Annotated in this window: 94 protein-coding genes, 2 tRNA genes and 10 pseudogenes (2 of these 106 cut by a window edge); 40 read left to right on the forward strand and 66 right to left on the reverse strand. The window is 58.8% G+C overall.

Annotated features, from left to right (window positions below):
* The 4 genes and pseudogenes from N7U68_RS03545 to N7U68_RS03560 form a co-directional block, all read left to right on the forward strand.
* A protein-coding gene (locus N7U68_RS03545) for a SurA N-terminal domain-containing protein (protein ID WP_263048241.1) crosses the window boundary here: on the forward strand, positions 1–56 show its 3' portion. 1,144 nt of this gene lie to the left of the window's left edge; 56 of the gene's 1,200 nt are visible here — the last part of the coding sequence; the start codon falls outside the window, past its left edge; it ends in the stop codon at positions 54–56.
* Complete coding sequence (gene pdxA, locus N7U68_RS03550; protein WP_263048242.1) at positions 56–1,033, forward strand: 4-hydroxythreonine-4-phosphate dehydrogenase PdxA; 978 nt, start codon at positions 56–58, stop codon at positions 1,031–1,033. The genes N7U68_RS03545 and pdxA overlap by 1 nt, the downstream gene beginning before the upstream one ends.
* Positions 1,030–1,868: pseudogene (gene rsmA, locus N7U68_RS03555) on the forward strand (16S rRNA (adenine(1518)-N(6)/adenine(1519)-N(6))-dimethyltransferase RsmA). The gene pdxA and the pseudogene rsmA overlap by 4 nt, the downstream one beginning before the upstream one ends.
* Positions 1,865–2,470 (forward strand): nucleotidyltransferase family protein, encoded by a 606-nt coding sequence (locus N7U68_RS03560; protein ID WP_263048243.1) that lies wholly within the window; start codon positions 1,865–1,867, stop codon positions 2,468–2,470. Before rsmA ends, N7U68_RS03560 begins: the two are co-directional and overlap by 4 nt.
* Before the next feature lies 1 nt (position 2,471).
* Here N7U68_RS03560 and N7U68_RS03565 read toward each other — a convergent pair whose 3' ends face one another.
* The 5 genes and pseudogenes from N7U68_RS03565 to N7U68_RS03585 all read right to left on the reverse strand — a co-directional run bounded on the left by N7U68_RS03565 (position 2,472) and on the right by N7U68_RS03585 (position 8,085).
* Complete coding sequence (locus N7U68_RS03565) at positions 2,472–3,110, reverse strand: Hint domain-containing protein (RefSeq protein ID WP_263048244.1); 639 nt, start codon at positions 3,108–3,110, stop codon at positions 2,472–2,474.
* Positions 3,107–3,376, reverse strand: a complete 270-nt coding sequence (locus tag N7U68_RS03570) for a hypothetical protein (protein ID WP_263048245.1) — start codon at positions 3,374–3,376, stop codon at positions 3,107–3,109. Before N7U68_RS03570 ends, N7U68_RS03565 begins: the two co-directional genes overlap by 4 nt.
* Before the next feature lie 346 nt (positions 3,377–3,722).
* A pseudogene (locus N7U68_RS21125) lies at positions 3,723–5,589 on the reverse strand (Hint domain-containing protein).
* Positions 5,581–7,116: pseudogene (locus N7U68_RS21130) on the reverse strand (Ig-like domain-containing protein); the annotation flags it as partial. The pseudogenes N7U68_RS21130 and N7U68_RS21125, both read right to left, overlap by 9 nt.
* An 885-nt stretch (positions 7,117–8,001) precedes the next feature.
* A tRNA-Leu gene (locus N7U68_RS03585) sits at positions 8,002–8,085 on the reverse strand.
* A gap of 148 nt (positions 8,086–8,233) precedes the next feature.
* Between N7U68_RS03585 and N7U68_RS03590 the strand changes: the two genes are divergently transcribed.
* The 3 genes from N7U68_RS03590 to N7U68_RS03600 are packed head-to-tail and all read left to right on the forward strand — an operon-like array spanning position 8,234 to position 10,323.
* Positions 8,234–8,812 carry a YqaA family protein gene (locus tag N7U68_RS03590; protein WP_165192110.1) on the forward strand — a complete coding sequence of 193 codons (579 nt, stop codon included), beginning with the start codon at positions 8,234–8,236 and terminating at the stop codon, positions 8,810–8,812.
* Positions 8,813–8,817: 5 nt separating this feature from the next.
* Positions 8,818–9,282, forward strand: a complete 465-nt coding sequence (locus N7U68_RS03595; protein WP_165197555.1) for a disulfide bond formation protein B — start codon at positions 8,818–8,820, stop codon at positions 9,280–9,282.
* Between the two features lie 42 nt (positions 9,283–9,324).
* Positions 9,325–10,323 carry an aromatic ring-hydroxylating oxygenase subunit alpha gene (locus tag N7U68_RS03600; RefSeq protein WP_263048246.1) on the forward strand — a complete coding sequence of 333 codons (999 nt, stop codon included), beginning with the start codon at positions 9,325–9,327 and terminating at the stop codon, positions 10,321–10,323.
* 18 nt (positions 10,324–10,341) lie between these two features.
* Here the strand turns inward: N7U68_RS03600 and N7U68_RS03605 are convergent, their stop codons facing one another.
* Positions 10,342–10,770 (reverse strand): Lrp/AsnC family transcriptional regulator, encoded by a 429-nt coding sequence (locus N7U68_RS03605; protein WP_165192108.1) that lies wholly within the window; start codon positions 10,768–10,770, stop codon positions 10,342–10,344.
* Positions 10,771–10,889: 119 nt separating this feature from the next.
* Here N7U68_RS03605 and rocF point away from each other — a divergent pair, with 119 nt between their 5' ends.
* Genes rocF through ocd form a run of 3 tightly spaced genes read left to right on the forward strand, consistent with a single transcriptional unit; the run spans position 10,890 to position 13,803 of the window.
* Positions 10,890–11,816: an arginase gene (gene rocF, locus N7U68_RS03610; RefSeq protein WP_165192107.1), complete on the forward strand. Its 927-nt coding sequence runs from the start codon at positions 10,890–10,892 to the stop codon at positions 11,814–11,816.
* Complete coding sequence (gene ctlX, locus N7U68_RS03615; RefSeq protein ID WP_263048247.1) at positions 11,813–12,742, forward strand: citrulline utilization hydrolase CtlX; 930 nt, start codon at positions 11,813–11,815, stop codon at positions 12,740–12,742. The genes rocF and ctlX overlap by 4 nt, the downstream gene beginning before the upstream one ends.
* Positions 12,743–12,747: 5 nt before the next feature.
* Positions 12,748–13,803, forward strand: coding sequence for an ornithine cyclodeaminase (ocd, locus tag N7U68_RS03620; protein ID WP_263048248.1), 1,056 nt, complete (start codon positions 12,748–12,750; stop codon positions 13,801–13,803).
* 125 nt (positions 13,804–13,928) lie between these two features.
* On the opposite strand, the gene N7U68_RS03625 is transcribed toward ocd, so the two are convergent.
* The gene (locus tag N7U68_RS03625; RefSeq protein WP_165192104.1) at positions 13,929–14,171 is read right to left on the reverse strand and encodes an EF-hand domain-containing protein; all 243 of its coding nucleotides are present in this window, start codon (positions 14,169–14,171) and stop codon (positions 13,929–13,931) included.
* Positions 14,172–14,419: 248 nt separating this feature from the next.
* On the opposite strand from N7U68_RS03625, the gene N7U68_RS03630 reads away from it, so the two are divergent.
* Entirely contained in the window at positions 14,420–14,923 is a 504-nt protein-coding gene (locus N7U68_RS03630) for an RNA polymerase sigma factor (RefSeq protein WP_165192103.1), read from the forward strand.
* Here the strand turns inward: N7U68_RS03630 and N7U68_RS03635 are convergent, their stop codons facing one another.
* From N7U68_RS03635 to N7U68_RS03650, 4 genes are all read right to left on the reverse strand, one after another.
* A complete protein-coding gene (locus tag N7U68_RS03635; protein WP_263048249.1) occupies positions 14,924–15,634 on the reverse strand; it encodes a class I SAM-dependent methyltransferase in 711 nt (236 codons plus the stop codon).
* A 108-nt stretch (positions 15,635–15,742) separates the two neighbouring features.
* The gene (locus N7U68_RS03640) at positions 15,743–17,815 is read right to left on the reverse strand and encodes an ABC transporter permease (RefSeq protein WP_263048250.1); all 2,073 of its coding nucleotides are present in this window, start codon (positions 17,813–17,815) and stop codon (positions 15,743–15,745) included.
* Positions 17,812–18,879: a quaternary amine ABC transporter ATP-binding protein gene (locus tag N7U68_RS03645; RefSeq protein WP_165192100.1), complete on the reverse strand. Its 1,068-nt coding sequence runs from the start codon at positions 18,877–18,879 to the stop codon at positions 17,812–17,814. The genes N7U68_RS03640 and N7U68_RS03645 overlap by 4 nt, the downstream gene beginning before the upstream one ends.
* Before the next feature lie 143 nt (positions 18,880–19,022).
* Positions 19,023–19,973, reverse strand: a complete 951-nt coding sequence (locus N7U68_RS03650; RefSeq protein WP_263048251.1) for an ABC transporter substrate-binding protein — start codon at positions 19,971–19,973, stop codon at positions 19,023–19,025.
* 169 nt (positions 19,974–20,142) lie between these two features.
* On the opposite strand from N7U68_RS03650, the gene N7U68_RS03655 reads away from it, so the two are divergent.
* From N7U68_RS03655 to N7U68_RS03685, 7 genes are all read left to right on the forward strand, one after another.
* Positions 20,143–21,096, forward strand: a complete 954-nt coding sequence (locus N7U68_RS03655) for a GlxA family transcriptional regulator (RefSeq protein ID WP_263048252.1) — start codon at positions 20,143–20,145, stop codon at positions 21,094–21,096.
* Between the two features lie 125 nt (positions 21,097–21,221).
* Positions 21,222–22,364: an aromatic ring-hydroxylating oxygenase subunit alpha gene (locus tag N7U68_RS03660; RefSeq protein ID WP_263048253.1), complete on the forward strand. Its 1,143-nt coding sequence runs from the start codon at positions 21,222–21,224 to the stop codon at positions 22,362–22,364.
* Between the two features lie 68 nt (positions 22,365–22,432).
* Positions 22,433–23,968 carry a choline-sulfatase gene (gene betC / locus N7U68_RS03665; RefSeq protein ID WP_263048254.1) on the forward strand — a complete coding sequence of 512 codons (1,536 nt, stop codon included), beginning with the start codon at positions 22,433–22,435 and terminating at the stop codon, positions 23,966–23,968.
* Positions 23,965–24,759, forward strand: coding sequence for an SDR family NAD(P)-dependent oxidoreductase (locus N7U68_RS03670; RefSeq protein WP_263048255.1), 795 nt, complete (start codon positions 23,965–23,967; stop codon positions 24,757–24,759). The genes betC and N7U68_RS03670 overlap by 4 nt, the downstream gene beginning before the upstream one ends.
* Before the next feature lie 70 nt (positions 24,760–24,829).
* Entirely contained in the window at positions 24,830–25,759 is a 930-nt protein-coding gene (gene kce, locus N7U68_RS03675; protein WP_263048256.1) for a 3,5-dioxohexanoate:acetyl-CoA acetone transferase, read from the forward strand.
* A 15-nt stretch (positions 25,760–25,774) separates the two neighbouring features.
* Positions 25,775–26,521, forward strand: coding sequence for an SDR family NAD(P)-dependent oxidoreductase (locus tag N7U68_RS03680; protein WP_263048257.1), 747 nt, complete (start codon positions 25,775–25,777; stop codon positions 26,519–26,521).
* Entirely contained in the window at positions 26,521–27,450 is a 930-nt protein-coding gene (locus N7U68_RS03685) for a 3-hydroxyacyl-CoA dehydrogenase NAD-binding domain-containing protein (RefSeq protein ID WP_263048258.1), read from the forward strand. The genes N7U68_RS03680 and N7U68_RS03685 overlap by 1 nt, the downstream gene beginning before the upstream one ends.
* Before the next feature lie 57 nt (positions 27,451–27,507).
* Here N7U68_RS03685 and N7U68_RS03690 read toward each other — a convergent pair whose 3' ends face one another.
* Together N7U68_RS03690 and N7U68_RS03695 are read right to left on the reverse strand one after the other, a co-directional pair.
* Entirely contained in the window at positions 27,508–28,314 is an 807-nt protein-coding gene (locus N7U68_RS03690; RefSeq protein WP_373322955.1) for an ABC transporter substrate-binding protein, read from the reverse strand.
* Between the two features lie 383 nt (positions 28,315–28,697).
* Entirely contained in the window at positions 28,698–29,336 is a 639-nt protein-coding gene (locus N7U68_RS03695) for a hypothetical protein (RefSeq protein ID WP_263048259.1), read from the reverse strand.
* A 206-nt stretch (positions 29,337–29,542) separates the two neighbouring features.
* Here N7U68_RS03695 and N7U68_RS03700 point away from each other — a divergent pair, with 206 nt between their 5' ends.
* From N7U68_RS03700 to N7U68_RS03725, 6 genes are all read left to right on the forward strand, one after another.
* Positions 29,543–30,994 (forward strand): patatin-like phospholipase family protein, encoded by a 1,452-nt coding sequence (locus N7U68_RS03700; protein WP_263048260.1) that lies wholly within the window; start codon positions 29,543–29,545, stop codon positions 30,992–30,994.
* Between the two features lie 145 nt (positions 30,995–31,139).
* On the forward strand, positions 31,140–32,003 hold the full coding sequence (locus N7U68_RS03705) for an FAD binding domain-containing protein (protein WP_263048261.1): 864 nt from the start codon (positions 31,140–31,142) through the stop codon (positions 32,001–32,003).
* Complete coding sequence (locus tag N7U68_RS03710) at positions 32,000–32,476, forward strand: (2Fe-2S)-binding protein (RefSeq protein ID WP_263048262.1); 477 nt, start codon at positions 32,000–32,002, stop codon at positions 32,474–32,476. Before N7U68_RS03705 ends, N7U68_RS03710 begins: the two co-directional genes overlap by 4 nt.
* Position 32,477: 1 nt before the next feature.
* A complete protein-coding gene (locus N7U68_RS03715) occupies positions 32,478–34,718 on the forward strand; it encodes a xanthine dehydrogenase family protein molybdopterin-binding subunit (RefSeq protein ID WP_165192086.1) in 2,241 nt (746 codons plus the stop codon).
* 3 nt (positions 34,719–34,721) lie between these two features.
* Complete coding sequence (locus N7U68_RS03720; RefSeq protein WP_263048263.1) at positions 34,722–34,967, forward strand: MoaD/ThiS family protein; 246 nt, start codon at positions 34,722–34,724, stop codon at positions 34,965–34,967.
* Between the two features lie 221 nt (positions 34,968–35,188).
* A complete protein-coding gene (locus N7U68_RS03725) occupies positions 35,189–35,611 on the forward strand; it encodes a hypothetical protein (RefSeq protein WP_263048264.1) in 423 nt (140 codons plus the stop codon).
* A gap of 372 nt (positions 35,612–35,983) precedes the next feature.
* Here N7U68_RS03725 and N7U68_RS03730 read toward each other — a convergent pair whose 3' ends face one another.
* The 5 genes from N7U68_RS03730 to N7U68_RS03750 form a co-directional block, all read right to left on the reverse strand.
* A complete protein-coding gene (locus N7U68_RS03730; protein WP_263048265.1) occupies positions 35,984–38,494 on the reverse strand; it encodes a GcvT family protein in 2,511 nt (836 codons plus the stop codon).
* Between the two features lie 115 nt (positions 38,495–38,609).
* On the reverse strand, positions 38,610–39,278 hold the full coding sequence (locus N7U68_RS03735) for a basic secretory family protein (RefSeq protein WP_263048266.1): 669 nt from the start codon (positions 39,276–39,278) through the stop codon (positions 38,610–38,612).
* Positions 39,279–39,458: 180 nt separating this feature from the next.
* Complete coding sequence (locus tag N7U68_RS03740) at positions 39,459–40,496, reverse strand: hypothetical protein (protein WP_263048267.1); 1,038 nt, start codon at positions 40,494–40,496, stop codon at positions 39,459–39,461.
* Between the two features lie 93 nt (positions 40,497–40,589).
* Positions 40,590–42,371, reverse strand: coding sequence for a gamma-glutamyltransferase (ggt, locus tag N7U68_RS03745; protein ID WP_263048268.1), 1,782 nt, complete (start codon positions 42,369–42,371; stop codon positions 40,590–40,592).
* 40 nt (positions 42,372–42,411) lie between these two features.
* Complete coding sequence (locus N7U68_RS03750) at positions 42,412–43,392, reverse strand: 2-hydroxyacid dehydrogenase (RefSeq protein WP_263048269.1); 981 nt, start codon at positions 43,390–43,392, stop codon at positions 42,412–42,414.
* A 105-nt stretch (positions 43,393–43,497) separates the two neighbouring features.
* Between N7U68_RS03750 and N7U68_RS03755 the strand changes: the two genes are divergently transcribed.
* Positions 43,498–43,998 (forward strand): SH3 domain-containing protein, encoded by a 501-nt coding sequence (locus tag N7U68_RS03755; protein ID WP_165192078.1) that lies wholly within the window; start codon positions 43,498–43,500, stop codon positions 43,996–43,998.
* 116 nt (positions 43,999–44,114) lie between these two features.
* Positions 44,115–44,189, forward strand: a tRNA-Gln gene (locus N7U68_RS03760).
* A gap of 182 nt (positions 44,190–44,371) precedes the next feature.
* Here N7U68_RS03760 and N7U68_RS03765 read toward each other — a convergent pair.
* From N7U68_RS03765 to N7U68_RS03785, 5 genes and pseudogenes are all read right to left on the reverse strand, one after another.
* Positions 44,372–46,000 carry a recombinase family protein gene (locus N7U68_RS03765; protein ID WP_263048270.1) on the reverse strand — a complete coding sequence of 543 codons (1,629 nt, stop codon included), beginning with the start codon at positions 45,998–46,000 and terminating at the stop codon, positions 44,372–44,374.
* The gene (locus N7U68_RS03770; protein WP_263048271.1) at positions 46,000–46,413 is read right to left on the reverse strand and encodes a DUF2924 domain-containing protein; all 414 of its coding nucleotides are present in this window, start codon (positions 46,411–46,413) and stop codon (positions 46,000–46,002) included. The genes N7U68_RS03765 and N7U68_RS03770 overlap by 1 nt, the downstream gene beginning before the upstream one ends.
* Complete coding sequence (locus N7U68_RS03775) at positions 46,410–46,673, reverse strand: DUF3489 domain-containing protein (RefSeq protein WP_263048272.1); 264 nt, start codon at positions 46,671–46,673, stop codon at positions 46,410–46,412. Before N7U68_RS03775 ends, N7U68_RS03770 begins: the two co-directional genes overlap by 4 nt.
* Before the next feature lie 558 nt (positions 46,674–47,231).
* Positions 47,232–47,962, reverse strand: a pseudogene (locus N7U68_RS03780) (helix-turn-helix domain-containing protein); the annotation flags it as partial.
* A gap of 86 nt (positions 47,963–48,048) precedes the next feature.
* Positions 48,049–48,479 (reverse strand): annotated as a pseudogene (locus tag N7U68_RS03785) (transposase); the annotation flags it as partial.
* A gap of 143 nt (positions 48,480–48,622) precedes the next feature.
* Between N7U68_RS03785 and N7U68_RS03790 the strand changes: the two are divergent.
* A pseudogene (locus N7U68_RS03790) lies at positions 48,623–48,768 on the forward strand (IS3 family transposase); the annotation flags it as partial.
* Between the two features lies 1 nt (position 48,769).
* Here the strand turns inward: N7U68_RS03790 and N7U68_RS03795 are convergent.
* From N7U68_RS03795 to N7U68_RS03865, 15 genes and pseudogenes are all read right to left on the reverse strand, one after another.
* Positions 48,770–49,771, reverse strand: coding sequence for a hypothetical protein (locus tag N7U68_RS03795; protein WP_263048273.1), 1,002 nt, complete (start codon positions 49,769–49,771; stop codon positions 48,770–48,772).
* Complete coding sequence (locus N7U68_RS03800; protein ID WP_263048274.1) at positions 49,768–58,128, reverse strand: peptidoglycan-binding domain-containing protein; 8,361 nt, start codon at positions 58,126–58,128, stop codon at positions 49,768–49,770. Before N7U68_RS03800 ends, N7U68_RS03795 begins: the two co-directional genes overlap by 4 nt.
* A complete protein-coding gene (locus N7U68_RS03805; protein WP_263048275.1) occupies positions 58,125–58,703 on the reverse strand; it encodes a hypothetical protein in 579 nt (192 codons plus the stop codon). The genes N7U68_RS03800 and N7U68_RS03805 overlap by 4 nt, the downstream gene beginning before the upstream one ends.
* Positions 58,704–59,297: 594 nt before the next feature.
* Positions 59,298–59,756 carry a hypothetical protein gene (locus tag N7U68_RS03810; RefSeq protein ID WP_263048276.1) on the reverse strand — a complete coding sequence of 153 codons (459 nt, stop codon included), beginning with the start codon at positions 59,754–59,756 and terminating at the stop codon, positions 59,298–59,300.
* Positions 59,756–61,855: a hypothetical protein gene (locus N7U68_RS03815; protein WP_263048277.1), complete on the reverse strand. Its 2,100-nt coding sequence runs from the start codon at positions 61,853–61,855 to the stop codon at positions 59,756–59,758. Before N7U68_RS03815 ends, N7U68_RS03810 begins: the two co-directional genes overlap by 1 nt.
* Positions 61,848–63,449 carry a hypothetical protein gene (locus tag N7U68_RS03820; protein WP_263048278.1) on the reverse strand — a complete coding sequence of 534 codons (1,602 nt, stop codon included), beginning with the start codon at positions 63,447–63,449 and terminating at the stop codon, positions 61,848–61,850. Before N7U68_RS03820 ends, N7U68_RS03815 begins: the two co-directional genes overlap by 8 nt.
* A 2-nt stretch (positions 63,450–63,451) precedes the next feature.
* Positions 63,452–64,510 carry an AAA family ATPase gene (locus N7U68_RS03825; protein ID WP_263048279.1) on the reverse strand — a complete coding sequence of 353 codons (1,059 nt, stop codon included), beginning with the start codon at positions 64,508–64,510 and terminating at the stop codon, positions 63,452–63,454.
* A gap of 10 nt (positions 64,511–64,520) precedes the next feature.
* Positions 64,521–65,330 (reverse strand): hypothetical protein, encoded by an 810-nt coding sequence (locus N7U68_RS03830; RefSeq protein WP_263048280.1) that lies wholly within the window; start codon positions 65,328–65,330, stop codon positions 64,521–64,523.
* Positions 65,327–67,888 (reverse strand): vWA domain-containing protein, encoded by a 2,562-nt coding sequence (locus N7U68_RS03835; RefSeq protein ID WP_263048281.1) that lies wholly within the window; start codon positions 67,886–67,888, stop codon positions 65,327–65,329. The genes N7U68_RS03830 and N7U68_RS03835 overlap by 4 nt, the downstream gene beginning before the upstream one ends.
* Positions 67,881–69,491 (reverse strand): vWA domain-containing protein, encoded by a 1,611-nt coding sequence (locus N7U68_RS03840; protein ID WP_263048282.1) that lies wholly within the window; start codon positions 69,489–69,491, stop codon positions 67,881–67,883. Before N7U68_RS03840 ends, N7U68_RS03835 begins: the two co-directional genes overlap by 8 nt.
* A 27-nt stretch (positions 69,492–69,518) precedes the next feature.
* Positions 69,519–70,505 carry a DUF58 domain-containing protein gene (locus tag N7U68_RS03845; protein WP_263048283.1) on the reverse strand — a complete coding sequence of 329 codons (987 nt, stop codon included), beginning with the start codon at positions 70,503–70,505 and terminating at the stop codon, positions 69,519–69,521.
* Entirely contained in the window at positions 70,505–71,677 is a 1,173-nt protein-coding gene (locus N7U68_RS03850) for an AAA family ATPase (RefSeq protein ID WP_263048284.1), read from the reverse strand. Before N7U68_RS03850 ends, N7U68_RS03845 begins: the two co-directional genes overlap by 1 nt.
* A gap of 20 nt (positions 71,678–71,697) precedes the next feature.
* Positions 71,698–73,533, reverse strand: a complete 1,836-nt coding sequence (locus N7U68_RS03855; RefSeq protein ID WP_263048285.1) for a hypothetical protein — start codon at positions 73,531–73,533, stop codon at positions 71,698–71,700.
* 220 nt (positions 73,534–73,753) lie between these two features.
* Positions 73,754–74,401 (reverse strand): annotated as a pseudogene (locus tag N7U68_RS03860) (IS3 family transposase); the annotation flags it as partial.
* A complete protein-coding gene (locus tag N7U68_RS03865; RefSeq protein WP_308446165.1) occupies positions 74,376–75,473 on the reverse strand; it encodes a DNA-methyltransferase in 1,098 nt (365 codons plus the stop codon). The pseudogene N7U68_RS03860 and the gene N7U68_RS03865, both read right to left, overlap by 26 nt.
* Before the next feature lie 701 nt (positions 75,474–76,174).
* On the opposite strand from N7U68_RS03865, the gene N7U68_RS03870 reads away from it, so the two are divergent.
* The gene (locus N7U68_RS03870; protein ID WP_263048286.1) at positions 76,175–76,585 is read left to right on the forward strand and encodes a YbaN family protein; all 411 of its coding nucleotides are present in this window, start codon (positions 76,175–76,177) and stop codon (positions 76,583–76,585) included.
* A 58-nt stretch (positions 76,586–76,643) separates the two neighbouring features.
* On the opposite strand, the gene N7U68_RS03875 is transcribed toward N7U68_RS03870, so the two are convergent.
* Genes N7U68_RS03875 through N7U68_RS03885 form a run of 3 tightly spaced genes read right to left on the reverse strand, consistent with a single transcriptional unit; the run spans position 76,644 to position 78,792 of the window.
* Complete coding sequence (locus N7U68_RS03875) at positions 76,644–77,717, reverse strand: hypothetical protein (RefSeq protein ID WP_263048287.1); 1,074 nt, start codon at positions 77,715–77,717, stop codon at positions 76,644–76,646.
* Positions 77,718–78,071 (reverse strand): carboxymuconolactone decarboxylase family protein, encoded by a 354-nt coding sequence (locus tag N7U68_RS03880; RefSeq protein WP_263048288.1) that lies wholly within the window; start codon positions 78,069–78,071, stop codon positions 77,718–77,720.
* Positions 78,072–78,075: 4 nt separating this feature from the next.
* Positions 78,076–78,792 carry a carboxymuconolactone decarboxylase family protein gene (locus N7U68_RS03885; RefSeq protein WP_263048289.1) on the reverse strand — a complete coding sequence of 239 codons (717 nt, stop codon included), beginning with the start codon at positions 78,790–78,792 and terminating at the stop codon, positions 78,076–78,078.
* Between the two features lie 3 nt (positions 78,793–78,795).
* Between N7U68_RS03885 and N7U68_RS03890 the strand changes: the two genes are divergently transcribed.
* The 5 genes from N7U68_RS03890 (at position 78,796) to N7U68_RS03910 (ending at position 83,466) form a co-directional block, all read left to right on the forward strand.
* Entirely contained in the window at positions 78,796–79,728 is a 933-nt protein-coding gene (locus N7U68_RS03890) for a LysR substrate-binding domain-containing protein (RefSeq protein ID WP_263048290.1), read from the forward strand.
* Between the two features lie 80 nt (positions 79,729–79,808).
* The gene (locus tag N7U68_RS03895; RefSeq protein WP_263048291.1) at positions 79,809–80,831 is read left to right on the forward strand and encodes a Rieske 2Fe-2S domain-containing protein; all 1,023 of its coding nucleotides are present in this window, start codon (positions 79,809–79,811) and stop codon (positions 80,829–80,831) included.
* A 169-nt stretch (positions 80,832–81,000) separates the two neighbouring features.
* A complete protein-coding gene (locus N7U68_RS03900; protein ID WP_263048292.1) occupies positions 81,001–81,828 on the forward strand; it encodes a transporter substrate-binding domain-containing protein in 828 nt (275 codons plus the stop codon).
* Between the two features lie 84 nt (positions 81,829–81,912).
* Entirely contained in the window at positions 81,913–82,683 is a 771-nt protein-coding gene (locus tag N7U68_RS03905) for an amino acid ABC transporter ATP-binding protein (protein ID WP_165192071.1), read from the forward strand.
* A 12-nt stretch (positions 82,684–82,695) separates the two neighbouring features.
* Positions 82,696–83,466 carry an amino acid ABC transporter permease gene (locus tag N7U68_RS03910; protein ID WP_263048293.1) on the forward strand — a complete coding sequence of 257 codons (771 nt, stop codon included), beginning with the start codon at positions 82,696–82,698 and terminating at the stop codon, positions 83,464–83,466.
* Positions 83,467–83,517: 51 nt separating this feature from the next.
* Here N7U68_RS03910 and N7U68_RS03915 read toward each other — a convergent pair whose 3' ends face one another.
* The 10 genes and pseudogenes from N7U68_RS03915 to N7U68_RS03960 form a co-directional block, all read right to left on the reverse strand.
* Entirely contained in the window at positions 83,518–85,533 is a 2,016-nt protein-coding gene (locus tag N7U68_RS03915) for a putative 2-aminoethylphosphonate ABC transporter permease subunit (protein ID WP_263048294.1), read from the reverse strand.
* A 3-nt stretch (positions 85,534–85,536) separates the two neighbouring features.
* Positions 85,537–86,076, reverse strand: a complete 540-nt coding sequence (locus N7U68_RS03920) for a P-loop NTPase family protein (protein WP_263048295.1) — start codon at positions 86,074–86,076, stop codon at positions 85,537–85,539.
* A gap of 141 nt (positions 86,077–86,217) precedes the next feature.
* Positions 86,218–86,777 (reverse strand): annotated as a pseudogene (locus N7U68_RS03925) (ATP-binding cassette domain-containing protein); the annotation flags it as partial.
* Between the two features lie 17 nt (positions 86,778–86,794).
* A complete protein-coding gene (locus tag N7U68_RS03930; RefSeq protein ID WP_165192067.1) occupies positions 86,795–87,814 on the reverse strand; it encodes a putative 2-aminoethylphosphonate ABC transporter substrate-binding protein in 1,020 nt (339 codons plus the stop codon).
* 303 nt (positions 87,815–88,117) lie between these two features.
* Positions 88,118–89,803, reverse strand: coding sequence for a Na/Pi cotransporter family protein (locus N7U68_RS03935; RefSeq protein ID WP_263048296.1), 1,686 nt, complete (start codon positions 89,801–89,803; stop codon positions 88,118–88,120).
* A 65-nt stretch (positions 89,804–89,868) separates the two neighbouring features.
* Positions 89,869–90,714 carry an EamA family transporter gene (locus N7U68_RS03940; protein ID WP_263048297.1) on the reverse strand — a complete coding sequence of 282 codons (846 nt, stop codon included), beginning with the start codon at positions 90,712–90,714 and terminating at the stop codon, positions 89,869–89,871.
* Positions 90,711–92,066 (reverse strand): (R)-1-hydroxy-2-aminoethylphosphonate ammonia-lyase, encoded by a 1,356-nt coding sequence (gene pbfA / locus N7U68_RS03945; RefSeq protein ID WP_263048298.1) that lies wholly within the window; start codon positions 92,064–92,066, stop codon positions 90,711–90,713. Before pbfA ends, N7U68_RS03940 begins: the two co-directional genes overlap by 4 nt.
* 74 nt (positions 92,067–92,140) lie before the next feature.
* Complete coding sequence (gene phnY / locus N7U68_RS03950) at positions 92,141–93,589, reverse strand: phosphonoacetaldehyde dehydrogenase (protein WP_165192063.1); 1,449 nt, start codon at positions 93,587–93,589, stop codon at positions 92,141–92,143.
* Positions 93,590–93,644: 55 nt separating this feature from the next.
* Positions 93,645–94,889: a phosphonoacetate hydrolase gene (phnA, locus tag N7U68_RS03955; protein ID WP_263048299.1), complete on the reverse strand. Its 1,245-nt coding sequence runs from the start codon at positions 94,887–94,889 to the stop codon at positions 93,645–93,647.
* Between the two features lie 16 nt (positions 94,890–94,905).
* Complete coding sequence (locus N7U68_RS03960; protein ID WP_263048300.1) at positions 94,906–96,093, reverse strand: 2-aminoethylphosphonate--pyruvate transaminase; 1,188 nt, start codon at positions 96,091–96,093, stop codon at positions 94,906–94,908.
* Positions 96,094–96,229: 136 nt separating this feature from the next.
* Between N7U68_RS03960 and N7U68_RS03965 the strand changes: the two genes are divergently transcribed.
* Positions 96,230–97,114 (forward strand): LysR substrate-binding domain-containing protein, encoded by an 885-nt coding sequence (locus N7U68_RS03965; protein WP_263048301.1) that lies wholly within the window; start codon positions 96,230–96,232, stop codon positions 97,112–97,114.
* 19 nt (positions 97,115–97,133) lie between these two features.
* On the opposite strand, the gene N7U68_RS03970 is transcribed toward N7U68_RS03965, so the two are convergent.
* The 3 genes from N7U68_RS03970 to N7U68_RS03980 are packed head-to-tail and all read right to left on the reverse strand — an operon-like array spanning position 97,134 to position 98,912.
* Positions 97,134–97,982 carry a fumarylacetoacetate hydrolase family protein gene (locus tag N7U68_RS03970; protein ID WP_263048302.1) on the reverse strand — a complete coding sequence of 283 codons (849 nt, stop codon included), beginning with the start codon at positions 97,980–97,982 and terminating at the stop codon, positions 97,134–97,136.
* Positions 97,979–98,764, reverse strand: a complete 786-nt coding sequence (locus N7U68_RS03975) for a hydroxypyruvate isomerase family protein (protein ID WP_263048303.1) — start codon at positions 98,762–98,764, stop codon at positions 97,979–97,981. Before N7U68_RS03975 ends, N7U68_RS03970 begins: the two co-directional genes overlap by 4 nt.
* 1 nt (position 98,765) lies before the next feature.
* Positions 98,766–98,912 (reverse strand): hypothetical protein, encoded by a 147-nt coding sequence (locus tag N7U68_RS03980; protein ID WP_263048304.1) that lies wholly within the window; start codon positions 98,910–98,912, stop codon positions 98,766–98,768.
* A 146-nt stretch (positions 98,913–99,058) separates the two neighbouring features.
* Between N7U68_RS03980 and N7U68_RS03985 the strand changes: the two genes are divergently transcribed.
* On the forward strand, positions 99,059–100,129 hold the full coding sequence (locus tag N7U68_RS03985; RefSeq protein ID WP_263048305.1) for a GlxA family transcriptional regulator: 1,071 nt from the start codon (positions 99,059–99,061) through the stop codon (positions 100,127–100,129).
* A 66-nt stretch (positions 100,130–100,195) separates the two neighbouring features.
* On the opposite strand, the gene N7U68_RS03990 is transcribed toward N7U68_RS03985, so the two are convergent.
* Positions 100,196–101,230, reverse strand: a complete 1,035-nt coding sequence (locus N7U68_RS03990; RefSeq protein WP_263048306.1) for an LLM class flavin-dependent oxidoreductase — start codon at positions 101,228–101,230, stop codon at positions 100,196–100,198.
* Between the two features lie 160 nt (positions 101,231–101,390).
* Positions 101,391–102,872, reverse strand: coding sequence for an aldehyde dehydrogenase (locus N7U68_RS03995; RefSeq protein WP_263048307.1), 1,482 nt, complete (start codon positions 102,870–102,872; stop codon positions 101,391–101,393).
* 192 nt (positions 102,873–103,064) lie between these two features.
* Here N7U68_RS03995 and N7U68_RS04000 point away from each other — a divergent pair, with 192 nt between their 5' ends.
* Genes N7U68_RS04000 through N7U68_RS04010 form a run of 3 tightly spaced genes read left to right on the forward strand, consistent with a single transcriptional unit; the run spans position 103,065 to position 106,023 of the window.
* Positions 103,065–103,871: an alpha/beta fold hydrolase gene (locus tag N7U68_RS04000; RefSeq protein ID WP_263048308.1), complete on the forward strand. Its 807-nt coding sequence runs from the start codon at positions 103,065–103,067 to the stop codon at positions 103,869–103,871.
* Positions 103,868–105,388 carry a flavin reductase gene (locus N7U68_RS04005; protein ID WP_263048309.1) on the forward strand — a complete coding sequence of 507 codons (1,521 nt, stop codon included), beginning with the start codon at positions 103,868–103,870 and terminating at the stop codon, positions 105,386–105,388. Before N7U68_RS04000 ends, N7U68_RS04005 begins: the two co-directional genes overlap by 4 nt.
* Before the next feature lie 29 nt (positions 105,389–105,417).
* Positions 105,418–106,023 carry an amino acid synthesis family protein gene (locus N7U68_RS04010; RefSeq protein ID WP_165192052.1) on the forward strand — a complete coding sequence of 202 codons (606 nt, stop codon included), beginning with the start codon at positions 105,418–105,420 and terminating at the stop codon, positions 106,021–106,023.
* On the opposite strand, the gene N7U68_RS04015 is transcribed toward N7U68_RS04010, so the two are convergent.
* The 10 genes and pseudogenes from N7U68_RS04015 to N7U68_RS04055 form a co-directional block, all read right to left on the reverse strand.
* Positions 105,966–106,385 (reverse strand): nitrile hydratase accessory protein, encoded by a 420-nt coding sequence (locus N7U68_RS04015; protein WP_263048310.1) that lies wholly within the window; start codon positions 106,383–106,385, stop codon positions 105,966–105,968. The genes N7U68_RS04010 and N7U68_RS04015 overlap by 58 nt on opposite strands.
* Positions 106,372–106,671: an SH3-like domain-containing protein gene (locus N7U68_RS04020; protein ID WP_263048311.1), complete on the reverse strand. Its 300-nt coding sequence runs from the start codon at positions 106,669–106,671 to the stop codon at positions 106,372–106,374. Before N7U68_RS04020 ends, N7U68_RS04015 begins: the two co-directional genes overlap by 14 nt.
* Positions 106,672–106,753: 82 nt before the next feature.
* A pseudogene (locus N7U68_RS21035) lies at positions 106,754–107,032 on the reverse strand (nitrile hydratase subunit beta); the annotation flags it as partial.
* A gap of 12 nt (positions 107,033–107,044) precedes the next feature.
* Positions 107,045–107,641, reverse strand: coding sequence for a nitrile hydratase subunit alpha (gene nthA, locus N7U68_RS04025; RefSeq protein ID WP_263048312.1), 597 nt, complete (start codon positions 107,639–107,641; stop codon positions 107,045–107,047).
* A 12-nt stretch (positions 107,642–107,653) separates the two neighbouring features.
* Positions 107,654–108,439 carry an ABC transporter permease gene (locus tag N7U68_RS04030; protein WP_263048313.1) on the reverse strand — a complete coding sequence of 262 codons (786 nt, stop codon included), beginning with the start codon at positions 108,437–108,439 and terminating at the stop codon, positions 107,654–107,656.
* The gene (locus N7U68_RS04035; RefSeq protein WP_165192047.1) at positions 108,439–109,278 is read right to left on the reverse strand and encodes an ABC transporter permease; all 840 of its coding nucleotides are present in this window, start codon (positions 109,276–109,278) and stop codon (positions 108,439–108,441) included. The genes N7U68_RS04030 and N7U68_RS04035 overlap by 1 nt, the downstream gene beginning before the upstream one ends.
* A gap of 11 nt (positions 109,279–109,289) precedes the next feature.
* Positions 109,290–110,348, reverse strand: coding sequence for an ABC transporter ATP-binding protein (locus tag N7U68_RS04040; RefSeq protein ID WP_263048314.1), 1,059 nt, complete (start codon positions 110,346–110,348; stop codon positions 109,290–109,292).
* Positions 110,349–110,418: 70 nt separating this feature from the next.
* Positions 110,419–111,498 (reverse strand): ABC transporter substrate-binding protein, encoded by a 1,080-nt coding sequence (locus N7U68_RS04045; protein ID WP_165192045.1) that lies wholly within the window; start codon positions 111,496–111,498, stop codon positions 110,419–110,421.
* Between the two features lie 27 nt (positions 111,499–111,525).
* A pseudogene (gene speB, locus N7U68_RS04050) lies at positions 111,526–112,487 on the reverse strand (agmatinase).
* A 117-nt stretch (positions 112,488–112,604) separates the two neighbouring features.
* Positions 112,605–113,495 carry a LysR family transcriptional regulator gene (locus N7U68_RS04055; RefSeq protein ID WP_263048315.1) on the reverse strand — a complete coding sequence of 297 codons (891 nt, stop codon included), beginning with the start codon at positions 113,493–113,495 and terminating at the stop codon, positions 112,605–112,607.
* A 128-nt stretch (positions 113,496–113,623) separates the two neighbouring features.
* On the opposite strand from N7U68_RS04055, the gene N7U68_RS04060 reads away from it, so the two are divergent.
* On the forward strand, positions 113,624–114,664 hold the full coding sequence (locus N7U68_RS04060; RefSeq protein WP_263048316.1) for an alcohol dehydrogenase catalytic domain-containing protein: 1,041 nt from the start codon (positions 113,624–113,626) through the stop codon (positions 114,662–114,664).
* Between the two features lie 19 nt (positions 114,665–114,683).
* Positions 114,684–115,343 carry the 5' portion of a carbon-nitrogen hydrolase family protein gene (locus N7U68_RS04065; RefSeq protein ID WP_263048317.1) on the forward strand. 132 nt of this gene lie beyond the right edge of the window, so the window shows 660 of its 792 coding nt (coding positions 1–660); it begins with the start codon at positions 114,684–114,686; its stop codon lies beyond the right edge, outside the window.

The following is a 115,343-nucleotide window of genomic DNA, read 5'->3' on the forward strand; positions in this document are numbered from 1 at the left end:
TCTCGGAAGGATATCTGGAGCAACTGCGGTCTGAGGCGCGGATCATCGAATACTGATGGCCGATGCGCGGCGTCCGATAGCCATCAGTTGCGGCGAACCGGCGGGCATCGGACCTGAACTGGCGCAAAAGGCTTGGGCGGCGCTGGGAACGGATATTCCGTTTTTCCTGATTGGCGACCCTGCCCATGTGCCGCACGGTCCTGTTGCCATAATTGCCGATGCCGCCGAGGCAATCGATGCGGCGCGCAGTGGTTTGCCTGTTCTGCCGCATATATTTGATGGGCTACTCTCTCTCGGTACGCCCAACCCACGTCATGCCGAGAGCGTTATCAGCGCCATCGCTCGCGGTGTGGACTTGGTACAATCAGGGGCTGCCAGCGCATTGTGTACCGCCCCGATCCACAAGAAGGCGTTACAGGACGGCGCGGGTTTCGCGCATCCCGGTCACACCGAGTATCTAGCCCATCTGGCTGGTGTGACGCGCGTCGTGATGATGCTGGCCAGCGACCAGTTGCGCGTCGTGCCTGCGACGATTCACATTCCGCTCAACAATGTAACTACAGTATTGAGCGCCCCCTTACTGACCCAGACGCTCCGCATCACCCATGCCGGATTGATCCGCGATTTTGGCATCCCTGCCCCCCGCATTGCCGTGGCCGGTCTGAATCCACATGCGGGCGAAGGGGGCAAGATGGGCACCGAAGAGATCGCGCTGATCACCCCAGTTCTGGACGCTTTACGCACCGAGGGACTGGACCTGAAGGGGCCACTGTCGGCGGACACGATGTTTCACGCGGCTGCGCGCGCCGGGTATGATGCAGCGGTCTGCATGTATCACGATCAGGCGCTGATCCCGATCAAGACGCTGGATTTCGACAGGGGGGTAAACGTGACACTGGGTTTACCCTTTATCCGCACGTCACCCGATCACGGCACCGCGCTTGATATCGCCGGACAGGGGGTCGCCAATCCCAGTTCGATGATTGAGGCGCTGAAAATGGCCGCGCGTATGAGCGCGGCGCGCAACACATGAGTATGCCAGACGATCTTCCTCCCCTGCGGGAGGTCATTGCGACGCATGAATTGGCGGCACGCAAATCGCTGGGACAGAACTTTCTGCTGGATCTGAACCTCACTGCCAAAATTGCGCGGCAGGCAGGTGATCTGACCGATTGTGATGTGCTGGAAATTGGCCCCGGCCCCGGCGGCCTGACACGGGGACTACTGTCCGAGGGCGCACGGCACGTTCTGGCCATCGAAAAGGACAGGCGCTGTTTGCCAGCCCTGAACCAGATTGCAGAGACCTATCCCGGACGTTTGACTGTTATAGAAGGGGATGCGCTGAAGATTGATCCGCTGACGCATCTGACCCCCCCATCCGCGTCGCCGCCAACCTGCCCTACAACGTCGGAACGGAACTGTTGGTGCGCTGGCTTACCCCGCCGCAGTGGCCGCCCTACTGGCAGAGTCTGACGCTCATGTTCCAGCGCGAAGTAGCCGAGCGTATCGTCGCAAAGCCCGGCAGTAAGGCCTACGGTCGGCTGGCGCTGCTCGCCAGTTGGCGTTGCGATGCGCAGATCGCCATGCACCTGCCGCCCGGCGCTTTCACACCACCGCCAAAGGTATCCAGCGCCGTGGTTCATCTGCGTGCGCTTGATGCACCCCGCTATCCGGCTGACTCAAAACGGCTGGAATCCGTGGTGGCGCGTGCGTTCAACCAGCGACGCAAAATGCTGCGTGCCGCGCTTAAAGGGGTCGCACCCGACATTGAGGATCGCCTGCTCGCTGCAGGTATCGCCCCCACCGATCGCGCCGAAACAGTCTCGCTGGAGCAGTTCTGTGCCCTCGCGCGACAACTGGAAAAATGACGTCATCGCTGGCCATTGTCGTACCCGCCGCGGGTGCATCATCACGGATGGGTGGGCGCGATAAGCTGCTGGAACTGGTAGAGGGCGTGCCCTTGCTGACACGTCAGGTCGGGCGGGCTTTGGATACCGGTGCAGATGTCTTTGTCACGCTACGTGCGGATCGCCCCTTACGTGGCGAAGCGTTGGACCAGCTCCCCCAGAAAAAGCTGACACGCGTCCCTGTCGAACGTCCACAGGACGGATTATCTGCCTCGCTCGCAGCCGGCATTCGGGCATTGCCGGACACGGTAGAGGCGGTGATGATCCTGCTTCCCGACCTTCCCGAGATCGACACATCCGACCTGTCGGCAATGATCGCAGCGCAGGCCATGGCACCCGCCAGAATACTGCGCGCTTACACAGAGAGCGGCGTGGCCGGGCATCCGGTAATTTTCCCGCGCGCTTGGTTCGCTGAATTGTGGACCTTGACAGGCGACCGTGGCGCAGGCGCATTGCTGCGCCGGGCCGATGTCATTGAACACCGCCTGTCCGGCAACCGCGCCATTACCGACCTCGACACGCCCGAGGCATGGGCCGCTTGGCGGGCGCGGACCGGGGCCTGAGCTACGATGCAATTTCTGCCAATAATACCCGTGCCTCATGCGCGCGCAATGATATGCGCGCCGAGCGGTACGCCCCCAACCCTACCTCGGTTTCCAAGTCAGGGAACAGCGCCAACAGTTCTCTTCGCTGTGCCGCGCCAACCCCGCGCAGCGCCTCTCCACCCGGTTGAAAACTCTCGGACCAAGTGCCGCCCGCCAACAAAACCTCGTGGCTTTCAAACATCACATGGACATAGGTCACCCCCTGCGCCGGACGTGGCCATTCAACGCCGGGCAGCCCTGCCAGATGCTTGGCCGGCACCAGAACTTCACGCTCACCGAACATCGTCTCGGCCAATTGATTTGCCAGCAACATGCGGTGATTGGGACTGACCCTGATATCGGTCTCTGGTATGCTATCGCCAAACGCTCCGGCGCGGATCAAAACAGGCCTGAGCCAAGGGTTTCGCGCAACATCAGCAGCACCGAGAGTCTTTTTGCCCATCCAACAGATCGTCTGAATGCCGTTGTCGCGGGTAATCACATGATCTCCCGGATGCAGTAATTCCACCGGTCTTAGGCCCTGCGGGGTCGCGACCCCGGTACCGGGAGTAAAGCAGATGACACGCTCGATCTCGGTAAATGCCATACTGCTGGTCACGGCCCCGCCGCTGTCCAAAAATTCAACGCGACCCGACTCTGGACCGGTATGGAAGACGTTCTTGGACACCCCGACAGATCGAGGATATCAAGGTCGCTGCCATCGGCATCCTCGCCACCGACGACGGTATGATTGCCGCAATCTGTGATTACAAAGGTATCGGATTGCGCACCACCCGACAGGCTGTCGTTGCCCGATCCCGCAGTGATCGTGTCATTGGTGCCCTGCAAGGTCTCGTCACTACCACTTCCCGGAATCGTTGCCATCGTCAGCTCCCCATCTCTTCTATGCAGTGTCGACGCGCGCGGGATTTTGCAGGCAGCAAGCCGGTCGTCGCCAAGGGGGACGATAAAAACTGCGCAGAAACTCGGTCAGGGGAAAATTTTGTGAAACGTGTCATCCGCAGATGACGCGGCAGAGAGGGTGTCATACTGACACGACGTTCACCCAGAATAGGGATCCGTCACCAGCCTAGCGACACACGCCGTTTCCAAAAACGAAACAATCCCGGCGTCGCGCCGGGATTGCTGTCGTATCGGAACCGATATGGCCCCCGCAACCGATTCCGTGAACCAGCCCACCGAGGTGGTAGACTGGTTCGGCTGCAAAGGGTTATTTGGTCAACAAGCGCGCTTCGTGCTTTTTCAGCGACCGGCGTGCGGCCTGATAGGCCTCGATGCCTTCCATCTCGCGCAGTTCAGGGAACAGCGTGTAGATTTCATCGCGTTGCTCGACGCCCATGCCATCCAGCGTTTGCTCGCCGGGCTGGAAGCTTTCCGTCCAGGACCCGTTGGACAACACAACCTCGTGCTGATCGAACATGAAGTGGATGTAGCTGACCGCACCGGTATCGACCGCGTCGACACCTTCGAGCCCGGTCAGATGCTTGGCCGCTGCCAGCACTTCGCGGTCCTCGAAATACAGCGCCGATTTCTCGTTATTGATCAGCACACGGTGGTTCGGGCTGACCAGCAGATCGCGCTCTGGCAGACCACGGCCAAGGCTGCCTGCCCGGATCAGGACCGGCTTGAGGTGCTGCGCTTGCAGCATCTCGGCACCTGCCAGATCACGGCGGCCCAACCAGCGGATTTCCTGCAACCCGTTGTCGCGGGTGATAACCCGGTCGCCAACCTGCAGATCTTCCACCAGACGCTCACCTTTCGGCGTGGCAATCACGGTGCCCGGCGTAAAGCAGGGGATGATGCGTTCGATTTCCTGGAAGGTCATCGAACCCGTCACCGCACCACCCGGCGCATCGAGGAAGTTCACCTGCCCCGAGGTCGAGTTGCCGTCGGCATCCACCGTTTCATTCACGATTTCAAAGTCACCAGCGCCGGTCAGATCGAGCGTGTCAAAGTCATCACCGCCGGAGCCGCCATCGGCATTGTCGCCATAACCATCTGAGGCTGACCCGATAACGAACGTATCGCGTCCGGTATCACCCGACATGTCATCCGCACCGGCGCCACCGATGATCAGATCGTTATCCGCACGGCCCTCGATGGTGTCATCACCGTCGCCACCCAGAATGGTGTCGTCGCCGTTGCCACCCTGAATGATGTCGTTGCCTTCATCGCCCATGATGCTGTCATCGCCGTCCTGACCACGGATCGAGATCGTCGTCGATCCCGCCAGAAAGCGTATCGTTGCCGGTACCACCTAGGATGGTGTCATTGTCATCTTCGCCAAAGATCAGGTCATCGCCGGCACCGCCGTCAATGTAATCATCAGCATTTTCCAGCTCTGGGTCGATCGCATCGGGGATGTTGGCTGCGGGTATATTGATGCCGCCATAGATCGTATCGTTACCGTCGCCACCATAGACCGTATCGCTGCCTTCGCCTGAGATGATGTAGTCATCACCAGTACCGCCGCTGATTTCATCATCATCCAGACCGCCGTCGATCACATCGTCGCCAGCACCGCCGGTAATGGTGTCCGCGTCGTCGCCGGTAAAGATCGTGTCATTACCTGCACCACCTGCAACCAGGTCGCGGTCATCTTCGGTGTCAGTGTCACGCGGCACGTCGATCGGGTCATTGAACCCATCGTCGGGCAGCGGGAAAGGAGACGTCAGCGGATCGGACGACGTGTCGATGTAATCATCGCCACCACCACCAAGCGCGGTATCCGCACCGTCACCGCCAAGCAGCGTATCGTTGCCCGGACCGCCGATCAGAGAATCGTCGCCCGTGCCGCCGTTCAGCGTATTTTCACCACCGTCACCGCGTAGCGTATCATCGCCGGCGCCGCCGCGGATGTCGTCATCGCCATCACGACCGCGCACGCTATCGTCGCCATCACCTGCTTCGACGATATCATCGTTTGAGCCAGGGTTCGGTGGCAGGATCGCGTCGTTGTTGTCGATACGGTCGCCATCCGGATCGCCGGTGTAGCCAAGGTCGATATCATCATCACCGGGTGTGCCGGAAACAATGCCATCTGGCCCTGCACCATCAGGGCGCACAGTGATGGTCACCGTCTCTGTTGTGGTACCACCCAGACCGTCATCGGCTGTGTAGGTGAATGAATCCGTACCATCGAAACCATCGTTCGGACTATAGGTCACGGTATTGTCGCCATTGATCACAACAGTCCCGTTCGTACCGTCTGTGACACCGCTCACTCTAAGTGTATCGCCATCAGGATCAGAGTCGTTGCCCAGAACATCGACGATAACATCGGTTTCAAAGTCGGTCGAGGCGCTATCGGGAACGGTATCTGGATCGTTGTTGCCCGTCGGCGGAGCCGGATCGTTCAGCAAAACCTCTTCGATTTCATTGAATTCCATCGTGCCGGTCACGTTTCCGTCCACATCCAGGAATTCGATGGTGCCGCTGGTCGAATTGCCGTCAGGATCGACGGTTTCGGTCGCGATGCGTGCCGGGCCTTCGCCGGTCAGATCGAGTGTGTCGAAATCGGTACCGCCATCGCCACCGTCAACGACATCGCCATCGTTGCCGCCGATGATCGTATCATCGCCGTCACCACCATCGATTTCATCAGCGCCTTCGCCACCGGTCAGCTCATCATCGCCACCTTCACCCATCAGGGTGTCGTCACCGTCGTCACCGTTCAGTGTATCATTGCCCTCGGCAACGATCGGGAAGGTGTCAAAGTAAACATCTGTCAGCTTGATGCCCGAGGTGTCTGGCCCATTCTGAGTGTGATGAACGGTGATCTCGGACACGGGGCCCGGGATATCGACAAGGATTGAATACTCTGGTGCCACGTCTTCGGCGTAGCCGCCGTCGCTATCGCCTGTATCGGCCCCTGCAACACCATCGGTGTCGATCAGCGTAACATTCGCGCCTGCGCTCAGGTTGACAGTGATCGGATTACCGTCCGCGTCGAGTGCGGTCACAGTCACGACGCCGTCGCCATCTACGTCATTAATGCGGAACGATACGTTTTCGACCGGACGCGAGAAATCGAGGCTGTACTCGTTGGAGTTGCCTTCCTGCCCCAGCACGTTATCGAGCGAGCTGTTGGGGTTGGCTGGCGCACCATCTGTCGCCACGCCATCCACGAGGTGGAAGTTGCTCGCAAACACGGTCGCATTATGACCTGTGCCCGTCGACGAGAAGGCCACATCGACATTGCCGGTGTTTTGCGAAAACGCACCAATGCTGTCTTGATCGTCAATACCGGGAGTGCCATCGTCACCGTCCGGATCAGGCGCGCCATCCCAGCGGAACACTTCACGTACGGGGATATTGTCCGTGATATCACGATCACCGGCTATCAGGTCGTCGCCTGCCCCGCCGCTGAGATCATCATCACCTGCGCCACCGAAAATCTCATCATCCGCAGCGCCGCCGTCAACTGTGTCGTTGCCGTCGCCTGCGTTCACGATGTCGTCGTCAGGGCCCTCGCCGCCCAGGATGGCATCACCATTGTCAATTTGATCGCCCTCTGGGTCTGCAGCATACCCTGCGTCGATGTTATTGTCTGCTGCATCGCCTTCAACAACGCCAGAGCCGGTGTCTGTTCTATCAATACCCATAGTCTTCTCCTCATTATACTACGGCCGTTTCCGGCGCGCCGCTCGATCGCGGACCAATGTCATGCCACCGACGATACCGGCGCTCACTTCGCGACCAGCACAAACCACACTTGATAACTATGGGAGAGCGACGTTCGCATCCTACATGCGTCCGTCCACTACGGGCGGTGCCCGCATTTCGCGTTTTCTACGCGTTGCCTACGCAACACGGCGAACACACGTCTCCCGCATCATCAGATGCGCAATTCGCGCGGTCGCCCCCGTGACCACAAACATCGCCCCCCAGCTGGGCAACACTTTTGTACGCCTCGGCTCGCCGCCATCAAAGTGAAATTTGACCTAAAAGTGTTCCTAACATGCCGTGCTTGCGCCGGAATTGACCACATTTGCCCCGTTTTCGGCACACGTGCGGCGTGATTGTTTCCACGTAGTAACCGCGTGAATTTGATGATTCCCTCAACAATCATTGTTCTTTCTACGCGTTCTATGACACTCTACTACAACCCATAGGTGTCCACCTGTTTCGAAGTTGGAAACACTGCTGCAAAGTTGGCAGCGCGTTAACTATGTCAATAATTGGATGGACAGGTTGTCGCCAATAACGCTCCAATCAGCAAATGCATTCACCTTTGATCAAGCTTCGGAAACCTAACGGCTGATTCGTGGGGGAGAATCGACAGATTCCCGGCCTCATCCTGAAATCCGCCGATGAAATGCTTGGCGCTCTTAATCTGTGCAAACCGGCATGATCGCCGCGAAGCCAAAGGGGACGCGGTGTTTACGTCGCACTGAAGCCGTCGATTGGTGTCGCCACAATCGCTGCTGTTCAAAATGACCTATCGGAAACCCGGTGGGCATCCGATGCCAATGTCGTGAAAAGGCCTGTGGTACCCAAGGCCGGACTCGAACCGGCACGCCTCGCGGCGGGGGATTTTGAATCCCCTGCGTCTACCATTCCGCCACTTGGGCCTTTCCCTCCCTCTAGCGAAGCGCGCTGCGCGCGTCCAGCCCCGACACGAAAAAGTGCTCGGTTTTTTCCATTGCTGCATTGCTCTTGGCTTGACGCTCCGGGCGCTGCATGGTCAGAGGCAGAACCAAACAGGAAAGATCTATAGCGATGCTCAGACGGCTCTATGATTGGACGCTCCGTATGGCGCATCATCCGCAGGCGCTCTGGGTGCTGGCCTTTGTTGCCTTTATAGAGAGTTCGGTCTTTCCAATCCCGCCTGATGTGTTGATGATTCCCATGATCCTGGCCCGACCAAGCCGCGCATGGCTGATCGCAGCCGTGGCGCTGTTGGCCTCAGTTGTCGGCGGATTGCTTGGCTATGCGATCGGCGCACTGGCCTATGAGCAGATCGGCTTGCCCATCCTTGAATCGCTCGGCAAAGGCGATGCAATGGCCGAGTTCAATACGCGCTTTAACGATCTGGGGTTCTGGGCAGTTCTGACCGCCGGTGTCACACCCTTCCCGTACAAGGTGATCACGATCATGTCCGGCTGGACCGGAATGCCGCTGGCCACATTCATCATAACCTCGATCATCGCGCGCGGTTTGCGGTTCTACATCGTGGCATGGTTGTTGTGGAAATTTGGCGCACCTATCCGCGACTTCATCGAGCGGCGCTTGGGTCTGATGTTCATCCTATTCGTGGTTGTGCTCTTTGCAGGGGTCTATGTGATAAAGTTCTTATGACAGATATGACGCGCAAAAATCTAATCTTGCTGGCTGCCGGTGGCTCTGCACTCTTGCTGCTGGGGGCATTCGCCTTCCAGCATATTGGCGGGCTGGCCCCGTGCAAGATGTGTCTTTGGCAACGTTGGCCACATGCTGCTGCCGTACTGATCGGCGTGCTCGCCATTGCATCACGCGGACCTGCCCTGCCCGCCCTGGGCGCGCTGGCAGCCCTCGCGACAGCCGCTATCGGTGGCTATCACACCGGGGTTGAGCGCGGTTGGTGGGAAGGTCCGGCATCCTGCACCGGAGCGGGTAATGGTCTGGGCGGCCTTAGCGGTACCGATCTGCTCAGTATGGGCAGCCCCGCTGGCGTCGTCATGTGCGACGAGGTGGCTTGGCAAATGCTGGGTCTGTCGATGGCCAGTTGGAACATGCTGGCTTCATTGGGGCTTGTTCTGCTTTGGATACTGGCAGCGCGGCGAAACTGAGACGCTTGACCTCGCGCGCGAGGCCACACTACCGTTCTGGGCATGTTGAACCTCGCCCCCATTCATTACACGTCGCCTGACATTCACACGCGGGATGTCAGTCGCATCTTTTCTCGCACATGGCAGTTGATTGGCTCGGCCTCTCGCCTGCGGGAACGCGGCGACTATATCGCGACCGAGATTGCGGGTCAGAAGATTTTCATCGTCATGGCCAAGGACGGGTTACGCGCCTACCGCAATGTCTGCCGCCATCGGGGGGCACGATTGTTACCCGAGGGTGCGGGGCGGTGCAGCACCATCCGCTGCCCATATCACCAATGGGTCTGGGGCGATGATGGGTCACTCCTGAACGTACCATGGTGGGGCGATGATCCCGATTTCCGTATGTCTGATTGGGCCCTCGACACAGTAGAATGGCACATTTGGCGCGGGCTTCTTTTTGTTGCGATTGCCCCCGAGGACGACTTTGACAGCCAATTGGGCGAGACCAGTACCGAATTGGCCGACGAGCCAATTGAGACCTTTCACTGGGTCCACGAGGAGCGGCTGGTCTTTGATGCCAACTGGAAAATCTACACTGATAACTTTGTTGAGGGGTATCACATCCCCGGTATTCATCCCGCCTTTCATCGCGCCATTGAATTCGAGGCGTTCGAGACCGTCGCACTGAACGGGTTGGTACGTATGACCGCACCACCACGCGAAGGGTTGTTTTATCGCGGCAAGTGGATGTGGATGTGGCCGAACTGGACCCTATCGCTCTTTGATGGTGGCATGAACACGTCCCGGATCAATCCTGTCAGCGTTGGTCAAACCGAACTGATATATAATTTCTACTTTGCCGACACATCGGATGCCACTGCAGACGCGCGGGCCAAGACAATTGCGGATAATCTCGCGGTCGTGCGTGAAGATTTCGAAGTTTGTCTGGAGACGCAAAAGAATTATCAAAGTGGCGGATACCGCGCCGGGCCACTTTCCCCGCGACATGAACAGGGTGTGGCCTATTTTCAGGATCGGCTGCGGGCCGCGCAGAGCTAAATCGGAAACGGACGACCTTTATCCCGCTGATTTTCGGGTACTCAGCAGCAGGTTCGTTTCGCTGCTCACGATGCCGTCAAAGCGCCGGATTTGGGCCAGCACTTTGTCCAGCTCTTCCAATGTGCTGGTGCCGATCTCTACGATCACATCCCAACGCCCGTTTGTTGTATGTGTCGCACGCACCGCGCTCAGCCCATTCAACTGCCGCACCACCCGGTCGGCACCACGCCCCTCAATACCCAGCATCATCAGGCCACGCACCGGATCGCGGGCGGTGTCTTCTTTCAGAACGACAGTGAAACCCACAATCTGGCCCGACCGTTGCAAACGTTCGATCCGACTGCGCACCGTGGTCCGCGAGACACCCAGCCCAAGGGCCAGATCCGACAGTGACGCCCGAGCGTCGTGGCGCAACGCCGAGAGCAATTTTCGATCGGTTTCGTCCATATTGAAAGAATGCCCCTCCATTTTGCCCAATAATGTTTCGAATGGAGCAAACTGATCGCTTCCTTCCGCACTATTTGCGCATATCTTCGCGATAACGCAAGCAAAGAGAGGGCTTTGACATGACCAATACCTGTATTCTCGTCGGCGCACCGATGGACAGCGGCAAACGTCGTCAGGGCTGCCGTATGGGGCCCGACGCCTATCGCGTTGCCGGCATTGCCGAGGCATTGGGCGATCTGGGACTAGAGGTTCGTGATACCGGCAATGTGTCGCCCGACGCTGCAACCGCACCGCAAGAACTGCCTAACCACGTATTCGCCCCCGATGAGATGATCGGCTGGACGTCCGCGCTGGCACGCGCGGCAGAAGAGGCGCTGCCGCAAGGCATCCCGATCTTTCTCGGTGGCGACCATGCGCTTGCGCTCGGCACTGTTCTGGGCGCCGCACGCCACGCTGCGTCTCAGGATCGTCCGCTCTTCGTGCTGTGGCTGGATGCGCATACCGATTACCACACACCGCAAAGCACTGAGTCCGGCAATCTGCACGGATCGCCCTTGGGTTATGTGACAGGCCGTGATGGCTTTCACGGTTTTCCCGAAGTGACGCATCCGGTGCCGCATGAAAACATATGCCTCATGGGCCTGCGATCGGTCGACCCGGCAGAGCGCGACGACCTGCAGCAGACCAACATCCGTTATCACGATATGCGCAGCATTGATGAAACCGGCATCGCCCGCCCGCTAGAGACGTTTTTGCGCGATGTCGCTGCGGCCAACGGTATGTTGCATGTTTCGCTCGACGTGGATTTCCTCGATCCCGGCATCGCCCCTGCGGTCGGCACCACAGTGCCGGGCGGTGCAACGATGCGCGAGGCGCATCTGGTGATGGAGATGATCTGCGACTCCGGGCTGATGACATCGCTTGATCTGGTCGAGTTGAATCCGTTTCTCGATGATCGCGGGCGCACGGCGCAGGTGATGGTCGATCTGGCAGCTTCTGCCATGGGACGCCGGGTGTTCGACCGCCCGACGCGCGCCTATTCATGAGCGTTCAGGCCCCTTCTTCCGTGGTGATGATCCGGCCCAACCGGTTTCAACCCAACCCCGAGACCGAGGCCGACAACCGGTTTCAATCTCGGCCCGATCAAAGTGCCGATGCCGTGGCAGCCGCAGCGCATACGGAATTCGACGCCGCTGTTGAAATATTGCAGACCGCTGGTGTCAAAGTGCACGTATTTCAGGACGAACGCGACGATACCCCAGATTCGGTTTTTCCGAACAACTGGTTCTCGACCCATTCCGGCGGTCACGTAGCGATCTATCCGATGTTTGCAGCCAGCCGCCGTCGCGAGCGGCGCAGCGACGTGATCGAATTGCTGAAGCGCGATTACCGCGTGCAAACCGTGACCGACTATTCGGGGCTGGAACAGGACGGTCTTAGCCTCGAAGGGACCGGCGCGATGGTTCTCGACCATATCGGGCGTATCGCCTATGTCGCGCGATCGCACCGGGCTGATCCGGTATTGTTAGAGCGGTTTTGCACCAATTTCGGTTACGAGCCGATGGTGTTCGATGCAACGGATGCCAGCGGCGCACCAGTGTATCACACCAATGTTCTGATGGCCGTGGGTACCCATGTGGCGATGATCGGCTCCGACATGATCGCCGACGCTGCGCGGCGCAATGAGATCCACGCGCGACTGGCCGAAACCGGACGTGATGTGATTTCGCTTTCCGAACATCAAATTGGCGAGTTTGCGGGCAATGCGATCGAACTCAGCACACCCGGCGGACTGATCCTCGCCTTGTCGGCGCGCGCGCTCCGGGCGTTGGGCGCTGAACAGGTCCAAATTCTCGAACGCTCATTGCGTCTGGTACCACTGAGCATCCCCACTCTTGAAACCGCAGGCGGATCTGTTCGCTGCATGTTGGCAGGCTTGCACCTTGCCCGCCGCACACCGAAACAAGGATAACGACGATGACCAACCTTTCCCCCTCCGACAAAGCGCTCGTGCCCTTCGTCAGCGTGGATCACATGATGCAGCTGGTACACAGTATTGGCGTCGAGCCGATATTGATCGGCCTTGCGGACTATATCGAGGCCGATTTCAAACGCTGGGAATTGTTTGACAAAACCCCGCGGATCGCCAGCCATTCTTCTGAAGGTGTGATCGAATTGATGCCGACCTCCGATGGCGAGGTTTACGGGTTCAAATACGTGAATGGTCACCCCAAGAACACCAAGGAAGGCCTGCAAACGGTCACCGCCTTTGGTCTGCTGGCGGATGTGGCCAACGGTTATCCCGTCCTGCTGAGCGAAATGACCCTGCTGACCGCATTGCGCACTGCCGCCACCTCTGCACTGGTGGCCAAATATCTGGCACCCAAAGGCAGCACGACAATGGCAATGATCGGCAATGGCGCACAATCCGAATTTCAGAGCCTTGCGATGAAAGCCATCGTTGGGATCGACACGGTGCGCCTGTATGACACCGACCGCGCAGCAACCCGCAAAGCGGCACGCAATCTGGCCGGTATGGGCCTGAAGGTAGTGGAGTGCGATAGCGCAGAGGCCAGCATGGAAGGTGCGCAGATCATCACGACCTGCACCGCTGACAAGCAATACGCGACCATCCTGACCGACAACATGATCGGATCAGGTGTGCATATCAACGCCATCGGCGGCGACTGCCCCGGCAAGACCGAACTGGCCCCGGCCATTCTGGAGCGGTCAGATATCTTCGTGGAATTTCCACCACAAACGCGCGTCGAAGGCGAGATCCAGCAAATGGCAGAAGATCACCCTGTCACCGAGTTGTGGCAGGTAATGAGCGGCACGGCAAAGGGACGCACCAGCGCGGATCAAATCACCCTCTTTGACAGCGTCGGATTTGCAATCGAGGATTTCAGTGCGCTGCGATATGTCCGCGATCATATCAAAGGCACGAAATTCTACCACGATCTCGATCTTCTGGCCGACCCTGATGATCCACGCGACCTGTTCGGTATGCTCAAGCGCGCAACGCCAGCGTAATGCACCAGCGGCCCCGGATCAGGTCCGGGGCCGCTAGGAAAATTTGGCAGTTATTGCATAATGCCCCCAGCCCGCGTCTTGCTGGAGAAGAGAATAATTACGGGCCGGGGGGACGGAGCGGAGGGTTAGCCGTCCGTCGCAGCGGGGATCAGGCCATTTTCCTGCCCGGCCACCATCTCGTCATCATCAAGCGCACCATCGCCGTTCGCGTCGATCTCGCTGAACACTTCAGCGGTCATTTCGGGGTATACGGCGCGGACTTCTTCAATGGTCATCAGTCCGTCTCCATTGGCGTCGATCTCGGTTGCGGCGACGGCGGATTGAGCCAATGCGCCCAGCCCGATGAGAATTACGATAAACTTGGTCATATCAGGTATCTCCTGTACTTGCAGTTTCGGACAGGCCTCATGCCTGCCTCACCCCACATGACGCGCTGGCGGCGCTTTGCGTCCGCAGCGGATTTTCGCGCAGCGGATGCCTGCCTACGCAATCGCGGGGTTCCGGCACGTCACCGCCCAAAAAGCCCGCATAGGATGTATCGGCGGAAAGTCCCCAATTGCAGGATGAGCGCGCCGTGCGCAGGTTGATGGCGAAACATCCCCGCTGCGAGGCCCGAATGCCCAATCCCGTCCATATGCCAGACACGTTGATCGACCTTCATGCCGACCTGCTGCGCCTTGCCCGGCGCCTTGCGCAAAACGAGGCCGAGGCCCATGACCTGACGCAGGAAACGCTGCTGCGCTTATGGCAAAGATGGGCAGCATTGGAAGAGATCGAGGATTTGCGTGCCTATGCTCGTGCCGCACTACGCAATCTCTTTCGCGCATCAAAGCGGCGCACGCCGATGCAGCCCGAAACCGACGCGCCTGAACCCTGCATTGATCCGAATGTATTCGGCGTCATCGCCCTCCGCGAGCTGGTGGCGGCAATCACAAGGCTGCCAGAAGATCAGGCAACTTTAATGCGACTGGTGGCGCGGGGCGAAACCAGCCCTCAGGTGCTGGCCCATGCGATCGGATGCCCAACCGGTACCGTCATGTCACGGCTGGCACGCGCGCGCGCGCAATTGCGCACCGAGATGCATCTGGACGCGAATGCGCCGGTCAAATCCTTGCTGTGATCAATCTGCGGATTTGCGTGCGACGACAAACCAACCAAAGGTCTGCAACTCGGCCGATTTCCGGCTCATCCGGCCGCCATCGCCACCGGCGACCATCCGCACCCAAAGCCGTGTGATATTGGTCAGGATCATAAGGACGGGGTCCGGAAACCATGCACCGAACTGACGGCGTGTCTTGGAAACCCGTCCTAACTCCTGATCGACGCTGTCAAAAAATCCGCCATTGGCCGTCAACTCGACGATCTCGAAATTCAACCGTTCCAGATGGTGCCGGTAGAAATATTGCGAAAACCCCGTGCAGAAATGATAGGGGCTGAAATGGGTGACCGAGTTGAAGGGTGCCGTCACGATCATTTGGCCGCCGGGTTTGGTCAGGCGCGCCATCTTCTCGACCGCGCGCACGGGGTCCACCACATGTTCCAGCACTTCCGAGCAGAACACTGTGTCGAACTGCCGGTCCTCGGGGATATCATAGAGATCACAAACGAAATCCAACTGGCTGGTATCCCAAACGTCGGTTTGCAACCCTTTGCCATCGCCAGAGCCGTCATATTCCGCAATATCCTGGGCGAGGTATTCCAGATGGGTACAATAGGGTTTGTAGGCGCATTCGCCAGCGCCCACATCCAACAGGCTGCTGCCCTCCGGCAGCGCGCGCAGTGTCTTCGAAATCCACTCGATCCGCGCTTGGTGGTTCTTCAATCGCTTCATGGCCTGCGCCCCCGGGTTTTGGCTGGACCTGCAATGCCACAGTCGCATGGGTTTTGACCAGAGGCGAAAACACCCCCGCCCGCGCCGCCACAGATCCGCACCGATGGACTACAGCCCAAGAGCCTTGCGCCGCTCGGTGGCAAATCCTTGTACCAGCCGGTCCGCAACCAATGCGAGGATTGCCATGCATGCCCCAGAGGTGATCCCTAGACCGACATCGGCCTGACCCAACGCCAGAAAGATCGACTGCCCAAGCCCCGTAGTTCCAATCAATGCTGCGATGACCAGCATTGCGAATGCATAGAGGATCGTCTGATTCAGCCCCAACAGGATCGTCGGTGCCGCATAGGGCGCGCGCACTTCCACCATGGTTTGCCAAGTGGTCGCCCCAGACGACACCGCCGCTTCAATCAGTTCATCCGGCGTCGTCACCAGACCGTGGCGCGTGTAACGGATCATCGGGACGATCGCGTAAAAGCAGATCGCGAGGAACGCAGAAAATTCACCAATCTGAAAGAACATCAGGACCGGGATCAGAAAGACGAACAGCGGGATCGTTTGCAGCATATCGCAAATCGGTTGCACAAACCGCCATGCCAGCGGGCTCATCGCGCAGAGCAGACCAATGGCACCGCCGACGATGGCACATGTAATGACGGCTGCGCCGGACAGGTATAGTGACAGCAGCGCCTTGTCCCATAGTCCACTCAGCAAAACGGCGACCAACATCAACACCGCGAACTGTGCCAGCTTGCGCCCCCCCGCGACCCAGCCAACGGCTCCAGCTCCGATCAGGATAAATGGCCACGGCAGATCGGTAATACCAGTTTCGACCACACCCGCCCCGATTACCAACATAACGCCCGCAGCAACATTGCCGCGCCATGCCAGTACCACACCCAGCGCCGCCGCTATGGCAAAGAATGCGAAACTCATGTTCTGGGTCCACTGAAACCCCCAAGTGAAAGGTAGCACCGCGCCATCAAGGCCGATGCGCAAAGGTAACAACCCATAAAACATCGCCCCGTTCTTGAGCGTATCAAGGCCCGAACCGTTCGCCACAGTGAATGCGCTCAACCCGCCATCCACCCAATCAGCAACAGGTTGCAGCAGAGTGAGCGACGCCGGATCAGGCAAGTGAGACCAGAACGCGAGCGCAATGACGCCGGCAATGGCAATGATTGCGCCTGAGATACGCCGAGAGTGGCGTCGACGATCCTCGGCCATCTGCCCGCTGATCCGGTCGATCACGATGGCAAACACCACGACCACCAGTCCCGCCAGCAACGCCTGACCAAACTGCGCCTTGCGCATGGTGAGCAGCACCTCCCAGCCGATATCATTGAACCCACCAATAACAGCGGCGATGATCACCATGCTGAGGGCGGCCATCAGGCATTGGTTCACTCCGACCATGATTTGTTGGCTGGCTGACGGTATCTCGACCAGAAACAGCTGTTGCATGCGGGTGCCCCCCGACATGATTGCCGCCTCCTTGATGTCGGTTTCCACACGCTCCAACCCCAACATCACGTTGCGCGCCATCGGCGGCGCGGCATAGATCGCACTGGCGATCAGGCCGACAACAGGGCCAAAACCAAAGAGCAGCAGAAGCGGTGTGAGATAGGCGAATGTCGGCACGGTCTGCATCACGTCCATCAGTGTCTGAACGGCGTTGCGCACGCGTGGGATTTCATTGGCCAAAATGCCCACCCCGCCGCCGATCAGCAGGGCCAGAGGCACCGAAACGGCCACCAGCGACAGGGTATTCATGCTCTCATTCCAATAGCCGGAACTGACGACAAAGCTAAGCCCCAAGAAGGACAGCGCCGCCAGCGACCAACCCCCGACATACCAGCCAAGCGCCGTCACCAGTCCGATCGTCAAAGGCCAGGGGATGCCATTGAACAACACATTTGCCCACTCCATCGGGTAGGCCAGAATGCCCGAGAATACCCGCGCCACAGGCTTGATCAGATTAAGGAACCAACCGAGCGATGCGCCGATCCATTCCGAGGCGGGCAGCGTCCAACTGTCTGGAAACTTGACCAGCCACGGCCAGATCGGCGCCAAAGCCATGCACAGTGCGCCGACAACCAGCACCACCAGCGCCGCCTTGGTGCCCGTGGTCAATAGACGCCCCCCCTGCAAGGTGGCAAAGCCGGTGTCCAGCGCACTCATGTCTCTTCTACCTGCAATGCGGCGGCCAGATCAGAGGGATGCACGACACCGATCACCCTACCCTGCGCGTCATGCACGGGAACCGGCTCATATAGCGAGATGCACGCGCCCAGTGCTTCCTCCAGCGTCATGTCCTGACGGATGCCCGGATCGTCTGGCATGTTGTCCGGGGCTTCGCTGAGGGGTCTGAGGACCGAACTGATGCGCGCATGCCGTCCCTTGACCACGTCCTTTGAGAACTCTCGCACATAATCATCGACCGGTTTCAGCACGATCTCGGTCGGGGTGCCGATCTGTACGATGCGCCCGTCGCGCATGATGGCAATCCGGTCGGCGATTTTCAGTGCCTCGGCGATATCATGGGTGATAAAGACGATAGATTTCTTCAGCGTCGCCTGAATATTGATAAATTCATCCTGCAACTGCCGACGGATCAGGGGGTCAAGCGCGCTGAACGGCTCGTCCAGAAACCAGATGTCCGGGTTCACGGCCAGACTGCGCGCAATACCCACCCGCTGCCGCTGGCCGCCTGACAGCTGCCTTGGGTATGACGCCTCGCGCCCGTCCAGCCCGACGAGGTTGATCACCTCATGCGCACGTGCCAATCGGTCGCGCTTGCCCTGCCCTTGCATTTTCAGTGGAAAGGCGACGTTTTCAGCCACAGTCATATGCGGAAAGAGACCGAAATGCTGGAATACCATCCCCAGTTTGCGACGACGCAACTCGATCATCTGCGCCTTGCTCGCCTCAAGGATGCTTTGCCCGTCGATGTCGATCTGCCCGCCCGTCGCCTCGACCAGACGCGAGATACAGCGCACGATGGTCGATTTACCCGACCCCGACAGGCCCATGATCACGAACAACTCACCGCGATTGACGTCAAAACTGGCATCCTGCACCGCCGGAATCAGCCCATCTTGCCGCAATCTGTCCGCTGCGGTTTGCGCGTCGCCCCCCGATGCGTTCAGCGCCTCTTTGAGCTTTGACTTGGCGTTCGGGCCAAAGACCTGCCAGACCCCTCGACAACTGATCGCCGGTTGATCCGCGCGTGTGTCATCATTCATCTTGGTCCCCTGATTTCATTAGCTGAAATTCTGTTGTTCAAAACAACGCGCCCCAGGTTTGCCTTGGGGTCGTGCGCGCAAAGGGCGCGAAGGCCCCGGCAAAAGAGCCGGGACGCTTCCGTTTTCAGTGTCCGCGTCGCAGATCAGTTGGTCGCCGCGTCAACAACCGGCTTCCACTTGTCCTCGTTGGCGCCCATCCATGCCGCTACGGCCTCTTCGACAGATTGGCCTTCTACGTCGATCTTCCCCATCAGCGGCTGTTGATCTGCCACATTCAGGGTAAAATTCGCCAAGATTTCAGCAGCGGCTGGCCATTTCTCGTCAAAGCCAGACCATGTCGCCTTGAAAATGCGCGTCGGCGCAAAATCACAGTCGTTGACAGCGTTTGGATTCGGGCCCCATGCCGGGTCCTCGAAACATGCGGGCTCGCCCACCGGCAGATCAACGAACTGCACGTCATAGGCCGACATCGCCCAGTGCGGCTGCCAGAACGTAATCAGCAATGGTGATTTCTTTTCAGTCGCGGCACGCAGTTCCGTGATCAACGCACCTTCGGAGCCTGCGGGAACGGCCTTGAACGGCAGATCAAAACCCGTCATGCGATCCGCGCCGGGCGTTCCCCAGTCGGCGGGATAATCCACCAAACGCCCCATCGGCAGCGTCTCAGCCGTGGCAAACTGGCCAGCGCAATCCTTCAGCGCCTCCCAAGCCGGCAGGCCCGGACAAATTTCTGCCACGTGGGCCGGATATGCGATGCCTTCCTTGGCATCCAGTCCCAGATCGCCGATCTCGGTCACGCCACCGGCTTCGACCTGTTTGGCATAATCGTCAGAGACGTTCGAGGACCAGATTTCCATCGCGCCGTGGATTTCGCCATCAGACATCGCCTGATACATATTCATGTAACCAGCCGTCACGTATTCGACGTTATAGCCAGCCTTTTTCAGCATCTCGCCCGCGACATGCGTCGAAACATGCTGACCGGTCCATTCATTGATCGCCAGTTTAATCGGCTCGTCGACCGCGCCCATCTCGGCGGCGTGAACACCGCCCGCGATAGCGGCAATAGCGATGCCGCAGCTCAGATATTTCATTATAGTCTCCCTGATTGTTTTTTGTTCGTTGCTTTTGTTCGTTGAAGTATTGCAGGTCGTCGCGTCGCAAAATGCTTGTTTTGGTCCCCTTTTTTGCATCAATAGTCATATGAGCCGAATTTCGCAATCACCATGCAAAATCATCATTATCGTGACGCCGCATTTTAACATGTCGGCAACCATGGGATTTGTCGATCCGTTTCGCGTCGCAAACTATCTGGGGGGCACATCGCGTTTCCGTTGGCAGATCGTATCAGAACGCGGCGGTCCCTGCCCAGCCAGCAACGGAACCGAACTGGGAACCATCCCCCTGTCGCAAGTGCAGGGGCAAAGCGCCGATATCGTCATTGTGTCGTCCAGCTGGGCACCCGAGACACATAACAGCACCCCACTGCATGCAGCATTGTGGCGATGGGCCGGTCAGGGTGCCACGCTGGGCGCGCTGGATACCGGTGCCTTTATTCTGGCTCAGGCTGGTCTGTTAAAGGAAAAGCGCGCAACTGTTCACTACGAGCATATCGACGCCTTCGGTGAAATGTATCCTGACATTGAAATGAGCGAAGATTTATTCATTTTCGATGGCAATCGCATCAGTTGTGCAGGTGGATCAGCCAGCGTGGACTTTGCATTGAATATCTTACGCGGTGCGTTGGGTGACGGTCAGGCGAACGCTGCGGCGCGGTATCTCTTTCACCCCAGCGTTCGCCCTGCGGGCAGTCAGCAGAATGCCGGTCCGATGGAACCATTGGGCAATACTGCACCGCGTATAGTGAAACGTGCCATCACCTTGATGGAGAAGAACTTGGAAACGCCGATTCCAATTGCCGATGTCTGCAACTTGATCGGCATCTCGCATCGCCAGCTCAATCGGCTCTTTCGGACATATGTCAAGAAAACACCGGCGCTCTACTATCGCGATATCCGGCTGGACAGGGCGCGGGGCCTGGTTACCCAGACCGACATGGCAATGGCCCAGGTCGCGGTCGCCTCTGGCTTTGCCAGTCAGGTGCATTTCAGTCGTGCCTATCGTGACCGTTTCGGCCTGCCCCCCCGGCGCGACCGCGTAGAGGGGCGCGTGCCGTTCGAGTTTCGCGCATGGCCGCTGCACCGTAAGGCGAAATAGGCCGTCTGCCACAATGTCTATAAAAGTTCAGATCAAGGCGAGCGATGCACATTTATCGGCGCGTGCTGCGACATTCTGACTGCAGGTTCGGGGCCGTTACCCCGAAATGTAACCGGAGCGTCGTCATGTCAGCCATTCTCAGCCAATCCGACTATGATCATATCAGCCAAGGCTACTCCGCCGACAGTGGCAGCTCGCAATCATTGCGCGCAGAAGCATACACCGATCAGAAATGGTTCGACGCAGATTTGCGCGCGGTTCTGGCCCGTAATTGGCAATGGGTCTGCCATGTCGAGGCATTGCGCGAGCCGGGCAGCTACTTCACCGCACAGATCGCCGGGCAGCCCGTCGCCATCGTGCGTGACCGCGAGGGCGTCCTGCGCGCGTTCTACAACGTCTGCAAACACCGCGCCCATGAATTGTTGAGTGGTCGCGGCACAACCTCACGTATCATGTGTCCCTATCACGCGTGGGTCTATAAACTGGATGGCCAGTTGGTGCGCGCGCCCGAAACAGAACATCTGACAGACTTCGACCCCAAGGAAATCTGCCTTGATGCGGTGCAGGTCGAGGAATTCTGCGGCTTCATCTACGTAAACCTCGACCCTAACGCCGTCTCGCTCGCCGAGCAGTCCGGCGATCTGGAAACAGAAATCCGACACTGGGCACCCGATATTGACCAACTGACCTTTGGGCGTCGGCTGACCTATGACATCAAATCGAACTGGAAGAACGTCGTCGATAATTTTCTGGAATGTTACCACTGCCCGACCGCGCACAAGGATTTCTGCGACCTTGTTGATATGGATACCTACAAGGTGACAACATACGGCATCTATTCATCGCACATGGCAGAGGCCGGCAATACCCCCAACAGCGCCTATGACGTCAGCAACGCGACGGTGAAAACCCATGCCGTCTGGTGGCTGTGGCCAACAACCTGCCTGATGCGTTATCCGGGGCGGTCGTCGATCATCGTGCTGAACGTGATCCCCATGGGGCCGGATCGGACACTGGAAACCTATGACTTCTATCTGGAGACGCCGGATCCTGACCCGATGGAGCAGGACGCAATGCGCTACATTGATGAGGTGCTGCAGGTCGAGGATATAGGTCTGGTTGAAAGCGTCCAGCGTGGCATGAACACGCCTGCCTTTACCCAAGGCCGGATTGTCAACGACCCGTCCGGGTCTGGGAAATCCGAACATGCCGTGCACCATTTTCACGGCCTCATCCTAAATGCATATCAAGCCGCAAGCCGTTTATAGAAAGAGAAAATTCCTATGAGTTTTCTTCATTCAATTTTCTTCAGACGAAGAAAATTCAGGACATGTCCATGACAAAACCGAACATCGCCATAATCATGGCCGACCAGCTTGCCCCGCATTTCTGCGGCGCCTATGGCCATCCGATCGCCAAAACGCCGCATATGGATGCGCTGGCCGCGCGTGGCATGCGCTTTGACGCTGCCTATTGCAACGCGCCGCTTTGCGCGCCCTCGCGTTTTGCATTCATGTCGGGGCAGTTGATCAGCCGCATCGCCGCCTATGACAATGCCAGCGAATTCCGCGCCAGCGTTCCGACATTCGCGCACTACTTAAAAGCTTTAGGATATCATACCTGTTTATCAGGAAAAATGCACTTTGTCGGCCCTGACCAAAAGCATGGTTTTCAGGACCGTGTAACCACGGACATCTACCCCGCTGATTTCGCCTGGACACCCGATTGGGAAGCGCCGGACGAACGGATCGACAAGTGGTACCACAACATGCAGACCGTAAAGGAAAGCGGCGTTGCGCAAGCCACCTATCAAATCGACTATGATGATGAGGTGGGGTTTGCGGCACGCCGCTGGCTCTTTGATCGCGCCCGTGACCGTGTTTGCGGAACCGACACGCCATTTGCATTGGTCGCCAGCTTTATCCATCCTCACGACCCCTATGTTGCCCGGCCAGAATTCTGGAACCTCTATAACGATGATGACATCGACATGCCCGCCCATATCATCGCCCCAGAGGATCAGGATCCATTCTCGCGCCGGGTGATGGACGGGATCGAAGCATCCTACATACCGCTCACAGACGAAGAGGTTCTTCGGGCCCGCCGCGCCTATCTGGCCAATGTCAGCTACTTCGACAGCAAGATCGGCGAACTCGTCCGCACGTTGGAAGAAACTGGCGCGCTGGAGAATACCGTGATCATCGTCACCGCAGATCACGGCGACATGCTTGGTGAACGGGGCCTGTGGTACAAGATGAACTTCTTCGAACATTCGGCACGGGTGCCGCTGATCATGGCCGGGCCGGGCATCGTGCAAGGCAGCGCGCCAAACGCCTGCTCACTCGTTGATATTCTGCCGACACTGGTTGAGATCGCCGGTGGCAGCCCTGATATGTTCGGCGAACCGGTTGATGGTCGATCCTTGCTGCCGTTGGCACGCGGTGAGCCGGATACACAGGATTTGGCAGTCGGCGAATATTGCGCCGAAATGACCCCTGCGCCAGTCTTTATGATCCGACGCGGCGCGCTAAAGTACATCCACTGTGACGTGGACCCACCGCAGCTTTATGATTTGGCACGCGACCCGGCAGAGATCACCAACCGGGCACGCGATCCCGATTACCAAGAGGCCGCAGCGGGATTCGCAGCCGAAGTGGCGGAACGATGGGATTCTCCCTCCCTGCGCGCAGATATCATCGCTACGCAGAAATCACGCCGCGCCCTGCATGCCGCTATGGAGGCCGGTGCCGGTGACACATGGGATTACAACCCGCCCAGCGATGCAAGCCAGCAATATGTCCGCAATCACATGGACTGGACTGTGGCCGCCGCGCGCTACCGTTATCCCCCGCTCAAGGAGACTGAAGAATGATGTTGAAAGGCAAGACCGCCCTCGTGACCGGCGGACGCGGCGGTATCGGTCGCGCCATCTGCGCACGTTTCCTGCGTGAGGGTGCCACTGTTTACGCAGCCGACGTCAGTGAGGCAGGGTCGCTCGGCGCACATGACGCTGATGGGACCCGGTTCATTCACCTTGATGTAACATCCGAGAACGCAGCAAAGGCAGCGATGGCACAGGTTGCCGACGATGAGGGAAAGCTGGATATTCTGGTCAATGCGGCGGGTATTGAGATTGAAAAGACCATCGAGGATACCACCCTTGAAGAATGGAACCTCAGCTTCGCCGTCAATGCGACAGGCACCTTCCTGACCAGCAAATACGCCTTGCCTCTGATGCGCGCGGCCGCGAAATCGGGCATCAGCGCCAGCATCATCAATTTCGGCTCCTACGACGGATTTATCGCCGATCCTGGCCTTGCCGCCTATTGCGCGACCAAGGGCGCGGTTCATGCCCTGACCCGCGCAATGGCCTGCGATCACGGCCCCGAAGGGATTCGGGTCAACGCAATCTGCCCCGGCTACATCGACACACCGATGTTGCAGAGCTTCTTTACCGGTGACGGATCGGGGGCCGGTGGCAAATCGATCGACGCGCTACAGCAGGCGGTGCGCGATGTGCACCCCATGCGCACCTATGGCACGCCAGAAGACATCGCCAATCTGGTTAACTGGCTGGCCTCAGATGAGGCCCGCTATGCCTCCGGTCAGCTCTGGGTGCTGGATGGAGGGTTGAGCGCGCAGGTTCAACAGATGCGCCTGTGATTGTGGTTATGGGCATCGCGCGTAGTTTTGTAAAAAGGAAGGGCCAAGGCGCCCGTTTGAGGAACGCTACATGAGCAAACCGGTCATCATCACATGCGCGCCCACAGGTGGCATTCACACGCCCACTATGTCCGAGCATCTGCCAATCACACCGACCGAAATCGCGCAGGCCAGCATCGAGGCCGCCGAGGCCGGCGCGTCGATCATCCACCTGCATGCCCGCAATCCAGAGGACGGCAGGCCGGACGCCGATCCTGAACTCTTCATGGATTTCCTGCCGCGCATTAAACAGGCGACGAATGCCGTGATGAACGTCTCGACCGGCGGGGGACTGGGCATGACGCGAGAACAACGGTTGCGCGCTGCACTGCGTGCCAGCCCGGAAATGGCGTCAATGAACATGGGGTCGATGAATTTCGGGATTTTCCCCATGAAGGACAAGTATTCGGACTGGAAACACGCCTGGGAACCCGAGTTTCTGGACATGACGCGCGATTTTATCTTTCGCAACACGTTCGCCGACATCGAATTCGCGATGAAGGAATTGGGCGAAGGACATGGCACAAAGTTCGAATTCGAGATCTACGATCTGGGCCATCTCTACAATCTGGCCTGGTGCATTGATCAGGGCTGGATCAAACCACCCTTTTTCTTGCAGATGGTGTTTGGCATTCTGGGGGGCGTCGGCGCGGATTTGGACAATCTGATGCACATGCACACCATTGCCGAGAAACTCTTTGGCGCCGAATACGAATGGTCGGTTTTGGCAGCGGGTCGGCACCAGATGCCCTTTACGACCCAGAGCGCTCTGTTGGGTGGAAATTTGCGGGTTGGGCTGGAGGACAGCCTCTATATAGGACCCGGCCAGAAGGCGACGTCGAGCGCACAGCAAGTCAGGAAAATCCGGCAAATCATTGAAAATCTCGGCCTCACCATCGCCACTCCAGACGAGGCGCGCATGCGTCTTGGCCTCAAGGGGGGCGATCAGGTTGCGTTCTAGACGAGGAGCAGTGAAATGAACGACGACATTGCAATTGTCACCGGTGGTGGGCGTGGGATCGGCCGTGCCATCGTCGACCGTCTCCTTGCGGATGGGTACAAGGTGGTTACATGCGGTCGCGGTACCCGACCAGACGATCTGGGGGCAGAGGTGGTGTGGGTGCAGGCTGACGTGGCCAGCCCCGACGACGCCGCAAAGATCGTCGACAGCGCCGCCTCGCACGGGACGATCAAGTTGCTGGTGAACAACGCCGGCGTTCAGGTTGAGAAAACAGTCCGCGACAGTACAGATTCCGATTGGGATTTAGTCGTCGGCCCGAATTGCCGGGGCGTGTTCAACATGTGCCGGGCAGTTCTGCCGGGGATGGAGGCCCAAGGCGGTGCGATCGTGAATATCGGTTCGATCTCGGGGCATGTCGCGGATCCATCCATGGCGCTTTACAATGCGTCCAAGGCATTCGTTCATGGGCTCACTCGCTCTATCGCGGTGGATCACGGCCCGAAGGTGCGTTGCAATGCGGTCTGTCCGGGGTGGATCATGACCGAAATGGCCGAAGACGGCTTTGCACTGGCCAACGATCCGCAAGCGGCGATGCGCGATGCGCTGGCGCGTCATCCGGTTGGCCGGATGGGCACGCCCGAAGACATCGCCAACATCGTCGCATGGCTGGGGTCGGATCAGGCCGCTTATGTCAGCGGAGCAACCCTTACCGTCGATGGCGGCATGACGGCGGCTTCCCCTCTCAATCCGGGACTGTTCTGATGGAATTTCAACATGCCTCAGCCTTGGGCGCCGGAGTAATCGGGGCCAGCTGGACCGCGCTTTTCCTAGCGTCGGGGCGATCCGTGGCGGTTTATGATCCTTCTCCGAATGCGGAAAAGATGGTCCGCGACTACATCGACACGGCTTGGCCTACATTGACCGAATTGGGTCTGACCGATCGCGGAACGCCGGACGCAGTTACCTTTCACCAGAATGCCGGTGATGCCGTCGAGGGCGCTGCGTTCATTCAGGAAAGCGTCCCTGAGCGGCTGACAGTCAAGCACGCTCTCTTCGCCGAGATCGAGCCAAGGATGGCGCGCGAGGCAATCATCGCCAGTTCGGCGTCGGGTCTCACGCTGGGTCAAATGCAGCCGGGTTTTGCCGACCCATCTCGACTGGTGTTGGGGCATCCGTTCAACCCGCCGCATCTGGTGCCGCTGGTCGAGGTGATGGGAAACGAGGCCACTGCGCCGGGGGTCGCGGATGCAGCAGCCCGCTTTTACGAGGCCGTGGGTAAGGTCACGATCCGCGTCCATCGCGAAGTACCCGGTCATGTGGCCAACCGTCTGCAAGCGGCGGTTTGGCGCGAGGCGATCCATCTGGTGCAATCAGGCGTCGCCTCGACCGGCGACGTGGACAAGGCCATGGCCGCAGGTCCGGGGCTGCGGTGGGCAGCGATGGGGCCGACGACGCTGTTCAGTCTCGGCGCAGGACCCGGGGGCATGCAGGCGTTCTGCGACCATTTCCGCGACACATTCAATGGCTGGTGGGACGATCTGGGCAAGCCCTATCTGGACGACGAAACGATTGCGGTGATCGTCGCGGGTGCGGCAGAGGCGGCCAATGGTGCCAGCCACGCAGAGCAATCAGCGCAACGCGATGCGATGATTACCGCGATGCAAAAGGCGCTGCGCCCGTTTCGTAAATAGCGCCAAAGGATGACGGCGGGATGCGCGAACACCCCGCCGCTGTGGCCCTGCCCCGGCTCAGCTATTGGGTTTGGCGTTAAAGGTGAACAACTGCTCGCCAGCCACGCGGTATCCATCAATCAGTTCGGCCGCGCGCGCCGAGGTCAACCACTCTTCCAGCTCAACAGCCAAGTCCGCTTTGACATGGGCATGCTTTTGCGGGTTCACTGGCAGGAATGCGTACTGGTTGAACAGGACGGGATCACCGGCAAAGAGCAGCGCGAGATCGCCCTTGTTGCCAAAATTGAGCCAACTGGCGCGATCTGCCAAAATGTAGGCGTTCATGCCGGCCGCCGTGTTCAGCGCAGCGCCCATACCCGCACCCACGGCGCGATACCACTCGCCTTCGGGATTGACGTCGGCAGCCGCCCATAAGCTCAGCTCTTTTTTGTGCGTCCCGCTATCGTCCCCGCGGCTGACAAACGGTGCCTCGACTGCGGCGATTGCACCCAGCGCATCTGTGGCCATGGCCGCGTTTGCCGCACCCGCCGGGTCATCGGACGGGCCAACGACAACGAAATCGTTATACATGATCTCACGTCGGTGCGTGCCGTTGCCGCCCGCGACAAAGGCCTCTTCTGCGGCTTTGGCGTGTACTAGGATCGCATCAACATCGCCCGCCTCCCCCAAGCGTAGCGCCTGACCGGTGCCGACCACCAAGAGCTGCACGTTAATGCCGGTGTCTGCCTTGATCTCGGGTAGCAGAACATCGGCAAGGCCAGAGTTGTGAAACGATGTTGTAACCGCCAGCTTCAGATCTTCGGCGCGCGCCAAGGGGGTCATCAGTAATGCGGCAAGCGCCGCGGCCATGAGGTGTTTCAGCATCATATTTTTCCTTCACTCGATAATGTTATTCACAAAAACAGGTACATGTCTGCACGGATCACGCTGTCAAAACGGCAGGTTTCCCCCCGCTTTGCGCGGCAGGTCATGCCGCGAGAGCGACACGTCATTGGTCAGTTGCCCTGCTTGCCTCACCGCCGTCGGACGGGGGCCTCCGGCAGCGCGCGGTCGACAAATCATGATCTCCAGACAGTCTGGGGGATGCAAACGGAAATGGCGATCCGTGATGAACAGGTCATCCGACAATTCTGACATGCTGGTGGCTCGTAGGTCAGTTAGTATTCACCGGTACACAAACCATCAATGCAGAGTCCGAGCGACCGCAAAGACGCCACAGGTACCTGCGTTTCCGACAGGCGCGCCGCTCAGTTTGTGACCAAAGAGTACTGTGTTCCATTGCCCTTGTTGATCACCTGAATAGTAAATTCTGCCGTCGCCGACGGTTTCCACCCGCAATAGGCAATATCGGTGATGTCGGTATCGGAACAAACCAGCCGCCCTGCGCCATCGTAGACGAACAGATCAAGGTTGGACTGTCCTTGCCCTTCGACGTAGATCTCGGCATAGGCACCGCCCTCAAACGGCACTTGCGGGTATTTGTGGTCCTTCGCCGCAGCGATCGCCGTGCTGGAATAGACCGGCCCTCCCGGTACGCCTTTCACGTCTGTAAAGCGCACGTCCTTTACCAGCTGCTCCATCACTGGGTCACCTTGGGCAAGCATCGCCGCGGCGTTCAGCATGGCCTCGGCACTCAGTGGATCGGCCCCTTCTGCACTGCCGCCTTCGGGGGCAAGCGCACGAAAAGTCAGCGGAACGGTCTTTCGCATCTTTGCAGCAACGATCAGCATCAATGGATCCTGATCGGCAAGACCAGCCCTGTAGATCATTCGCGACGCTTCCAGCCGCTTGATCGGGGTTATTCCGCCTAGGTCGCCTGCCGCAGCAGGCACTACCATGCCAAAGGCAAGGGCCACAGGTGTCAACAGGTTCAGAAATCGCAACATATACCATTCTCCTCGTCATGTTGACGCACCGCAGTCTGCGCCCTGCCATATCATATCGCCGCAGACGAAACTCTATCAACCTCCGGTTTGCCATACCTTGTCTTGTGGGGACGCACTGCAAGAACACCGCAAAAGGACTTTGCGCGGGCCGCGCGCTGCATTAGCGTGACCGCGCGACGCAAAAGGCGCACAACCGGAGCAAAACCATGTGGACGAGGTCGAGAATCGCGATTGCTGCTGCGGCACTGATCCTGATCGGCTGCTCTGCAACCAACGCGCCGATCAACTCCAGCCTTTCGAGCAGCGACAACCAACTTGATATCAGCTTGGAGTCGAACGCGTTCCAAAGCGACGATGGCATCTATATCGGCCTTGCATTTTCCGGGGGCGGCACTCGTGCCTCGGCCTTTGGCTATGGAATGCTGCAAGAGTTGCGCGCCACCGCGCATGATCAGTATGGTCGCGACGGTTTGTTAAAGCACGTCAATCTGGTGTCCGGCGTTTCCGGAGGATCGGTTACAGCGGCCTACTATGGGCTGCACGGACCAAAGGGGCTTGATAGCTACCGGGAACGGTATCTGACCCAGAACGCCGAAAAGTACATGTCTAACTCTCCGTATAATCCGTTCACCATCGCGCGAGGATTGGCGGGCGGTGCCAATGGCCGAAACACTTTTGCGCGGTTCTTGGACGAAAGCATCTTCGGCAAGGCGACCTTTGCAGATCTGGCAAAACGCGGCCATGCGATCACGTGGATCAACGCCGCAGATGTGGCAAACAATACGCCGTTCCTGTTTTCCCCCGAAACGTTCAATGCCCTGTGTTCGGATCTGGGAACGCTGCCTGTTTCCGAAGCCGTCGCTGCCTCTGCCGCCTTTCCGCTGGTCTTTTCGCCCATCGTGCTGGAGGCCCATAGCGAGGCGTGCGACTATTCGGAACCTGACTGGCTGACAGCGGCACGGTTCAACCCCGAAGCGGCATCAGCCATGCGGGCTTATGGTCAAACGCTGGAAAGCTATCGCGACCCGGACAAAGTTAAGTATGTGAAATTGCTGGATGGAGGGATCACCGATAATTTCGGCACAACCGGCCTGACGATGGCAAGAGCGAAATCCGAAACGCCATATGGCCCCCTGAGCGCGCAGGAAGCGGTAAAGTTGCGGCGCATGCTGTTTCTGGTGGCAAATGCTGGCGTGCAGTCAGACTACAAGTGGTCGAAAAAGCAAAAAGGCCCCGGAGGCCTGCAACTTGCCATGTCGATTGCGAACTCATCCATGTCTTCAGCCACACGCGTTGGCTATGATCTGATGCGGCTCTCGCTGGACGACTGGGTAAAGGATCTGACCGAATTCCGCTGTGGTCTTAGCCGCGCCGAAGTGCGTCGTCTGCGCGGATCACTCGATGGATGGGATTGCAGCGACGTGAAGCTCTTTGTCGGGCAGATTTCATTTCATGACGTCGCAGACGACGAACGCGAAAAATTAAACGCGATCCCGACACGGCTGCGCCTGAAATCCGAAGAGGTCGATCTGGTAATCTCAGCCGCCCGCGAGGCGACCCGCAGCAATCCCGAGCTGAACGGTTTTTTACGCAGCATCGACGGGTATTCAGCGCGATCCATCGCGGCCACCGGCGCACGGCGGATCACCCCGCAATAGCCGCGCAAAATTTGTGTGGTAAGGCCCTGCGTTTTCTATGGAGTTTTTCTTGCCTCGCGCATTGCGGGTTCGGTCCATTTGCGCTTTACTCTGGCCAAACGATGGGCGCCCATGCGCCGATAAAAAGGGGATGGAACGTCACGCCATGCAATATCTTAAACCTCAAACCGCTGCCGAAGCCGCCGACATTCTGGCACAAAATGCCGGCAAAGCCCGCATTCTGGCCGGTGGAACTGACCTGCTGGTGCAGATGAAATCCGGCATGGTAGAGCCGGAAATGATCGTCGACATCAAGCATCTAGATGGAATGCACGACATCACCGAAGAAGATGGCGGCTATCGCATCGGCGCGGCTGTGCCAGGGATTAAGCTCGGCCAACATGCCGGGGTCGTTGCGCTATGGCCCGGCGTCGTGGAAGGGTGCGAATTGATCGGCTCGACACAGGTTCAGGGGCGCTGCACGATGGTCGGCAATCTTTGCAACGGATCACCGGCCGCCGACAGTGTGCCCGCTATGGTCGCCGCCGCTGCCATCGTGCGGATCGCAGGACCAGACGGCACACGCGATTGCGACGTGATCGACATCCCGACCGGACCGGGTAAAATCTCGCTCAAGCCGGGCGAGTTCGTCACTTCGGTTTTCCTGCCCGCACGCTCTAAACGAGCTTCTGACGCCTATCTGCGGTTCATCCCGCGCACCGAAATGGATATCGCCGTGGCCTCCGCTGGTATCAGTCTGGAATTAGCGGATGATGGCACGATTTCTGCCGCACGCGTCGTCCTTGGTGCCGTTGGCCCCAAAGTGATGCTGGTCGAGGATGCCGCAAAGGCCATCATCGGCACCAAGCTGGAAGATGCTGCCATCGACGCGCTCACCGCAGCCTGCCGGGCCGCAGCCTCGCCCATCGACGACAAACGCGGCACTGTTGAGTTCCGCACCCATGTAGCGGGTGTATTGGCCAAGCGAGCCGCCCGCATCGCAATGCAACGCGCCGGAGACAAGTCATGAAGAACATTCACGTATCCACGACCGTCAACGGCGACGAGGTCGAATTCGTCTGTCCCCCGAATGAAACACTGCTTGATGCACTACGCGACCGGGTGGGCCTGAAGGGCGCCAAAGAAGGTTGCGGCACGGGCGACTGTGGTGCCTGTACCGTCGAAATGAATGGCGAGATCGTGTGTTCGTGCCTTATATTGGGGGCCGAGGCGCAGGATGCCGAGATCAAGACCGTCGAAGGCATGTCCACTGGCGACGCACTGCATGCCCTGCAACAGAGCTTTATCGACAACGCCGCACTGCAATGCGGGATCTGCACACCGGGCATTCTGGTCGCGGCCAAGACACTGCTAGAGCGCAACCCTGACCCGTCCGAGACGGAAATCCGCTATTGGCTGGCCGGCAACCTCTGCCGCTGCACCGGCTATGACAAGATCATCAAGGCCGTGCAAGTCGCTGCCGCCGATATGAGAGGGGCATAAAATGAACTTCCCTGCGAAAACCAAGACTGATTTCAAGGTCGTCGGCACCCGCGTCGCCCGCCCCGACGGTGTGGACAAGGTAACGGGCCGCGCGCTCTACGGCGCGGATTTCTCGGTCCCCGGCATGTTGACGGGGCGCGTACTGCGCTCGCCCCATGCCCATGCGCGTATCAAAGCCATAGACATCTCTGCCGCCGAAGCGTTGGCCGGGGTTAAGGCGGTGATCACCTCTGATGATTTCGATGTGCCCGAGGATGACTTTCTGCGCGACGTACAGGACAACTGTATCGCGCGTGGCAAGGCGCTTTATCATGGCCACGCGGTTGCGGCGGTCGCGGCCAAAGATGCCGAAACCGCACGCGCCGCCCTCAAGCTGATCAAGGTCGACTATGAAGTGCTGCCGCATGTCACGGATGTCGATGCCGCGATGGCCGCAGATGCCCCCGTGGTGCAAGAAGGCCGTGCAGACGAAAGCGTGCCAGAGGGCTGCGGGCCGAACGTCACCAATTTTCACGAGTTCGGGCACGGTGATCTGGAGGCAGGCTTTACCAAAGCCGATCTGATCCTCGAGCGCAGCTTCAAAACAGAGGCCACGCATCAGGGCTATATCGAGCCTCACGCCTGCCTTGCCACTATGGCCGATGGCCGTGGGGATCTGTGGTGTTGCACCCAAGGACAGTTCTTTGTGCGAGAGCTTTGCGCCGGGATCATGGGGATGGAAGCCAGCCAATTGCGCGTCACTGCATCCGAAATCGGCGGTGGTTTTGGCGGGAAAACAACCGTGTTCATCGAACCCCTCGCCCTTGCGCTCAGCCGCAAATCCAACCGCCCGGTCAAGATCGTGATGACCCGCGACGAAGTGTTCCGCGCCACAGGCCCGACAGTGTCATCATCGACAGACGTAAAGATCGGCATGACCAAGGACGGACGTATCACCGCTGGCGACGCGCAATTGCGTTATCAGGGCGGCGCGTTCCCCTGCCAAACGGTCAGCTTCGGCGCTCAGGCTGCGTTTGCCGCCTATGATCTGGAGGCCGTGCGCACCCAAGGCTGGAACGCGCTGGCCAACCGGCCCAAGGAAGCCGCGTATCGTGCCCCCGGCGCGCCGGTGGCAATTTATGCCGTCGAAAGCGTTGTGGATGAACTTTGTCAGGAACTGGGTCTCGATCCAATGGAAGTGCGCCTGAAGAACGCCGCGCGCGATGGCACAAAAGCGTCCTATGGACCAACCTTCGATCAGATCGGTCTGGTCGCAACATTGGAGGCCGCTCAGGCCCACCCCCACTACACAGCCCCGCTGGGCGAGAACCAAGGGCGCGGAATCAGTTGCGGGTTCTGGTTCAACTTTGGTGGAAACACCTGCGTTTCACTGAACCTTAACAATGACGGCACTGTGGGCATCACCGAAGGCAACCCAGATATCGGTGGCTCCCGTGCGTCGATCTCGATGATGGCAGCCGAAGAACTGGGCATCCCCTATGACAAAGTGCGCACAGTAATCACCGATACCAACAGTCTGGGCCACAATGACGTGACCGACGGATCTCGCGTGACCTTTGCAGTAGGACTGGCGACCATCGAAGCCGCACGCGCCGCGATCCAGGTCATGTGCCGACGCGTCGCCAAGATCTGGGGGATCGACGAGGAAGCGGTGTACTGGGAAGACGGTTATGCCAAGCCTTCCGGGCCAAATGCGGGCAATTTCGATCCCATGAGCATTGCCGAGATCGCCGCCATCGCATCCGAAACCGGCGGACCGATTGCCGGGCATCATGAAGTCAACGCCGAAGGCGCCGGCGTCAGCTTTGGCGTGCATCTGGCGGATGTGGAGGTCGATCCGGAAACCGGTGCCACCAAAGTCGTACGATACACCGTGTTTCAGGATGCTGGTAAGGCGGTCCATCCCGACTATGTCGAGGGCCAGATGCAGGGCGGTTCGGTGCAGGGCATCGGTTGGGCGCTCAACGAAGAGTACATCTATGGTGAGGATGGCAAGCTGCAAAATGACGGCTTCCTTGACTACCGTGTCCCGGTCGCCTCGGATCTGCCGATGATCGATACGGTCATTCTGGAGATCCCGAACCCCGGCCATCCCTATGGTGTGCGTGGCGTGGGTGAAACGTCGATCGTGCCCCCCCTCGCGGCACTCAGCAACGCCGTCAGCCGCGCGGCAGGCATCCGTCTGCACGAACTGCCAATGTCACCGCCGAAGATCCTCAAGGCGATGATGTCGAAGGGCTGAACCATGGTGACTGTCGCGCTTTGGGGATCGTTGCGCGACCTTGCGGACGGGCGGGAAGAAGTCGAGGTGGAGGCCAGCAACTTCAAAGAGTTGCTGGACACTCTTCAACGTGACTACCCTGCCCTTGGGCCGCAGATTAAACGCGGCGTGTCCGTCGCCATCGACGGGCGCGTTTACCGCAATTCATGGTTCACGGAGATCAGGCCCGACAGTGAGGTCGTGCTGATGCCCTACATGAAGGGGGGTTGAGTGCCTGTCTTGGAAGGTGGCCGTGCGAGCGCCTGTAAATACTTAAGCCGAACGTCCGCTGTGCGGGACAAAGCTGCCGTTCAGTAGTTTGAATCAAAGGTCTGCTTTACCTCGAAAAATCGTTACTAGAAGTCGCGCTTGACGGTATAGTCGGGTTTTGTTGTCGAGATCGGTAGGAGAATGATCTTTCACAAGGCATCGAGCATTTTGGAGAGCGAAATATGGGCGAGTTAATCGCATTCCTCGTGCTACTCGCCATTGGCGGAGTGACCCATCTTGTAATGGGACCGTCGCCGGGCGCGCATCTTTTGGATACCAATAAGGGCGATAGAGTGCCTGTCGATGAGCTTTCAGAGAAATCGAAAATGGGCGTATCCGCCGTTCATGCGGTCCTGGTCCGACAAAGTGGCAATATCTACCGAGAACTCGGTTCATTCGTGACGGCAGAATATGCACTAGCCGAAATACAGAAGTCGTTCCGGCGCGCAAAAGTTGATGAAGTTCGGATCACCCATTCGGATGAAGAGTCGATGGCTCTATATCGCAGCATATATGATTTCACTGGAAGGGCCGAAGGCAAAAAACTTGCTGGCGCTAGGATCGTTCGCGTCGGTGAGGGTCGCGAAAGCTGGCTGACAATTTGAAAAGTGTCCAATCGACTAGTTGTCATTACCAAAAGCGGACCTCTGCTGCGGTACAGAAAGCGAGAACTATGGGCTCCAAGCAGACATTTGCGCGATACTCCCAGCCCTAGCCGTGCGGTCGCCAGACCGTGGGGTGGCGACGCAACAGTCCATTTGGCCACTTTATGCCAGCCAAGCCTCTCCGACATAAGCAGCGGCAGCACCACCTCTCGAAATCGCCAGCCCGTCACACCGAAGGCGTGCCAACAAAAGCTGCGCATCTTTGGTACGACAGGCGGTCTCCCTCTCGTCGATTGCAAGCAATCGCCTGCCGGGCAGCGGGCAATCGCGCGGCGGCCCGAGGGGCCGCTGTTCCGCGCGATGGCCCTGCCCTCACCCGTCCTTGCGGATCACCTCGTTCTTCGGATCATAGGGGCTGTCCTCGGTCACGGTTGCGTCCCACAGCTTGTCCATGATCTTGACCTTCAGCACCGTGCCCGGCACGACCAGTTCGGGGCGGATATAGCCCATGCCGATGCTCTTGCCGAACGCCACAGAATAGCCGCCCGATGTCAGACGCCCGACCCGTTCGCCGTCCGCAGTGTAGAGCACTTCGCGCCCCCACGGATCGGCATCGTCCGGCCCGTCGATCAGCAAGGTGCAGCATTTGGCGCGCACGCCGGTTTCGACCAGCTTATCCTTGCCGTGAAATTCCTTGTCCAGATCAACAAAGCGCGGCAGATCAGCCTCCAGCGGCGTCGCGTCGCGCCCCAGTTCATTGCCGAAGGCGCGGTAGGATTTCTCTTGTCGTAGCCAGTTCTGCGCGCGCGCGCCGACCAGCTTCATCCCGTGCTTTTCCCCCGCGCCCATCAGCAGATCAAAGAGATAGTTCTGCATCTCCATCGGGTGATGCAGTTCCCAGCCCAATTCACCGGTATAGGCGACACGGATCGCGTTGACCGGGCACATGCCCAGCTCGATTTTGCGTGCCGTCAGCCACGGGAACCGCTTGTTGCTGAGCGCGGTCGCCGGATCTGCGTCTTTGATCACCTCATTCAGGACATCGCGCGATTTCGGACCCGCGATGGCGAAAACGCCCCATTGCGTCGTAACGTCCTGAATTTCGATATAGCCGAACTCCTCCATCTTATCCTCGGCGGCCTTGCGCAGGAAATCGGCGTCATATTCCGTCCATGCCCCGGCAGAGACGAGGTAATAGTTGTTCTCGCCATTGCGCACGATGGTGTATTCGGTGCGCGTCGTGCCGTTCGCGGTCAGCGCATAGGTCAGGTTGATCCGGCCCACTTTCGGCAGTTTGTTACAGGTGAACCAATCAAGGAACTGGGTTGCGCCCGGCCCCTTAACGACATGCTTGGTAAACGCCGTCGCGTCGATCAGGCCGACGCCCTCTCGGATCGCGCGGGCTTCGTCCACGGCATATTGCCACCAACCGCCACGGCGAAAGCTGCGCGCGTCATGGTCAAAGTTTTCCGGCGCGTCGAGCGGGCCGAAATAGTTAGGCCGTTCCCAGCCATTGACGAACCCGAACTGCGCGCCACGCGCCTTTTGCCGATCATAGGCGGGCGCCGTGCGCAGCGGACGGCACGCCGGGCGTTCCTCGTCCGGATGGTGCAGGATATAGACGTGGTCGTAGCATTCCTCATTCTTGCGCGCTGCGAACTCGGTCGTCATCCAGTTGGACGAGTACCGTTTGGGATCAAGGCTCGCCATATCGATCTCGGCCTCGCCGTCGACCATCATCTGCGCTAGAAAATACCCAGTTCCGCCTGCCGCAGTGATGCCAAAGCTGAATCCTTCGGCGAGCCACATATTACGCAGACCCGGCGCGGGACCAACCAGCGGGTTGCCATCGGGCGTGTAGCAGATCGGACCGTTGAAATCATCCTTCAGGCCGCTTTCCTCGCAGGACGGGATGCGGTGGATCATTGCCATATATTGCTCTTCAATGCGCTCCAGATCGAGCGGGAACAGATCGGCACGAAAGCTGTCGGGCACCCTATGTTCAAAGACGGCCGGGGCGTTCTTTTCATAGACGCCAAGAATCCAGCCGCCGCGTTCTTCACGGACATAACTTTGGGCGTCGGCGTCACGGATCACCGGATGCTCGGGGTTGCCGGCTTCTTTGCGAAATTCGACCAGTGCGGGATCTGTGTCCATAACGATGAACTGATGCTCGACCGGGATCGCAGGCATCTTGATACCCAGCATCTTGGCCGTGCGTTGCGCATGGTTGCCGCTGGCGGTCACAACATGTTCTGCCGTAATAACGATCTGTTCGTCAGAAGGGACAAGGTTGCCGCCTTTCTCGACCATCTTCGAGCAGGTCACTTCCCAATGCGTACCTGTCCAATGGAACCCGTCAGCCTGCCACTTGCGTTCGATCATTACACCGCGCTGGCGGGCACCTTTGGCCATCGCCTGCGTCACATCGGCAGGATTAATGTAGCCATCCGTATTGTGATACAGCGCGCCCTTCAGATCGGATGTGTTGATCAGCGGCCATTTTTCCTTGATCTCATCCGGGGTCAACCAGACATAGGGAACACCGCATGTCTCGGCTGTCGACGCGTAGAGGCGGTACTCGTCCATCCGCTCTTCGGTTTGGGCCATCCGCAGGTTGCCCACCACGGCAAAACCGGCGTTGAGGCCAGTCTCTTGTTCCAGAGTCTTATAGAAATCGACCGAATATTTGTGAATATGGGTCGTGGCATAGCTCATGTTAAAGAGCGGCAGCAGCCCCGCTGCATGCCATGTGCTGCCCGATGTCAATTCATCACGCTCTAACAGCATCACATCATCCCACCCAGCCTTTGCGAGGTGATAGGCAATGGACGTACCGACGGCACCGCCACCGACAACAAGAGCTTTGACTTGGGTTTGCATGAGACCGTCTCCCTGGCGCATATGTTATCCTGCTTTTATCATGCCAGCGGAACCGCGCGCAGCCCAGCCGACCTAAGGCGATGCAAAACCGACGCGTGGCATTCAAAACGACGCCTTACCGGGCGAGCGACGCATCCAGCCGATCGAGTGGGAAATAGGGCGACAGGATTGTGCGCAGGTGGGCGCGCCGCGCGTTGGCAGGATCGTATAGCGCATAGCACAGATAGTCTTCCAGCAGTGCCGCCTGCTGTTCGTACCCGTATTCGAGGAACGCCGTCCCATCTTTGGGGACATAGAAATAAGGGTCGAGATTGACGAGGCTTTCCAAGGCGGCACGAACGGGGTGATAATGCGTCCGATTGCGGTTCTGCCATTGCCAAACATGCACCAATTCATGCGCCATCACCAATGCCTGCGGAAAGAGCGCATATTGGGGCCAGCCTGCCGCCAGGTCGGGCTGGTAGAGGTCAGTGACGAAATGGACGCGATTGAAGAGCGCCCATGCAGGTGGCGGTCCCGAGGCCGCTTGCGGCGCGGTTCTGTCGCATGCCCCCTCATGTGGTGGGCTGTCGACCGGTAGTGATCTGGGAACCCGATGCGATTTCGTGGGCGGGGCGGCAAAGCCCATATCCTGCGCCACCCTCACTTTGCCCGCATCAAGGCTCGGCCCGAGGATATCGGCGGCAAAGGCGCGCTCATTGGGTGTCAGCGCACGCGAACAGCCGCCCAACGCAATCACAAGACAGGTCGTCAACAGTACCGCATGCCCCGAGAAACGCGCCATGTTCCGCCTGACACCCGCGCTACGAACACGCATGTTCTATAGATATAATAACGCCGCATAGTGTGGAATTCATGGCAGGCCCCTTTCCCACCAAAACCATCGCGCGTTTTTACACGCAGGCCAAGGGGCCGTGGAATGAAATCTGCGCGCCTTAGGACGCTGTATCGCGCGTAACTGGCATCAATCGGTGCCACAGAACTTGCCAACACTACTGGTGCGACAGGTGTCCGAATTCAGTTGGAGCCGCTTTGCACCGGACTTTGCCTCATCCGACTTATCGTCAGATGACTGATCAAGGCTGGTAAAAAGCCCACCTTCCTTGCCCTGACGCTCAAGCCGCTTGGCCGCGATCTCCTTGGTTTCACTCGTTGCTTTCGCCACGCGATTGGCGGTTTCGGCCGCTGCTTTTTCTAGCTGCGCGGCGCGGGTCAAAAAGATCGCGCGCTTTTTCGCGCTGATTGGGCGGGCATCACTACCGATACCACTGGCAGGCTTTTCCTGCATTGCATTCAGCGCATCATAGTCGATGGCCAGTAACAGATCGAGCAGTGTCTCGTGATTACCGTCAGCATAGGCCGTGATTGCAATGTCATCACCGATATAGCCGCGCGCAAAGATCGGCAGGTTGCCACTGCTGTCAAATTCGTCACGTTTGGACGCATAGAATGTCACACCAGCGATTTCACCCATGATGATCGGGCGGCCGCTCTGACGCAGCATGACATTGGCGCGGGCAGGATCGTTTTCCAGTTTTTCAGCAAATATTCGACCCGTGGACGGATTGTGAGTGGCTGACAGACGGATCGTGCCCGTTGCCCCGACATATTCCCATACATCGCGTTCCGCGCGTGCATTTTCCTTACCAGCCATCATTGATTTGGCCGCGGTCATTGCCGTGCTTTCGTTGAATTTACTCAGCAGCGTCGCTTTGAGACCCACCATGTCCGCATCACCGAAAACACCAGTATCCTCGGGCGACCAGCTGCGCCGGGTCCAACCATTTGGCGCTTCGGGCAGGTAGGTTTTGGCCAACACCTTTGGCGTCTCTGGTGGTGTCCCCACCAGTGCGCCGACGCGCGTGGATACGGACTGGGTGTAATCCGTCATGGAGTATTCGCCCGGCCCTTTCCCCAAAGCCTGCGCTTGGGAAATGTAATCAACCCCGGCAACCGCACATGCGGCGACCGCGGCAAAACCGAGTGCAAATTTGTTGATCATTTCGGCTACTCCTGTCGCGTCGTTCGGCGGCAGTGTCCCCGATAAATCTGGCAAAATTGGGATGCTTGACTGGCGTCTTTCGGGCGGCAGTACCTACTCTCCCAATGCGACGCCCTCACGACGTGGGTCAGCTCCACCGCGCAAACCGTCGCCGATTGAGATCGCATGCAGCCCTGATGTCAGATCGCGCAAGTTCACCTCGTAACCCAGCGCGCGCAGTGGATCTGCCATAGCCTCGGCATTGGTGCCCTCCTCAAGGTCATAGGTCCCAAAGCGGTTGACCAGATGCGGCAATGCCACGGCCTGTTGCACATCCAGTCCCCAATCAAGATGCGCAATAATCGCATTGGTAACATACGGAATGATCCGGCTGCCCCCCGGACTCCCTATCAACAGAACCGGCGCCCCATCCTTCAGCACGATCGTTGGCGCCATCGACGAACGCGGACGTTTACCCGGCTCTACCCGATTAGCGACAGGAACCCCGTCGCGGTGGCTGCGAAATGAAAAATCGGTCAACTCATTGTTCAACAGGAATCCCGCTGCCATCAGGCGCGAGCCAAATGCACTCTCAATGGTGGTCGTCATCGACAGCGCGTTGCCATAGCGATCGACGATCGACATATGCGACGTTGACGGCAATTCGATCACGTCGCTATCCGCCCAGTTCAGGGCATGGTCGAACTCGGGCGTTCCAGCCGTCACCTCCGGCAGCGCATCGTCGCCTTTCAGCAATTCGGCCCGCCGCGCCACATAGCTCGACTCCAGCAAGCCCTGCGTTGGCATCGGCACAAAATCACTATCAGCCATGTAGCGCCCGCGATCGGCAAAAGCGAGCCGGCTGGCATCCCCGATGAGCCGCCGTGCCTCCACGCTGTGCGGCCCCATCGCGGCCAAATCGAACCCCGACAGCAGGCCAAGCGTCTGCCCCACAGTCAGCGCCCCGGATGATGGTGGTCCCATGCCACAGATTTCATGGTCGCGATAGGCCGCGCAAACTGGCGCACGCTCGCGCACTTGGTAAATCGCAAGGTCCATTTCGGTCAGCAACCCCGGATTATAGGGCGCATTCTGCACAGCGCGCAGGATTTCCCGACCAATCTCTCCTGTGTAAAATACATCTGGCCCGTCTTGGGCGAACGCGCGCAGCGTTTTGCCATAGGCCGGGTTGTGTAAGGTCTGACCGACTGGGATCGGTTCTCCATCGGGAAGGAAATAGGCAACCGTTTCTGGAAAGGGTGCGAATGTCAGCGCATTGCGCACAATCGACTGATGCATACGTTCGCTGACGGTAAATCCATCCTCGGCCAACCGGATCGCATCATCAAACAGCGTGCCCCAATCGGCCTGCCCCCAGCGTTGATGCGCGGCGTGCAACAATGCAGGCGTGCCCGGAGTACCCACCGACAGGCCACCGGGCACCGCCTTGAAAAAATCCATCGGCGTGCCGTCTTCGGCCTGAAACATCAATGGCGTTGCGGCCAGCGGGGCGGTTTCTCTGCCGTCGAGTGTGGTGAGACTACGACGCGTCGCGTCCCACCAGACCAGAAAAGCCCCGCCACCAAGACCCGAACTTTGCGGTTCGACCAGTCCCAGCACCAGCTGGGCGGCAATCATCGCATCCGCCGCAGTGCCGCCTGCGCGCAGTACCTTTGCGCCCGCCTCGACAGCAAGGGGATGCGCTGCCGCGATCATCCAGTCATCTGCCACAACCGGTTGACCAGATTCTTTGTGGCGTTGGGCGTCTGCGACTGCGGCGCTCGTTGCAATGGCACCTGCCCCGCCCAATTCGGGCGCGACAGCATCAGCCGCCTCTTGCGCCACCGCACCGTTGGACAAAAGGAGTGCCGCAGCGAAGAAAACGAGCCTGCGCATAATGCCTCCTACTTACAAAATCGGCTGACCGACCCGCCCGTCAGAGCATGGCCGGGACAACCTGATCCGGGGGCCGGTGCCCGTCCTGGAACGTCTTGATATTCACCAGAACCTTTTCCCCCATCTCGATCCGCCCTTCGACCGTGGCCGATCCCATGTGGGGTAGCAGAACTACATTTTTCAGCTCTCGCAGGCGCGGATTGGCCCCATCCTCGTAGACGTCGAGACCCGCCCCCGCAATATCCCCTGCGCGTAACATGCGTGTCAGCGCATTCTCGTCGATCACTTCGCCACGTGATGTGTTCACGATCACCGCATCCGGCTTCATTAGTTTCAGCCTCCGCGCGTTCATCAGATGAAAAGTCGAGGGCGTGTGCGGGCAATTGACGCTGATCACGTCCATCCGCGCCACCATCTGATCCAAACTCTCCCAATAGGTGGCCCCGAGCGTCTCTTCGGTCTCCGGGCGCAGACGCTTGCGGTTATGATAGTGGACCTGCATGCCGAATGCCGCGGCACGTTTCGCCACCGCCTGCCCTATGCGCCCCAGTCCCAGAATACCCAACCGCCGCCCCGCGACGCGCCCTCCCATGAGGGCTGTGGGTGACCAGCCATGCCACTCTCCCGATTGCATCAAGGCCAATCCCTCGGGAATGCGCCGGGTGACACTCAGAATCAGCGCCATCGTCATATCGGCAGTGTCGTCGGCCGAAACACCCGGCGTATTTGACACCAGAATGCCACGTTGGCGTGCCGTGGCCACATCAATGTGATCGACCCCTGCCCCATAGTTCGCGATAAGCTTCAGCCTGTCACCCGCCTGCGCGATCAACCCCGCATCAATCGTATCGCTGAGCGTCGGCACCAGAATGTCCGCATCCCGGATCGCCTTGACCAGTTCTTCGCGGCTCATTGGCGTGTCATCCTCGCGCAATGTTGTGTGGAACAACTCGGCCAGCCGGGCCTCGACGACCTCGGGCAAGCGTCGCGTTACGACAACACTCAGGCGTTCAGTTGGCATGCAGACCCTCCTAGTTCTTTTCACGATGGCGCGTTGATGTCAGAGTGGCGCAGGAATGGACGGGGCACAAGAACCCCGCGCAAATAGACAGGCAAAAATCGAGTTATGTCGAGAGTTTCCAATATTCTCTGCGCACTGCTTTTGACCGGTGCCCAGACCGTGGGCGTCGCCGCACAAGATCGCGGCCCCGTCACCATGCTTCCCCTGCCGCGCTACGTGTCAATGAAAGCCTCAGAAGGCAACGTGCGCCGCGGTCCCAGCCGAACCCACCGCATCGACTGGATTTTCAAGCGCAAGGATATACCGCTGGAGATCACTGCCGAGCATGGGCATTGGCGACGCATCCGCGACCGGGATGGTGCAGGTGGATGGATGCACTACTCGTTGCTGTCAGGGGTCCGCACTGCGATCATCGAAACCGACATGGTCGAGATGAAGGCCCAGCCGGACAAGGACGCAATGGTTGTGGCCCAACTTGAACTTGGTGTGATCGCCCGTGTTCAGGAATGCGATATTGAGTGGTGCCAAATCCGATCCGCAGGCTATCGCGGATGGATTCGAAAATCTGATCTATGGGGCGTGAAACCGGACGAGACGCTGCAATAGGAGCACATGAAGGTGCCCCGCTCAGGGCTGGTCGAGAATTCCCTCTGCAAGCGGCACTTTTTTCACTTTACGCTCTTGCACCAAGAATCCAGCCACGTTAGATAACGCGCCACAGTTGGGATGTAGCCAAGTGGTAAGGCAACTGTTTTTGGTACAGTGTACCGTAGGTTCGGATCCTACCATCCCAGCCAAACACTCACAAGATTTCAGCTATCGAGAGACTGCCCGGGTATTGTGGCGTGTTTTGCGAGGCTTGCGCTGTGAGGTTTCCAACAGAGACCCGCACGTGAGCACAGATCGGGCCAGTTTCAGGCCGTAGTCTCTGTTTGCGATTCCGACGGTACGAGTTTGGGGAATAAGCCTAAGTTCTGGCTTACAGATTTGCGATCTGCTTACGCTGGTCTGACCACGTCGCTGGCAAACCCGATTTGATGAGATAGTTTGACGTCAGAACTTCAGGCTGCTCACCAACTGCGATCGCATCCAGGATGTCTGGTGCGAGCATCGCAAGATCAACAATATCCTGCACCCGGCGCTTTGATGTGCCCTCGGCCTGTGCGATCTCAGAGAATGTCTTTCCGGCAATAATCATCGCCATCCACCTCTGCGCTTTGACAATGTTCTGAACCAACGTCAGATCGACTTCCGGTGGCGCGTCCCCAAGATGCAGTTTCAGCTCGACGCCGCGCCTGCGCATCCGGAATGGCGACGTTAGGATCAGTTCTTCTGTGTTAATCCGGTCTGCATCACATTTAAGAACTGAGGCAAGTTCGGTCTGACACAACCGAACGGACACTTCTCCCGGGCTCAGGTCAGCGCGTTCGATCAGATGCAGACATTGCGTGGTCTGCCGGATGGCGTGCAGGTTAGCTGATTTGGCGGTGACGTCTGATGCGGCCAGATCTTGGATAAAACGCGTCACACTATCAGGGCGCTGCAGATGCTGTCGGACGAGATCCGCGATCAGCCCTTCCAGTTGCTCCGCGGGCAAACGCCAGGCATCCGGATGCTTCCGGCTCCGATCCTTCACCAGCCTGTTAGAGATATAGTAGCGCAGACGCTTGCCATTCTTCTGGCTGTGACTTGGCGTCAGTCGGTCGCCGGTTTCATCAAAGAGCTTTCCCGCCAGCAGGGATCGCGTGGCCTTTCGCTTTGTGCCCCGGGCCTTTGCGGCTCCGTCTTTCAGCATCTGCTGAACCTGATCCCAGCTGGACGGTTCGATAATCGCGGGTTGCTGTCCCTCGTAAACCTGCCCTTTGTGCCGGATGCGCCCCGCATAAATCGGATTGCTCAGAATGTGATGAATGTGTCCGCGATCAAATGGCTTGCCTCCGGAGACGCGCCCCGCCCCGCGCATCCGCCGACGTGACCTGAGGCCGAGATCTTCCGCGCGGTCTTTCACGATACGGATGAGACCATGCTCCAAATACAGATCATAAAGAGCCGTGATGGTTTTTGCCTCGTCCGGGTCGATCTTCAGTGTCCGGCCATCCGCCTCATACCCAAGCGGCACATTCCCGCCCATCCAGAGCCCCTTGCGTTTAGAGGCCGCGATCTTGTCCCGGATGCGTTCCGCCGTGACCTCGCGCTCGAATTGAGCGAAGCTCAGAAGAACATTGAGAGTGAGCCGCCCCATGCTGGTGGACGTGTTGAAGGACTGGGTGACCGAGACGAAGGACGCATCCGCCTGATCCAGGCGCTCGACCAGCTTGGCGAAGTCAGCCAGAGAGCGGGTCAGCCTATCGATCTTATAGACGACGATCTGATCCACCCGCTTCTCGTCCACCGCCTGCATCAGCCGCTGCAAGGACGGCCGTTCGAGATGTCCACCCGAGATCCCGCCATCATCATAACGGTCGGGTAGCAATTCCCACCCTTCGTGCTTCTGACTGGCTACATAGGCTTCACAGGCCTCCCGTTGCGCATCCAGCGAGTTGAAATCCTGCTCCAGCCCCTCCTCCGAGCTCTTGCGGGTGTAGATGGCGCAGCGGATCCGACGCATTACTGTACCCCGAAGTAACGGGGGCCAGACCAATGTGCGCCGGTGATGTGTTTCGCGATCGCGGAAAGTGAGCGCCAGGTTTTTCCGTCCATGACAAAGCCACTGCCTGTGACTTCGACCTGATAGGTGCGACCGTTCCATTCGCGGATCAGATGCGATCCCGGTTTTGCGATCGTGGCAACTGTCTTGTCGGCCGCGATCCGTTTCAGGCGCCGGGTGGTTTTGACGGACACGCCGCCCAGCGCCCGGTTTTGCGCCTCCCAGATCAACACCCGCTTCATAAACTGCGGCGAGAGGTATTTAGGCGTCGGGCGATCAAACATCTCTCTCCAGCGATTAAGGCATTCAGTTCGATCGAACGCATCGATTTCGGCAATCCGGGAGCCAAGTTCACAGGGGTGCCCGGCACTCATTGGCTGCCGCTTTCTTCAACAATCCGATACACCGACCCTTTGTCGGTATCGCTGCGGACGATCAAACATCCGGATTTGCGCTGTGCCGATATCGCAGCCCGCGCCGTGTGAGGCTGCCAGCCAAAGGCCTGTCGGATCTGCGCAATTGATGCGCCGGACTTGCGGGCCAGCAGCTTTCGAAGCTGCGCGTGGCGCGTGGGTTTGACGCTGACGCGACTTGATACCCCGGTAGTTTTGTTTGAACTGCGGGTTGTAGTCATTGGGTTCTCCACTCTGCGGGCAAAGGCCAATCCCTCGCCCTGTACTGAGTGGAGCCCGGCACTTTCCGGGCGGAATATTATGTCGACAGTACCGCTCCGCCGCGCTCAGAAGTCCAGTCGTTATTACCAGTAGGGCGGGGAGCAGTCATTCGCTGCAGCAGCGCGACGAATAGGATGAACGGCAGGAAGCAGTCATTCGCCTTGTTCGAAAGCTATTGGACAAATGAAGTGGTAGCCTGGCTGCCAGTCAGATAGAAGCAAAGGAGTTGCCAGGAGCTTAATTGAAAGCACTCGAAAGTTTCTTGATAAGTCATCTAACGAACCTTTACCCTCCTCGCCTCAGCGCGAAGAACAGTCCGATGAAGTTCTGATTTTCGTGATCGACGAAAGCTACGACCGCATTGGTGAGTATGTAGATTGGGACGACTACGCTGACGAGGGAGCGGCGACAGATGCGGCCAGCCAGATATTTCTAAGTCGTATCAAATCCGAGTTCGATGCCGACTTCGACGAAGCAAACATTGGTCCCGGCGCGGACTTGCCTGCGTTCGTCATGGTGAGCACTATGAACGCCGGGCTGGTAATCAGGTCATGCGCCTTGAGCACGCGATACACAGTAGATTCAGAGACAAAATAGCGCTCTTGATCTGTAAACGTCACTGCCAGCTCGCGGGGCGACAGCTCTGTCTCTGTCAAGGCGAAGTCGACGACTTTGCGCTTCACGTCATCGGGCACGCGGTTCCAAACGTGTTTCGGCTTGGGAGATTGATCCTGCAATCCGGCCTCACCGCGCTGCAGGTACCGATCGTACCAACGATAGAACGTGGTGCGGGGGATGCCCAATTTGGCCAGCGTCAGGCGCGCTGACAGGTGACTTTCCTCGACCAGCCGAATGATCTCTAACTTTTCAGATGCCGGATACCTCATTCGTGGTCGCCCCCATCTCCCAGCATGCTTTTTTTAAGCAAGCGAAGTTCCAGCGTTTGTTCCGCCACAACTTCCTTCAGGTCACGGGCTTCGCGGCGAAGGTCCTTCACCTCATCTGTGTTCGCGGCGCGGGCTGTATCGCCTGCCAGACGCCGCTTGCCGGCCTCCATGAGGTCCTTTGACCATTTGTAATAGATGCCCTGTGATATCCCCTCGCGGCGGCACAGCTCAGCAATGCTGTCTTCGCCACGCAGGCCATCCAACACGATCTTGATCTTCTCTTCCGATGAATAATGCTTGCGCGTCGCGCGCTTGATATCTTTGACGATCTTCTCGCCAGGGCTTTTCGTTGTCTTTCTCATCGTCCACTCCTCGGTGGCTACGATGAGCAACAAACCCTCTCTTAGCAAATGACCCTATTTGGACCCATAAGCGCTGACGTCAGACAATTGGCCAGATCGCGCAGCCGCTGACGCAGCTCGGTCTCTGGCGGTCTGATCGGCAGGTAGCGGATCATCTTCCGATCCGCCCCGACAATCTGGCAGGCCCGCCGTTCCGACAGGCCCATCCGGGCCCGCAGATGCGCAACGGCCGCGCGCTTCACGGCGGGCCCTACCATTTTTTTGAAAGCAGTTCCTTCATCGCCGCCGCATCAAGCATCTGCTCAGCCAGCAGCTTCTTCAGCCAGGCGTTCTCGTCTTCAAGCGCCTTGAGCCGCTTCGCATCGGAAACCGTCATGCCGCCAAACTTGGCTTTCCAGTTGTAGAACGTCCCTTCCGACATGCCGTGCTTGCGACAGAGATCCGCGCACGTCGCGCCAACCTCATGCTCGGTCAAAATGCCGATGATCTGTTCTTCCGAAAATCGTGATCGCTTCATTGTCCGTCCCTTCGTTGGGTCAGACTCTAGTTCCAGGTGGAGGGAAAATCCCGTCGCAGGTCAGAGCCGATGTAACCGAAGAACTTGAGTATGTTGCGACCGCGCTTCGCCTGTTCAGGCTGTGAAGCTTTCACACAAGCCGCATTTCGGATCTGACTTTGGACAATGTGATCCTGTCGAAAGCTGCACGGGGAAACTACTAAGCCCCTCGCGTCGTCTCGCTTGCATCGACCACATCCGCAGTCACATCAGGGTGTCGGAACGGCGGGTTTGTCGTGTCTTGGGGCAGATCATGACAATGCTCGAGTAGGTGCTTGGCCGTTAATCCAGTTTTCGTCTCCCGGCAAAGCGACTGACACGCAATGATTTGACAATCCAAGTACGCTTTCGACCGGGATTGTTGTTAGCTTGCCAAGTTCGGACAACCAGCCACCAGAGTTAATCTGAAATTGAACAATTGATGTTGGTGCCGATCGTTGATCCAATTTATCAACTTCATAGGCCGTCAGAACCATGTCTCCAGCTATCCCTGCTGCGAACAAGCGAACGGCCTGAGTAAAGGCGAGCAGCTCGCTCAACAGAATAAGTCGCTGATTGGTCGGCGCGTCCACGCTGCGGGATTGATCGACGCCAAGTGTCAGTTTCGTGCGCACAACATAGGGCACCGCATGCAGCAAGTGGTTGGTTGAATACAGCGATACATGTGTCTTGCCGCCAGAAGGCCCATCCAGCTCCCACAATAGTTCTCTTGGCCTGTCCATCCCGGCGAGCAGATCACAGGCCATGTCGAACATGTCCTTTGCCTTTGGTTGTATCGCCGAGGCCTCAAGGGTACCTCTTATCCATTCTGCGTCCACACGACGCCAGGTTCGCTTGGGCGCTTTTGGCGTTCGGTGGGGTCGGTCGAATGTGAAACCGCTGTCGTAGACTGGTGTTAAATCGACCACGCGTTGGTGCACCAGTTGAGGCAAAAGTTGTATACGGTTGAGGTCTGTTGCGGCCTCGTCGAGCCGTTTCTCCAATAAAGATGTGGAATTGCTAAGGTCGGCTTCCGATACCAACCCGGATGAAGATCGCCAGACAGCAGTTCTAAAATCATACCACAATGTCCGATTTTCTTTTGAGTTGCCCTTTTCCGATCGCAGAACCGGCAGGGTCGCCCGAATTCCGTTGCGAACGTCTTTCGACAAGCTGTTCAGGCCGTCCAGCGAAACTTCTTGGCGCGGCAACCGATATTTGACAACGCCGGACTTCGTCAGCCGCCAAGTTCTTTTTTGCGCGTCCTTGTTCATGGCGGACTCAACAGGATACGCAGCTGCGCAGGCGTCAACTCGCCCGTCTCAGGCGCTGCTCGGCTTTTCTGAAACGACCGAATGGCGAAACGGGTGCGCGGTCCGACAATGCCGTCGCTAGGCCCCGGGTCGAACCCGCGCTGACGCAGTGCATCTTGAATGGCTCTGATTTCGGAGGGTGAAGCACTGCCTAAATCAATTCCCTGTGGCGTCGTCGTTGAAGGCGGTGTTGGCGAGGGTTGGGGTTCTGGGACTATCGGCTGGGTTACCTCTGGCTCGGACTCAGCAGGTGCGGGTGCTTGCCTGGTTGTTTCAGTTTGCTCGGCAGGTGTTTGGGTTACAGGCGCAGGCGTTGCTACCGGTTCCGGCTCGGATTGTTCCTCGAGTTTTGGTGCAGGCGGCACTGGTGCCACTGGCGTGGTCTTTGCCAAAGCGCTCAAGGCGGCGTCCACGTCGAGCAGGTAGGCTTCCTCGTCTGTCAGAATGACCACTCCCCGGGGCTGCGTACCCGCAAACGTCCCAAGCAGTGTTCCTGCAATACTTGGTCCAAGGCTTAGTTGGCGGCTAAAACCATCGCCGATTGAAATCGCCCCGTCTTCACTCCGAGAGACAACCAGCGCCCCTGTGGCGTTCGGAAGCGCCCGCAACTGTGACAGGTCCCGCGTGCGGTTATCGACTTCCAAAGTGTCTGCAAAAACACGCAGCCCGCCGGGCTCACAAGGGATGGAGGTGATGAATGGACCGTCGGCATCAGTGCCGCGCAGATGGACTGTTCGATCCGCCCTCAGTGATATCGTGTCAAGTCTCGCCCCTTCGGGTATCTGGGTCTGCAACGCGCTCGTCAGCCCCTCGCAGCCATCCGCTGTACCGTCCTGATTTATAGCGCGCGCGCCTCCACGCGTGAGAATGGTCGGCCCCGCACCCGCCATTGTCGTTACACCGAGCGCATCTGCATAACTGTAAAGCGCTGTTATCTGTCCGACGTCGTCCAACCGTGCTGCACCCAGGGGATTTGGAAAGATTATCGCGCCACCGCTCCCGAGCGGCTGCGGCAAACCCGTGGCAATACGGTCGGTAAACACGCCATCAGCAATCGTGCGCGTAATCACCGGCCCATTGGCAGCGATACCGAGCCCCGTTGGGACTGAGCCAGATGTTTGACGGTATTCAAACAACGCATCCTGGCCGCGCCAATCCGCGCAATCCTCCACGCGTGTGGGCTCTCCAGCGGCGGTGTAAGACACGAAAGCCGCTTCCGAGCCGCGTTGAAGACACAGCAATGGTGTTCCCTCGCTTTGCGCCCTGTCACCCGCCGCCAGCGTCACGGCCTCTGGGTTCGGAATGTCAGCAGGCCGCACACCTTCATGCAGCGCAAAACGATTTGCACGATGTTCCCACAAACCCCGCCCGGCAACCAGGCTGACTCGGTTCTCGAATGGCACGGCCAGCGCGCGGTAATCGTCAAGATCGAAACGTCCGGCGGAGAGCGAAACATCACTGTCGCGGAAAGTGATTTCGATGTCGGGGCGCTGGCCCGGCGTTTCGTCGGTCATGCTCCAGCGCCAGCCATCGGTTTCGTCTATGGCCGTGCGGTTGGCAAAGATATCTTCATCGCTGGTCTGGAATGCGCCAACATCGCCCGGCGTGTTGACCCGCTCGGTCAGGACCCGGCCGTCGCGACAGCGAATGGTGATCGGCGCACCGGTTTCTGGCGCAATAGTGTGCGTGCGCCCATCCCGACGCGCGAGCCGGTCAATGCGGCAGCTATCCAGGCCTTCGGCAGGGTCTGTTGTTCGAAATAGCACGGCGTTCGGGTCAATGCTCAAACGGGTGTTGCTGACGCTGTGGCGCACAACACCGAGCGGTGTGACACGATCCACTTCCGCGTCATGGGCAAGAACACCGCGGGTGGTGTCCATCGCCGGAAGGCCCCCGATCCAACCCATGGCGTACCAATGGTCATCGGCCCTGCGGTGTTCATAGGTACTCGCCGTCGCACCATTGCTCCTGATCCGAAGGCGTCCGGCACTAAAGGCCCAGCCACCCTCTGCCTCTGCGCGGACACCATAGACCAGCGGTGCTTGAACCGCATTCCAAGCAGTTACTGCCGTGCGCTCCAGCGCAGCGTTTCCCGCGTCCCCGATCAAATAAAGACCACGGTTCAGTGTCCTGCCTCCGCCCAGCGGTGCATCAACCGGCTGGCAGTGCAGCGTCTCCCAGCCGGTCGTATCAGAAGACTGCGTTACATTCCCTTCGCGCCACGTCCGGCCATCTGACCATAGCTCCACCAGACCACCGAGACAAACGGCATGGGACCTCAGTGTGTCATGTGGCCAGTGCGGCGACGGGTTGTTTGTGACCCGCAAGGGTGGCTGGCCCCGCCGCACATATTCACCATTCAGACCGCTCTCTGATTTGTCCCACCGCCAAAGATCGCTCTCCAGTATGCGCAAATTGTCGAGCAATGACGGGTCGCTACAGGCGGCCATCTGATCCGGCGCGGTAATCTCAGCGCAACGTCCCGCATCATCGCGGGCCAGAAACCGATCGGGCGCCCTTGAAGGTCTTCCCAAACGGGTCACAGGTTGAACACGGGCATCGACGCTGAGAGTTGGCTTGGTCAGATCGACAAGTTGCGGGCCAGCGGTCGGAAACAGCATTCGCAGACCCATGTCTGTGCCGACATAAATCTGTGTCCCCTCAGCATGCACCGCATTTGCCCGGTCAAACGGCATACGTTCCCCTGCCCGCCATTCAAATCGGGCCATGCGTTGGGTCCCGTCCGGGTGGCCAGTCCTGCGCCGGGCAATCGGCGATTGCCCAGCTACCAGGTCAATCACAAAATCCCGCGTTTGCACTGCGCGGCGCGCGCGCCACGGCCTGAGGTCCGCAGGTGCCGAGGCCCAGGTTTTACCTGCCCTGTCCCAGATCACGGGCGGGCCTGACGATGTACGTGCGAAGATGACGTCGTTCCCGGGTATCACGGCCAGCGTATCGAAGGGCGTTCCGGGCACGTCGGGGACATCCGGATTGCCCAGCGTTGCCATCCCCGCACCGCCTGTCTTGCTATGCGTGCCGATGGCCGTCCCGATCACCACTGTCTGAGGCGTGGCACTCAGCGCGACCAACTGGTCGGCGCGGAATGAAAGGCCATCACGCGCGGTCCGCCAGTTGTCCGACGGGGCCGCAGCCGAGATGCTCAATTGCCCGTTGTCCAGCGTCCAGGTGGTTCGCCCTGTCTGCACAAGTGTGTGGCGTATAAATGGGTCATTGGCGGAAACCCAGTTCGATCCTGAACCATCGAGGCGCCACCAGCTTCCCGAACGCTCCGCATAGGTATCTGTGTTCACGCGCCGCAGGTGGACTGGCATCGATCCACCTGCCAGAGGCAAGACTGAGGCAAAGCTTTCAGCTGGAAGTATCCCCGCAAAGGTTGCAATGACGAGGCCCGTATCGCTCCAGCCAATGCCGCGACGTTGGTCGTGAAAAAACCCTCCAGAAGACGCAAAGGCATCGTTTTGGGAGCCATCCGCCCGCGTCACTTGAGATGTGATCTTCCGCGCACGCCACGTCGTGTCGATGCTGAGTGCCCCGAACCGCAGAGTTGAACCGTTCACATCGGTGTCCAGCGTCGTGGCCCCGAGGGCCAGTCCCTGACCATCGGGAAACAGAATGCGCCCGGCTTCCAGTCCCACCGGCTGGGGCAGGTCCATCAATCGAACGAGTGCCGGTTTTGCATCCCTTGAAGAAAAACGCCAGATCGCGTGCGGCGTGATCCAGTCAATCGCTCCCGACGCATCGGCGAGCCGGGCAAAACCCGGGTGATTCAGCAACATTCGCCCGTCACGAATGAATTGCTCGGGAGGGACGGGCAAAGTGGATTGGTCGGCGGAAGCGACTTGAAAAGTGCCGCTGGCCCGTACCCACGACAGCCAACCGATTGTCATGGCGTCGAAGGGCAATTGAGGCGAAGTCAGCTCGGCTCTAACTTGTGTGCTGTCTCGCACGCTGCGAGCGTCGCTGTTAATATTGGATGGGGCAAGTTCGGACGTCCCATCAGGTGCCGATTCAATCCTGCGAACAAAGGTCGCTCGTTCATCTCGCAGTGGATTAAGAGAACGGAAATCAGGCCGCGTGCCTGTAAAGGGCTCAAAACCCGCTTCAGAATGGCCGAGGCTTCCCCCCTCAAAATGCACCGCACGACCCTCAACCGACAGCATTCGGCCAAGGCCGGGATCGTCGCTGAAAAGATGCGTAACGGCCCGTAGGCAAGGCCGGGTCGCATCGTGGGGCGGTATCTCGCAAGCGTCCATCCTAAAGACGCGCAGTTTTCCATCGCCATGCTGCACCCAGATCCGGCCTTTTGTATCTAGCAACACCGCCGCAATTCGACTGGCTTGCGGGACAGGCAAATCAAACAGACGCCGACTATCCTCGCCTTGAACATACCCGTCCGCGTCGATGCCGACGAGTTGTTGCCCGCGAACCCAATCAAAGGATATGGCCGAAAGGGACGAAATTGCCGAGACAGGCTGCGCCGCCGTGGGGGCGAACGCATCGAAGAACACCAACCCCTCCGGTGTCAGTGCCAGCAGCCGTCCGGATACCTCGGCGAGTTGTATGGCACTATCGAGCATATTACGCGCCGACTGGGCGTCGAGTAGCCACAAACCCCTACCAGGAGCTTCCCACAAAAGGCGGTGCTGTTCCCACATCAGGGGAAGCGAGCCCTTCGACACTTCAGGTCCCTCAATGGTCACCCTTTGCCGCAACGCCGGATCAAACTGCACGAGGTCCAAACCGACAAAGGCCCATGTCACATCGCCCAGCCCCTCGAAGACACGCCCAACATCATCGGCATCAAGTTTCAGCGGCGCAGCGCTGACCGTTTGGCAGTTGATAGTTGTGCCACCCGCGTCGATGGGACAACGCAGCAGCCTTCCATCGCCAGCAATCCTCCAGAGTATCGGGCCTTCTCTATCAATTCCCCAGCTGCGATCTGTTCCGGGGCTGTAGTCATAAGTCTGCGAAAGCAACTTGCCCGAAGCGCGCGTCAGCCCGTTCCTGCCGGGAAAGATGAAAAGGCGATCAGGGGTGCGCCTCTCTCCAATATGGACGGCGTCTGTCTGGTCGAAACGTATCGGCACCGGCTCCACCGCGATGTCGGGGGGAATAATGATGCTAGCAATCGGCTTCCCCGCGCCCGGACTAGTGATTTCCAACGCATTGGCCGACGAGATGATCCACTTGCCGTCACGGGCGCTGACATCGCGGATTTGGTTTGCTGGTGTGCGCACGACGGGCAAAACATCGGGCTGGAACCGCTGGAGGTTCACGGTGCCGCCACTGATTTGCAACGAACTGATATAGCTGTGCCCTGCTTCGGTCCAGACGGTAATCCCGGCCGTAGTCGAATCAAAAGGCGCGACATCAACCTCCAAACTATCACCGCTCACGCCTTCAAGACGGATTCGCCGCCAAATCCTTCGGGAAAGATCGTACCGAAAAAGTTCGTCCTTGGCGGTAAAGACGACCCCGTCCGTGGTGCTCAACGCCTGCTGAAAGGCATTGGCATTGCGCGCCATGTTTGTTGGTGCAGGCAAGACCAGAGACAATGATCCGCCCCGCCACCGGGTCACAGCCCCATCAGTTGCCAGCAGAGCCGCTTCGCCGCGGGCGGGATCAAATGTCGCTGAGCTGCCTTGCTCGTCAACTGTCCAGTTCAGGGGGACGACGGATGTATCACAACTATTCCGGTTTGGAATGGCCGAGGTAGGCAGCGAACGTATCGAGTTGGCATCGACGACCAAAAGATGTCCACCCGTGATGTGCAGACGCATCGTATCTGTCGGACGCAGGCCGGATACACGCAACCAGCGCCGCTGATCTGTCATGTAGATACCGACGCCGCCGGATGTCATCGCAAGGATACGACCCTCCGGCAAAAGCGCTGCGTCAATGACGCGCCCCGCAGGCGGGTCTGCTCCCAGAAATGTACAAACCGGTTGAGACGACTGAAAACTCCAATGCATCGCAAACGGCCTGCCGGTATTTGCTCGAGCCATGGCCAGGATGCCGTCGCCGGTGTTCCACGCCCCTAAAACCGGTGCCCGTGTCATGAGATCGTCGCCGATGCGCAATTGCTGCCCAGACAGCCAGATCGGGCGGCCTTGGAAGCTATGCACTAACCGGACATCCCCGCGCCCGCCCGAATAGGCGGGCAGGAACGCGCTCGCGCCAGTTCCATAGAATTGAACCTGCCCGCGCCCCGCGATGTAAAAACCTCCCGCTGTGGGCAAAGCGTCGGTGAGATCGCTCAGACCAAGTTCGGCCTTGTTTCCCGAACCAACCAAAGTTTGCCATTCGGATCCCTGCTTTTGAACGACACTGCCGTTCGCGGTCAAAACAATCAGCGAGTCGCTATGGCTTATGTCAGCGATGTGCCACCCGTTTGGGGCGGCTTCCGGACCCTGCCAGGTGCGATCTGCAACGTCGTAGGTCCAAAGCTGAGCGTTGTCGGCGAAAACAAGCCCGCCATCAAATGCTGTTGCCGTTCGAAACACGCCCCGGTCCGCCCGCGCCAGCCCGACCTGCGACGCGGCTTGCGGCTGCGTCTGTCCCGGTGTCAACACCAGCGGCCGCCCCGCACCGTTGACAACGAACAGCCTGCCCGGCTCTGCGTGAAATGATCGCAACGGACCGGCAAGGATCACGGGGTCTGACACCACGGGCATGATGGCCGGAAAAACGCCGCGCAAAGCTACCGAAGAGACACTTCCTGACTGCGGATCAATCAGCCACATCCATGTGCCGGCCGCGCGCAGCCTTGCCTGCGGCCTCACCATCTGTTGCAGTTCCGGCGGCAACGAGGCGGCATCGACCCATTTGAACTGCCGCGCGGCGACATCATGTAACAACAACCCACGTTGGCTCAGCAAAAGGACACGTGTTCCAAGCGCGGCACCGGCGTGGAAAACAACCCCGTCGGGGACAGCCCCTTCGCGCCCGGCCAGCACAGCATCGGTGTGCAGGTTGCGAACCTGTCCGTCCCGCGCCAGCCCGAGGACCATGCCCGACGCTGTGACTTCAATTTGCGTAAATGGTCCCCCCTCCAATTCACGGTCGAGAGTGATCGCACCGCCCTTGATCTCCAGCAGACGGTTCGCAATCGTCGCGGTCACAGCGTCCGAAGCGGCGTCAATTCTGTATGCATCCACGCTGCCCGTCGCCAGCGATTTCCAACTTCGCGCGCTCCCGTCATAGGCAAAAAGCCCGCCTTCATCGACGACAATGATCTGCCCGCCTTGCATGACAGCATTGCGAAGTGTCGTAGCGGACAGGCTAGAAATCTTTTCCTCCTCACCCGCGAGGAAAGTGTAGCGATCAGGATCAGAAACGCGCCTGATGGACAGGCAATCCACCCCACCGCCCCGAACACACGGCCCCTCTGTCAGAGCGAGCAAATCGCCGTTAGGCGTCACATCGAGATCGCGAATGAGCAGCGAGGCGTCGTTCGACCAAATCAAATCAACCGTTGATCTGTTGACCTGTACCCTGGCCAGCCCCTGCGTTGTCCCCAGCCAGAATTGCGCCCCTCGCGCCAGCAAATGAACCGCGCCATCCTGTGCGGCAGCGTTCAGGCGCCCAGTGTTCTTGGGTATGCGCCATAGGTCGTCTTGTTGGTCAAAGACGGCAAAACCCTGCGCTCCGGCGAAAATCGCGATAAAACGACCGTCATCGCTTGTCGCCCAGGCTTCCACGTCGTCCTGTTCGACTGGACTGCCCTCTTCGCCGATCCACGGAGTATCCCGCAGCCGCACGCGCCAATCTGTGCCGTTGTCGCTTTGGGCAATGCCGCCGCCTTCAGACAGCACGAAAAGCCGGTCCGGCTCAGGGCACGGTGTATCGGTGTTTTGGAGTTTGCCACAACCTGCTGACACTGCGGCGATGCCGGTTTGCAACTCGGTTTCGTCGACCGTTACCTCCCATGTTTCGACGAGGCCTGTTTCTTCGTCAAACCGCGCCATCTGGCCGTTGTCACGCATGAGTATCACCGGCCCTTCACCATCCGCCAACGCCCCACCACCAATGAAGGGCGCATCACTGTCTCGCAGATTGTTCAGGATGCGCGCATCCGGCAGAGGCTGGACAACAGGCGGATCCCACCAACCTGATCGGTCGATAGCTTGCGCTCCGAAAAACCCGGCCACGGCCAGCAAAACGGTGCCCGCCAGCGCAAGCACCGCGACGGGCAAATCAATCCGCTCCCGCACGGTGGCGTTTTGCACCTCCAGAGCGTCATTTTCGTAGGCTTCTTCGAGGGCTTTCGCCCGCGCCTGTTTGTGGTGCTCGCTCATGGCTGACCCCCAGTACCATTCCAGGCATGAGCTTCAGGTGCATCAATCAACGCGGACGCCTCTGCATCCAATCCGGATGGTATCAAATCGCCCTTTGGATAGCATGAAAGTCGCGGTTCCGTCTGATGAGCCCAATGTTCGAAGAAGATCATTTTTTCGGCCAGCAATGCAACGCGCCGAAAAACCTCGTTCTCCAGGCTTTTTGCAATCCAGGTGCTATGAAATGCGCTTGCTTGCGGGGCGGGATGCACGGCGGCAAGCGCCGCAACCTTCAGCACGAGACAGGCTGCTTCAAAGGCTGCGATATCAGTCTGCCGTTCCGGGTCCGCCCTCAACACGGCGGCAGATTGTGCTACACACACCGCCGCTTGAAATGCGTTCATATCTGAAACCGCATTCAGGGTCTCGACTACGTTTTGCAGTGGTTTCGTCAGGGTACCAGTTTCAGCATAGGCGTAAATCGCCGCCAAATCCCTGCGCAAAGCGCGGCTTTCTGCAGCATCAGGAAACAGCACGCACGCCTCCAAAGCGCGCAGATGCGCCGCCGGGTCTGAAACATCCAGCTTCAGTCGCATTCGCAGAAGCTGAAAAAGGCGCATTATTGAGGAGGCTGGCACCTCAGCGCCATCGCCAGCGGAAACCGCCACCTGTCGCCAAAGCCCTTCCTGAGACTGTGCAATCACCCGTAGCGCAGAATCCGGACTTGCGTCGCGTCCCGTTGTCCGCAGGGTCAAGGCATCTTTGCCAAACCTCGGCGTCGAAAGGCCGCGGAGCGAGACTGCCGCCCAGCAACCATTGAAGTTTCCGCCGGGAGGCACAAAACCGGATCGCGGCAGCGTGGGCGCGCCTCAGCGGCCCATTGGGGCGAAAGGCTTCCCAAAGAACCAACGCGCTCGCGATTGCCAGCGGTACCACCCAGATCAGGACATAGGGGAAGTGCTTTACCCAGGCATGTCCCTTGGCCCAGAGGTACATTGTATCATGCGCGAAATAGAGCACGCGACCGGGCCCATCGAGGTCAAAGGCGCGCGTTCTTATGGCTTGCACAAATTGCACCGCAAGCGCCGCAACGGTCGCAACACCGCTCGCTCGCAGCCAATAGCTACGAGCGCGAACAGACTGCCGCGAGCCCATGCGTCGGATAATGGATCGGGTCCCGCCTTCCATCATCACGGATTCTGTCCGGTGGGTGGTTGTGTCGGCGTCGTCGAGGTTGGCGCAGGGGGCGAGATCAGCCTATCAGCCAGTCTATCGGCCAGCGCCAAAATGTCTTTCCAATAGACATAGGACGCCGTCGCACATGCTGCAACGAACGATAAAACAAGCAGAACCCGCCAATAACGTTTCAGAAAGCCCCAAACAGATGAAACCAAGATACGCAACCGGAGAACCGCGATCTGCGAGCGCAGTTGCCGCCTTTGCCTTGCAAGGATATTGCGCATACGCGCTGTTGCGGCATCGTAACGCCCAACTGCCATGGGTTTGGCGTTTGCAAGCCGTCGTCCCGAGCGGGAGGCTTTTCGATGCTGCCAAAACCAAAACCATCGCTTGGGGAATGGTCGATCAAACACAGCTTCGCGCTTGTCGAGACGTTTTGAAGAAAGCCCTGTCGTCATAGATTTCGCCATCAGCCGTCTCCCCAAGTCTGAATGCGTCGAAGTCTGTCTTGCAAGGCAGAGATACGTTCCTGACCCTTCTCGATCGCATCTTCCGCCAATCGGCATTCAGAATGCATCCGGGCTTCAAAGGTCAGCCTCGCCTGGGCAACAGCGCTGTCCTGAGCGCCAAGGTCTGACATTATGGCGTTGGTGGCATCGCGCAGGGCGCGTGTCGCTGCCGAGGCGGTCGTTTCAAGGGCCTGCATCTCCTTTGCCGTCTTGCCCAGGTACTCGTGCAGGTCCGAGATGCGCGCCGTCACGGCCTCCATCTCCTCGGCAATGGCGTCGATCACGCCAAGCGCCTGCCCGGAAATGTCGTCGCGCGCTTTGGCCCATGCTGTGTCCAGCTCGCCGATTTGATTGTCGATGGTCTCACCAAGCGCTTTGGCCGCCTCACCCTCATAAAGGTTCGCCGCCACTTCAGCGAGCCGTTCCGGGTCCACAGCCACCGGGCTGCGCATCTGCAAGTAATCGTTGATCCAAAAAAGCTTCTGGTTCAGTGGCGCGAACTGATCGCCATCGACCACTTCCACATCCAGATCGAACGCCTCCGACTGAGACCTGGAGAAAATATAGAAAGCCGAACTTTCCTTGTCTGTCAGCAACGCGTGCCGGTCGTCAAAAAGATTTCCTAGCACCAATCTCAGCGTCTCATCTACATCGCCGCCGAAATGTGCCAGCGACGGCACGAGGAAATGCCCCGACGGCACAAAAACCTGCGTCCTTGTTGGCCGTTTTGCCTGCGCTTCAGCGACAAAGGGTTCAAGCCAATACGACATCGGGTGCGGCTCGGTTCGCATCCGCCAATAGGCCTCCGCGACCCGCATATGCGTCATTGTCGGGTTGTACATCAGGTAGTGAGCAGGTCCCACGCGTCCGGCGGAGTGGCTCGCTGCATATTGCAGCGCACCATCGCTAAGCGCCTTGGGCGGCAGCTTTCGCAGGCCATCAATCATCGCGGGCAGTTGCGCATCACTGAACCGAAGTAACCGCTGTTGCGGCGCACCAAGCGCGGTGATCTGGTCAATCTGATGCTGCAGTTCGTCGATCTGTTCCAGCAGTGGTTCCAGTTCGGCATCCCGCGCCACATTGCGGGGTCTCGGTTCCAGCGAAACACGATAGCCAACGGTCCGGCTGAGCGCCTTGATCCTGTCTCGAAGCTCGGCAGAGGCGGTCGCATCCGCCTTGAAGGGTATGATCGCAACATCCAGCGGTTGGACAGGCTCCAGTTCCGCCGCCACATGATCTGCTGCACTCGGGGCCTCAGCAATTGTTTCAGGCGTGTGGCAGTAGACCCTGATCGCGGTATCACCTGTCGAAATCACCACCAGATCGGAAGTGGCCGCCGGGATCAGTCCCGCCTCGCGTGCCCGTAGAAGTATCGCCGCCAGATCGTTGAGCGCACCGCTGGCGGGTACCGGTGAAGATGCCTCAAGCCAGAGCCGCGCAAACCCCAGCCCGAATGCACGCATGTCAAAAGTCTGCGCTGCGACGTCTTTCCTGCGCAGATACGCCGAAACCGACCCGTAATCCTCCGGATCATCGGTATAGATCAGAAACGCCCCAAGCTGACCGTTGCCCAGATGATGCGCGCCAGCTGTCCGTACATCCCTTCCCTGACGGATGACATCGGCCATAACGCGCGCGGTCTGGTCGGCGCTTCCTGTCGTCGCCAGCATCTGCTCCGCTTCTGTGGCAGCAGCTTTTTCTTCGTCGCTTACGCCGCTGGCTAAGGCCAAAGCCAGCGCCGCTTCCAAAGGTGACACCGTGCCTTCAAGAGAAACGGAAAAACCCTGATCCGCCTCACGTCCGACGCTTTTTTCTGCCGCCTCGCGATACGCCAGCTTAACGACATCTCGAAACTGCCCGGTCGCCTCAGCTTTGATTGCCTCCACACGCACTGGCAGCAGCGCACGCCAAACACCGTTTTCAGCGCGCGCGATACGCAGTTGCGATGCCATAAGCGTATCGAGGTCGCCTTCCGCTAGTACCCGCAACACCGCCAGCATTCGGTGCGATGCAAGTGCTGGGAAATGAAGGCATTGCCGCGTTTCTGAGACCCTATCCATGAGCAACCGCCAACAGGTTCTGTTTGATGATCCAACCCGACACTGCGCCGACGATCTTAGCCAATGCTTCTTCCGCGTTCTCGGCCTCAGGCACCTCAATTTTCTGCGGCTCAGAAAATGCGTCGTCACAAATAGTGAAATGCGCACCGCTCACCACTTCGGGTGGGCACAATATGCGCGCACCATGGACAGTATCTGCCGCGTCAAACCCGTAACGCCGCATGAGCGCCCGGCGATCGTCGCGCCAAACGACATTCACAATCTCATCTCCGCGTGTGACGGCGGGGGCCACTTCGATGAGACAAATGCTGGCGTAATCTTCCATGGACCCGGCGCGCATCCCTTCTGCCTGCTCTCGCAAACAGGTCAGGACCAACCTCTCGCGCGCTTGCACTTCAACTGCCCGGTCGCGGGGGCTCTGCGTGTTTTTCGTTGCTGGAGCGAGCATGTCAAAAACATCGGCAAACATCACCGCTTGCGAAACAGCCTGCCGCCGGAAGTCTCCCTTGATTTGCAAGGGATCGAAACGCGCCTTCGTGGAATCTCCGGAAAATGAGACCGCCGCGCAACACGTGCCGGTGTCACGCATATGCGCATGGCCCAGCTCAGACTTTCTAAGCGACATATTGGCGAGAAGCACCCGCAGTCTGATCGTGGCGTCAATCCACGCCGCCTTCACCAAATGTGCCGCCCCTAAACCATCGGTCTCCGGTGCTTGCATCGTCAACGACAACAGGTTTCGGTCTGGCCTGCGGTAAGGCGGCCTGTCAGGGATCATGAAGCCTTCTTCAATCAGTTTCAGCACGCGGATCTTCTCGGGCACAACAAAGGCCGAAGGCAATGCATCGGGGAGATCGCGCAAGCGCCGCGTATGCAGTACACCTGTGACGCCACCCTCACGTGGTCGCACGCCCACCCGCAGTCGGTTTGACCGCGCCGATGGTTTAAGCGCCTTTTTCCGCCAGAGCGGATCGTCTTCCAGTTTCGGCTCCAGGCAAAAGACCATCTGGGTAAGTTGCAGGTCTGGCACGGGTGGCAATTGCAGCACCGTCTGTGCGCGCCGCCCCACGTTCTGCCGCCGGAACGCCAAGAGCAATGACACACCTGCGCAAGCCCAGAACGCTTGCCCCATCACTGTTTTGTCTGCAAGCGCCAAGCGCACCCACTCTTCCATGCGTCGGCAAGCGCCCTCAAAGTCAGACACCGCGCGATATTCCGGATTCTCTATCGTTAATGACAATTCGAACCTGTTTTCCACGACGCCTTTCCGCATGATTGGTTCCACTACAGCCAATACAAAACGTGGAAAAAGACGCTGCCATGGCGCGCTATTACCCATTTTTCCTCTGAGCCCGATAGCTTCCGATGCCAACCCGTAGGCGCGCCCCCAGTTCGGGTCCGAAGCCGGGGTTAAAGTCCTTTCTAACTCAGCCAGATCACGGGCTAGTCCAGGGCTGATGGCGACATGGCGATCCTGAATCATGGTGAAAAGTTCCATTGCCCGCTGCGCACCGTTGCCCGCCGGGCCAAAGGCCGGGTCGGGTGGCGGTGGCTGAAGCATCAATGCTGCGCTCGAGGTGCTGTCGGCAGACATGTTCACCCCAATTTAAGCTCTTCGTTCAGGCGTTTTTGTCCCGACGCATCCTCGCGATCAAGCGAGAAGCGGGAAACTACGTCGAGATCGCGCGTCTGAATCTCGATATCACTTTCGCCATCGCGGTCCGCGCGCAAAAGGCGCAGGCTGAGAACCAGACCGGCCAGTTTGACGATCCGCCGGTTCGACATGTCGGAAAGCTCGTATTTCAGCATGGTGCTGACCATCTGGGTGAATGTAGCAAAGACCGGATGCGCGGGATCAATCCTGAGGCTTCCCGATTTGGTGCGCGCGTCCACGTCTTCCTGAAACCGTTTGAGATCCTCCAGCAAGCCAGCACAATCGGGTTTCTTGTCCAATTCAGCCGCATGGGTCTCCTTCCATCCGGTCTGAAGCAACTGCACAAGGTCGTCCTGATCCACACCCTCATTGGCAACATTCACCACCCGGCACCTCAAGAGGAAACGGTCGTAGACCGCACCAAGTGTCGGGTCCTGAGGTGGGTGGTTGGTGGCAGACACCAACAGCCGCAAAGGTGTCGAGATCACCTTTCCGCGGTCATGGAACTTGCGCTCATTCATGAAAGTCAGAAGCGAATTCAGAATTGCGCTTGAGGCGTTGAACACCTCATCCAGAAACACGACCTGCGCCTTGTGCATCATGTTTCGGTCGTCGCGCACCAATCCCATTCCCTTGCTGAGCGCGGCTAGGTCGTAGAACCCAAACAATTCGCTCGGCTCGGTGAATTGCGTCAGCAGGTACTCGAAATACGCCTCGTGGCTCGGGTCGTCTTCGGCGCGCTTATCCTCACCCCCGATCAGTGCGGTGTCCGGGATCAAATCAAGCAGGTTGCAAAAGGAGCGCATGAGCCGCGACTTTGCGGTGCCCGGCGGGCCGATCATCACCATTGCCTCACCAGACATGGTCGCGATCATCAGACACTCGATGGCATCTTCCATCTTGTAAAACCGCAAATTTAGCGCGCTGGCCACGGCATTAACCTTCGTCAAGGTTTTACGATGCCCACGGTAGAGCGTATTCAATCCGTCTTTTTCAAACATGCCAGTCCTGTCAAATCGTGTTGTTCATCAATTGCGACGCAAACCCGGGGACGCTGTCGCGCCAGTCACTAGAAAGGTACTCCGGAAGCGGCGGCGTCGGTGCCAAATCCAGCGCAATAACCGGTCCCGGCAAATCCGCCCCGAGAGCCCTCGCCCGATTGAGCACATATGCGTCCCAAAAGCCCGCCCACTGTTCGGACGCAAATGCATTGCTTGTGGTTGCCCGAACACGTGCGCGCAATACACCCCACTTTTGGTCATTCACATCGGTTAATGTCTCAAGCGCAAAGGCGGTTGCGGCCCACAAGGTAGGCAGTGCCAGTTCAGGCACACCTCCGCCATCAGGCAACATGATGACCCGCGCTTTCAAATGAGAGCGGATCATGCGCGCTACTGAACGGCGAAATACTGGACAGCCCCAGGATTGCTGTGTAACCGGGTCCAAAAGGCACGGCGCAACCGCGATAAAATCAGGCGGTGCACGACCCAAAAGACTCGTCAACCGGTCAAAAAAAGTGGCACTCCATCGTCGCCACCACGGCAACAGCAAATCTGGCGCAATCCATTCCACTTGCGTCACCGTCCATGAAGGCGGTTCTGTGACCTGAAACCGCCCCGACCACTGCGCGACAGCCTTCCTCGTGACCCGCGTTTGATCCTCAGACCTAGTCATCAGCGCTGCACCCCCGGCAAGGCCGTCACTATCCGGAACCGCCGCATCATGGCCAACCTCAAGCCATCTTCCCAAGCCAATAAGCGCAAGCCTCTGAAGCGTCCTAACCTCCAACTCGGTGGCGTCGCGCAAAGAGATGTTCTTCATCTTCGCACCCCGCCCAAAAACAACGACCCGGCAAACAACGCCGCAGCCAACCCTGCAAACCAAGGCCAAAGTGGCACGGGCCGCAATTCGGCGCGCGCACGCATCAAATCTGGCACCGCCACCGCAAGATCGATACCACCGCTCGCCGCCCGTATTTCACTCAACAAAAGGTTGTTCACACCGAATCCAAAAGCTTCCTGCGTCGATGCTGGGTTCCAGTTTTCTCGCGAACGCGCGGGCAATCGTATCGGAATTTCTTGTACTTCGCCGTTCCCCAAATCCACCATCAAGTTACCCCGCATGGTTGTGTTTGACAAGCTGATCCGACCGATCCCTTCAAACGCGCCAAAGGCGTCTTGCGCACGCATCGAAAGACCCGTGCTGGAGCCATCGGGTAGCAAAATCGCGACAGAGATCCTTGCTGGAACGGGACCGCCCCCAAGCGGGGTTATCCGTACCTTGAGGTCTTCGCCACTCAGCGACAAGTCGATGTCAAATCGCTCCGGATCGTCCCAAGCGGCCAGCTCATCCAAAACCGTACTGGCCCAGCCCTGTGGCCCCACTGGCAAACCAATCGGTACCGATCCCAGAAACACACCTGTCTTGAGCGACGTCAATTTGGGTTCCCGCCGAAACGCCAGAACCGGCGCACGTGGAGGGTCCGCCATGATGCTCAAATGACTGCTTTCAGGCCTCGGATAGCTCAACGCGATGCCACCCACCGGCAAACGCATCTCAAAGTGCGATACCTCGTCGGCAGGAATGACCTCAAGCGGCCCATCCCGCCAGAACTCCTCGCGCGGTTCTGGCTTGAAAGCCTTGAATTCGATCCTCCCCAACTGGGTCGCTGTGCGGATCGGCACCTGTTCACCCCAGTTTGTATCGATTCCCGGCAAAGGTTCATTCGCGACACCAATGGCCGTGGTAAAGCAAATAGGGCGGCCCTTGATCTGATCGCGCTCGTACCCGCCGTCCCCGATGATAAATAATGCGCAATTGTTGCCGCGCAAAAGCCGCGCCTGATTGATCGCCGCCTCTATCATGGTGTCACCGCCAACACTCAGATCAGCGATGGCGCGACGCGCTCGCGCCACCTCTGACGGCGGCATGGACGATGCCGTAAACGCCAGCCCGGCGCCGCTTGAAAACGACACGATGGTCAATGAATCCTGCGGTCGCACCGCATCAATGACCTTGTTCGCGGCCTCGCGGGCGACGCTCATATATGGCCCCATCGATCCCGAAGTATCGATGATAATCAACAGATCGCGTTTTGGCGGCTGACGGATATAGAGCGCCGGATCGCTGTTGACCGGCAGCACCTCACCTAAAACTGTTTCTTCCCAATCCGCCAGACGTTGTTGATCCTCTCGGTTACCGCGCAGCGGCCCGTTGACCAGAAACAGCCCAACACCACCCGCCGCCGCCTCAGATAGCCGCTGGTCAGTGCCGCTTGGAAAATTAATGGGCTCCAAACCGTCGATCACAACGACATCATATGTTCCGAAATCCACGTCATCACCTGGCGAAGCCCGCTCAATGAGGAAGCGAGCTGGATCGGCGCCGTCCACCCAACTTGCACCGCCGAATACCAGAGCGCGCGCCGGACCACGCACCAGCGTGTAGACGTGTTCAGTTCGCAGCGGTTCCCCTTTCCCTTGAGAAAACCCGAGGTCAACGAAGTTCAGCCCGCGTTCGGGAAACTCCACCGGGATACGTACGGCCATCGGCCTGCCCGCATCTGCAACATCGCGCTCGGGTTCAGCCAAGCCGTTGATCCCCCAACGGAGCACCCCGCCGCCTTGCAACGTTGCCCGCAAAACCGCAGGGCGGCCGATGGCCTGATCCGGCCCGATGTTATGGGACAAAAGACCCATCGCAGGCTGCAAAGACCCCACCCCCAGCGTATGGATCGCAACCCCCGACTGCGCTGCGGTCTCTGCCGCCGCCAATATGTCTCCGTCTGTCTCCAGCCCGTCGCTGATCAAGAAAATCATGCCCGCACCTGGACCATCTGCGATGTCCGCCATTCCAGCTTCCACCGCTCGGGCCAGATTGCTTGTGTTGGCCAACGCGCCGAGATCAGCCGACCGGATACTGGCCGGCAGGTCGGACAGGCTCGTATCAGCCGAAATACTTCGCGTCGTTGCTCCAAAGGCGCGCACGGACCCTCGCCAGTCTGCCTCTTCCGGCAGCGACTCTGCGATATCCTGCAGTCGGCTCGCGACGATCTCGCGCGCGTCGTTCACCGCTCCGTCGCCATCCCTGCGGACACTCTCGGATGCGTCGATCAGCACGGCTACCCGCCCGCCGGGCGGCGGGTCTCCCAAAGGCTGGAGCACTGGCAATCCTGTGGCGGTCGCCAATAGGATCGCCGCCAAAGACACAAGTGCCGCACCAACCGCCTGCGCCATCGGTACCCGGCGTCGAAAAGCCCAGAAAATCGAAAGGGCAATAACAAGCACGGCAAACACAGTCGCAAGCATGGGAAGCCATCCCGCCGCTTCGCATAGAAGCGCCATGTCCCACACCACCAGACCCTGCATCCAATCACACATTGCCCCGCCCCCAAACCAGCCCACCAGCGCGCTCGGCCAATAACAGCAGCAAACCGAAAGCAAACAGCCAAGGTTCCCAGCGAAGACGGTTTGCGCGGTTCTCATCTGGCGGCACCGCATCGACTAGCGGCGGTTCGTCAAGGGCGGCTAGCGTTGGCGCCGGAGCCAACGCGCGCGCGGTGTCGCTCTCCGCCCGCGCCTCCGCGATCGGCTCTCCATCCATCGTCACATACTGCAATACGGGCGCTGCGGGAATCGCCTCCTGCGCAACCCAGGACAAGGCATTGTAAAACATCAACCGTGCCAGCGCCCGGACGTCCGGTGATCCTTGGGCTGACGGGTCCGGCACAATGACGCCGCGCGGGCTTTGCCGTTCAGCCAACCAGACATCGCCCGAAGCATCGGGGCGAATAATTGACCGGAAGCCGTCCGGAGCCCTGATTGCACGCGGCGCGTTGGTTTCCAGAACATCGAAGTTCACTCCGTTCAATACCGGATGATCCTGCATAAACGGCCCAATCGTATTGCCCGCGCCTGACGGGTTCGGCCAGCCCGCATAGGTCAACACGAATGGTCCTTTCGGCAGCGCCAGTCCTGGCCCCCCGTATGGCGCAACTACAATCGCGGAAGCGTCTGGCGTTGGTGGTGCAAACGCGCCGGGGCGTGCCATGTTCGCCAATCTCCAATCCACCGCCACCCGCTCAACGTCGCCCAGTATCATCTCTACGTGATCATCAAGCGCCAGGGCTCCGCCCTTTACAACCTTCAGCTGATAGCGCCCTGACCCAGCATATGGCACCACCCCGATCCAGCCGCCAATGCGCTCTTCGTCGCGCCGCAACGCAACCTCTGACCGCCCTCCCGGCCCCTCCACCGCGACTGTGACATCGCCCGGGCCCACCCCAAATCCCGCGACTTCGACGACCAACTCCGGCGCGCGGTTATGGAGAGCGCCTAAGTTAACCCTGACATCCCATATTGCGAGGTTGTCCGCAGGCTCCCCGATCTGATACCAGACCAGATAGCCCGCATGCCGCGCTTCCGGGACAATCCTTGCTGCCAGGTCAGACACCACCACCACATGGCTCGGCGCGCGCCCGCACGGTCCTTCCACACCGATCGCGCCAAACAAGGCGGCTACGGGTTGACCGCCGACATCAGGTTTCAATTCGGCCAAGACCGCCCCGATGCTTCCAGCTTCGACCAAGCGCGGCGCAGGTCCCGTCACCACCATGTCGAGACATCCCCCTTGTTCGGTTTCAAACCGTCCGACAGCCTCTCGAACAGCATCCGCGGCCCTTGCCACCCTCTCCCCCACCCCCATGGAGCCGCTGACATCCAGCACGATACGCAGGTGCCGATGCTCCGTCGCGTCACGTTCGCGCACAGCGAAACTCATCGGAAAAAGCGCCAACGCCACCAGACCGACAATCGCCAGCCGCAACCAAAAGAGAAGCGACACAATCAGATTGCGCAGCGAAAACTTGCGCTTGGGCGCATGGCTCTCAGGGGGAACAGGCATCAAATGCGCAACCGATACGCGGATATCCCGATAGTTCGGCCTGACCATGTGAAAGCCGATCACCGCACCAAGTGCGACCAAGGACAATATCCCCAGGCCCATCATCGCCTAACCCGACCGAGACATTAGCGCGCGCCAGGCCCGGTTTTCGGGCAAGGCAGTGCGGAACCATGCGCGCGCCGACCCCGCATCAAACCCCGCATCCGCGGGATACCGGATCGGTTCGTCGGGCCAGATCATCCCCTGCCCGCCCCATCGGGCGCGAAACGTCACACGCCGTTCGGCCAGACGCGCCTCTACTTGGGCCAGATATGCCTCCGGGGCATCAAACATGGTTTCACCGAAGCTTTTTCCTGCCAGGGCTCGCAAGCGGAACGGCTGCGCCTTCAGCAAGGCGCGCTCATGCGGCCAGCTATCGATCTCCACCACGTGGAAACTGCGAAACCCTTTCTGCGCGCGTCGCACAAAACCTGCCAGCGCCCCGTCGGGATCATCTCCCAACGCATCCGTCACAAAAACAACCGCCGCTGCCGGGCGCAAATGTCGCTCCACGTCGGACAGTTGTGCCTTTGGCACCGCTTGCCAATCGTCATTTGTTAGAGCTGCGTCCAGCGCATCGCGCACCATCGTCTGCATACACGCAAATCCTGCCGACCCTTCGATCCGGATCGCCCTGCCGTCGCCCCCAAACACTGGTGCCACAAAAACCCGGTCCAGCTCCGCCAGCGCGACTTGCAACAAACAGGCGGTGATCCACGCTGCCACGCCCAATTTGGGCACAGAAACCGGCAGACGCATCGCGGGCCTGCAATCCAGCAATACGATCAGCGTCCGCCGTTCCTCCGCTTCGAAGGACTTCGCAACCAGATCCCATTTGCCGCCCTTGCGCGCAGAGGCCGCCCAATCCACGCTGCGAATATCCTCGCCAAAGCTGTAATCGCGATACTCTCGAAATTCGAGCGACTGACCCATGCGCCGCCGCAAATGCGGCCCCAGCCCCGCGCTTGGCGCGTATTTGCGCAAATGAAGCCTAAGATTGCGCAAGGCCGTCGCGCCAATCGGTGCATTCAGGGGAAATGGCTTGGTCGCCGCCATCAAAACCGCGCCATGTTGGATGCCTGATTCAGTGCAGCGCGGAACTCTGCGTCATAGCCCTCCCGCGCGGGCGCACAGATTGCCACAAATTCGCGCACCAGATTGTCGTGCGTGTCTGCTTCCCTACCGCTCTGGTCATAGGGAATGTCAAATTTCATACGATGGCGCAGCACAGGTAGCGCAACCTTGGCCAAGGCCTGGGTCGTCTTGACGGGTAGTTGGCTCGGCTCGCCGGGGTCGATCTCATGCACCGCCGCCCATCCCAATGTCGCCAACGTCAGTGAGGTTGCCGCCCGCGGCCCCAACTCATAGCGCAAACGATCGCGGCGAAACTCCCGTAGTTTCTCCAGTGTCACGCCAGCCACACCTTGCACTCCGTCGAAATCCCCAACTGACGCCATAACGATGTTCAAAATGTGGGTCTGGACATCTGCATTCGGCGTTGTCGCACGCAAGCCCCGCCCCAAACGATGCAGATTGGCCAGACTCTGATCCATGCTCCAGCGCGGCCTGTCCTTGTCGGAGTCACCGTCCCGTCCCGCGCCGGTGTCTTTGGCAATAATCGCCGACAGCGTATCACGCTTTGGAAACGGCATCACTGCCTTGAACAGGAAACGGTCAAGCTGTGCCTCTGGCAACTCATAAGTGCCTTCTTGTTCAACTGGGTTCTGCGTTGCCATGACCATAAAAGGCGGGTGCACCGTCATCGATGTGCCATCGCGGACCTCTTTCGGTTCAGCCAGCGCATAGCGCTGCCCCAGAACCGTGACCTGAAATTCCGCCATTGCCTCCAGCATGGCGGCTTGCGTTTTGGGCGTGGCCCGGTTGATCTCATCAGCCAAGAGCAAACGACAAAAGATCGGCCCGGGCTGAAACACAAGGCGCCCCTCATCGTCAGGCATCTTGGTACCGGTAATGTCCGACGGCATCAGATCAGGCGTAAACTGGATTCGTCCCACATCCTCGCGCGGGAAATCCATCGCCGCAGACAGCGACCGGATAAGTGCCGTTTTCCCAAGGCCTGGATTGCCTTCCAGTAAGACATGCCCGCGCACCACCATGGCCACCAACAGAAGGTTGATGATGCCATCGATGCCGTTCATGTCCTCTTTCACGCGATCCCGGATCGAATGAAGCCAGAGCAGTTCCGCCTTAGAAATCATATCAGACATGACACACCCTAAATGTTGGCTCAATTCTCAACGGCATTCTCAAGTTCCTTGATCCAAGATGGTATTCTTTGTGTCGGGGGCTTTGCGGGCAACAGGTTTTCGGGATACTCGGGCAAATCGCCCTGAAAAATCGTCAACCCCTCCGGGGCGGCACCTGACGCCGCGAACGGGTGAGATTGGCCTGTGGGGTCAAAACCCTCTGCTTCAACCTCGTTACCGTCTCCTGCCGCCGAGCCGCCCTGCACAGCGTTTGCTGTTTCCTCGCTGCTGCCGTCCGGGGCTGGTTGCTCAGCGACCCGGCTGTCGTCGCCCGATAAGTCCGAACCTTCGCCGGCAACAGCCAAGTCCGCCTGCTCCTCACTACTGCCACTGGCTTCGGGGCGCGTGGCTGCGGCATCAGGCGCGCCACCGTCAATGCTATCTTGATCTCCACCGCCGTTTTCGGTCTCCACATCTGCGTTGTCCTCCGTGCCGGTACCGCCATCCTTAGCATCACCTTGCTCGTCGGCAGCTTCTCCATCGCCGTCATCGCCTTGTTGCCCGTCCTGCGCACCATCCGAAGGAAGTTCCTCACTTCCCGCTTGCCCGTCCGGCGCGTTCTCTTCGCCGTTCGTGCCCTGTTCACCTTTTTGCACGCCCTCCGATGCAGCGTTCTCGCGCGCCTCGCCTCCCTGTCCTTCAGATTGACCACCTTCAACGTTGTCGCTCCGTTGCCCCTCCTGACCGTCTTCCGGTGCGGCTCCGTCTCCACCATTCTGACCGTCAGAAGAACCGCTTTCGCCATTTTTCAAAGGTGCCTCGCCCGACTCTTGCTCGGACGGCGCAGTTTCACCCGTTTCTCCTGGCTCTGTGCCCTCTCCGCCGTCTGTCCTATCCGTGCCATCGATTTCCTGCCGCTCTTGGCCCTGCCCGCCGTCTCCGTCGGTCTCCGCGTTCTGGCCTGTATCTCCCTGGCCTTCGCCTGATTGACCGTTCTTCTGGTCCGCTTTATCCGACGCACCGCCCTGCCCGTTTCCGTTCTCTCCGTCGCTTTCCCGTTCGCCGCCACCGCATTCGTCTCGGTCATTTGACGAAGGGTCTGTTTGGTCTTCGTCCTGTTTCTCTTCCTCCTCCGGCGGAACTTGTTCGGACGCCCCCGTCAGAAACGTCAGCGGTGATGGCAAAGGTGGCAGAACGTTCAGCGGCAGCCAGAGCGCTAGCGCCCAGGCAATCAGTCCGGCGCTCAAACCATGCCAGGAAAGACCCGACATTGCCTTGAAGCGCCATGCCATCCGCGCGCCGAACAAGGACAATTCTTGCTCGGCGAGCTTCGGCCAAAACGCTGCCCCGTCCCGCAGCACGCCCAAAACCTCAATGGCCGCCGCCGACCCTTCCGGCCCATGGGTCCGCTTTAGCGCCTCGTCCACGCGCCAGGAATGGCGCAGCCTCGCCAGCGCCTCCCGTCCCAACCTAGTGCGTTGCGAAGGAGCTGGTTCCATCAATGTGACGGCCGCTTCCGCGCCTTTATGTAGCCGCAAGCCCGACCCCGCAACGATCGTTGCAATCAGAAGTCCAGGGCCCATGAACAGTGCCGATATGGGCAGTCCGAACTGCGTTCGCGCCAAAGTTGCCATCACCAAGAGCCAGCCGCCCGCCGCGATAAGATGCCCTGCTCGGAAGCGCGTCCTTGCCACTCGCGCCAGCCGCCGCACGTCGTCGGTACCGGCATGCTCAAATCGCTCATGACGCGCCACCACTGCGCGCCATAGAAGCGCCACTGTAGCCGTGCTGATCAGCGCGGACGTCACACCCAAAACCGCGATCACCAAAGCCCAATCGACCAAAGCCGCTTGTCGCCCCGCGGCTGCCGATGCCACAAGCACGCAAACCAGCCAGACCAAACCCAGGACCGCTGGACCCAAAACATGAAAAATCGCTTTAATTTGTCCCAAGTCGAAGACCAATCACCTTGACGCCATTCAGAATCTTTTTCGCACTTGCGATCAGGTTTTTGAAGCCTACTTCCGATTGTAGCGCGATGTCATTGCTGTGCGACCGAAAGTGTCCCCGGTCGGGGGCTGATTTTCCGCGTTCTAATCATACAGTAGGGCTAAATGCGCCTGCGGATTTCATCAGCGCCGCCGGGACTTTGTTCCCGATCGCGCCGTACGGTCGTTCTTCGTTGTAGTCTCTACGCCAAGCCTCCAACTTTTCGGCCGTATCATCAAGGCCCATGAACCAGTGCGCGTTCCGGCACTCCGCGCGGAACCTGCCGTTGAATGCTTCGGTGAATGCATTGTCCGTAGGCTTTCCGGGTCGCGAGAAGTCCAACACGACACCGCGATGATAGGCCCAGAGGTCCATGTCGCGGGAGATAAATTCGCTGCCTTGATCGACGCGGATCGTCTTGGGATAACCGACCTGGCCACACACACGATCCAGCGTCGTCACCACGTCCTCACCACGATAGCTGAACCGCGCATCGAGCACCGGGACGTAGCGCGAGAACGTGTCGACCACAGTCAGCACCCGGATTTTGCGCCCTGTTGCGAGCTGATCATGCACAAAGTCCATTGCCCAGACGTCGTTCGGTCTCACTGCGTCCTTGCGGTCCTCTCGCAGCTTTGCCTTTACCCGGCGTTTAGGTGTCTTGTTGCGCAGCTGCATACCCAACTCCTTGTAAATCCTGTAAGTCCTCTTGGCGTTGATGTCCCAGCCCTCACGTCGTAGCAGAACGTGAACGCGCATCGTCTGGCTCGCCCGTTTCGATCAGGCGCCGGACCAGAACAGCGTCCTTGCCGGTCAGTTGTTGCCAGCGGCGGATGGCGGTATCGACATACTTAGGTTCATACTCGACGCCGTAGCATCGCCGCCCGACCTTCTCTGCTGCCAACAACTTGGTGCCTGAGCCAAGAAACGGGTCCAACACGATCTCGCCGCGTCTCGACGCATCCTTGATCGCCTCTGCGATCATCGCCACAGGTTTCACAGTCGGATGAAGCGTCAGATCGCCGCCCTTGCCATTTTGGAACGTGTTAACACCGGGATAGGTCCAGACATTGGTCCGGTTCCGCCCGTAGCGACCGAGCTGCACATTGTTGGTTGAAGCGACCCCCGGCTTGGCAAACACGGCGACTAGCTCGTGGGCAGAGCGATAAAACGACCCCTGCCCCGGCGTGGTCTTGTTCCAGACGCAGAAGCTCTTTAGAGCTAGGCTGAGCTTACGCCCAACCGACAGCAACACTTCAATGTGGCGCCAATCCATGAAGAGGTACAGCAATGCGCCGTCACCCGTGTGGCCCTGCATCACTTTAATGCTGTCGCGCAGGAAGCCTTTGAATTCCTTGTCGGACATTTCTCCTGAGGCGAAGGCAAACTCATTATGTTTGGTCTTTCCCCGCCCGCCGACGTGACCTTGGATTTTCACATTATAGGGTGGGTCTGTGATAACTAAGCTGGCGATCTGCTCTTCGAATAGGCTTTCCATCATACCGGCATCTCTTGCGTCGCCGCAGCACACCCGATGTTGACCCAACCGCCAAATGTCTCCGCGCTTGGCGATGACAACGTCTATCGGCAAAGGAATATCGTCTTCTTTTTCGATTGATGGGCTCGGTTCTTCGTGATCCGTCATTATGAGGTCAATCTCACCCGTGTCGAAGCCGGTAATTTCGAGATCCAGATCAAACTCCGGCAACAGGTCAGCCAGTTCTCCCAACTCCACGGCCAGCAACTCGCTGTCCCAGCCCGCGTTCAGTGCGATCTTATTGTCGGCAAGCCAGATGCAGTGAATAAATGCCCACAGAGTCTGCAACATTCCCTGCAATCTAGAGTCTTTTCCCTGCTACGACTATTAGGGAATTTGGACGGCAAGCTATTGATTTTCTTGACTGCATACGAGCCCCACTTGACCTGGAATCGTTCGAAATTGATAATTTCCCTGCTAGGTTCCCTGATAGCAGGGAAATAACCAGACTGGATAGCTGGAGACTGGCAGCACAGCCAATATACATGAAAAAAGACGCATACATCCCAATGGGATAACCGGTGATCAGGCGACCAGCCTTCCGTCGTTACTTCGCGGCGGTTCATAAACTGGTTCACACGCGCGCGCGGTATCGAACGCGCGAACCATCGAGAAAATGGGGGCTTCACCTCATTCGCACAAATGGCGTTTTCTATTTTCGACGTCGTTGATCAGTGAACCTCAGATCCCTCGGCGCTCCAGAGTTTCTGTTTGTCTCGTTACGCACCCAAGTCCTCGCCGACGCGGTAAAGCGGGCGGTCGACCTGCTGAACGCAGTCGAAGCAAGAGAGACAAAGGGCTGACAGAGCTGCAAAATACTCCGGTAAACGCCGGACTTATTAGGGATGCTCAAAAATGAAACGGATCGCGGTTGTAGATCATGACCGTCAATGTCATCCACCGCCCCCGGCACGCGACCTTGGGCACGTTATTGCGGTTCAGCGACTTCCCGACTAGCCTACACCTTCTCACGTTCCCGAAGGTTGCAAAACTTGAAAAATGCGCCCCCCCGTTCCGCCGCCCAGCGTTTGCTCTGGACACTTGCTGGCTGGTTGTCGTTGGCTTTGGCCGCGCTCGGCATCGTGCTGCCCGTTTTACCGACGACACCGCTGGTGCTGCTGGCCGCTTTCGCTTTTGCGCGCGGCTCTCCTCGTTTGCGGGCATGGCTCGACGGCAGCAAACATTTCGGCCCGTTGATCGCCGATTGGGAAACAACAGGCGCAATCCCGAGGCGCGCAAAAATCTTGGCGTGTGCGCTCATGGCATTGGTCTTTTTGGTCAGCCTCGTCGCGCAGATGCCGTACTGGATTCTGGCTGTGCAGGCCGTGTGCATGTCTGGCGCGGCAGCCTTTGTGCTGACTCGCCCGGACAGCACTGCTGGGCGCGGCGGATCGGGACATTAGCGCGAACATCGCAACGGCTCAGCACAGCATATCGCGATGCGTCCGCAGGCGGCGTCAGCTACACACCGATTTGCCTCTCTGGTGCGGCAAATAGCGGGGGGAGTTCGGGAAAATCAGCCAGCACGCGCGCCGCTTGCGGCAAGCGATCCGGATAAAACACTCCATTATCCCACAAACGAACGCCATCAAGCTCAATCGTCGGATCGATCACATTCCAGCATATTTCCCCCGGTGGCTGCGTACCGCAGGTGTGAAAATGCAATATCCTAGGGTTTCCGAAGGCAGATCCACTCCACCGTTCCGGTGTGTTTTCCACGCTGTCGTCATACGCGCAGCCGGGATGAATCCCAGCATGCCAAGAGTGTACCGCGTACCGATCCAGCCCATATCGCGCCGAAACGTGGTCGTAATGCGCGTTGGCCTGTTGAATGCCGCCTGCGTCGCCGGAAAAACCTGCCAATCGGCCATCTTGCATTTCTGCAAATGTGCCTGCGTTCAACGGCTCATAAAAAGACTCATAATAACGCGATCCGGTTCCGATCAGAAACTCTGGCAAAGCCAATCGCCCGGTGAAATGGCGGGCAGGAACGGGCGAAAACACCGATAGCGGAAACCGCGCGCAGGTCGTATCTGACGGAATCGCCATCGCGGGGGCATGGCCAGTCAAATGAGTGCCATCCGCGCAACTAATCACGATCTGGCCCGCATTGAACAATGCTGTGTCCACAGCCGTCTTTAACGCAGTGAATGCGCCATAGGGCGCAACGCCAAAACTTGACCGCAACATTGCTGCGTTCAACGCATAACACTGCACCATCCGCGCCCGACCCGGCGCGTTATCAAAACGCAACTGATCACCGATACGCGCCAATGAGATCAGTACGTCCGCCTCGAGCATTCGCTCCATCAACGCGCTTGGGACTTCGCGCGCTTCGGGATCGAACGCGACGTTCATACATTCGACCCGAGCCCCAAGACGGGTCAGCGCGTCTATGATACTTGGCGCAAGGTCCGCGCCATAATACCCCAGATCAGGGGATTCAATCGCGACCAGAACATGCTCGTCGGGTGTGACCCGTGCACAGTTGGCGACCAAATTCAATGCGCCCGGATTGATCGCCGCTTGTGTCAATCAAACATCTCTGGCGTGGGCGGCAGCGAATTGATCGAATGCTTCCAGCGCCTTGGCACCATAGGTAATGCCCGGCCCCGCCCCCATATAAGCAGCCATTTCCAGCATTTCGATTATTTCGTCGCGCGTTGCCCCAAGCCGCACCAGCGATCGAACATGAAATCCGATGCAGCTTTCACAGCGGGTTGTAATGGCGATCCCCAAGGCCACGAATTCTTTGGTCTTTTCATCCAATGCGCCGTTTTTCTTGGCGGCGCGAGACATGGTGCCGTAGCCCTTTGTCATTTCGGGCGCTGCCTTGGTCAGCACGCCAATGCGTTTTTCCGTCTCGCTGAGAAATGCGATCCAATCCATGTACTCAATCCTTTTTGTAATATCCCACGACATCGCCATCGGTGGTGACCCCCAGCCCGTTAAGCAGACGATTGACGTAGTTGAAATACCCGATGATCTGGTTGGCTTCGAGTATTTCACCATCGTCCAGACCGGCATCGCGCAAGGCCTGAACGTCGGACTGGCACATCTGACCGGGACGCAACGTCAGTTTTTCGGTATACTCCATAAGGGCCAGTTCACGCCCGTCGAACACGTCCTGTGGTCGCCGCTGATCCAGTGCCGCCCGGATTTCCTCCGCGCGGTCCGCGTCCCCGATGAGATGCGCCGCGTTCGTCCAGTGATTGGCCAGAGAATATGGGCAATCGTTCAGGATCGACACCCAGGAACTGATCACCTCCTGCAACCACGTCGGCAAGGTATTGGCCGGATCATGCAAGGCGGCGCGGTAGAGCACGACATGGCCACGCATCGTGCTGGGACGGTGCGAATGCACGCGCATCACGTTGTCCACTGTTCCGTGCGGCGTCCGCGCCAGCGTCAACACATCGCGCAGCTCTGGCCCCGCTTCTTCGTCGGAGATCATACTGATCCAAGCGGTCATGGCGCGTGTTCCTCGTGAAAATACATCCCAATCGCCCTGCACCACGACGGCAGGCGTCAGGGATCGGGCACGGCGACTGTCCGGGTGCGCCGTCTGGATTTCAATTGCAAAGGCATTACGCATATCATTAGAATTCATAATATGATCCGCAATTTGCCCTACACCTCGCTCCGCAGCTTCGAGAGCGTCGCACGGCTCGGCAGTTTTAGCCGCGCAGCAGATGAAATGAACGTTACGCAAAGCGCGGTCAGCCAGCATGTTAAAGCTCTGGAAGAATGGACAGGTTGCGTTCTGCTCCACCGCAGTCGTGCCGGCAGCAAGCCGACTGCGGAAGGGATTGCGATGGCTGCGGCCATCGCCAATGGGTTGGGGCAGATATCTGACCTATGCACACAATTACAGAGCAGAAACGCCCGCGATGCACCCATAATTCTGGCCAGCTTGCCCGGCTTTGCGGTTAACTGGCTCTTTCCCCGGTTGATCCACTTTGATCAGGCCAACCCCGATCTGTCGGTGTCGATCCATACGAACACATCCAGCGGCGATCTGGTCGCCGGAGATTGCGACCTGTCGATCCGGTATGGTTTGGGAAACTATCGCGGCATGTATGTGGAACGTCTCCTATCCGAAACGCTCACACCGGTCTGCGCTCCGTCCCTGCTCTCTACCGGACCGGCGCTGAACACAGTTGACGACCTCGCACGGCATACCCTGCTGATTGATGATATCTCGGATCTCGGGGGAGAACCGCCTACATGGTCCTATTGGGCCGAGCGCGCGGGCCTGACGATGCCAAAGCCAGCGAACACGCGACGTTTCGGTCAGTCCAACATGGTGGTACAGGCAGCAATCGAGGGCTATGGTGTCGCGTTGGGGCGTTCACCGCTAATTCAGGCCTCACTGGCGACTGGTGCGCTGGTTGCGCCCCTGCCACATCAGGTGCCGTCACAATACGCATATTGGCTGGTTTGCGCGAAACAGGCGTTGCGCGCACCACGGTTACGTCTGTTCCGGGACTGGCTGGTTCAAGAAGCGACAGAGCAGACTTCCGTTGAAAACTATCAAACCAGCTAATGCATGGCATAAACTCTTGATGATTGCGCAATCCGCAGATGCGCCCGCATGGTGACAAAGTACAGGATTGGACTCATGATATGTTTCTGAGAAATTGTTGGTATGTCGCCGGTTGGAGCACGGATTTCGGCCGCCACCTGAAACCCGAAACCATATTGGGCGACGCGATTGTCATCTACCGCAAGGCTGACGATACCGCAGTGGCACTGCAAAATGCCTGCCCCCATCGCAAGCTGCCGCTGTCAGAAGGCAACCTGCAAGGCGATACTGTCGAATGCGGCTATCACGGCCTGACATTCGACTGCAAAGGCGCCTGCGTGGCCGCGCCGACCCAACCAGACAACATCCCCAAACGCGCCGTCGTCCGATCCTATCCGGTAGTTGATCGCTATCGCCTGCTGTGGATTTGGATGGGCGATCCGGCGATGGCTGATCCGGACCAAATCCTGAGCATTGAGAATTTTGATAACCCCGATTGGGGATACACCGATGGCGGCGCAATGGACATTGCCTGCAACTATCTGTGGGTCTGTGATAACTTGCTGGATCCCAGCCATGTCGCCTGGGTACATGTGTCATCCTTCGCAGGTGCCGGAACGGACAGCGAACCCTTGAACGTGTCGCGACATGACGCCGGCGTTCTGGTCCACCGTTGGATTATGAACGGTGCTGCCAGCCCCTACTACGCCCCGCTGATCAAATTCGACGGCCCTTGTGACCGCCTTCAGCACTACGAAATGCTCTATCCCGGTATCGGATTGAACAAGTCGATCTACACACCCGCAGGAACCGGCGGCGAAGGCTCGGCCCCGAACCCACAGACCTATATCAACATCTCATATAATTTTATGACCCCGATCGATGCGGACAATACTCGCTATTTCTGGTTCCAGCATCGCAACACCGATGGGCAGGATCAGGCGATTTCGGAGCGGATGAACGCAGGTGCGCGCACTGCGTTTGAGGAAGACCGCGCAGTTCTGGTCAAGGTCCACGAAGGCATGAAGCACATGGAAACGCCTGCGCTTGATCTGGGGTTGGACGCCGGGGCCAAACTGTTTCGAAGGGGTCTCGCTAAATTGATTGAAGCAGAAACCGCATAAAACTTGGCTGAATTGCGAGCGCGCGATAGGCCATGAGGACGGAATGAAGGATTTAGGTTGCCAGTTTTGGCTTCATAGTCGCACATAGGGTGGCCAGTCGCTGATCGGGCAACACTAAAGAGCGGACCGTACGCATGACGGACCGCATATCCAACTTGGAGGGAAAGACATGAAGTATGGCAGAAGAACCGCGCTGATCGGCGCGATGGTCGGATTGGTGGGTATCGCCACGACACTGGGCGGCGCCCCGGCCCAAGCACAGGACGCAACCGCGAATTCTCTGCTTAACGAAATTCAGTCCCGCGGCGTGCTGCGCGTCGGCACCACGGGCGACTACTACCCGATGACATTTCGCGAAGTCGGCAAGGATGAATTCGTTGGCCACCAGATCGACGCTGCCCGTGAAATGGCCAAGGATCTGGGTGTAGAAGTGGAATTTGTAACCACCGAATGGAAAACCATGATCACCGGCATTCAGGCCGGGCGCTATGATATCGCCATGAGCGGCACATCAATGAGCCTGTCGCGCGCCAAAGTGGTCGGGATGAGCACGCCCTGGGGCATCAACGGTTTCGTTCCTGTCGTCCTACGGAAAAATGCAGATCAATATGCCTCGTGGGATGATCTCAACAGCCCAGACCGGACCGTTGGCGTCACCCTTGGCACCACGATGGAGGATTACATCCGCGCGGAGCTGCCGAATGCGGAGATGCGCCGGGTCGAGAGCCCCGGTAACGGCTGGCAAGAAGTGCTGGCCGGTCGGTCAGACTACACCGTGACCACTTTGGTAGAGGCATCGGGCCTGCAAGAACGCTACGAGGAAATTCAGATGATTTTCCCCGAACAGGCACGCAGCGCGTTGCCGATGGCCTTCCTGACACCGATCGAGGATCAGATCTGGCTGAACTATGTTAACAACTGGGTTCTGCTGAAAAAGCAGGCAGGTTATTTTGACGCGCTCAACGAAACATGGGGCGTGGTCCTGCTGGGCGATTGATCGTAAAGGATGTGAGGCAAGGAACCAATTGATGACATCGACAATCAACACTTGCCTCACCTCATATTCCGCAAGGGCAGTTCAATGACAGGCACATCGCACGCGACACAACCGGGCGAAGATCCGGTTGTGCAATTGATTTCCGTCGAAAAAAACTTTGGCGATTACACAGCCCTGAAAGACATCAATCTGGACGTTCGCAGCGGCGAAAAAGTCATCATATGTGGGCCATCCGGATCGGGAAAATCCACGCTGATCCGTTGTATCAACCGGCTGGAACAACATGACGCCGGGAAGATCATCGTCGACGGCGTAGAGATGAGCGACGACACCCGAAACCTCGCAACCATCCGCAGCGAGGTTGGCATGGTGTTTCAGCAATTCAACCTGTTCCCACACATGAGCGTACTGGACAATCTTGCGCTCGCTCCGATGCGTGTGCGCGGCGTGAGCCGGGCAGAGGCAGAAGAAACCGCGCTGGCCCTGCTGGAACGCGTGCGCATCCCTGAACAAGCCCGCAAATACCCCGCACAGCTATCCGGCGGTCAGCAGCAGCGCGTTGCCATCGCCCGCGCGCTCTGCATGAAGCCGCGCGTGCTGCTCTTTGACGAACCGACATCGGCGCTGGACCCCGAGATGATCAGCGAGGTTCTGGACGTGATGGAAGAACTGGCGCGCGAAGGCATGACAATGATCTGCGTCACCCACGAGATGGGATTTGCCCGCAAGGTTGCCGATACTATGGTGTTCATGGATCAGGGCCAGATTGTCGAAAAGGCACCGACCGAAGCGTTCTTTTCCGGTGCCCAAAATGCCCGCACGCAGCTATTCCTCGATCAAATTTTGTCACACTGAAGGGACGCCCTCATGTCTTTGCGTCTACGCCCCCTCCTGCCCTTGTTGGCCGTCCTCTTTCTCGCAGGCTGTGGCGGTGGCAACTACACATGGGGTTGGCATGTTGTATCGCCTTTTGACACACGCGGCCTGACCAACCTCGAATTTTTGGCAAACGGCGTTTACTCGACCATCTCGGTCGCGCTCGTTTCGATATTCTTCTCCGTGCTTCTGGGGCTGATCTTTGCCCTGCCCGCGCTGTCGTCAAACCGTACACTCGCCATCATCAGCCGCATCTATGTCGAGTTTTTTCGCGCAGTGCCGATGCTGGTGCTGATCCTCTGGGTTTATTACGGGGTGCCCGTACTGACAGGCCTGCAACTGAGCGTGTTCTTTGCCGGGGTGATCGCGCTTGCGCTTTGCGACAGTGCGTTTGAAGCCGAAATTTTTCGCGCCGGACTACAATCCATAGAGGTCGGTCAGCGCGAGGCAGCGGATGCACTGGGATTGAGCTACATGGACAAATTACGGTTTATCATCCTGCCGCAGGCTGTACGCCGTGTGTTGCCACCGCTGGGTAATCAGTTTGTCTATATGCTCAAGGCATCCTCGCTGCTGTCCGTCATCGGCTATAGCGAACTCACCCGCCGCGCCAATGAACTGGTTGTGGTGGAATACCGACCCTTGGAAATCTACAGCCTGCTGGTGCTGGAATATCTAGTGCTGATCCTGATCGCATCATGGGGTGTCAGGACGCTGGAACGACGGCTGGCACGCAGCGACCGGTCGGCAGCACGGATCTAGGTTCGAAACACGGCGGCACCCTTGGAAATACCCCAAGGGTGCCGCTGTCTGTTACCGGTGACGCCAAGCCTGTGTGCGGCCCACAATCCCCCGAGACGCAATCAGGTGAATGATCCGCGCACCTGCGTTGGTGTAAAAGATCATCATGCCCATTGCTGCCGCCGGGGCGATATCGCCTGCATCGTCCATGTTCAACACCGCGATCGAGGCCAGTGCTGTGTCATGTGAATACAGGAACACCACTGCCGATACCGTCGTCATCGCATTGACGAACAGATAGATCGAGATATCGAGGATCGCAGGCAGGCAGACCGGCACCGTCACGCGACTGAATAGCTTCAACGTCGGTTGTTTTAGTGATGATGAAACAGATTCGAACTCTCGGTCCATCTGCTGCAACGCCGTCGTCGCTGTCAGGTGGGACACGGTGTAAAAGTGGGTCACCGTACAGACGACGAGGATCGTCATGGTCCCGTAGATCACGCTTAGCGGGTTGTCCGGGTTGTTGAAGAAAAAGATGTAGGCAAGGCCCAGCACCATCCCCGGAATGGCCATTGGCAACATCGCGAACATCTGAAAGATTGCCCGCCCGGTTTTAAACCCGTTGGATTTCTCGACCAGATACGCGCCGAAGAAAATGATTGCCGTGCCGATCACAGCCGTCAACAGGCCCAGTTTGATCGAGTTAAAGTAAGCCGCCCAACCGCCACCGTCCATCTTGTTAAACTGATAGTTGTTCAAGCTGAAGCTAAGGTCGTATGGCCAGAATTTGACCAGCGCCGCGAACTGGCAGACGGCCAGCATTCCGACCAGAAAGACGCCCACAAGGCTGGCATAGCCGAACATGATCCAATCCGTACGTTTGTTGGGATTGGGCTGATAGGGTACCGAACGCGCCGACAGCAGCGCCACTTGCTTGCTCTGCACGAAACGGTCGATGCCGAATGCCAGAATCGCAGGCAGCACGAGGACAACCGATACCACGGCACCCATCTCAAAGTTTTGCTGCCCGATCACCTGTTTGTAGATGTCGACCGCCAAAACATTGAACTGCCCGCCGATCACCTTCGGCAGGCCGAAATCGGTGATCACAAGGTTGAAAACCACGAACGCTGCCGAGACAAGGCCATAACGCGCTCCGGGGATCGTTACGGTCCAAAAGGTGCGCCACGGCGACGCCTTAAGCGATACCGCCGCCTCGTAGAGCCGCGCATCAGAGATCGCAAGCGCAGTCGAAATGATCAGGAACGCATGCGGAAAAGTGAAGAACACCGATCCGATGACAATCCCGATAGGCCCATAAATCGTGCCACCGAACAGCAGGTCCTTGAGCATCCCCTGATTACCAAAGAGATAAACCAGCGCAATTCCGGGCAGCAGCGACGGCACCAGAATGGGGGCCATGGCGATCAGGCGAAACAGACCCTTGAACCGCATACAGGACCGGCTGAGTGCGTAGGCAAACCAAAAGGCCAGCGTGACCGTGACGATCGTGCTGATCGTCGCGATCATCACCGAATTCTTGATCGAATTCGACAGCGCAGGTGTCGAGAAATATGTGGTGAAGTTCCCCAGCCCGATGTCTTTTTTCGGGCGCAGTTGCACACGGCGAAAGGTATTGCTGTCCAATTCCTGCCAGTCGGTGCTCTCGTTCAGCTTTGATCCGACCAGATAGCGCCCATCCTCATCTACGTTACGAATGCGGTACTTTACCGGGCTGCGAAAACTGAAATCGGGAAAGAACTGCGTCACGCCCAGTCGGCCGTCTGATCCGGCGATCAGATCCTGCGGCCTTAGCACATCACGTTCTGCGTTCAGCTCCGCGAATGTCACAGGGGCGCTGAAAACCGTGCCCTCTTCGCCGCTGACCTGCACCTCGTAGGCCGCCAGATCAAATTTGAAGGTCGAAAAGGATTTCGACAGCATTGCATATAGCGGGAACACCATCGTGATCAGCAGATAGAGGCCGATCACGATCATGCTGCCGCGCATTACCAGATCGTCGCGCGACAGTTTTCCCTTGATGCGTGGCCCGGGAGGAATTTCGTCGATTGTCGTCTCACTCATGGATCACGCCTCCGCCTTGTCAAAGGCCAAGAGCCGTTTTTGGGCCAACTCGACTGTCATTCGTTTACCAGCCGACAATTCCAGCCTCCGCACCGCGTTTACCGAAAAGTCAGCGATCAGTTCTTGATCGCCAAAACACTCGTGCTGAAGGCGGCAACGCCAGAACGACCCCAGAAACTCCATCTCGTCGACCAACACTTCCAATGCGTTGGCCTCGGTTTGGATCACGTCGTCGCCGCCCGGCGACCGCGCACCGTCGCCGTGCGGGATGATGTCGTTGGGTCGGATCGTGGCGACGATCTGCGCGCCCTTGGAGAAACTGTGCGGCTGCGACTGCATCGTGACGCCACCGATCACGACTTCGTCCGAGGCGCCCGCCTGCGCCGGAATTTGGTTCATCTCACCGATAAAATCGGCGACAAACAATGTTTTTGGCGAACGGTAAATCTCGGTTGGCGATCCGACCTGCTCGATCACACCGTGGTTCATAACCACGATCCGATCGGCCATGGCCAGCGCCTCTTCCTGATCATGCGTCACCATAACTGTGGTAACACCCAGTTTGCGCTGAAGCTCTTTGATCTCATGGCGCAAATGCACCCGTACCTTGGCATCGAGCGCCGAAAGCGGCTCGTCCAGCAGCAATAGACCGGGGTTGGTCGCAATGGCACGCGCCAGCGCGATGCGCTGCTGCTGCCCCCCGACAGTTGCGCGGGATATTTCCGCCCCTGTTCAGGCAGGCCCACAAGGTCCAGCAAGCCAGATACGCGCTTGGCGATCTCGTCTTTGCTGCGGCCGGTGTTCTCAAGACCAAATGCGATGTTTTTTTCAATCGTCAGGTTGGGAAAGAGAGCGTAGGATTGGAACACAATACCAAAATCACGTTCCGACGGCGGCAGGTTCGACACATCCTTGCCGCCCTGATGAACGGTGCCCTTGGTTTGCAAGTCCAGCCCGGCGATGGCCCGTAAAAGGGTCGTCTTACCGCACCCGGATGGGCCTAGGAAACAAACGAATTCCCCGTCTTCGATATCAAGCGCGATATCCTTGAGCGCCACAAATTTTCCGAAGGCTTTCCAGAGGTTTTCGATCCTCAAATAGGGGCCTGCCCCGTTAGCAGCGTCGTGCACTGAACCATCCTTTATTATTAGGGTGTTTGCGTCAGAATAGCCGATCACGCGCCAGGCGTGCAGCATTTTCTGTTCTTGGAAAAATGAGGGGCAAACGCTAGGCCTGCCCCTCATGTGCTGTCCGTACCCGATTATTTCGGATCGGATTTTCCATCATAGCGGCTCGACCATTCGGCCAGAATACGGGCACGATTGTTGGCCGCGAATTCAAAATCGTTGTCGATCATCGCGTCCAGCAATCCTTCGGGGAAATGCTCGACCGGCTGTGCGACACCGGGATACGCAACCACGGCATAGCCGGTGTTGTACATCACGTTTGCGTCTTTGGTGACGGTGAAATCAACCAGCTTTTGCGCCGCTTCAAGGCTGTCTGTGCCCGCGACGATTGCAGTGGCTTCCATATCCCAGCCAACGCCTTCGGATGGAACGATGATTTCAATCGGTGCACCGGCTGCCTTGGACTTGGCACCACGGAAAGCGAAGGAAACGCCGATCGGGATTTCACCCGCTGCAGCCAGCTTGCAAGGCGCAGAGCCGGAGTGAGTGTAACGCGCGATGTTGTTGTGCAGGGCGTCCATGTACTCCCAGCCACCTTCTTCGCCAAAGATCTGCAGCCAGCTCGAAACATCGAGGAAGCCCGTGCCGGACGATGCCGGGTTCGGCATGATCACGTGACCTTCATACTGCGCGTCTGTCAGGTCTTTCCATGATGTCGGCGCTGTCAGGCCCAGCTTTTCACCTTCAACGGTGTTAAAGCAAACCGACGCAACCCAAGCGTCCATGCCGACCCAAGCGGGCGGGTTGTCACTATCGACGAACTTTTTATCCAACTGATCAACACCGGCTGGTGCATAGGCTTCCAGCATGCCTTCGGATTTCAGCAGCAGCAGCGACGTCGCAGCAAGCCCCCAAATCACGTCCGCTTGCGGGTTGTCGCGCTCTGCCAGCAGTTTAGCCGTGATGACGCCCGTGGAATCGCGCACCCAGTTGATGGTGATGTCGGGGTGAACTTCGTTGAATTTCTCAGCATAGCGCGCCAGATCTTCGGCCTCGACAGCGGTGTAAACCGTCAATTCCGTATCGGCCAGCGCACCTGTCGCTGCCAACGCCGCGAACGCAACGCCGCTCAGCACTTTGGTAAATTTCTTCATGTCGCATCTCCTCTATTGTTTCCTAGTCAGGACCGTTAGGCGGGCCTTTTCATTCCGCAAATCTTGTTACAAAGACAACCAAGAAGCCAAATCGATATTTCCTACCGACCCATAACTCCAGCCTATCATAACATCCGCCGGTCCCTCATGTTTGCTCCACCTAAACACGTCGTGCAACACTCATGTGACAAGCTCCGCTTTTTGCACGCCGACGCAGGCAAGAAAAATCATCTTCTTTGACGGGGTTGGCAGGACCAGTGATGCCTCGCGATGGACAGGCAACTCAGCTCGAACGCAGATCGTTCAGCGTTGCCTGATTTCGATGTCGTCGATGTCCTGTTCGATCAGTCTCGTTTCCAGCAACTGCCCTCCGCGGTGCAAAATCGGATAGGCGGCAGACGCCATATAACTGTTGAAATCCCTCAGAGAACTGACTGTCTCGAGGTGGATATCGCTGGAGTCAAAGCTGATTTCGACCCCTTCACTCAAGCGTTTGAGGTGTCGCTTCCTGCTCTTGCGTTCAAGCCGCGCCATTTCCTGCTTTTCTTCCAGCAAGAGACGCGCACTTTCCAGATCATCCGAGATCAGCAAATTCGATGCGAGCACCATATTCGCCTGTACCTGTTCGTGCATATGACAAACCTCTGCATGTCCGTTCTGCGAAAACTTGATACCTTTTTCGTGTTTTTCCTTGGCCAGAGGAATCAGCCGTTTGACCACGATATCGCCGGCCGCCTCTATGGCGATGGCATATTCCGTCAATTCGCGTACGCGCTTGTTGTCACCCTTTGCCATATTCTCGCTCTGAATGGCCGCAGCATATCGCCGGATATCATCCAATGCCGTGTTCACATGGTTATCCTGGGCAATCGCCGCGCGCGCGCGGTCCGGATCATAGGTCTGATAGAGGTCCATGACCGGCTGGATCATCGTCTCGACCAGTTGCACCATGCGCAGCACCTCGCGCTTGAGATTGGCGATCGCCAGATGCGGTCGCCCAAGAACCGCATCATCTAATGTCGAGCGATACATCGGCGACTGCTCTTGGTCCGAAGGCGCGTCTTCGGGCAAAAGCCGCGAAAACGGCAGTTCCAGCCGATTGCAGAACAACAGTGCTAGCAGCAGCAAAACAGCGTTGAACAAAATATGCACGTTGATCAGCGTCTGCGCCGAGTCCATTGATCCAACATACGGCAACAACTCGAACCGGTTCACCACGATCACAGTCACGATCGCGCCGCAGCCACGCACCGCCAAATTTGCGGCTGGAACACGCCGTGCGGTGCTGGACATCCCACGACTGAGCCAGACGGGTATCAACGCGCTGCCGAAATTGGCCCCCAAAACCAGCGAAACGCCAGCTTCTACAGGTATCGCTGCCACGGCGACCAAGGTGACACACATCAGGATGACCGCCACGCTGGAATGCATCACAAATGCCAAAAACGCGCCGACCAGAAAGGCCGTGATGAAATCTGCAGCCAAATAGTCCGCAATGGCAGGCAGAAAACTGCTGTCGCGTATCGGATCCATCGTCTCGCGCAGAAAGCGTAGCGAAATTAGGATGAAAGCAATGCCAAGGATGATCCGTCCGAACTGTCGCAATCGTCGCTGCTCGGCTTTGACAAACAGCCCGCCACCAACAGCCAACAAGACCGGCACCAACCAATCCAGATTGAACGAAAACACCTGAATCAGCAGGGCAGATCCCAGATCCGCCCCTAAAACAACCGCGAGGCCGACGCCGAACGTAACCGCCCCCGCCGCTGAAAACCCTGCCACCAGCAGCGCGACGGCTGCCGAACTTTGTAGCACAATCGCCAGCATGACCCCGGCAGAAGCCGCGCGAAGCGGGTTACGATTCTGCGTGACGACGCGCCGGAACGACGACCCGAATGCGCGTTCTATCCCGGTTTGCACCATGCGCACCGCAAAGAGCAGCAGCATCGTTGCCCCCATCAGATGCACGATGAATGACAGGATCAACACGACCGATACCCTTTCCAATCGCGCCCGAGGCATTGCCTATAGGCATATAGTGCCCGCATAATCCTTCAACTCCCCTTCGCCCCGGCGATAACGGCGATGCCACAGCCCACTACAATGGCTGCTGCGATCCTGCCGCGCTTGGGGCCTTCTTGGAACCAGAGCACACCAATCAACGCCGCAAAGATCACCGAGGTTTCACGCAGTGCCGAGACAATACCCAGCGGCGCCTGTGTCTTGGCAATCAGCACCAGAGCGTAGGCCGTCCCCGAAACGATGCCGCCAAAGAGGCCCAGCATCAGTGTCCGTACCGGTACCGCACGCACCCGATCCCATTTGGTTCCGAATACATAGGCCACGACAAACGCCTCAGCCGTAAAGAGGCAACCTATATATCCCAGTGCGTTGCCCGACAACCGCACACCGACACCATCCACGATCGAATAACTCGCGATCGCTACCGCCACACCAACCGCGGCCAGAAACCCGACCATCGGCATCGGTGCCTGCTTTCGTTGCGCCGCCAGTATCATGATCCCCACCGAGACCGCGAGGATACCCATCCACGCCATCAATGGCAGCGTTTCACCCACCCAGAACTGCGCCCCCAAGGCAATCAGGATCGGTGAAAGGCCGCGGGCGATCGGGTAGACCACACTCAGATCGCCGACCCGATAGGCTGTGTTCAACAGGATGTAATACACCCAGTGGATCACAGTCGATGCGATGATATATGGAACGGCCGCCATACTTGGCAGGCCCGACAGCAGGACCAGCGCCAGCCCCGGCACGACATGACCCAGCGCAATCAGCCCCAGCATCACCGCCTTGTCACCGGCCCCCTTGACGATGGCATTCCAGAACGCGTGTAGGAACGCTGCAAAGAGGACGAGCAGGAAAATCCCCGCGGTCAAGCTGCACAATCCCTGAGCGCATCCTCGACAATCGTCAGTGCGTCATCCAGATCTTGCCGGGCGATCGTCAATGGCGGCGACAATGTCAGCACATTGCCGCTGCTGATCTTAAAGCTGAGCCCCTTGCCAAGGCAGGCATAGTAAATCGCCTCGGCCAATTGCGGATCCGGCGTGCGTGCCTCGCGATCCGATACGATCTCGACTCCGAACATCAGGCCCCTGCCCCGAATATCGCCGACATTCGCATGCCCCCCCACTGTGGCGCGCAGGCGGTCCAACGCGGCAAGCCCAAGCGTGGCAGCACGTTCCACCAGCCCTTCATCCGCAATGATGTCGAGGGTGGTTAATGCCGCACGCGCTGTTACGGGGTTTTTCTCGTGCGTGTAGTGGCCAATGGCGAAGTCGCCGCAGACGTCCAGATCATTTCGGGCCACCACGGCGGCAATCGGCAGAATACCCCCTCCCAACGCCTTACCCAGCGTCACGATATCCGGGGTTATCCCATCATGCTCAAAGGCAAACATTTCACCCGTCTTGCCCAGACCTGTCGGAATCTCATCCATGATCAACAACGCACCATGTTTGCGGCATGCCGCCTGCACGGCTTTCCAATAACCCGCAGGTGGCACCACCGGCACAGCGCGCATCGGTTCCGCTATGACCGCGGCGACATCGCCCTCGCGCCCCAGCACATAATCCACCATCTTCGCACAGGCGAGCGCACAGTTTTCCGGCCCCGGATGGCCATAGGCACAGTGGTAACAGTGAAATGGTGCCACATGCTCGGATCCGGGCAGCAGTGGTCCGGCAATATGGCTGCGAAACGTCGCCTCGCCCCCCACTGACGCAGCACCGAACCCGGCCCCGTGAAACGCGTCCCAGAAGCTCAACGTCTTGAACCGACCGGTCGCGGCGCGGGCAATTTTCAGTGCAACCTCGTTGGCGTCCGATCCCCCGGTGGTAAAGAGCGTCTTGCCCAGATCGCCGGGTGCGATTTCGGCCAGCCGTTCGGCCAGCGCGACAGAAACATCATTGGTAAAGCGACGCGGCGAAAATGGTAGACTGTCCAGTTGGTCCTTGATCGCAGCGATGAGACGCGGATGACCGTAACCGATATGATGTACTGAATTGCCGTGGAAATCCATGTAGCGCCGTCCGGCGACATCCTCGATCCAGATGCCTTCGGCCTTGGCGATGGTCGACACACAGGGGCTGGACAGGCTTTGATGCAAAAACGCATCTGCATCGCGACGCAAGAGATCGCGCGCGGCGCCATCGGTTTCAGCCGCGGACCATTCTTGGCGGGCTTGCGATGTATTGGCCTCGCCTTCGGTATGGGCAATCTGCGCCATTTTACACCTCAGTTAAAAAAATGGCGGGGCTCGTTTTGTGAGCCCCGCAGTTTCGGGAGAAAATGAGGGGAATGTCAATTGGGCCAAGGCAGGGAGTATGTCTTGACGTTGGTAAAGAACTTCATCGCCTCGATGACGCCTTCCTTGACGGCGTTGCCCGAGTCCTTGATGCCGCCAAAGGGGGACATCTCGATCCGGTAGCCGGGTTGTTCCCAGATGTTGCAGGTGCCCACGTCCAGCCCGTTGATATAGGCGATCGCGCGGTTCAGATCGTTGGTGCACACCCCCGAGCTGAGGCCGAACTGGGTGCCGTTGGAGATGGCCATCACCTCGGCGTCGTCGTCGGGGACACGCACGATGGGGATGATCGGGCCGAACGTTTCCTCCATCACCAGTTCGCTGGCGTGGGGCACGTGATCGACCACGATCGGCGGCAACAGCGCGCCCTGACGGCCGGGATGATAGAGGATCTGCGCGCCTTCCTTCTCGGCCTGCAGCACACGGTTCTCGAACACTTCCGCGGCCTGCGCGTGGATCACGCAGCCCAGTTCGGTCGCGGGGTCCTGCGGGTCGCCGAACTTGATCTTCTTCGCTTTCTCCAGCACCAGCGGCACAAACCGGTCCGCCACGCTTTGCTGCACCAGGATACGCTTGATCGCGGTGCAGCGTTGACCGGAGTTGCCGGTGGCGCCCGCCACCGCGATGGTCGCAGCGCGGTCCAGATCGGCGTCGCTCAGATCATTGCACACGATCAGCGGGTCGTTTCCGCCCAGTTCCAGCGCCTGACGTTTATAGCCCGCCTTGGACGCGATCAGCTTGCCCACCGGCACACCGCCGGTAAAGGTGATGATGTCGATATGATCGTTCACCATCATTTCTTCGCCGATGTCGCCCGGCAGGCCGGTCACGATCTGGAACATCTCGGGCGGCAGCCCTGCCTCATAGAGGATGTCCGCCAGCGCGATCGCCGTCAGCGGGGTCAGTTCGGTCGGCTTGCACACCATGCAGTTGTTGGTGGCGATCGACGGCGCGATCTTGTGGCTGACCATGTTCAGCGGGTGGTTGAACGGCGTGATCGCAGAGATCGCCCGCACCGGCTCGCGCTTGGTAAAGATCTTGCGCTCCTTGCCGTTATGCGTGAGATCGCAACTGAAGATCTCGCCATCGTCATTCAGCGCCTGCATCGCCGCGAACTGATACACATCCTGCGCGCGCTTGGTCTCGTAGATCGCGTGCTGGTGGCAGATGCCCAGTTCCAGCACCAGCCACTTGGCCAGATATTCGCGCCGCTCGCCGATCAGTTCACCTGCGCGTTGCAGGATCTGGCTGCGTTCGTACCGGCTGAGCTTTGGCGTATAGTCAGCCGCGATCTGGAACGCCCGCGCCGCATGCTCGGCCGTGCCCGCGGGCACCGTGCCGATCACCTCGCCCGTGTAGGGATATGTCACCTCTATCACATCGTCGGTGAACACCACCTCACCGCCAATGCGCATGCCTTCATGCCGGATCTCCGTCTTGCTCATCGTGTCCCCCCATCCTTACGCGCCATTGCTTGCCAAAGCGTTACCAAAGACCCCATCACAGGGCCGCCGCCGCCGTGGCGTAGAAAAACGCGTCGAAATTACGCAACTCCGGCTTGCTCGGCAGGTCGATCACACGGTTGCAGATGAATGGCACGACTTGCTCGGTCAACCCGCCATGGCTGCGCAGCGGCTCGTTCAGCGCGGCCAGATCGTGGCGATGCGCAGATGTGCCGATGGTCATGTTCTCAGTTGATATCATCACGATATCGCCGATCCGGTCACCCGGCAACTCGAACCGCTCGATCGCTTCTTCCTTGCCGATGACCTCCAGCAGTTCGTCACGCTGCGCCAGCCGCGCGATGATATCCGCGCGGTCCGCCCCTGCGGGCAGGTAGGCCGTGGCAAAGCCCCCCAACGCGCCGTGGTGCACCACATAAGGGTCGGTGATCGGCAGGATCACCCGCGCCGCCGCCGCGCCCAGCCAGTCGTCCAGCAGGTCCTGCACATAGATCACCTTGGGATCGCCCTGTGCATCATGCTTGGGCTTCATCCCGTGATCAGCGGTCACCACGATGGCCGCCCCCAGCGCATCCAGCTGCCCGAGGTATTTATCGAACATCTCGTAGAACGCCTTGGCCTGTGCGTCGTCGGGCGCGTATTTGTGTTGCACATAGTCGGTCGTGGTCAGATACATCACGTCCGGTTTCCATTCCGTTAACAGCTTGACGCCCGCGGCAAAGACAAACTCGCTCAATTCCGCCGAATAGACCTCGGGCTGCGCCATGCCCAGCCATTTGCTCGCCGCTTCCTGCCCGTGTTCAGCCGCCGTCGATGTGTCTGATTTCTCTGCCGAAAAACACTTCGCCCGATCCTCGTCAAACCGCAAACCCGCGCCCAGAAGCGCACGCAGCTTGTCCTTGGCAGTGACCACCGCCACCCGCGCCCCGGCCTCGTAAAAGGCCGAAAATACCGTCGGTGCACGCAAGAACCGCACATCGTTCATCATCACTTCCTCGCCCGTCTCCGGATCGTAAAGGAAATTGCCACAAATCCCGTGCACAATCGGCGGACGCCCCGTCGCGATGCTCAGGTTATTGGGGTTGGTGAACGAAGGAATCACCGAATGCGCCAGCCGATCCGTCCCCTCTCGACGCATCCGCGCCAGATGCGGCATCAAACCATCCGCTATCGCAGCCTCAAGATACGCAGGCTCGCAACCATCAAGGCAAATCGCTATCGCACAAACCTTCGGCAAAGCATAATCACGATCATTCGCGATAACAGGAGAAATAATCGACATAGGGGTTCCTTTGAATTTAAGCAGCAAGTTTCTTGCGTTCTTCGAGCGCCGCAGCGGGTGGCGCGGCAGAGCCTACCCCCATCTCGGCCAATGTGTCGCGCGCGGCCTCGACGACCTGGCGCATGACGTGTTCGTCCATCTGGCCGATACAGCCGATCCGGAAGCTGTCCACAACCGTCAACTTGCCCGGATAGATGATAAACCCGCGCGCTTTCATCGCGTCATAGAACGCGGAAAAATCAAACGCGGGATCAGCGGGGCAAAAGAAAGTCACGATGATCGGGCTGAGCCAGCGATCCGCCAGCAACGTCTCGAACCCCAAGTCGCGCATACCAGCCACCATCACATCGCGGTTTTTCATATAGCGTGCACCGCGCCCGGCCACACCGCCCTCTGCCGCATGTGCTGCAAGGGCGGTTAAAAAGGCAGCGACAACATGGGTCGGCGGCGTAAATCGCCATTGACCGGTCTTTTCCATCGTCGCCCACTGCGCGTGCACATCCAGCGACAGTGAGTGACTGTTACCCTTGGCCGCGACGAGCTCATCCTTGCGCGCAATCACGAAACCGAAGCCCGGCACGCCCTCGATGCATTTGTTCGCCGACGACACCATCGCCGTATACTTGATGCGCTGCGCTTCCAGCGGAACCGCGCCAAAGGCGGACATGCTGTCAATCAGCACTTTGCGCCCGGCGGCATGGGCCGCATCGGCAAGCTCCTCGACCGGGTTCAGGATGCCAGAGCTGGTCTCGCAATGGATGATCAATACATGGGTAATCGCCGGGTCTGCCTGAAGGATTTCGGTGACTTCCGTACCGCGCGGCGGCAGGTAATCACCCTTATCGAGCAAGTGATACTCACGCCCCAAGCACGCCATCGTCTGAGCTGCGCGCAATCCATAGGCGCCGTTGGCCAGCACCAGAACCTTGCCATCCTTAGGCACGAAACTGCCCAGCATCGCCTCGACGCAATAGGATCCAGACCCTTGGATTGGCACACAGTCATATTCGTCCGCGCCCGGTCCGATCAGGTCTAGCAATCCGCTGCGCATTGATCGTGTCATGGCCCGAAATTCGTCATCCCAGCTGCCCCAATCGCGCAGCATTGCCCGCTTCACCTCATACGAAGTGGTCAACGGCCCAGGTGTGAGCAGATAGGGTTCACCAAGTTCAGGCGGACGGATGCGGGCAGGTTCGGTTGTCACGGGCTTCTCTCCTCGGATCGACAATCTGCGCCATTTCTACGACCAGACCATCCATATGAAAAATTGTTAATTGCAATATGTTGAAAAGTTTTGCCTATATGAGCCGCAATGCGACTTCACCAAAGGAAACGATCCCATGCGCTATAGTCAGATCCGTGCATTCCACCACGTCGCGACTTGTGGTGGATTTTCCCGCGCCGCCGAGGCACTTGGCCTGACCCAGCCCGCGATTTCTGAACAGGTTCGCAAACTGGAGAGCGATCACGATGTCCTGCTCTTCAACCGAGATCGCAAGCAGGTCACGCTGACTCCTGTGGGCGATGCGTTGCTGATCTGCACCAAAAAACTTTTTGAAGTCGAAGATCAGATTACCGAAGTGTTATCAGAAAACCGCACCGCATTGGACGGCAACCTGCGGATCATCGCTGACAGTGCCTTTCACTTGACCGACCGGCTAAAGGCATATCGTAAACGGCACCCCAAAGTGTTCATCTCGGTTCGCACCGGGAACACGACCGAAATCGTCGAGGCACTACGCAGCTACGACGCCGAGATCGGTGTCGTCGGCAGCCTGAACCCCGGCCCCGACATGGAAATTCGCAGTCTCGGGGTGTCGCCGATCATCGCATTTGCCGCCAAGACGCTGATTGCCGACCGACCGGATGCCATGACGCTGGCACAGCTGGCGAAATACCCCCTGATTTTTCGCGAGGCCGGGTCCAAGACCCGACAGCAGCTGGAAAAGGCGGCGGCAGAACGAAACATCCCCCTGACCCCCGCAATCGAAGTCGAAGGCAGAGAGGCCGTTCAGGATGTGGTCGCCGCAGGTGCCGGCGTCGGTTTCGTGTCAGAGGCGGAATTCGGTTATGATGCACGGCTCGCCCGGATCACCATATCTGACGTCGATATGACGATGACCGAGTCGCTGGTTTGCCTGCGGCAGCGCGGCGATGTACGCACCATCCGCAGCTTCATGGATATCATCGCCGAGGGTCAGCCAAACCTGCCAAGCTCAATATAGCAGAGCCGCACAAACGCGGTCAGGTATCCTGTCCGACCTCTTGCCGCTGATGTCCCAGACCGGCGATGCCCAACTCCATCACATCCCCCGACCTGAGGTAAACAGGCTCGGGTTTCATCCCCAGGCCGACACCGGGCGGTGTGCCGGTCGAAATCACGTCGCCGGGATGCAGCGTGAACAGATGGCTCAGATGTTCGATGATCGCAGCCACGGAAAAGATCATCGTGCTGGTAGAGCCGGTCTGCATCCGCTTGCCGTTCACATCCAGATACATAGCCAACGCCTGCGGATCAGGCACCTCGTCACGTGTAACCAGCCACGGACCGGTTGGCCCAAAAGTGTCACAACTCTTGCCCTTGGTCCATTGGCCGGTCAGTCCCGACTGAAAATGTCGTTCTGACACGTCATTTACGACGCAGTAACCGGCCACATGATCCAACGCCTGTGCGCGATCCACGTATTTGCAGGTTTTGCCGATGACAACGCCCAGTTCGACCTCCCAATCTGTCCGGGTTGACCCGCGCGGCATCATCACCTTGTCATTCGGGCCGACAATCGCCGAATTCGCCTTCATAAAGAGGATGGGATGGTCAGGGATCGCAGCCCCGGTTTCTGCCGCGTGGTCAGAGTAGTTTAGGCCGATACAGCAGAACTTGCCGATGTCCCCGACACAAGCACCGAGCCGGGGACTGCCCTCGACACGGGGCAGATCATGCGGATCCAGTCCGCGCAATCGGTCAAGACCGGCGTCAGACAGCACGTCACCCGCAATATCACCGATCACACCTGACAGATCACGCAAATCGCCATGCGGATCCAGCAAACCCGGTTTTTCATTTCCGGTCTCTCCATACCGCAACAGCTTCATCTTGCATCCCTTTCCCTAGTCCTGTGACGCCCGCCACCGCCATTCATCCAGCCGAGCGTCGCATCTGTATCATTTCCAGCGTTGTACTCTGCCCCGACGGGCCGGGTCCACCCAAGCCGCGCCAGCACCTGCCAAATATGCGGGTAATTCAGCTCTCCGGTATCGGGGGGACCACGATCCGGCACGCCAGCCATCTGGATATGCCCGATCACGGGCAGCAGCGCCTGTAACCGGTGAGTGACATCGCCTTCCATCAATTGCACATGGTAGCAATCGAACATCAGCTTCAGATTGGGTGCGCCGACTTCTTCGATGATCGCACGCGCCTGTCCGGTCGTGGTCAGAAAATACCCCGGCGCATCGTAATGATTGAGCGGTTCAATCAGGATCATGCGTCCTTTGGCAGCGGTGCAGGCATAGCGCAGCGCACTGACAAAGGTAGCATGGGCCGCAGCGCCGTCAGCGTGGCCTGCCATGACATGAACCGCACCTGCCCCTATCGCCTCCGCATAGCCCAGCGCCTCGTCGATTGCTGCTGTCGCCTCGGAGTGTCGTCCCGGCACTGCCGACAGCCCATTTTCTCCGATTTTACCGCGACGGGTGTTCAGGCCCAGCATCGGCAGGCCTGTCTCTGCCAATGCAGCGCGCATATCCTCGGGTGGTACATCATAGGGCCAGTGACATTCCACAGCGTCGAAACCTGCTGCCGCAGCGGCCCGGATCGCGTCGGGTAGCCCGCAGTCAGACCAGAGAAAGCCCAAGTTTGCGGAAAATCGTGTCATGCTATGCCGCCGCCCCCAAAGTCTGTTTTCGCGCAGGTATCATCTGATCCTGCTCGACTTTAAATCGCTCAATGACCGCGCGCGCAATATCCAGACCCTGCGCGCCAAACTCTGACATTGTCATCACCGCTGGCACGGTTGCTTTCATGTGCAACGACACCATCGTGCGGGATGTACACAAGCGACACAGGATCAACTACCTCGTTGAGATGCAACAGTCCCCTTCGATGGTCTTGCGCTCACCCGGAGTTTTCGCCACGCTTTGATGATCCTGGAAAAATATCCCGAGGAGCCATGACAGACACCGTTCCACGCACCGAGGCACGTATGCGTTGCGTGGTCATCCCCCGCTTTAACATGCTGACCCTCACCAGCATGCTGGAGCCACTACGTCTGGCAAATGCTCTGGCCCCGACCCCGCTCTACCGCAGTAGTTTTCATTCAGTCGACGGTGACTACATCACCTCGGTCGATGGTTTCGGCATCGCCTGCGAGCCGGTGCCGGAACGGCTGAACCGTACAGAAACCGTTCTGCTATTCGGCGGGCCGGGCAGCATGCACTATCACAACCCGCGCCTGTTTTCATGGTTGCGCCTGCAGATGCGACTGGGCGCGCGTCTTTGCGCCGTGGATCTGGCCCCCTACATCGCCGCCCGCGCAGGCTTGCTGAACGGACACAGGGCAACGCTGCACTGGACATCCCTGCCGGGGTTTCAGGAACAGTTTCCCGATATCCAAGTGGTGGAACAGCTATATGTCGACGATGCCCCGGTGCTGACCGCGGCAGGTGGTACAGCGGGGATCGACCTGATGCTTCACCTTATCTCTCAAACGCATGGTACCGCATTGGTGGGCGACGTCTCGGATCGAATGATACATCATCCGGTGCGTCCCAGCAGCACTGGCCAACGTATTACACTGGGTCGCAGCGCCGGACGTTTGCCTGAACCCGTCCGCGCAGCTGTCGATCTGATCGAGGCGCATATCGCCGTCCCGCTGAGCGTACCTGAGATCGCCACGCGGATCGGTCTGTCGCCGCGTCAGTTACTCAGAGAGTTCTCGACTGCTACGGGATGCAGCGTCGTGCAATTCGCGTTGTTGATGCGGCTGCAACACGCCCGCGTGCTGCTCATGTCCACCGGCATGGGAATTCGCGATGTCGCAACGGCGACGGGGTTCAATTCACTTTCCCATTTTGCCAACGCGTTTCGCAAATGCTTTGGTCGACGTCCCAGCGATTATCGACCGGCACAGACAGGAAATGAGCCAGAGCCGCACTGGCCCGGCCCATTGCATGCGTTTTTGGAAACCAACGAAGTACGGCGCCGGATTGATCAGCAGATCGCCGGCGCGCGCGGCCATTAACCGTTTCTTACGCCACGACCTATCACATTCCGATATGTCGTGGCGCACCAGATCAATGTCGCGCGCCTACCGCATTGCGGGGATCACTTCGTCACAGAACAGCTTCAACGACCGCTTTTGTTCCTCGTGCCCCAGCCCCAAAGACGAATAGTAGATAAACTCGTTTATACCCAGATCGCGGTAGCCCTGTAGCTTGCGTATCGCCGTCTCGGGAGAGCCGAACATCAGGTTCTCTTCCAGCATCTCGGGATCATATTGTTCACGCCCCTTCAGCTCATCCAACGGAATGGACGCTGGAAACCCATTCTTGACGTCGCCAGCGTTGCGGAAAAGGTTCTCGAACTGGCTTAGAACGGTGCGGATGGCCCGCAGGGCCGCGTCACTGTCAGCATCGTTGTCGTAGATCGCGGCGTGCCGCATCAGCGCAAAGCGCGGGGTCCAGCCATTATCGGCCTTCTGCATCGCCTCATCGAGCTGTCGTTTGTACAACTCGGCCTCGGCAAACGGACGGGTCAGCGGCCAGCAGTTGACATGACACTTGTTGCGGACGGCATAATCATAGGTGATGGGCGACCGCGCCGCGACCCAAACAGGCACATCCGCCTGCACCGGCTTGGGCACCGAGGTGGAGGTCGGGAACTGCCAGTAGTCACCGTCGTGTTCGTAATCGCCCTTCCACAGCTCGCGCACGGCTGGCAGCATTTCCTGCATATACCGCCAAGCATCGGATTGCTTCAGCCCCGGACGCATACGATCAAATTCGCGCTGATAGGCCCCGGACCCAATACCGAATTCCAACCGCCCGCCGCTGATCAGGTCCAGAAATGCGGCCTCGCCAGCAAGGTTAATCGGATGCCAATAGGCAGCCGTAGCAACCGCCGTGCCGAGGCGGATCTTGCTGGTTTCGCCCGCCCACCACGTCAGTATCTGGAATGGATTGGGCGCGATGGTCATCTCCAGCGCATGGTGTTCCGCAGCCCAGACGATTTCGAAACCGCCCTCTTCCGCCATCTGCACCATCTCGATGGTGTGGCGTGCCACGTCATTCATATCAAGGCTGTCGTCAATACGCTCTAGATTGATCGCAAGTTGAAATTTCATCTGTCGTCACCTTCTACTAGGCGTGTCACCAATCGTGACACCATGTCGGTGGCAGGCAATCGGCCTGCGTTGTTAAGTTCGAGGCCATCTCATCGGCCCTGCGTGAGTGCATCCAAAGCCTTACCCCCCTTGCCGTGGCACAGGGGGGGCGCATGGCAAATCAGCGCATGACAAAGGGGTTGGCGATGGGGTCGTCCGATGTGTTCATCCACACTGTTTTCGGTCGGGTGTAGTCGTACATCGCCTGGAACCCGCTTTCGCGACCGTAGCCGGACCCCTTGATTCCGCCGAATTCAGCAATGGGGGAGACGACACGATAAGTATTCACCCAGACGATCCCTGCCCGCACAGCAGACGACATCCGCAATGAACGCGCACTGTCACGGGTGAAAATGCCCGCCGCCAGCCCGTGTTCGGTGTCGTTGGCCAGCGCCAGCACCTCCTCCTCGGTCTTGAACCGCTGAACACATAGGACCGGGCCGAACAACTCGGTATCGACAATGCGCATATCCTGTCGCGGACAATCAATGATCGTCGGCTGGTAATACAGTCCCTCCATGCCATCCGGCTGTGCGCCGCCGACCAGAACGGTCCCGCCTTCCTCAACCGCGTGGGCAACCTCGGATTTGATATGATCCAACTGCCCCTGTGTACAGAGCGGCCCCATCTGGGTGTCTTCGGCCAGCGGATCGCCGATGACAATCTGGCGCGCCAGCGATGTCATCCGCTCCAGAAATTCGTCCGCAATATCCTCGTGCAGATACAGGCGCGATCCGGCAACGCAGCTTTGCCCCGTCGCGCCAAAGATGCCCGCGATCGACGCGTTCACCGCGCTTTCGATATTGGCATCATCGAACACAATGAACGGCGATTTGCCACCCAGTTCCAGACTGACTTCGGCAAAGTTACGTTTCGAATTTTCCAGAACGTGCCGCGCGGCCCCCGGCCCCCCGGTAAAGGAAATGCGCGCCACCAACGGATGCGACGTCAGCACCTTGCCGCAAGGATCGCCATGACCGGTCACGATGTTCACGACACCGGGGGGAAATCCCGCCTCTTCGATCAGGCGTCCGAAATCCAGCATTGCGGCGCTGGCATGCTCCGAGGCTTTCAGCACAATGGTGTTTCCCGCCGCCAAGGCCGGTCCCATCTTGACCGCGACGAGGAACAGCTGACTGTTCCACGGCACCACGGCCGCGACGACACCCAGTGGCTCGCGTCGGGTGAACACGAACATATCCGGTTTGTCGATGGGCAGGGTTTCACCCGCGATCTTGTCGGCGCAACCAGCGTAAAAGTGGAAAAATTCCGCAATATACTTGGCCTGCCAGCGCGTTTCTTTCAGCATCTTGCCGCTGTCGATAGATTCAGTGCGGCCCAGTTCCTCGGATTTGTCCGCCAGCAGATCACCTAACTTGCGCAGGCATTTACCGCGTTCGGTTGGTGTCATCTTGGCCCATGGCCCATCTAGAAACGCGTGATGTGCAGCTCGCACGGCGCGATCGACGTCATCTGCCGTCGCCTCGGGCACGCGCGCCCAGACCTCTCCGGTTGCCGGGTTGACGCTGTCGAACTGCCCTGCATCAGAAGCAAGGCACCACTCCCCGTCAATCAACATCTCGTAGCTTTCGATTTCTGCCATCGTGCCGAACCCTCTATTAGAAAACTGATTCTCAGTCTGAGGGATAATTTTTATATGAGTTGAGATTTTTGGACGCATCATGTCCAAAATTTAAAACTACCAGCCGGGCAAGTGGGACAGTTTGCACGAACGATATTGCAGCGCGCATCGTCCCAGCGCGACCGTAGCACAGACAACACACCGGAGGTTTCCATGGCGCAAACAACTGATGGCACATATTTCGTCCGTCGAGGAGACCAGGACGCGCCTTCGGTGATACTTGTCCACGGTCTGGGCCTGTGCGCGCAGGTCTGGCAATGGCAATCCCCCGCGCTGGCAGAGCGCTATGACGTCATCGCCTACGATCTCTATGGCCACGGCGACAGCGCATCTCCCCCGTCCGAGCCGTCACTCAGCCTGTTCTCCGAACAACTAGCCGGAGTAATGGACGCATGCGCCATCGATAGCACGGCGATCATCGGATTCTCCCTTGGGGGCATGATCGCGCGCCGCTTTGCGCAGGACCACCCGGACCGCACCAGCGCGCTGGCCATTCTGCATTCACCGCACCAACGCACGCCCGACGCTCAGACCGCCATCCTCGCCCGTGTCGAGCAGGCCCGCCGCGATGGCCCCGCGGCGACAGTCGAGGCCGCGCTGGAACGCTGGTTTACGGACACATATCGTCAGGATCACCCCGACATGATGGATCTGGTGCGCCGCTGGGTGCGCGCCAACGATATCGCGATCTATCATCGTAACTACCGCGTTCTCGCGGATGGGATTGACGAAATCACGGCGCCTCAACCGCCAATCAATATCCCCACGCTGGTGGTGACGGGTGACGAGGATTACGGCAACGGCCCCGAGATGACGCGCGCAATCGCCGCCGAGATTCCCGGTGCAGAAACGCATATCCTGCCCGGTCTGCGACATATGGCGCTGGCAGAAGATCCCGACCAGATGAACAACGTGTTGTTGGGATTTCTCGACCGCCACATCAAGGGTCCAGTGACATGAGCAATGGTATCCTCAACGGGAACCGGGTTCTCGACCTCTGCACAGGCGCGCCCGGTCGCTACGGCACAATGATGCTTGCGGATCAAGGCGCCGAAGTGATCCGCGTAGATGGCATTCTCAGCGGCCAGACGGATGACGGGCATCCGGCGGGCAACCTGCTGGATCGCAATAAGAAAAGTGTAGTATTCGACCTGACGTCGGACGAGGGTTCCGCCGGTCTGACCAACCTGCTGGCGGGCGCCCATGCCATCGTCAGCGACCTGCCGCTCGATATGCGACAAGAGTTGAACCTAGCATATCACACGCTGGCAGAACTGAACCCGCGCCTGATTTACGCGACGCTTCCCAACGTGGCGACTGCCGACACCCAGCCCGCCATCGGGGCGACATTGGCCTTTGGCCTGATGGCCGCGTTGCGTCAGGTCGACGCAACGGGCAAAGGCCAGCAGTTGGAGATTGCGCCACCGACGAACAGCGACGAAATATGCGCGCTCGCGTTCTCTGCGCACCCTGCCCCACCGCCAAACACACCACCCACACCGGGCCGAGATACGGACACATACCTGTCGGAAATGCCCAATGTGCCGATGACGGATCTGGAAAAGCGTGCATTGCGGGATGCGATGGGCACCTTTGCGACCGGTGTCACTGTCGTGACCACTCTGCAATCGGATGGGACACCCCGCGGATTTACCGCAAATTCCTTTACGTCCGTATCGCTGGATCCACCGCTGCTGCTCGTGTGCATCGCCAAAACGGCCCACAGCTGTGACACCTTCTGTGCCGCGCCGTCTTTTGCTGTCAACGTCCTCAGCGAAGGGCAAAAAACGCTATCAAACCTCTTTGCCTCACGCGATCCGGACAAGTTCGGGCAATGTGGCTGGCGCGGCGGCGCTGCCGGAATGCCTCTACTGGACGAGGCGCTGGCGGGGATCGTCTGTACACGCGAGCGACTGATTGATGCGGGGGATCACGTTATTCTGGTGGGCCGGGTGATAGATTTCTCCGCGCGTCATGCAGCCCCGTTGGGATACTTCAAAGGCAATTATTTCTCCATCGGTCTGGAAGAAGAACTGGTGTCAGCCGCCTCGCAGGCCGGACCGGTCAAGATCGGCGCGCTTCTTTCGCGTGGCAGACAACTGCTGTTGAGAGTCGGAGCAGATGGCGAGATCGGCATACCCGCGGCGGACGAACCACGGCAAAGCCTGCCTTTGCTCAAGAAACATCTGGAAAAGCTACGGATCAAGGCGCAGCTCGACTTTCTCTACGCCGTATATCAGGACAGCAGCACCGGCCATCATGGCATCTATTACCATGGCACAGCCGAGGGCTATACCCCGTCGGGGCACAAGTTCTTTGATCTGGATGACATCCCCCTGAAAAAACTGCCCAGCGCGGCGGAACGCAGTATGCTGACCCGCTATTGCGAGGAATTCCGGCACGGCAGCTTCGGCATCTATCTGGGCGACGAAACCACCGGCACCGTACGGCGCTACGCAGCCCCTGATGACACCTGAAATTCTGACCATGATCCAAGAGGTAATCTATGTTTCCTGAACTGAGAAAAGTCGTCACCTTTGACGAGGACATCCATCGCGAAGGCGAGCGCGCCGCTGACCCCATTCTGCGGATGATCGGCGTGGCCGCCGTTTTGCGCAACCCGTGGCATGGCCAAGGATATGTCGAGGACCTTGCACCCGAAATCAAACGTCTCGCCCCTCCATTGGGCCGGATGCTGACCGACCGCCTCATCGCGCTGGCAGGTTCCGGCGACGCAATCGAGGCCTATGGCAAGGCCTGCATCGCCGGCACCGATTGCGAACTGGAACATGCTTCTGCCCTGATCCATACGCTGCAATATGGCAATTTCTACCGCGAGGCCGTGGGTGCCAAGAGCTATCTGGGCTTTACCAACACGCGCGGACCAGCGAACACGCAAATACAGGTGCCGCTGATGGACAAGCATGACACCGGGCGGCGATCGCACTATCTGACCGTACAGTTTTCAATCTATGACGCCCCTGCGCATGATGAAATCGTGGTCGCACTGGGGGCCGCCACCGGCGGGCGTCCGCATCACCGGATCGGGGATCGTTACTCTGACCTTGCCGCCCTCGGCCGGGACGTCGAGAACCCCGCCGGGGTGGATTGAGCCGTGCGAATGGCGGCTATCGCAACGCGCAGGTCAGCGATCTGCGCCGCGATGTCGCCCTCCGCAATCACCCCCTCGGCTTGCAGTGTCGCTTCGGCGGCCTGCAACCAACACTCAAAATACTCGTTCTCGACACTTTGCGCAGCCCCGGACGGCGCGGCTTTCTCCATCTCGGTAATCTCGCGGGCGAGACGCGCTTGAAACGTGGCCCAGGGCACGTGCCCCGCATGCACGCAGCCCACAATCAAAGCAAAGATGCGGGCCTGCCACGGCGCGCGAAACAGCGGACCATCGCCACATATGTCGGGGATCACCGCCGCGATGTCATCCATCGTCTGCTTATGCGCCTCAAGCGGGGTCAAGATATGGCTCCCAGAGGTCGAGAAAAACCGTTGCGCCGCGCTCTGCCCCACTCCCCCATAGGTCCGCAGCACTAAAACGAACCGTATAGCAATGATGCGGATCAGGCCCGTCGCCGCGCGCCATCGCATCGGCAAACTGGAAAATCCCCAGCTCTGCTTCGATAACACCAACATGCCCGCGTACGTAGCGCGGCACGCGGGTATGCCCTGCCGGGCAATCGTCGCGCGCGCGTACACGCTGACCAATGGCAAATTTGGGGTCCGCGGTTTCGGGCGGATAAGACATCGCCCCCCCCGGCATGGGTCGCTTTGACCAACTCCTTCGCCGCGACAGGTCCATGCCCGTCCGGCACATCAAACCGCTTTCGACCCGTTGCCAGTTCCTCTGCATCAACCAGACCGGCCTCCAGTAACAGAGTCTGACAACCAATCGCCCATTTTTCGAAATAGTTCGCAGTCAGATACTGCGGCGGAGGCATCCTTTCGATCGCATGGCGGTGTTGGTCAGAATTAAACGGTGCCGACCACGCAATGGTCTCGGTCAGCGCAAAGGCGCGTTTTTGCCAATCGGCGCTGAACACCTCGTTAGCGTCGGTGGGTACAGGGCCGAACCCGTGCATGCCGCCCATATCATGGATACCGTCCATCTAACGCCCCCCTTACAGTCGTGCCGTACCGATCATGCCGTTACGCGTGACCATCGTGGCCAGCGTGGCAGTATCCTGCCCGTCCGTCCCTTCCGGCCTCTGCGGTAAAACCAGATAACGGATTTCGGCGGTGCTATCCCAAACGCGCACCTGCATATCCTCGGGCAACACCACGCCAAACTCGGCCAGCACGCTGCGCGGTTCGCGAACGGCGCGTGAACGGTACGCTGCACTCTTGTACCATGTCGGCGGCAGGCCAAGAACAGGCCACGGATAGCAAGAGCATAACGTGCAGACGACGAGGTTATGCACCTCGTACGTGTTTTCCAGAACGCGGATATGTTCCCCCTGAAACCCGGAAAACCCCATATCGGCAATCGCAGCGGTGCCGTCGCGCAATAGCCATGCGCGATAATCTGGATCAGTCCAGGCACGCGCCACCACCGCCGCACCATTCCGCGGGCCAGTTTCACGTTCATAATATTCGACAATGGCATCCAGCGCGGCGGGATCTACCAGCCCCTTAGCGATCATAAGCTCTTCGAGCGCGCGCACGCGCAGGGCCGCGCCTTCCTCCAGCGGGTCGTGATCGGGATGATCATGGGGCATAGCGAACGCGCCTTAATCCTGCGCGCCCAGAATGCGCGTGAGGTTGGAAAACTTAGCGATCAGGCTGAACACAGCGATGTTGATCAGCAAAAACAGCACCGCGATAGAGGCGATCACCGGTGTGTACCCATAGCGCAAGGCGTTGAAAATCTTGATCGGCAGCGTCTCGACCGTAAAGCCCACCGTCATCAACGCGATGATATATTCATTCAGGCTAAGCACGAAACAGAACGCAAACCCGGCAAAGGCAAACGGCGCCGCGATCGGCAGGATCACGGTGCGGAACACCACGGCATTACTGGCGCCCATGGTTTGGCTGGCCTCTATCAACGATTTATCGACACTCTCCAATCCCAGCGAAATCGTGACCAAGGGCAACGCCAGCAAGAAAATCGCATGGGCGATGATCACATTAATCAGCAGGCCATGCATCCCCGCACTGGTAAACAGTAACAAGAACCCCAATGCCATGATCACGGGCGGAAGGATAAACGGCGCGATCCCAAGCGCGAACAGCGCCTTGGCATAGCGCAGACCATAGCGCCACGCCGTATAGGCCACCGGCATCGCAATCAAAACCGCCAGCGTGGCCGAGGCCAGCGCGATCATCAGCGAATTCAACAATGCGTTGAACCAATCGCTCGCCACGAAAATCTCGGCGTACCAGCGGAATGAGAACCCGCGCGGCGGAAAGGCCAGAAAGCGTTTTTCGTTGAACGACACGGCGGTGATCACGACAATCGGGCCGATCAGGTAAAGCGCAAAGATCAGCAGATAGAGGCGGCGCATAAAGGTCATCATTTGCCCCCCGAGAATTTGGTAACCACGGCGATCACGCTGGCACTGAGCGCCAGCAGCACGACCGCAAGAGCCGACGCAAAGGGCATGTTAAAGTTAAAAATCGCCTGATCGGTGATCAGCACCGATAATGTCCAATGCTCGGGCTTGCCCAGCACCTGCGGCACGATGATCGCGCCCAGCGTCAACACGAATATGGTCACGCCACTGGAAATGATTGCAGGGCGCGTGACCGGCATCACTACCGTAAAGAATGTGCGCAGCGGCGACGCGCCCAGAGTGCGCGATGCCTCGATCAGGCTTTTGTCCAACCGGCTGAGCGCCGGGTAAAGCAACAGCACCGAAAACGGCACGGCCAGATAAACCAAGGCTGCCAGAACCGCCCCTGCCGATGGTGTCATGGCAAAACTTTTCTCGGCCAGACCGACCATGACCAGAATATTGGCGATCCCCCCCGTGCGCGACAGTAGGATTTGCCAGCTAAACGCAATCAACACTTCCGACAGCGACAATTGCGCGAGAATGTAGATCAGCCACAAGGTTTGCGAACGCGGCCCGAACTGGGTCAGCATATAGGTAAATGGATAGGCGATCAGCAGGCTCAGCAGTGCGATCAGCGCACACAGCCCCGCCGAAAACAACGCCCGCTCGATATAGAACCACGTCGCGAAGCGTTCGAAATGCTCCATGCTAAAGCCGAGCTGATAGTCGCCGGTTTCCGATGGCACCGAAACGCTCGTCATCAGGATCAAAACGAACGGTACGAAAAAGAAGATCCCGATCATCACCGACGACGGGATCAGACCGAGACTGCGGGTAAAGCTGCTGCCCTGTTGCATCCCCCCGCGCCTCAGGCTGCCAGAACGGTGCAGGCACCGACTGGCATTTCCACCGTCACGGCGTCACCGATCCGCACATCCGGCCAGTCCTTTGGCGTCAAGACCGAGATCACCTCGTGCCCGTTGCAATCCACAAGGATTTCAATCGTCGCACCGATATCGCGAACAAAGCTGACCGTGCCGGCAACCGCATTTGCCGGTGGGTTGCTTGCAGCCGGACGCACGAACACCTCTTCGGGACGTGTCATCAGCAATACGTCTGTGCCTGTGGGCTGGCCTGCGGCGCCACTCTCGACCCTAAGCTCGGCATCGCCGACGCGCACCGCGTTCTCGGCACTCATCCGGGCGGGCAATAGGTTGCTGGTTCCGATGAACCCAGCCACGAACTTGTCCACCGGTTTTTTGTAGATATCCATGGGCGTGCCGGTTTGCAGCACCTTTGCACGGCCCATCACCACGATCTCGTCGGCCATGGTCATCGCCTCGGTCTGATCATGAGTCACCACGACCGTTGTAATGCCCAGTTCCTGTTGCAGCTTCCGCAGCTCAATCTGCATCGCCTCGCGCAGGTTGGCATCCAGCGCCGACATCGGCTCGTCCAGCAAAAACACCTGCGGATTCAGCGCCAGCGCCCGTGCAATCGCCACACGCTGCCGCTGCCCGCCCGATAACTGACCGATGCGGCGGTCGGCGACACCGGGTAAATGCATCATATCCAACAATTCGCGCGCGCGATCCTCGCGTTCAGACCGCGAATGGCCTCGAATGCGCATCGCGTAGGTAATGTTCTCTCCGACGCTCAGATGCGGAAACAGGGCAAAGGACTGAAACACCATGCCAATATCGCGCTGGTGCACGGGCACGCGCGTCAGGTCGCGCCCCTCGAAACTGATGCTGCCGGTGGTCGGCTCTTCGAGCCCCGCGATCATCCGCAAGAGCGTGGTCTTGCCGCACCCCGACGGGCCGAGAAAACAAACCATCTCGCCGGTCTTGAAATGCAGGTTCACATCTTCAACGGCGGTAACACTGCCGAATTTCTTGGTGACGCCTTCGATGATGAGACCCGACATGCGCCCTCCCCCCGTTGTTGATTAGTCGGGCCCGCCTCACAAGGCAGGCCCGGATTTTCTGTCGTGGCTGTTAACCTGCGATGACCCGGTTCCAAGTATCCGAAATCCAGTCAGCATGTTCCTGATAGATGTCATAACGCGGGATGATCGGATCCTTGGGGCTGCCGACAGCGGCCAGTTCTTCTTCGGTCAGGTCGGTCAATTCGGCATTGACGACCGGCGCTGTGCCGACATTGCGCGCAAGCAGTGCCTGCGTTTCCGGCGTGGACATGAAATCAATGAATGCGTGAACTTCGTCCAGCGGCTCTACGTATTGCGGTACGATCCAATAACCACTGTCGAGCACGCCGCCCTCTTTGGGGAAGGTTGACACAACCGGGAAACCTTCGGCAGCGGCGAGGCCAGCCACGTCATGGTAATATTGCCCCATCGGAATTTCGCCATCCTGCAATGCCTGCTGGAACGCGCCCTCGTCCTTGTACCACAGACGTACATTCGGAACCATTTCCGCAATCTTGTCAAAGCATTGCTGGATGCCGTCCTTTGTGCTCAGGATATCGGTGCCGCCAAAATGCGTCGCAGCGGTGACTTCCAGCAGGAAGGAGTTGGAAGCCAGCCCCAGCACACCGATCTGGTCTTTGTACTGCTCATCCCACAGCGCCGCCCAGCTGGTCGGTGCCTCGGGGATCTCGTCAGAGTTGGTGCACAGCGTTATATACCACGACAGCGCCCCGACGCCGTATAGCCCGCCATCGTCATAGCGATCCTGAAAACGGTCGTTTAGGTTGCTGAGGTTCGGCAGCTTGGATTCGTCCAGTGTCTGGAACAGTTTCTGCTGCGCGCCCTCGTTGCGCGGTGTACCCGCCATCAGCGACACATCGGCGGGGGCAGTCTTGGCGCGGGCCGCGTTCTTGATCTGCACCAGCCAAGTCTCGCCGGTGGGCACCGCCATCGAATTCACCTCGATGCCGGTCGCTGCTGTGAACTCGGGAAAGATGAACTGTTTAAAGCTCTCTTCGAAAAAACCGCCATAGGTGCCGACCTTGATCGGACCATTTGCTGCGCGCAGGATTGACGGTGCGCTCAGCGCTACTGCGCCTGTCGCGGCGGCAGTGCCCATAAAGCGGCGACGTGAAAGGGTACGTGTCATCTGTAGTCTCTCCTTGTTGGATTTGGCTCAGGCCCAAGTCTTTGGCAGGACACAGAGCATTTCATAGAGCAGGTTCGCGCCGATCATCGCCGTCGCCCCTGTCGTATCATAAGGCGGAGACACCTCCACCAAATCAGCACCGACCACATTCAGCCCCTTGCAGCCGCGCACGATCTCCAGCGCCTGCATGGTGGTCAGCCCACCAATCTCGACCGTGCCGGTACCGGGGGCAAAGGCCGGGTCGAGACTGTCGATATCGTAAGTCAGGTAAACCGGCGCATCCCCGATCTGCGCGCGGATGTCTGCCATCAGCGGCGTCATCGATTTGTGCCAGCATTCTTCGGCCTGAACGACGGTAAAGCCCTGTTCACGCCCCCAGTCGAAATCGTCAGGCGCATAACCCGTGCCGCGCAATCCGATCTGGAACACCTTGTCATTCAGCAATAGCCCATCCTCGACCGCCCGCCGGAAAGGCGTGCCATGAGCGATCCGTTCGCCGAACATTTCGTCATTGGTATCTGAATGGGCGTCAATGTGGATCAGTGCGACGGGTCCGTGCTTTTTCGCAATACTCCGCAGCACCGGGTAGGTGAGCGTATGATCCCCCCCAGCGTCAGCGGCACAGTGTCATGACGCAAAATCTCATCGTAGGCTGCGGTGATGATGTCGACTGTTTTCTTCAGGTCGAACGTATTGATCGCGACATCACCAATATCGGCGACCTGCATTTTTGCAAAAGGCGCGGCACCCGTAGCCATATTGAAAGGACGCATCATGCAGCTCTCGGCTCGGATCGCGCGCGGGCCATGGCGCGTGCCCGCGCGGTTCGATGCACCAATATCCATCGGAATCCCGACAAAGCACGCATCCAGACCTTCGGCTGTCTTCTGCGAGGGCAACCGCATCATCGTCGTCTCGCCGCCGAAACGCGGCATGTCATTGCCACCCAGTGGCTGATTGAACCGGGCGGCTGTGATATCTTCTGGCATTCGGCGCTCTCTCCCTTGGCCTCGCAGCGAGACCGACATCAGCGACCATAAGCAGGGCGGCCGCATTCGAAAAATAACGATCATAGAAATTTTACATTTGCATATCCAAATGTGAAATCAAGGATAGCACGCCTGCAATGTCTGCCAGAACCGCTCGATCACCTTGGGCACGGCCCCCGACCGCCGGATCAACTGCATCGGGCAGCCAAAGTTGAACGTCTCGCAGGCCATCCGCCGCAAGCGCCCGTCAACCTCAAAAGAGGCCGCCAGATGTTCAGGCAGCAGGCCCAGATACCCGCCACTGAGGACCATCATCAACTGCGATTCGATTTGCCGAACGATCCTGTCCTCATCCGATGCAGCATAGGATTTCATGCGTTGCTGGCTCCAGTATCCGCGATGCACCCAAGGCGTATCCTCGATCTCCGCGTCAGTGATATCCACATCCTTGCGCGCAAAGAACGGATGCGTATCGGCACAATAAAGCGCATGCGGCTCCACATACAAATCCGTCAGATGCAGCCCTGAAACCAGATTATCAAAGCTGCCAAAACCGATATGGTAACTGCCGTCCAGCAACCCTGCCATAATGTCCTGCGGGTTCGAAATCGACAGATCGATGCGTACCGCCGGGGCCGCTTGGGTAAAGCTGCGGATCGCCTCGGGCAGCTTGCACCCCGGATCGGTCGTTATGGCATCAACCATCGCGATCTTGAGTTGGCCAACCAGATTGCCCCGCAGTTCCGCCAGATGCGCCGAATGCGTGTTCAACCCATCCAGCAGCGCCTGCCCGATCTCATGCACCATCCGACCTTTTTCGGTCAGCATAAAACCACGCCGCCCCCGTTGGCACAGCTTGACACCCAGCCGCTCTTCGAGCGCCGTGATGTGATTGGAAATGGTCGGCTGGCTGATGCCCAGTTCGATCTGCGCAGCAGAAAAGCCGTCATTGCGCACGACGCTGTCAAAAACGCTTAGCAGATGGATGTCAGAGCCGGTTAATTTCATCCATCCATTGAAAACGGCAAATGTATTAAATTGCAATGACCTATTTGCCTGCGCCGATCCGCCGACTAGGGTGCACAAAAGCGCGTGATCCATGCGCCGACACCTGACCGCCTATCAAGGACACAGAGATGACAAATACCCCTCCTCGCATGATGACAGCCGCCATTAGTGACGGCCCCGGTGCCCCTCTGGTTCTGCGTCAGGTCGCGACACCGCAACCCCGCCCCGGCGAAGTGCTGGTCAAACTGGAAAGCTGCGGTGTTTGTCATTCCGATCTGCATCTGCGCGACGGTCAGGAAAACCTGCCGGACGACTACTACCCCGTGATCTTTGGCCACGAGGGGATCGGCCGCGTCGTTCAGATCGGAGAGAATACGCCCGATGCGCCGGAAATCGGCACGCGCGTCGGCCTGCCTTGGCTTTATGATACTTGCCTTGCGTGCAAACCGTGTCGCAGCGGGTGGGAAACATTCTGCACCAGCCAGACCGCACGCGGCGTCCAGCGCGATGGTGCCTTTGCCGAATACGCATTGTCACCCACGGCGTTTACCATCCCGATCCCCGAAGCAATCGACCCGATCAAAGGCGCACCGCTGCTCTGCGCGGGCCTCACCGCGTGGTCAGCTCTGGCTCGCGCCGAGACAGGCCCGCGCGACAATGTCCTGATTATCGGCGCAGGTGGCCTTGGACAATATGCAGTGATGATCGCCAAGGCCCGCGGCGCGCGGGTTTTCGTGGTGGACAAAGACCCGGCCAAACTGGAGAGCGCGCAGGCGCTTGGTGCCGATCACGTCATTCCCGCAGGTCGCGATGCCGGAACCGCAGTCAAGGCCGCCGGTGGCGCGGATGTAACGATCAACTTTGCCCCCAGCCCCGCCGTCTGGAACACCGTGCGCGACGCGGTCAACCCGATGAGTGCAGTCGTCGCTGTCGCCATGGTTCACGAACCTGTGGACCTGTCTATGATGTGGTTGATCGACGGCGGGCATCGCGTTCTGGGCTCATCTGTGGGGACTCGGCAGGACATGATCGAGTTTCTCGATTTCGCCGCGCGTCACCCGCTGCCCATCGATGTCCAGACACTGCCGCTTTCTGGCGTTGACGCGGCACTCGACCAGCTCAAGCGCGGTGAAGTGACGGGTCGGTTGTGCATCGACTTTACGCTCTGACAGGTCAGGAGATCGCACCATGAAACTCGCCATGTTCCAGATGTCAGCGATTGGCGATCACGCCACCCGCCCCGCCCGGATCAAAGACGCGATGCAGACTGCATCAGACAACGGCGCAGACCTGCTGATCGCTCCTGAACTCGCCCTTTCCGGCTATGGGCGCGGCGCGGCGTTCGACGATCTGACGCAGGAGGCAGACGGAAACTGGTCTAGGGAACTGACCGAAATCGCGCGCAGCCTCGGCATCAGCCTCATTGCGGGTTTTCCTGAAACGCGCGACGGCACACATCATATCAGTGCGTTGGCGATTGATGCGCGCAGCGACGCCGCCCCGGTGATCTATCGCAAAACCTGCCTATATGGCGACTACGAGAAACAACACTTCGTCAGCCCCGGCCCCTCGACCATCATCGCGGATCTGGGCGGGCTGCGGGTCGGCATACTGATCTGCTTTGATATCGAGTTTCCGGAAAACGCCCGTCGACTTGCGCGTGCCGGTGCGCAACTCATCGCTGTGCCAACCGCCCTGCCCCAAGGGGCATCCGGCGCATTCATCGCACAACATGTGATCCGCACACGGGCCTTTGAAAATCAGATATTCATCGCCTATGCAAACCATGCCGATAGTGACGAGGCGTTCACCTATCAGGGATGTTCTTCCATAGCCGCCCCCGACGGC

It is taken from the genome of Roseovarius pelagicus (assembly GCF_025639885.1).
Taxonomy (GTDB): domain Bacteria; phylum Pseudomonadota; class Alphaproteobacteria; order Rhodobacterales; family Rhodobacteraceae; genus Roseovarius; species Roseovarius pelagicus.

What these genes read in the sequence shown, in the direction of transcription:
- N7U68_RS03910 (WP_263048293.1), top strand. Translation starts at nt 82,696, where the DNA reads ATGTCTTTGCGTCTACGCCCCCTCCTGCCCTTGTTGGCCGTCCTCTTT.
- rocF (WP_165192107.1), top strand. Translation starts at nt 10,890, where the DNA reads ATGACCAATACCTGTATTCTCGTCGGCGCACCGATGGACAGCGGCAAA.
- N7U68_RS03590 (WP_165192110.1), top strand. Translation starts at nt 8,234, where the DNA reads ATGCTCAGACGGCTCTATGATTGGACGCTCCGTATGGCGCATCATCCG.
- N7U68_RS03930 (WP_165192067.1), bottom strand. Translation starts at nt 87,814, where the DNA reads ATGAAGAAATTTACCAAAGTGCTGAGCGGCGTTGCGTTCGCGGCGTTG.
- N7U68_RS03845 (WP_263048283.1), bottom strand. Translation starts at nt 70,505, where the DNA reads ATGGCGGCGACCAAGCCATTTCCCCTGAATGCACCGATTGGCGCGACG.
- N7U68_RS03720 (WP_263048263.1), top strand. Translation starts at nt 34,722, where the DNA reads ATGGTGACTGTCGCGCTTTGGGGATCGTTGCGCGACCTTGCGGACGGG.
- N7U68_RS03710 (WP_263048262.1), top strand. Translation starts at nt 32,000, where the DNA reads ATGAAGAACATTCACGTATCCACGACCGTCAACGGCGACGAGGTCGAA.
- N7U68_RS03775 (WP_263048272.1), bottom strand. Translation starts at nt 46,673, where the DNA reads ATGACTACAACCCGCAGTTCAAACAAAACTACCGGGGTATCAAGTCGC.
- nthA (WP_263048312.1), bottom strand. Translation starts at nt 107,641, where the DNA reads ATGCCCCATGATCATCCCGATCACGACCCGCTGGAGGAAGGCGCGGCC.
- N7U68_RS04060 (WP_263048316.1), top strand. Translation starts at nt 113,624, where the DNA reads ATGACAAATACCCCTCCTCGCATGATGACAGCCGCCATTAGTGACGGC.
- N7U68_RS03995 (WP_263048307.1), bottom strand. Translation starts at nt 102,872, where the DNA reads ATGGCAGAAATCGAAAGCTACGAGATGTTGATTGACGGGGAGTGGTGC.
- N7U68_RS03965 (WP_263048301.1), top strand. Translation starts at nt 96,230, where the DNA reads ATGCGCTATAGTCAGATCCGTGCATTCCACCACGTCGCGACTTGTGGT.
- N7U68_RS03835 (WP_263048281.1), bottom strand. Translation starts at nt 67,888, where the DNA reads ATGTGTGATTGGATGCAGGGTCTGGTGGTGTGGGACATGGCGCTTCTA.
- N7U68_RS03690 (WP_373322955.1), bottom strand. Translation starts at nt 28,314, where the DNA reads ATGCTGAAACACCTCATGGCCGCGGCGCTTGCCGCATTACTGATGACC.
- phnA (WP_263048299.1), bottom strand. Translation starts at nt 94,889, where the DNA reads ATGTCGATTATTTCTCCTGTTATCGCGAATGATCGTGATTATGCTTTG.
- N7U68_RS03820 (WP_263048278.1), bottom strand. Translation starts at nt 63,449, where the DNA reads ATGTCTGCCGACAGCACCTCGAGCGCAGCATTGATGCTTCAGCCACCG.
- pbfA (WP_263048298.1), bottom strand. Translation starts at nt 92,066, where the DNA reads ATGGCGCAGATTGCCCATACCGAAGGCGAGGCCAATACATCGCAAGCC.
- pdxA (WP_263048242.1), top strand. Translation starts at nt 56, where the DNA reads ATGGCCGATGCGCGGCGTCCGATAGCCATCAGTTGCGGCGAACCGGCG.
- N7U68_RS03810 (WP_263048276.1), bottom strand. Translation starts at nt 59,756, where the DNA reads ATGGCGAAATCTATGACGACAGGGCTTTCTTCAAAACGTCTCGACAAG.
- N7U68_RS03980 (WP_263048304.1), bottom strand. Translation starts at nt 98,912, where the DNA reads ATGAAAGCAACCGTGCCAGCGGTGATGACAATGTCAGAGTTTGGCGCG.
- N7U68_RS03815 (WP_263048277.1), bottom strand. Translation starts at nt 61,855, where the DNA reads ATGGATAGGGTCTCAGAAACGCGGCAATGCCTTCATTTCCCAGCACTT.
- betC (WP_263048254.1), top strand. Translation starts at nt 22,433, where the DNA reads ATGACAAAACCGAACATCGCCATAATCATGGCCGACCAGCTTGCCCCG.
- N7U68_RS03725 (WP_263048264.1), top strand. Translation starts at nt 35,189, where the DNA reads ATGGGCGAGTTAATCGCATTCCTCGTGCTACTCGCCATTGGCGGAGTG.
- N7U68_RS04045 (WP_165192045.1), bottom strand. Translation starts at nt 111,498, where the DNA reads ATGACACGTACCCTTTCACGTCGCCGCTTTATGGGCACTGCCGCCGCG.
- N7U68_RS03595 (WP_165197555.1), top strand. Translation starts at nt 8,818, where the DNA reads ATGACGCGCAAAAATCTAATCTTGCTGGCTGCCGGTGGCTCTGCACTC.
- N7U68_RS03905 (WP_165192071.1), top strand. Translation starts at nt 81,913, where the DNA reads ATGACAGGCACATCGCACGCGACACAACCGGGCGAAGATCCGGTTGTG.
- N7U68_RS03735 (WP_263048266.1), bottom strand. Translation starts at nt 39,278, where the DNA reads ATGGCGCGTTTCTCGGGGCATGCGGTACTGTTGACGACCTGTCTTGTG.
- N7U68_RS03920 (WP_263048295.1), bottom strand. Translation starts at nt 86,076, where the DNA reads ATGGTGACGCATGATCAGGAAGAGGCGCTGGCCATGGCCGATCGGATC.
- N7U68_RS03600 (WP_263048246.1), top strand. Translation starts at nt 9,325, where the DNA reads ATGTTGAACCTCGCCCCCATTCATTACACGTCGCCTGACATTCACACG.
- N7U68_RS03990 (WP_263048306.1), bottom strand. Translation starts at nt 101,230, where the DNA reads ATGAAATTTCAACTTGCGATCAATCTAGAGCGTATTGACGACAGCCTT.
- N7U68_RS04010 (WP_165192052.1), top strand. Translation starts at nt 105,418, where the DNA reads ATGTTTCCTGAACTGAGAAAAGTCGTCACCTTTGACGAGGACATCCAT.
- ggt (WP_263048268.1), bottom strand. Translation starts at nt 42,371, where the DNA reads ATGCGCAGGCTCGTTTTCTTCGCTGCGGCACTCCTTTTGTCCAACGGT.
- N7U68_RS03730 (WP_263048265.1), bottom strand. Translation starts at nt 38,494, where the DNA reads ATGCAAACCCAAGTCAAAGCTCTTGTTGTCGGTGGCGGTGCCGTCGGT.
- N7U68_RS03915 (WP_263048294.1), bottom strand. Translation starts at nt 85,533, where the DNA reads ATGAGTGAGACGACAATCGACGAAATTCCTCCCGGGCCACGCATCAAG.
- N7U68_RS03750 (WP_263048269.1), bottom strand. Translation starts at nt 43,392, where the DNA reads ATGCCAACTGAACGCCTGAGTGTTGTCGTAACGCGACGCTTGCCCGAG.
- N7U68_RS03975 (WP_263048303.1), bottom strand. Translation starts at nt 98,764, where the DNA reads ATGACACGATTTTCCGCAAACTTGGGCTTTCTCTGGTCTGACTGCGGG.
- N7U68_RS03605 (WP_165192108.1), bottom strand. Translation starts at nt 10,770, where the DNA reads ATGGACGAAACCGATCGAAAATTGCTCTCGGCGTTGCGCCACGACGCT.
- N7U68_RS03660 (WP_263048253.1), top strand. Translation starts at nt 21,222, where the DNA reads ATGTCAGCCATTCTCAGCCAATCCGACTATGATCATATCAGCCAAGGC.
- N7U68_RS04005 (WP_263048309.1), top strand. Translation starts at nt 103,868, where the DNA reads ATGAGCAATGGTATCCTCAACGGGAACCGGGTTCTCGACCTCTGCACA.
- N7U68_RS03865 (WP_308446165.1), bottom strand. Translation starts at nt 75,473, where the DNA reads ATGTTGCAGACTCTGTGGGCATTTATTCACTGCATCTGGCTTGCCGAC.
- N7U68_RS03800 (WP_263048274.1), bottom strand. Translation starts at nt 58,128, where the DNA reads ATGAGCGAGCACCACAAACAGGCGCGGGCGAAAGCCCTCGAAGAAGCC.
- N7U68_RS04020 (WP_263048311.1), bottom strand. Translation starts at nt 106,671, where the DNA reads ATGTCTTATCCGCCCGAAACCGCGGACCCCAAATTTGCCATTGGTCAG.
- N7U68_RS03850 (WP_263048284.1), bottom strand. Translation starts at nt 71,677, where the DNA reads ATGTCTGATATGATTTCTAAGGCGGAACTGCTCTGGCTTCATTCGATC.
- N7U68_RS03830 (WP_263048280.1), bottom strand. Translation starts at nt 65,330, where the DNA reads ATGAAGAACATCTCTTTGCGCGACGCCACCGAGTTGGAGGTTAGGACG.
- N7U68_RS03900 (WP_263048292.1), top strand. Translation starts at nt 81,001, where the DNA reads ATGAAGTATGGCAGAAGAACCGCGCTGATCGGCGCGATGGTCGGATTG.
- ocd (WP_263048248.1), top strand. Translation starts at nt 12,748, where the DNA reads ATGACCAACCTTTCCCCCTCCGACAAAGCGCTCGTGCCCTTCGTCAGC.
- N7U68_RS03805 (WP_263048275.1), bottom strand. Translation starts at nt 58,703, where the DNA reads ATGCGACTGAAGCTGGATGTTTCAGACCCGGCGGCGCATCTGCGCGCT.
- N7U68_RS03755 (WP_165192078.1), top strand. Translation starts at nt 43,498, where the DNA reads ATGTCGAGAGTTTCCAATATTCTCTGCGCACTGCTTTTGACCGGTGCC.
- N7U68_RS03880 (WP_263048288.1), bottom strand. Translation starts at nt 78,071, where the DNA reads ATGGATTGGATCGCATTTCTCAGCGAGACGGAAAAACGCATTGGCGTG.
- N7U68_RS04030 (WP_263048313.1), bottom strand. Translation starts at nt 108,439, where the DNA reads ATGACCTTTATGCGCCGCCTCTATCTGCTGATCTTTGCGCTTTACCTG.
- N7U68_RS03670 (WP_263048255.1), top strand. Translation starts at nt 23,965, where the DNA reads ATGATGTTGAAAGGCAAGACCGCCCTCGTGACCGGCGGACGCGGCGGT.
- N7U68_RS03640 (WP_263048250.1), bottom strand. Translation starts at nt 17,815, where the DNA reads ATGAGTGCGCTGGACACCGGCTTTGCCACCTTGCAGGGGGGGCGTCTA.
- kce (WP_263048256.1), top strand. Translation starts at nt 24,830, where the DNA reads ATGAGCAAACCGGTCATCATCACATGCGCGCCCACAGGTGGCATTCAC.
- N7U68_RS03655 (WP_263048252.1), top strand. Translation starts at nt 20,143, where the DNA reads ATGTCGGCAACCATGGGATTTGTCGATCCGTTTCGCGTCGCAAACTAT.
- N7U68_RS03890 (WP_263048290.1), top strand. Translation starts at nt 78,796, where the DNA reads ATGATCCGCAATTTGCCCTACACCTCGCTCCGCAGCTTCGAGAGCGTC.
- phnY (WP_165192063.1), bottom strand. Translation starts at nt 93,589, where the DNA reads ATGAGCAAGACGGAGATCCGGCATGAAGGCATGCGCATTGGCGGTGAG.
- N7U68_RS03970 (WP_263048302.1), bottom strand. Translation starts at nt 97,982, where the DNA reads ATGAAGCTGTTGCGGTATGGAGAGACCGGAAATGAAAAACCGGGTTTG.
- N7U68_RS04055 (WP_263048315.1), bottom strand. Translation starts at nt 113,495, where the DNA reads ATGAAATTAACCGGCTCTGACATCCATCTGCTAAGCGTTTTTGACAGC.
- N7U68_RS03645 (WP_165192100.1), bottom strand. Translation starts at nt 18,879, where the DNA reads ATGAATGATGACACACGCGCGGATCAACCGGCGATCAGTTGTCGAGGG.
- N7U68_RS03885 (WP_263048289.1), bottom strand. Translation starts at nt 78,792, where the DNA reads ATGAATTCTAATGATATGCGTAATGCCTTTGCAATTGAAATCCAGACG.
- N7U68_RS03685 (WP_263048258.1), top strand. Translation starts at nt 26,521, where the DNA reads ATGGAATTTCAACATGCCTCAGCCTTGGGCGCCGGAGTAATCGGGGCC.
- N7U68_RS03795 (WP_263048273.1), bottom strand. Translation starts at nt 49,771, where the DNA reads ATGAACAAGGACGCGCAAAAAAGAACTTGGCGGCTGACGAAGTCCGGC.
- N7U68_RS03630 (WP_165192103.1), top strand. Translation starts at nt 14,420, where the DNA reads ATGCCCAATCCCGTCCATATGCCAGACACGTTGATCGACCTTCATGCC.
- N7U68_RS03635 (WP_263048249.1), bottom strand. Translation starts at nt 15,634, where the DNA reads ATGAAGCGATTGAAGAACCACCAAGCGCGGATCGAGTGGATTTCGAAG.
- N7U68_RS03625 (WP_165192104.1), bottom strand. Translation starts at nt 14,171, where the DNA reads ATGACCAAGTTTATCGTAATTCTCATCGGGCTGGGCGCATTGGCTCAA.
- ctlX (WP_263048247.1), top strand. Translation starts at nt 11,813, where the DNA reads ATGAGCGTTCAGGCCCCTTCTTCCGTGGTGATGATCCGGCCCAACCGG.
- N7U68_RS04035 (WP_165192047.1), bottom strand. Translation starts at nt 109,278, where the DNA reads ATGCAACAGGGCAGCAGCTTTACCCGCAGTCTCGGTCTGATCCCGTCG.
- N7U68_RS03985 (WP_263048305.1), top strand. Translation starts at nt 99,059, where the DNA reads ATGACAGACACCGTTCCACGCACCGAGGCACGTATGCGTTGCGTGGTC.
- N7U68_RS03700 (WP_263048260.1), top strand. Translation starts at nt 29,543, where the DNA reads ATGTGGACGAGGTCGAGAATCGCGATTGCTGCTGCGGCACTGATCCTG.
- N7U68_RS03895 (WP_263048291.1), top strand. Translation starts at nt 79,809, where the DNA reads ATGTTTCTGAGAAATTGTTGGTATGTCGCCGGTTGGAGCACGGATTTC.
- N7U68_RS03705 (WP_263048261.1), top strand. Translation starts at nt 31,140, where the DNA reads ATGCAATATCTTAAACCTCAAACCGCTGCCGAAGCCGCCGACATTCTG.
- N7U68_RS04000 (WP_263048308.1), top strand. Translation starts at nt 103,065, where the DNA reads ATGGCGCAAACAACTGATGGCACATATTTCGTCCGTCGAGGAGACCAG.
- N7U68_RS03560 (WP_263048243.1), top strand. Translation starts at nt 1,865, where the DNA reads ATGACGTCATCGCTGGCCATTGTCGTACCCGCCGCGGGTGCATCATCA.
- N7U68_RS04040 (WP_263048314.1), bottom strand. Translation starts at nt 110,348, where the DNA reads ATGTCGGGTCTCATCATCGAAGGCGTCACCAAGAAATTCGGCAGTGTT.
- N7U68_RS03650 (WP_263048251.1), bottom strand. Translation starts at nt 19,973, where the DNA reads ATGAAATATCTGAGCTGCGGCATCGCTATTGCCGCTATCGCGGGCGGT.
- N7U68_RS03695 (WP_263048259.1), bottom strand. Translation starts at nt 29,336, where the DNA reads ATGTTGCGATTTCTGAACCTGTTGACACCTGTGGCCCTTGCCTTTGGC.
- N7U68_RS03825 (WP_263048279.1), bottom strand. Translation starts at nt 64,510, where the DNA reads ATGTTTGAAAAAGACGGATTGAATACGCTCTACCGTGGGCATCGTAAA.
- N7U68_RS03740 (WP_263048267.1), bottom strand. Translation starts at nt 40,496, where the DNA reads ATGATCAACAAATTTGCACTCGGTTTTGCCGCGGTCGCCGCATGTGCG.
- N7U68_RS03765 (WP_263048270.1), bottom strand. Translation starts at nt 46,000, where the DNA reads ATGCGTCGGATCCGCTGCGCCATCTACACCCGCAAGAGCTCGGAGGAG.
- N7U68_RS03680 (WP_263048257.1), top strand. Translation starts at nt 25,775, where the DNA reads ATGAACGACGACATTGCAATTGTCACCGGTGGTGGGCGTGGGATCGGC.
- N7U68_RS03770 (WP_263048271.1), bottom strand. Translation starts at nt 46,413, where the DNA reads ATGAGTGCCGGGCACCCCTGTGAACTTGGCTCCCGGATTGCCGAAATC.
- N7U68_RS03715 (WP_165192086.1), top strand. Translation starts at nt 32,478, where the DNA reads ATGAACTTCCCTGCGAAAACCAAGACTGATTTCAAGGTCGTCGGCACC.
- N7U68_RS03570 (WP_263048245.1), bottom strand. Translation starts at nt 3,376, where the DNA reads ATGGCAACGATTCCGGGAAGTGGTAGTGACGAGACCTTGCAGGGCACC.